Source organism: Parvibaculum sedimenti, from assembly GCF_009184905.1.
Lineage (GTDB): Bacteria > Pseudomonadota > Alphaproteobacteria > Parvibaculales > Parvibaculaceae > Parvibaculum > Parvibaculum sedimenti.
In genome coordinates, this window is the sequence record NZ_WESC01000016.1 from 1 (window position 1) to 95,689 (window position 95,689).

Annotated in this window: 94 protein-coding genes and 1 tRNA gene; 45 read left to right on the forward strand and 50 right to left on the reverse strand. The window is 63.2% G+C overall.

Annotated features, from left to right (window positions below):
- Positions 1 to 128: 128 nt before the first annotated feature.
- Entirely contained in the window at positions 129 to 881 is a 753-nt protein-coding gene (locus tag F2P47_RS15070; protein WP_152217212.1) for a class I SAM-dependent methyltransferase, read from the forward strand.
- On the opposite strand, the gene metW is transcribed toward F2P47_RS15070, so the two are convergent.
- Both metW and metX read right to left on the reverse strand, forming a co-directional pair.
- Complete coding sequence (metW, locus tag F2P47_RS15075) at positions 882 to 1,520, reverse strand: methionine biosynthesis protein MetW (protein ID WP_152217213.1); 639 nt, start codon at positions 1,518 to 1,520, stop codon at positions 882 to 884.
- Positions 1,517 to 2,698: a homoserine O-acetyltransferase MetX gene (gene metX / locus F2P47_RS15080; RefSeq protein ID WP_152217214.1), complete on the reverse strand. Its 1,182-nt coding sequence runs from the start codon at positions 2,696 to 2,698 to the stop codon at positions 1,517 to 1,519. Before metX ends, metW begins: the two co-directional genes overlap by 4 nt.
- 279 nt (positions 2,699 to 2,977) lie before the next feature.
- Here metX and F2P47_RS15085 point away from each other — a divergent pair, with 279 nt between their 5' ends.
- From F2P47_RS15085 to F2P47_RS15095, 3 genes are read left to right on the forward strand one after another with little or no spacing between them, the layout of a single operon-like run.
- The gene (locus F2P47_RS15085; RefSeq protein ID WP_185681145.1) at positions 2,978 to 3,874 is read left to right on the forward strand and encodes a chorismate mutase; all 897 of its coding nucleotides are present in this window, start codon (positions 2,978 to 2,980) and stop codon (positions 3,872 to 3,874) included.
- A 1-nt stretch (position 3,875) separates the two neighbouring features.
- A complete protein-coding gene (hisC, locus tag F2P47_RS15090; protein WP_185681146.1) occupies positions 3,876 to 4,976 on the forward strand; it encodes a histidinol-phosphate transaminase in 1,101 nt (366 codons plus the stop codon).
- The gene (locus F2P47_RS15095) at positions 4,973 to 5,917 is read left to right on the forward strand and encodes a prephenate/arogenate dehydrogenase family protein (RefSeq protein ID WP_152217217.1); all 945 of its coding nucleotides are present in this window, start codon (positions 4,973 to 4,975) and stop codon (positions 5,915 to 5,917) included. Before hisC ends, F2P47_RS15095 begins: the two co-directional genes overlap by 4 nt.
- A 6-nt stretch (positions 5,918 to 5,923) precedes the next feature.
- On the opposite strand, the gene F2P47_RS15100 is transcribed toward F2P47_RS15095, so the two are convergent.
- Positions 5,924 to 7,024 (reverse strand): DUF2125 domain-containing protein, encoded by a 1,101-nt coding sequence (locus F2P47_RS15100; protein WP_185681147.1) that lies wholly within the window; start codon positions 7,022 to 7,024, stop codon positions 5,924 to 5,926.
- A 39-nt stretch (positions 7,025 to 7,063) separates the two neighbouring features.
- On the opposite strand from F2P47_RS15100, the gene F2P47_RS15105 reads away from it, so the two are divergent.
- A complete protein-coding gene (locus tag F2P47_RS15105) occupies positions 7,064 to 7,603 on the forward strand; it encodes a gamma-glutamylcyclotransferase (RefSeq protein ID WP_152217219.1) in 540 nt (179 codons plus the stop codon).
- Here the strand turns inward: F2P47_RS15105 and F2P47_RS15110 are convergent.
- From F2P47_RS15110 to F2P47_RS15135, 6 genes are all read right to left on the reverse strand, one after another.
- Positions 7,554 to 8,759 (reverse strand): winged helix-turn-helix domain-containing protein, encoded by a 1,206-nt coding sequence (locus F2P47_RS15110; protein WP_343032318.1) that lies wholly within the window; start codon positions 8,757 to 8,759, stop codon positions 7,554 to 7,556. The genes F2P47_RS15105 and F2P47_RS15110 overlap by 50 nt on opposite strands.
- Positions 8,756 to 9,172, reverse strand: coding sequence for a VOC family protein (locus F2P47_RS15115; protein ID WP_152217220.1), 417 nt, complete (start codon positions 9,170 to 9,172; stop codon positions 8,756 to 8,758). The genes F2P47_RS15110 and F2P47_RS15115 overlap by 4 nt, the downstream gene beginning before the upstream one ends.
- A gap of 4 nt (positions 9,173 to 9,176) precedes the next feature.
- A complete protein-coding gene (locus F2P47_RS15120) occupies positions 9,177 to 9,644 on the reverse strand; it encodes a CreA family protein (RefSeq protein ID WP_246176918.1) in 468 nt (155 codons plus the stop codon).
- A gap of 372 nt (positions 9,645 to 10,016) precedes the next feature.
- The gene (locus F2P47_RS15125) at positions 10,017 to 12,326 is read right to left on the reverse strand and encodes an adenosylcobalamin-dependent ribonucleoside-diphosphate reductase (protein ID WP_152217222.1); all 2,310 of its coding nucleotides are present in this window, start codon (positions 12,324 to 12,326) and stop codon (positions 10,017 to 10,019) included.
- A gap of 169 nt (positions 12,327 to 12,495) precedes the next feature.
- Entirely contained in the window at positions 12,496 to 13,221 is a 726-nt protein-coding gene (locus F2P47_RS15130; protein WP_246176919.1) for a lysophospholipid acyltransferase family protein, read from the reverse strand.
- 19 nt (positions 13,222 to 13,240) lie between these two features.
- Positions 13,241 to 13,801 (reverse strand): YdcF family protein, encoded by a 561-nt coding sequence (locus F2P47_RS15135; RefSeq protein WP_246176921.1) that lies wholly within the window; start codon positions 13,799 to 13,801, stop codon positions 13,241 to 13,243.
- A 269-nt stretch (positions 13,802 to 14,070) separates the two neighbouring features.
- On the opposite strand from F2P47_RS15135, the gene modA reads away from it, so the two are divergent.
- Both modA and F2P47_RS15145 read left to right on the forward strand, forming a co-directional pair.
- Complete coding sequence (modA, locus tag F2P47_RS15140; protein WP_152217225.1) at positions 14,071 to 14,913, forward strand: molybdate ABC transporter substrate-binding protein; 843 nt, start codon at positions 14,071 to 14,073, stop codon at positions 14,911 to 14,913.
- Complete coding sequence (locus tag F2P47_RS15145; RefSeq protein ID WP_152217226.1) at positions 14,910 to 16,526, forward strand: porin; 1,617 nt, start codon at positions 14,910 to 14,912, stop codon at positions 16,524 to 16,526. Before modA ends, F2P47_RS15145 begins: the two co-directional genes overlap by 4 nt.
- 52 nt (positions 16,527 to 16,578) lie before the next feature.
- Here F2P47_RS15145 and F2P47_RS15150 read toward each other — a convergent pair whose 3' ends face one another.
- Together F2P47_RS15150 and ftsE are read right to left on the reverse strand one after the other, a co-directional pair.
- Entirely contained in the window at positions 16,579 to 17,550 is a 972-nt protein-coding gene (locus F2P47_RS15150; protein WP_152217227.1) for a cell division protein FtsX, read from the reverse strand.
- On the reverse strand, positions 17,543 to 18,202 hold the full coding sequence (ftsE, locus tag F2P47_RS15155) for a cell division ATP-binding protein FtsE (RefSeq protein ID WP_152217301.1): 660 nt from the start codon (positions 18,200 to 18,202) through the stop codon (positions 17,543 to 17,545). Before ftsE ends, F2P47_RS15150 begins: the two co-directional genes overlap by 8 nt.
- A gap of 203 nt (positions 18,203 to 18,405) precedes the next feature.
- Here ftsE and F2P47_RS15160 point away from each other — a divergent pair, with 203 nt between their 5' ends.
- From F2P47_RS15160 to F2P47_RS15170, 3 genes are all read left to right on the forward strand, one after another.
- Positions 18,406 to 19,272 (forward strand): DUF3426 domain-containing protein, encoded by an 867-nt coding sequence (locus F2P47_RS15160; RefSeq protein ID WP_185681149.1) that lies wholly within the window; start codon positions 18,406 to 18,408, stop codon positions 19,270 to 19,272.
- Positions 19,273 to 19,368: 96 nt separating this feature from the next.
- Entirely contained in the window at positions 19,369 to 19,914 is a 546-nt protein-coding gene (hpt, locus tag F2P47_RS15165; protein WP_152217229.1) for a hypoxanthine phosphoribosyltransferase, read from the forward strand.
- A gap of 6 nt (positions 19,915 to 19,920) precedes the next feature.
- A complete protein-coding gene (locus F2P47_RS15170; RefSeq protein WP_152217230.1) occupies positions 19,921 to 20,298 on the forward strand; it encodes a response regulator transcription factor in 378 nt (125 codons plus the stop codon).
- Between the two features lie 9 nt (positions 20,299 to 20,307).
- On the opposite strand, the gene F2P47_RS15175 is transcribed toward F2P47_RS15170, so the two are convergent.
- The 4 genes from F2P47_RS15175 to argH form a co-directional block, all read right to left on the reverse strand.
- Entirely contained in the window at positions 20,308 to 22,854 is a 2,547-nt protein-coding gene (locus F2P47_RS15175) for a TIGR02302 family protein (RefSeq protein WP_152217231.1), read from the reverse strand.
- Positions 22,855 to 22,917: 63 nt separating this feature from the next.
- Positions 22,918 to 24,195, reverse strand: a complete 1,278-nt coding sequence (gene lysA / locus F2P47_RS15180) for a diaminopimelate decarboxylase (RefSeq protein ID WP_152217232.1) — start codon at positions 24,193 to 24,195, stop codon at positions 22,918 to 22,920.
- A 40-nt stretch (positions 24,196 to 24,235) separates the two neighbouring features.
- Positions 24,236 to 24,478 carry an LPS translocon maturation chaperone LptM gene (gene lptM, locus F2P47_RS15185; protein ID WP_152217233.1) on the reverse strand — a complete coding sequence of 81 codons (243 nt, stop codon included), beginning with the start codon at positions 24,476 to 24,478 and terminating at the stop codon, positions 24,236 to 24,238.
- A 1-nt stretch (position 24,479) separates the two neighbouring features.
- Positions 24,480 to 25,871, reverse strand: a complete 1,392-nt coding sequence (argH, locus tag F2P47_RS15190) for an argininosuccinate lyase (protein WP_152217234.1) — start codon at positions 25,869 to 25,871, stop codon at positions 24,480 to 24,482.
- Between the two features lie 63 nt (positions 25,872 to 25,934).
- Here argH and F2P47_RS15195 point away from each other — a divergent pair, with 63 nt between their 5' ends.
- Positions 25,935 to 26,576, forward strand: coding sequence for a TlpA family protein disulfide reductase (locus F2P47_RS15195; RefSeq protein ID WP_152217235.1), 642 nt, complete (start codon positions 25,935 to 25,937; stop codon positions 26,574 to 26,576).
- A gap of 16 nt (positions 26,577 to 26,592) precedes the next feature.
- Here the strand turns inward: F2P47_RS15195 and F2P47_RS15200 are convergent, their stop codons facing one another.
- The 10 genes from F2P47_RS15200 to F2P47_RS15245 all read right to left on the reverse strand — a co-directional run bounded on the left by F2P47_RS15200 (position 26,593) and on the right by F2P47_RS15245 (position 35,092).
- A complete protein-coding gene (locus tag F2P47_RS15200) occupies positions 26,593 to 27,108 on the reverse strand; it encodes a PAS domain-containing protein (protein WP_185681150.1) in 516 nt (171 codons plus the stop codon).
- A gap of 106 nt (positions 27,109 to 27,214) precedes the next feature.
- Positions 27,215 to 28,090 carry a 3-hydroxybutyryl-CoA dehydrogenase gene (locus F2P47_RS15205; RefSeq protein ID WP_204886711.1) on the reverse strand — a complete coding sequence of 292 codons (876 nt, stop codon included), beginning with the start codon at positions 28,088 to 28,090 and terminating at the stop codon, positions 27,215 to 27,217.
- 135 nt (positions 28,091 to 28,225) lie between these two features.
- Complete coding sequence (locus tag F2P47_RS15210) at positions 28,226 to 29,167, reverse strand: electron transfer flavoprotein subunit alpha/FixB family protein (RefSeq protein ID WP_152217238.1); 942 nt, start codon at positions 29,165 to 29,167, stop codon at positions 28,226 to 28,228.
- Positions 29,164 to 29,913 carry an electron transfer flavoprotein subunit beta/FixA family protein gene (locus F2P47_RS15215; protein ID WP_152217239.1) on the reverse strand — a complete coding sequence of 250 codons (750 nt, stop codon included), beginning with the start codon at positions 29,911 to 29,913 and terminating at the stop codon, positions 29,164 to 29,166. Before F2P47_RS15215 ends, F2P47_RS15210 begins: the two co-directional genes overlap by 4 nt.
- A gap of 319 nt (positions 29,914 to 30,232) precedes the next feature.
- On the reverse strand, positions 30,233 to 30,826 hold the full coding sequence (locus F2P47_RS15220; protein ID WP_152217240.1) for a cob(I)yrinic acid a,c-diamide adenosyltransferase: 594 nt from the start codon (positions 30,824 to 30,826) through the stop codon (positions 30,233 to 30,235).
- A gap of 7 nt (positions 30,827 to 30,833) precedes the next feature.
- Positions 30,834 to 31,382 (reverse strand): cytochrome b, encoded by a 549-nt coding sequence (locus tag F2P47_RS15225; protein ID WP_152217241.1) that lies wholly within the window; start codon positions 31,380 to 31,382, stop codon positions 30,834 to 30,836.
- A 71-nt stretch (positions 31,383 to 31,453) separates the two neighbouring features.
- Positions 31,454 to 32,344: a haloalkane dehalogenase gene (locus F2P47_RS15230; RefSeq protein WP_152217242.1), complete on the reverse strand. Its 891-nt coding sequence runs from the start codon at positions 32,342 to 32,344 to the stop codon at positions 31,454 to 31,456.
- A gap of 135 nt (positions 32,345 to 32,479) precedes the next feature.
- Positions 32,480 to 33,025: an acyloxyacyl hydrolase gene (locus tag F2P47_RS15235; RefSeq protein WP_185681151.1), complete on the reverse strand. Its 546-nt coding sequence runs from the start codon at positions 33,023 to 33,025 to the stop codon at positions 32,480 to 32,482.
- 165 nt (positions 33,026 to 33,190) lie between these two features.
- Positions 33,191 to 33,385, reverse strand: coding sequence for a twin transmembrane helix small protein (locus F2P47_RS15240; RefSeq protein ID WP_204886715.1), 195 nt, complete (start codon positions 33,383 to 33,385; stop codon positions 33,191 to 33,193).
- A 21-nt stretch (positions 33,386 to 33,406) separates the two neighbouring features.
- Positions 33,407 to 35,092: an acyl-CoA dehydrogenase family protein gene (locus tag F2P47_RS15245; RefSeq protein WP_152217245.1), complete on the reverse strand. Its 1,686-nt coding sequence runs from the start codon at positions 35,090 to 35,092 to the stop codon at positions 33,407 to 33,409.
- Between the two features lie 227 nt (positions 35,093 to 35,319).
- Here F2P47_RS15245 and F2P47_RS15250 point away from each other — a divergent pair, with 227 nt between their 5' ends.
- A complete protein-coding gene (locus F2P47_RS15250) occupies positions 35,320 to 36,183 on the forward strand; it encodes a hypothetical protein (protein WP_152217246.1) in 864 nt (287 codons plus the stop codon).
- Between the two features lie 21 nt (positions 36,184 to 36,204).
- Here the strand turns inward: F2P47_RS15250 and F2P47_RS15255 are convergent, their stop codons facing one another.
- Positions 36,205 to 37,089 (reverse strand): MBL fold metallo-hydrolase, encoded by an 885-nt coding sequence (locus tag F2P47_RS15255; RefSeq protein WP_152217247.1) that lies wholly within the window; start codon positions 37,087 to 37,089, stop codon positions 36,205 to 36,207.
- A gap of 87 nt (positions 37,090 to 37,176) precedes the next feature.
- On the opposite strand from F2P47_RS15255, the gene F2P47_RS15260 reads away from it, so the two are divergent.
- Together F2P47_RS15260 and F2P47_RS15265 are read left to right on the forward strand one after the other, a co-directional pair.
- A complete protein-coding gene (locus F2P47_RS15260; protein WP_152217248.1) occupies positions 37,177 to 37,641 on the forward strand; it encodes a rhodanese-like domain-containing protein in 465 nt (154 codons plus the stop codon).
- Between the two features lie 10 nt (positions 37,642 to 37,651).
- The gene (locus F2P47_RS15265) at positions 37,652 to 38,443 is read left to right on the forward strand and encodes a sulfite exporter TauE/SafE family protein (RefSeq protein WP_152217249.1); all 792 of its coding nucleotides are present in this window, start codon (positions 37,652 to 37,654) and stop codon (positions 38,441 to 38,443) included.
- Here F2P47_RS15265 and ccrA read toward each other — a convergent pair.
- Positions 38,440 to 39,735: a crotonyl-CoA carboxylase/reductase gene (ccrA, locus tag F2P47_RS15270; protein WP_152217250.1), complete on the reverse strand. Its 1,296-nt coding sequence runs from the start codon at positions 39,733 to 39,735 to the stop codon at positions 38,440 to 38,442. The two genes, F2P47_RS15265 and ccrA, sit on opposite strands and share 4 nt — an antisense overlap.
- A 296-nt stretch (positions 39,736 to 40,031) precedes the next feature.
- On the opposite strand from ccrA, the gene F2P47_RS15275 reads away from it, so the two are divergent.
- From F2P47_RS15275 to F2P47_RS15290, 4 genes are all read left to right on the forward strand, one after another.
- Positions 40,032 to 41,111, forward strand: coding sequence for a ferritin-like domain-containing protein (locus F2P47_RS15275; RefSeq protein WP_152217251.1), 1,080 nt, complete (start codon positions 40,032 to 40,034; stop codon positions 41,109 to 41,111).
- Between the two features lie 129 nt (positions 41,112 to 41,240).
- On the forward strand, positions 41,241 to 41,705 hold the full coding sequence (locus tag F2P47_RS15280; protein ID WP_152217252.1) for an RcnB family protein: 465 nt from the start codon (positions 41,241 to 41,243) through the stop codon (positions 41,703 to 41,705).
- A 115-nt stretch (positions 41,706 to 41,820) separates the two neighbouring features.
- Complete coding sequence (locus tag F2P47_RS15285; RefSeq protein WP_152217253.1) at positions 41,821 to 43,815, forward strand: protein meaA; 1,995 nt, start codon at positions 41,821 to 41,823, stop codon at positions 43,813 to 43,815.
- 31 nt (positions 43,816 to 43,846) lie between these two features.
- Positions 43,847 to 44,791 (forward strand): AEC family transporter, encoded by a 945-nt coding sequence (locus tag F2P47_RS15290; RefSeq protein WP_185681152.1) that lies wholly within the window; start codon positions 43,847 to 43,849, stop codon positions 44,789 to 44,791.
- A gap of 3 nt (positions 44,792 to 44,794) precedes the next feature.
- Here the strand turns inward: F2P47_RS15290 and F2P47_RS15295 are convergent, their stop codons facing one another.
- Complete coding sequence (locus tag F2P47_RS15295) at positions 44,795 to 45,820, reverse strand: acyltransferase family protein (protein ID WP_152217255.1); 1,026 nt, start codon at positions 45,818 to 45,820, stop codon at positions 44,795 to 44,797.
- 105 nt (positions 45,821 to 45,925) lie between these two features.
- Entirely contained in the window at positions 45,926 to 46,834 is a 909-nt protein-coding gene (gene gluQRS / locus F2P47_RS15300; protein WP_152217256.1) for a tRNA glutamyl-Q(34) synthetase GluQRS, read from the reverse strand.
- 73 nt (positions 46,835 to 46,907) lie between these two features.
- Here gluQRS and F2P47_RS15305 point away from each other — a divergent pair, with 73 nt between their 5' ends.
- The 3 genes from F2P47_RS15305 to F2P47_RS15315 all read left to right on the forward strand — a co-directional run bounded on the left by F2P47_RS15305 (position 46,908) and on the right by F2P47_RS15315 (position 48,956).
- Positions 46,908 to 47,561, forward strand: a complete 654-nt coding sequence (locus tag F2P47_RS15305) for an alpha/beta hydrolase (protein WP_152217257.1) — start codon at positions 46,908 to 46,910, stop codon at positions 47,559 to 47,561.
- A 93-nt stretch (positions 47,562 to 47,654) separates the two neighbouring features.
- Positions 47,655 to 48,236, forward strand: a complete 582-nt coding sequence (locus F2P47_RS15310) for an HNH endonuclease (RefSeq protein WP_152217302.1) — start codon at positions 47,655 to 47,657, stop codon at positions 48,234 to 48,236.
- Between the two features lie 57 nt (positions 48,237 to 48,293).
- Positions 48,294 to 48,956: an O-methyltransferase gene (locus F2P47_RS15315; protein ID WP_152217258.1), complete on the forward strand. Its 663-nt coding sequence runs from the start codon at positions 48,294 to 48,296 to the stop codon at positions 48,954 to 48,956.
- Between the two features lie 5 nt (positions 48,957 to 48,961).
- Here the strand turns inward: F2P47_RS15315 and F2P47_RS15320 are convergent, their stop codons facing one another.
- The 3 genes from F2P47_RS15320 to ybaL all read right to left on the reverse strand — a co-directional run bounded on the left by F2P47_RS15320 (position 48,962) and on the right by ybaL (position 51,866).
- On the reverse strand, positions 48,962 to 49,558 hold the full coding sequence (locus F2P47_RS15320) for a demethoxyubiquinone hydroxylase family protein (RefSeq protein WP_246176920.1): 597 nt from the start codon (positions 49,556 to 49,558) through the stop codon (positions 48,962 to 48,964).
- Entirely contained in the window at positions 49,555 to 50,076 is a 522-nt protein-coding gene (locus F2P47_RS15325; protein WP_185681153.1) for a disulfide bond formation protein B, read from the reverse strand. The genes F2P47_RS15320 and F2P47_RS15325 overlap by 4 nt, the downstream gene beginning before the upstream one ends.
- Before the next feature lie 68 nt (positions 50,077 to 50,144).
- Positions 50,145 to 51,866, reverse strand: a complete 1,722-nt coding sequence (gene ybaL / locus F2P47_RS15330; RefSeq protein WP_152217260.1) for a YbaL family putative K(+) efflux transporter — start codon at positions 51,864 to 51,866, stop codon at positions 50,145 to 50,147.
- A gap of 181 nt (positions 51,867 to 52,047) precedes the next feature.
- Here ybaL and F2P47_RS15335 point away from each other — a divergent pair, with 181 nt between their 5' ends.
- The gene (locus tag F2P47_RS15335; RefSeq protein WP_152217261.1) at positions 52,048 to 52,773 is read left to right on the forward strand and encodes a phosphatase PAP2 family protein; all 726 of its coding nucleotides are present in this window, start codon (positions 52,048 to 52,050) and stop codon (positions 52,771 to 52,773) included.
- A 4-nt stretch (positions 52,774 to 52,777) separates the two neighbouring features.
- Here F2P47_RS15335 and F2P47_RS15340 read toward each other — a convergent pair whose 3' ends face one another.
- On the reverse strand, positions 52,778 to 53,359 hold the full coding sequence (locus F2P47_RS15340) for a YqaA family protein (RefSeq protein WP_152217304.1): 582 nt from the start codon (positions 53,357 to 53,359) through the stop codon (positions 52,778 to 52,780).
- Between the two features lie 149 nt (positions 53,360 to 53,508).
- Between F2P47_RS15340 and F2P47_RS15345 the strand changes: the two genes are divergently transcribed.
- The 8 genes from F2P47_RS15345 to F2P47_RS15380 all read left to right on the forward strand — a co-directional run bounded on the left by F2P47_RS15345 (position 53,509) and on the right by F2P47_RS15380 (position 60,835).
- Positions 53,509 to 53,594: transfer RNA gene (locus F2P47_RS15345), tRNA-Leu, on the forward strand.
- Positions 53,595 to 53,762: 168 nt separating this feature from the next.
- Positions 53,763 to 53,936 carry a hemin uptake protein HemP gene (gene hemP, locus F2P47_RS15350; RefSeq protein WP_152217262.1) on the forward strand — a complete coding sequence of 58 codons (174 nt, stop codon included), beginning with the start codon at positions 53,763 to 53,765 and terminating at the stop codon, positions 53,934 to 53,936.
- 96 nt (positions 53,937 to 54,032) lie between these two features.
- Positions 54,033 to 56,267: a TonB-dependent hemoglobin/transferrin/lactoferrin family receptor gene (locus tag F2P47_RS15355; protein WP_152217263.1), complete on the forward strand. Its 2,235-nt coding sequence runs from the start codon at positions 54,033 to 54,035 to the stop codon at positions 56,265 to 56,267.
- Between the two features lie 94 nt (positions 56,268 to 56,361).
- A complete protein-coding gene (locus F2P47_RS15360; RefSeq protein WP_185681154.1) occupies positions 56,362 to 57,042 on the forward strand; it encodes an energy transducer TonB in 681 nt (226 codons plus the stop codon).
- Positions 57,043 to 57,064: 22 nt separating this feature from the next.
- On the forward strand, positions 57,065 to 58,117 hold the full coding sequence (locus tag F2P47_RS15365; protein WP_204886713.1) for a hemin-degrading factor: 1,053 nt from the start codon (positions 57,065 to 57,067) through the stop codon (positions 58,115 to 58,117).
- A complete protein-coding gene (locus F2P47_RS15370) occupies positions 58,117 to 59,004 on the forward strand; it encodes a heme/hemin ABC transporter substrate-binding protein (protein ID WP_152217265.1) in 888 nt (295 codons plus the stop codon). Before F2P47_RS15365 ends, F2P47_RS15370 begins: the two co-directional genes overlap by 1 nt.
- On the forward strand, positions 59,001 to 60,059 hold the full coding sequence (locus F2P47_RS15375; protein ID WP_152217266.1) for a FecCD family ABC transporter permease: 1,059 nt from the start codon (positions 59,001 to 59,003) through the stop codon (positions 60,057 to 60,059). Before F2P47_RS15370 ends, F2P47_RS15375 begins: the two co-directional genes overlap by 4 nt.
- Positions 60,056 to 60,835, forward strand: coding sequence for a heme ABC transporter ATP-binding protein (locus F2P47_RS15380; protein WP_152217267.1), 780 nt, complete (start codon positions 60,056 to 60,058; stop codon positions 60,833 to 60,835). The genes F2P47_RS15375 and F2P47_RS15380 overlap by 4 nt, the downstream gene beginning before the upstream one ends.
- Positions 60,836 to 60,840: 5 nt before the next feature.
- Here F2P47_RS15380 and F2P47_RS15385 read toward each other — a convergent pair whose 3' ends face one another.
- Both F2P47_RS15385 and F2P47_RS15390 read right to left on the reverse strand, forming a co-directional pair.
- Positions 60,841 to 61,341 (reverse strand): GNAT family N-acetyltransferase, encoded by a 501-nt coding sequence (locus tag F2P47_RS15385; RefSeq protein WP_152217268.1) that lies wholly within the window; start codon positions 61,339 to 61,341, stop codon positions 60,841 to 60,843.
- Between the two features lie 7 nt (positions 61,342 to 61,348).
- The gene (locus tag F2P47_RS15390; RefSeq protein WP_152217269.1) at positions 61,349 to 62,044 is read right to left on the reverse strand and encodes a TetR/AcrR family transcriptional regulator; all 696 of its coding nucleotides are present in this window, start codon (positions 62,042 to 62,044) and stop codon (positions 61,349 to 61,351) included.
- A gap of 107 nt (positions 62,045 to 62,151) precedes the next feature.
- On the opposite strand from F2P47_RS15390, the gene F2P47_RS15395 reads away from it, so the two are divergent.
- The 3 genes from F2P47_RS15395 to F2P47_RS15405 all read left to right on the forward strand — a co-directional run bounded on the left by F2P47_RS15395 (position 62,152) and on the right by F2P47_RS15405 (position 63,955).
- Positions 62,152 to 62,937 carry a Coq4 family protein gene (locus tag F2P47_RS15395; protein WP_152217270.1) on the forward strand — a complete coding sequence of 262 codons (786 nt, stop codon included), beginning with the start codon at positions 62,152 to 62,154 and terminating at the stop codon, positions 62,935 to 62,937.
- A 95-nt stretch (positions 62,938 to 63,032) separates the two neighbouring features.
- Positions 63,033 to 63,389 (forward strand): Spx/MgsR family RNA polymerase-binding regulatory protein, encoded by a 357-nt coding sequence (locus F2P47_RS15400; RefSeq protein ID WP_152217271.1) that lies wholly within the window; start codon positions 63,033 to 63,035, stop codon positions 63,387 to 63,389.
- Positions 63,386 to 63,955, forward strand: a complete 570-nt coding sequence (locus tag F2P47_RS15405) for a GNAT family N-acetyltransferase (protein WP_152217272.1) — start codon at positions 63,386 to 63,388, stop codon at positions 63,953 to 63,955. The genes F2P47_RS15400 and F2P47_RS15405 overlap by 4 nt, the downstream gene beginning before the upstream one ends.
- Here F2P47_RS15405 and F2P47_RS15410 read toward each other — a convergent pair.
- Positions 63,952 to 64,236 (reverse strand): sulfurtransferase TusA family protein, encoded by a 285-nt coding sequence (locus tag F2P47_RS15410; RefSeq protein ID WP_152217273.1) that lies wholly within the window; start codon positions 64,234 to 64,236, stop codon positions 63,952 to 63,954. The two genes, F2P47_RS15405 and F2P47_RS15410, sit on opposite strands and share 4 nt — an antisense overlap.
- 173 nt (positions 64,237 to 64,409) lie before the next feature.
- Here F2P47_RS15410 and F2P47_RS15415 point away from each other — a divergent pair, with 173 nt between their 5' ends.
- The gene (locus F2P47_RS15415; RefSeq protein WP_152217274.1) at positions 64,410 to 66,209 is read left to right on the forward strand and encodes a long-chain-acyl-CoA synthetase; all 1,800 of its coding nucleotides are present in this window, start codon (positions 64,410 to 64,412) and stop codon (positions 66,207 to 66,209) included.
- Between the two features lie 68 nt (positions 66,210 to 66,277).
- On the opposite strand, the gene F2P47_RS15420 is transcribed toward F2P47_RS15415, so the two are convergent.
- Both F2P47_RS15420 and F2P47_RS15425 read right to left on the reverse strand, forming a co-directional pair.
- A complete protein-coding gene (locus F2P47_RS15420; protein ID WP_152217275.1) occupies positions 66,278 to 67,495 on the reverse strand; it encodes an LLM class flavin-dependent oxidoreductase in 1,218 nt (405 codons plus the stop codon).
- Between the two features lie 86 nt (positions 67,496 to 67,581).
- The gene (locus F2P47_RS15425; RefSeq protein ID WP_343032319.1) at positions 67,582 to 68,205 is read right to left on the reverse strand and encodes a TetR/AcrR family transcriptional regulator; all 624 of its coding nucleotides are present in this window, start codon (positions 68,203 to 68,205) and stop codon (positions 67,582 to 67,584) included.
- Positions 68,206 to 68,431: 226 nt separating this feature from the next.
- On the opposite strand from F2P47_RS15425, the gene F2P47_RS15430 reads away from it, so the two are divergent.
- Positions 68,432 to 69,235: an SDR family NAD(P)-dependent oxidoreductase gene (locus tag F2P47_RS15430; RefSeq protein WP_152217277.1), complete on the forward strand. Its 804-nt coding sequence runs from the start codon at positions 68,432 to 68,434 to the stop codon at positions 69,233 to 69,235.
- Between the two features lie 83 nt (positions 69,236 to 69,318).
- On the opposite strand, the gene F2P47_RS15435 is transcribed toward F2P47_RS15430, so the two are convergent.
- The 5 genes from F2P47_RS15435 to F2P47_RS15455 form a co-directional block, all read right to left on the reverse strand.
- The gene (locus F2P47_RS15435; protein ID WP_152217278.1) at positions 69,319 to 69,717 is read right to left on the reverse strand and encodes a hypothetical protein; all 399 of its coding nucleotides are present in this window, start codon (positions 69,715 to 69,717) and stop codon (positions 69,319 to 69,321) included.
- 160 nt (positions 69,718 to 69,877) lie between these two features.
- Positions 69,878 to 70,660: a glutathione S-transferase family protein gene (locus F2P47_RS15440; protein WP_152217279.1), complete on the reverse strand. Its 783-nt coding sequence runs from the start codon at positions 70,658 to 70,660 to the stop codon at positions 69,878 to 69,880.
- Positions 70,661 to 70,761: 101 nt separating this feature from the next.
- Positions 70,762 to 71,736, reverse strand: coding sequence for an MBL fold metallo-hydrolase (locus F2P47_RS15445; protein ID WP_152217280.1), 975 nt, complete (start codon positions 71,734 to 71,736; stop codon positions 70,762 to 70,764).
- A 104-nt stretch (positions 71,737 to 71,840) separates the two neighbouring features.
- Entirely contained in the window at positions 71,841 to 72,404 is a 564-nt protein-coding gene (locus F2P47_RS15450) for a carboxymuconolactone decarboxylase family protein (protein WP_152217281.1), read from the reverse strand.
- 5 nt (positions 72,405 to 72,409) lie between these two features.
- The gene (locus tag F2P47_RS15455; RefSeq protein ID WP_152217282.1) at positions 72,410 to 72,961 is read right to left on the reverse strand and encodes a carboxymuconolactone decarboxylase family protein; all 552 of its coding nucleotides are present in this window, start codon (positions 72,959 to 72,961) and stop codon (positions 72,410 to 72,412) included.
- 195 nt (positions 72,962 to 73,156) lie between these two features.
- Here F2P47_RS15455 and F2P47_RS15460 point away from each other — a divergent pair, with 195 nt between their 5' ends.
- The 7 genes from F2P47_RS15460 to F2P47_RS15490 all read left to right on the forward strand — a co-directional run bounded on the left by F2P47_RS15460 (position 73,157) and on the right by F2P47_RS15490 (position 82,251).
- On the forward strand, positions 73,157 to 74,725 hold the full coding sequence (locus F2P47_RS15460) for a long-chain-fatty-acid--CoA ligase (protein ID WP_152217283.1): 1,569 nt from the start codon (positions 73,157 to 73,159) through the stop codon (positions 74,723 to 74,725).
- Positions 74,726 to 74,761: 36 nt separating this feature from the next.
- Entirely contained in the window at positions 74,762 to 76,630 is a 1,869-nt protein-coding gene (locus tag F2P47_RS15465; protein ID WP_152217284.1) for an AMP-binding protein, read from the forward strand.
- 126 nt (positions 76,631 to 76,756) lie between these two features.
- Positions 76,757 to 77,305, forward strand: a complete 549-nt coding sequence (locus F2P47_RS15470; RefSeq protein WP_152217285.1) for a DUF924 family protein — start codon at positions 76,757 to 76,759, stop codon at positions 77,303 to 77,305.
- A gap of 167 nt (positions 77,306 to 77,472) precedes the next feature.
- A complete protein-coding gene (locus tag F2P47_RS15475) occupies positions 77,473 to 77,679 on the forward strand; it encodes a hypothetical protein (RefSeq protein ID WP_152217286.1) in 207 nt (68 codons plus the stop codon).
- Between the two features lie 136 nt (positions 77,680 to 77,815).
- Positions 77,816 to 78,754, forward strand: a complete 939-nt coding sequence (locus F2P47_RS15480) for an alpha/beta hydrolase (RefSeq protein ID WP_152217287.1) — start codon at positions 77,816 to 77,818, stop codon at positions 78,752 to 78,754.
- Positions 78,755 to 78,909: 155 nt separating this feature from the next.
- On the forward strand, positions 78,910 to 80,502 hold the full coding sequence (locus tag F2P47_RS15485; RefSeq protein ID WP_152217288.1) for an AMP-binding protein: 1,593 nt from the start codon (positions 78,910 to 78,912) through the stop codon (positions 80,500 to 80,502).
- A 42-nt stretch (positions 80,503 to 80,544) separates the two neighbouring features.
- On the forward strand, positions 80,545 to 82,251 hold the full coding sequence (locus tag F2P47_RS15490; RefSeq protein ID WP_152217289.1) for a SulP family inorganic anion transporter: 1,707 nt from the start codon (positions 80,545 to 80,547) through the stop codon (positions 82,249 to 82,251).
- Positions 82,252 to 82,257: 6 nt separating this feature from the next.
- Here the strand turns inward: F2P47_RS15490 and F2P47_RS15495 are convergent, their stop codons facing one another.
- The 4 genes from F2P47_RS15495 to F2P47_RS15510 all read right to left on the reverse strand — a co-directional run bounded on the left by F2P47_RS15495 (position 82,258) and on the right by F2P47_RS15510 (position 87,388).
- Complete coding sequence (locus F2P47_RS15495) at positions 82,258 to 83,931, reverse strand: FAD-binding oxidoreductase (protein ID WP_152217290.1); 1,674 nt, start codon at positions 83,929 to 83,931, stop codon at positions 82,258 to 82,260.
- Between the two features lie 24 nt (positions 83,932 to 83,955).
- Entirely contained in the window at positions 83,956 to 84,918 is a 963-nt protein-coding gene (locus F2P47_RS15500; protein WP_152217291.1) for a diacylglycerol/lipid kinase family protein, read from the reverse strand.
- A complete protein-coding gene (locus tag F2P47_RS15505) occupies positions 84,918 to 86,663 on the reverse strand; it encodes a glycerol-3-phosphate dehydrogenase/oxidase (RefSeq protein WP_152217292.1) in 1,746 nt (581 codons plus the stop codon). The genes F2P47_RS15500 and F2P47_RS15505 overlap by 1 nt, the downstream gene beginning before the upstream one ends.
- A 71-nt stretch (positions 86,664 to 86,734) precedes the next feature.
- Positions 86,735 to 87,388: a 2-hydroxychromene-2-carboxylate isomerase gene (locus tag F2P47_RS15510; RefSeq protein WP_152217293.1), complete on the reverse strand. Its 654-nt coding sequence runs from the start codon at positions 87,386 to 87,388 to the stop codon at positions 86,735 to 86,737.
- Between the two features lie 108 nt (positions 87,389 to 87,496).
- Here F2P47_RS15510 and F2P47_RS15515 point away from each other — a divergent pair, with 108 nt between their 5' ends.
- The 3 genes from F2P47_RS15515 (at position 87,497) to F2P47_RS15525 (ending at position 90,549) form a co-directional block, all read left to right on the forward strand.
- Complete coding sequence (locus F2P47_RS15515; RefSeq protein ID WP_152217294.1) at positions 87,497 to 88,405, forward strand: alpha/beta fold hydrolase; 909 nt, start codon at positions 87,497 to 87,499, stop codon at positions 88,403 to 88,405.
- Complete coding sequence (locus tag F2P47_RS15520; RefSeq protein ID WP_152217295.1) at positions 88,402 to 89,295, forward strand: alpha/beta fold hydrolase; 894 nt, start codon at positions 88,402 to 88,404, stop codon at positions 89,293 to 89,295. The genes F2P47_RS15515 and F2P47_RS15520 overlap by 4 nt, the downstream gene beginning before the upstream one ends.
- Before the next feature lie 117 nt (positions 89,296 to 89,412).
- The gene (locus F2P47_RS15525) at positions 89,413 to 90,549 is read left to right on the forward strand and encodes an alpha/beta fold hydrolase (RefSeq protein WP_152217296.1); all 1,137 of its coding nucleotides are present in this window, start codon (positions 89,413 to 89,415) and stop codon (positions 90,547 to 90,549) included.
- Between the two features lie 172 nt (positions 90,550 to 90,721).
- Here the strand turns inward: F2P47_RS15525 and F2P47_RS15530 are convergent, their stop codons facing one another.
- The 3 genes from F2P47_RS15530 to F2P47_RS15540 form a co-directional block, all read right to left on the reverse strand.
- Positions 90,722 to 91,489: an SDR family oxidoreductase gene (locus F2P47_RS15530; RefSeq protein ID WP_152217297.1), complete on the reverse strand. Its 768-nt coding sequence runs from the start codon at positions 91,487 to 91,489 to the stop codon at positions 90,722 to 90,724.
- A gap of 61 nt (positions 91,490 to 91,550) precedes the next feature.
- Positions 91,551 to 93,443, reverse strand: a complete 1,893-nt coding sequence (locus tag F2P47_RS15535) for a monovalent cation:proton antiporter-2 (CPA2) family protein (RefSeq protein WP_152217298.1) — start codon at positions 93,441 to 93,443, stop codon at positions 91,551 to 91,553.
- Between the two features lie 118 nt (positions 93,444 to 93,561).
- Positions 93,562 to 95,412: an acyl-CoA dehydrogenase C-terminal domain-containing protein gene (locus tag F2P47_RS15540; protein ID WP_152217299.1), complete on the reverse strand. Its 1,851-nt coding sequence runs from the start codon at positions 95,410 to 95,412 to the stop codon at positions 93,562 to 93,564.
- Positions 95,413 to 95,689: the final 277 nt, after the last annotated feature.

Consider the following 95,689-nt stretch of genomic DNA (forward strand, 5'->3'; position numbering starts at 1 on the left):
ACTCCCTGCAATCTTCCATCAAAAGGTGATCGCAGATCACGACGCCAGAGGTAATGTGGGGGCAAAACACCGCTTACGCTGTATGTGTCTTCGACAAACCATTAGGGAAAATCTGCTAGGCTTTCTCCATGCCGATGGATGTCATCGATCTCAGGGATTTTTACGGGCGGCCGCTGGGCCGCGTCGCGCGTTCGTTGATCGGGCAGCGCATCAGGACGCTTTGGCCCGAGGTGAAGGGGCTTTCGGTCCTCGGCCTTGGTTTCGCGACGCCCTATCTCGGGTTGTTCCTTGGCGAGGCCGGGCGCGTCATCGGGCTCATGCCCGCGCAGCAGGGCGTGCTTCGCTGGCCATCGGAGGGGCGCTCTCTCACGGGGCTCACCGACGAAAAGGATCTGCCGCTCGAGGACGAGAGCATGGACCGAGTGCTCGTCGTGCATGGGCTCGAAGCGAGCGAGGCGATGCGCGCCATGTTGCGTCAGGTCTGGCGTGTGCTGGCGCCGGGCGGGAGGGTCATCATCGTGGTGCCGAACCGGCGCGGCCTCTGGGCGCGGCGCGAGGTGACGCCCTTCGGTCAGGGCCAGCCCTTCTCGCGCAGCCAGATCACGCAGGCGCTCCGCGAGTCGATGTTCAGCCCGGCGGATTGGGAGACGGCGCTCTTCGTGCCGCCTTTCGACTGGCGTCCCTTGATGCGTTCGGCTCGCGCATGGGAGCGGGTGGGCTCGCTTCTCTGGCCGCGCTTTTCGGGCGTCATCATTGTCGAAGCGACGAAGCAGATTTACGCCGCAACGCCGATCCGCGAGACGAAACGCATCGAGGCGATCCGACAGCGCGTCCGCGCCATCGCACCTGTGTCTCAGGGCTGGCCGAGAAAAGAAGGCTAGTTACTTCCGCGACATCAGCAGCACGGCATCTTCAGCCATGAGATTGTCGAGCGTGCCGGGGCGGCCAACGCGGCGGGCGCGGTTGCCGGCGACGCTCACCGCGTCGTCGATGCGGAAGCCCACCTCCTCGCAAAGCGTCACGAAATCGCGCACCGTGCAGAGGTGAATATTCGGCGTGTCGTACCAGTCGTGGCCGAGCGTCTTGGTCATCGGCATACGGCCTGTCAGGAGAAGCTGGAGACGCACGCGCCAGTTGCCGAAATTCGGGAAGGAGACGATGCAATGCTTTCCGATGCGCTGCATCTGGCGCAGCACTTCGCGCGGATTGCGCGTCGCCTGAATGGTCTTGCTCAGAATCACATAGTCGAAAGCGTCCTTCGGATAGTCGCTCAGATCGGAATCCGCGTCGCCCTGGATGACCGAAAGGCCACGCGTCACGCAGGCATTGACGCCTTCCTGGCTCAGTTCGATGCCGCGCCCGTCGACATTCTTCGTGCGCGCGAGCAGCGCAAGCAGCTCCCCGTCGCCGCAACCGACGTCGAGCACGCGGACATTGGGTTCGATCATTTCGGCGATGAGCGCGAGGTCAACGCGGTTCTGCACGTAACCATGCGTCGGGGCGATTTCAGTCGAGGTCATTTAAGCCCTCGCCGTTCGGCGGCGGCGCCAATGAAGCCCTTGAGCGTCGCGAACATTTCCGGCTCGTCGAGCAGGAAGGCGTCATGGCCCTTGTCGGTGTCGATTTCGACGAAGCTCACATTGGCCGCGGCCGCGTTCAGCGCATGCACGATCTGGCGATTGTCCGACGTCGGAAAGAGCCAGTCGGACGTGAAGGAAACGACGCAGAAGCGTGTCTTCGTACCCTTGAAGGCATTGGCGAGCACGCCGCCGCAATCCGCCGCGAGGTCGAAATAATCCATCGCGCGGGTGATGTAGAGATAGGAATTGGCGTCGAAACGGTCGACGAAGGTCGAGCCCTGATAGCGCAGATAGGATTCGATCTGGAAATCGGCGTCGAAGCCGTAGGTCACCTTGTCCCGGTTCTGGAGATTGCGTCCGAACTTGCGATGCAGTGCCGCTTCCGAGAGATAGGTGATGTGCGCGGCCATGCGCGCGACGGCGAGGCCCTTGGCGGGGCTCGTTTCCCCATCGAGATAGGCGCCGGCGTGCCATTCGGGATCGGCCATGATCGCCTGACGGCCCACCTCGTGGAAGGCGATGTTCTGCGCCGAGTGCCGCGCCGCCGTGGCGATGGGGATCGCCGAGAAGACGCGCTCAGGATAGGCAGTCGCCCATTGCAGCACCTGCATGCCGCCCATGGAGCCGCCGATGACGCAGAAAATATCCTTGATGCCCAGCCGGTCGAGCAGCATCGCCTGCGCCCGCACCATGTCGCCGATGGTGATGACCGGGAAGGACAGGCCATAGGGCTTGCCGGTCCCGGGATCGATGTCCTTCGGCCCGGTCGTGCCCATGCAGCCGCCGATGACGTTCTGGCAGATGACGAAATAGCGGTCGGTATCGATGGGCAGGCCCGGGCCCACCATCATCGGCCACCAGCCGCCCGGCTTGCCGGTAATGGGGTGGCGGCTCGCCACATGCTGGTCGCCGGTCAGCGCATGGCAGATCAGCACGACATTCGATTTGTCGACATTGAGCGTGCCATAGGTCTCGTAGGCAATGGTGAAAGGGGAGAGGCTCACTCCGCAGTCGAGCTGAAGCGGCGCCTCCGGCCCGAAGGTCGTGACGGCGCTGACGGCCTTCACCCTCGCGGCCGCGTCGTCCGGCTGTCTCTGAATTTCTACGGTCTGGCTCATCGCCCGGCGATCTTTCCTCAAGTCCTGACCTCAAGTTCCGGCCTCAAGGCTGGCCTGGGCCGCGGGCGGTCGGGACCTTTCCGGGTGCTTGCCGGGCCTTGCCGGACCCCCGGCAGCAGGGTGCATAGCTAGGGACGCACCCCCCTAAATGTCAATGTTTTCTTTGATTTTGGCGGGTTGGCCGCTTATGAATACCGCTCTTGCGGGTGGGGGCACGGGGGGCCTTTCGGCCCGTATCCCGAGCTTCCGGAAGCCCGCCCCTTCAGTCTCCAGATGCCCATGTCGACCACCAGCAAAGAACCAGCCAAGGCGCTCAGCGAGGTCCGCCGCGAGATCGATACGATCGACGACGCGATTCAGGATCTGCTGATAAAGCGGACGGAACTCGTGGTCGAGGTCGCGAATGCGAAGGCGCGCGCGGCCAGCGCGAACGGAGAGGGCAGTTTCATCGCCTTCCGGCCCGGCCGCGAGGCCTCGGTGCTGCGCCGCCTCGCTTCGCGCCAGAAGGGACGCATGCCCCTCAAGGTGGTGTTCCGCCTGTTCCGCGAAGTCATCTCGACCATGACGCGCATTCAGGGCCCCTTCCGCATCGAAGTCTTTGGTTCGGACAACGCGCTTGCCTATTGGGATCTCGCGCGGAGCTATTACGGCTCCTCAACGGAGATGGAGCTTCACGACACGGCGCGCGATGTGCTGCGCCGCGTGACGCATGACCGCTCGGCGGTGGGCATCCTGCCGCTTCCGGGCAATTTCGAGGGCGGCGACTGGTGGTCGGCGCTGGCCAACGGTGCGAAGGACGGCCCCCGCGTGGTTGCCCGCGTGCCTTTCCTGGAAATCGGGGACGAACCCGACGCCGTGAGCGCGCTCGTCGTGACGCAGGCCGAGTTCGAGCCGACTGACGACGATACGAGCCTTCTCGCCATCACCGTCGAGAGCAATGTGAGCGAGGCCATGATGACCGCCCGTGTGAAGGCGGCGGGCTTCGACGCCACGCGCATCGCCGTTGCCGAGACGAAGGACGGGCATCCGCTCCGCCATAATCTTTTCGCCATCGCGGGCCATATCACCGCCGATGACGCGCGGCTCGACGCTATCATCTCGGATGGGACTGTCGAACGCGCGCACATCATCGGCGGCTATGCGAACCCGGTTCAACGCGCGAAAGATGGCGAATAAAATGACCAAGAAACCAGTTCCCCAGAAGGGCATTCTCGAGATCGCTCCCTATATCGGCGGTCGCGCGCATGCGCATGGCGTTGCCAAGGTCTTCAAGCTCTCGGCCAACGAGACTCCGCTCGGGCCGTCGCCGCTTGCGCGCGAGGCTTTCATCGGCGCGGCCGACCAGCTCGAATTCTATCCGGAAGGGTCGGCGTCGGAATTGCGCGAGGCGGTCGGCGAGCGCTACGGCCTCAACCCCGACAATATCGTTTGCGGTTCGGGCTCCGACGAGCTTCTGCACTTGCTTGCTCAGGCCTATCTCGGCGAGGGCGACGAGGCGATTGCGACGGAGCATGGCTTTCTCGTCTACCCGATCGTGACCCGCGCGGCTGGCGCGAAGATCGTTCAGGTGAAGGAGAAGGGGCTTCGCGCCGATGTCGACGCGATCCTTGCCGCAGTGACGCCGAAGACGAAGATCGTCTTCCTCGCCAATCCGAACAATCCGACGGGAAGCTATCTGCCGGTTGACGAAGTGAAGCGTCTCCATGCCGGGCTGCGTTCCGACATTCTTTTTGTGATCGATGCCGCCTATAGCGAATATGTTGGCAAGAACGATTACGAGAGCGGCATAGAACTCGTTGCCACGTCTCAGAACGTGGTGATGACGCGCACCTTCTCGAAGATCCACGGGCTCGCGGCGCTCCGCCTCGGCTGGATGTATGCGCCGGCCCATATCATCGATGTCATCAATCGCATTCGCGGGCCGTTCAACGTGTCGATTCCGGCGCTGCGTGCCGGCATCGCGTCCATCCGCGACATCGATCACTTTGAAAAGGCGCGTGCGCATAACGCCGAATGGCTCGAATGGCTGGCGGTCGAAATTTCGAAGCTCGGACTCGACGTCGCGCCGAGCGTCGCGAATTTCCTGCTCGTCCGCTTTCCCAGCGAGCCGGGCCGCACGGCGAAGGATGCCGACGAGTTCCTGATGAAGCGCGGCCTCATCCTGCGTCAGGTCGCGGCTTATGGGTTGCCGGATTATCTGCGCCTCTCGGTCGGCATCGAAGAGGCAAACCGGGCCGTCGTCGCTGCGCTTGCGGAGTTTCTGGGACGCAAGCCATGACCGACGAAAACGCCAGCGTTGATCCGCGTTTCGAGCGCGTCGCCATCATCGGCCTCGGTCTGATCGGCGGCTCGCTCGGCCATGCGATCAAGCGCGGCAAGCTCGCGGCCCATGTGGCGGGCTACGCGCGTTCGGCGGAGACGCGCGCCCGCGCGCTTGAAATCGGCTTCGTCGACAGCGCCCATGAAACGGCGGCGGACGCGGTGAAGAATGCCGATCTCGTCGTCATCTGCACGCCGGTCGGTGCGCTCGGTCCCGTCGCGGCGGAGATCGAACCGCATCTGAAGCGCGGCGCGATCCTTACCGATGTCGGTTCAGTCAAGATGGCGGTGGTGCGCGATATCGGCCCCTATGTGCCGGAGGGTGTGCATTTCATTCCTGGCCATCCGATTGCGGGCACCGAGCAGTCGGGCCCGGATTCGGGCTTTGCCGAACTCTTCGACGGGCGCTGGTGCATCCTGACGCCGGGGCCGGGCGCGGACCGCGATGCGGTGGCCAAGCTCGCCGCCTTCTGGCAGGCCTGCGGCTCGAAGGTCGACTACATGGAGCCGAAGCACCATGATCTGGTGCTCGCCATCGTCAGCCATCTGCCGCATCTCATTGCCTACAATATCGTCGGCACGGCGGACGATCTCGAAACGGTCACGGAGTCGGAAGTCATCAAATATTCGGCGGGCGGCTTCCGCGACTTCACGCGCCTGGCCTCGTCCGACCCGACCATGTGGCGCGACATCTGCCTCAACAACAAGGATGCGATCCTCGAGATGCTGGGACGCTTCTCAGAGGATCTGTCGGCCATGCAGCGCATGATCCGCTGGGGCGATGGAGAGGGATTGTTCAATCTCTTCACGCGCACACGCGCGGTGCGCCGCTCGATCATCGAGGCTGGTCAGGATACGGCAGCGCCGAATTTCGGGCGTACGCCGGCGCAGAAGAAATAGCACTCGTCAGAAAAGCGGTTCGAGCTTCGCGACCAGCACGGGACCGAGAAATATCTTCCCTTCCGTAATGGTGACGGGCACGCGCACGCGGCCCGCCTGATCGCCCTGCAGTTCCGCGACGATGCCGAGGCCGACCGTTGCGATGCGCTGGTCCTTCTGGCTGATGACCTTGTTCTTGACGAGAGCCTTCAGGAGGCCTTCGTAATCCGCGATCGAGGCTTCGAGGCGGCCCTGGGGCCGCGCCTCGGCGTCCAGCGACAGCTCTCCCTGCGCCCAGAGATCGAGCGGCCCCCATTTGATCTGCATGTCGGAAATCGTTACCACGCCGCCACCCGTGGCCCAGGCACGGCCAAAATCGCCGGGGCTCGCATTGGCGGTGCGCGGCAGGTTCCTGATCCGGGCCTGTGCCGAGATGATGTCGATGCGCGGCCCGAGGACGCGCGGCGCGTCGGCATTGTCGAGCGCCATGTCGTTGCCCTGAACCGCGACGTCGTAGCTCACGTCGGCGAGCCCCTTGGCGGGTTCGGCGGGCCGTGTGTGGAATTGCAGTCGGCCTGCGGCGAAGCGCTGGCCCGTGCTCGGCGCCTTGCCATCCTTCAGCGCGACGAGATTGTTGACGTCGATGGCGAGGCGGCCGAAGGGTGCGTCCTTCACATTGACATAGCTCGCCCATGTGCCTTCCGCCGTGATGCGGACGGCGTGGCGACGGCCGCCATTCTTGGTCGTGTCGCGATATTGGAGAAGCTGCTCGCCATCGACCTTCAGCACGACATGGTTGAGACTATAGGGCAAGAAATCGGCGTCGAGGCCCCGCGCGGACCAGCTCCAATCCTCGGGTGCATTGGGGGCCGAGATCGCAGGCGCGGTGAAGCTCGCCTCGATGCGATAGGGATAGCCGGAGAGCGAGAGCCCGCTCCAGTTGACGGCGACATTGCCAGCATGATGTTCGGTGGCGAAGGTTTCGAGGAATTCGCGCGTCTTCCCGGCCATGACATACCAGTAGACCGAATAGATCGCTGCGAGCACCGCGAGCGCGATGGCCGGCACGAATATACGCGCGCGTGAAGCAGGCTTCCGCGCCGGTGCTTCGGATGGTGTGCTGGTCATGAGATCGTTAAAATGGTCCGTCATTTGTCGGGGTACAGAATGCAGGATTTATGGGTGTTTGGATATGGCTCGCTGATGTGGCGGCCTGGCTTCGAGTTCGAGGAACGCCGGCCGGCGCTGCTTGGCGGGCATCATCGCGGTTTCTGCGTTTATAGCCATGTCCATCGGGGCACGCCGGAACGGCCCGGCCTTGTGTTCGGGCTTGATACAGGCGGCGAGTGCCGTGGCGTCGCGTTCCGCGTCGAAGCCGCGCGCGCGGCTGAAACGCGCCGCTACCTCGAAGCTCGCGAACAGGTGACATCCGTTTATGTCGAAGCGATGAAGCAGGTGGAACTGGTTGACGATGGTACCCATGTGGAAGCGCTTTGCTACCTGGTCGATCCGACGCATCCGCAATATGCGGGCGAGCTTTCCTTCGAGCGTCAGGTGGCGCTGATCGCGGCGGGCGAGGGCAGTTCGGGCAAGAACCCGGAATATCTCGAAAGCACGGTCCGCCATCTTGAAGAGGCGGGAATTGCCGACGCCGAACTTACCCGGCTCTGGCAGGCCGTCGAAGAGCGGCTGCGTCTATCTGCGTGACGCCGGTGAAGCGGGCGAGCCCTTCGAGCGCGGTTTCGACGGCTGTCTTGCGGGCGCGGTCGAGCTTCACGCCGGGCTCGAGCCAGAAGCCCTTCACCTCCAGCCGGTCCTCCGCGCGATGGACTTTGAGGTCCGCGCGGGCGGAGAAGCGCGTGCCTTCGAGGATCGGCAGCACGTAGTAGCCATAGCGGCGCTTCGCCTCCGGCACGAAGATTTCGATCGTGTAGTCGAAGCCGAAAAGGCGCTGTGTGCGCTTGCGGTCGCGGATCGCGGGGTCGAAGGGCGATAGAAGCCGTGTGCCCTCGTGCGGGTCGGGGAGAGCGGCGATGTCGGCCTCTATCGAGGCGGGCGCGAAGGCGTGGCGATGGCCCCCGTCCGCGCCTTCGACATTCACCTCGATGATGTTCTTCCGCCGCATCGCGGCTTTCGTCCATTCCTTGGCTTCCGCGATTTCGATGAGGTCGAAGAAGCCTGCAAGCTCCGTCGGCGTCGCGAACCCAAGCCGGGCCAGCGCTTCGCGGCAGGCCCAGTCGATGGTTTGCTTGCGTGTCGGGCGCGCGGCGCGGAGATCGGCAGGGATCACGCGCTCCGAGAGATCGTAGATTTTCTCGAAACCGTCGCGTCTGGCGATGGCGAGTTCGCCGGTTCGCCAGAGATATTCGAGCGCGGTCTTCGACGGTCCCCAGCCCCACCAGCCGCCGGCTCCCTTGTCCTCGAAATCGCGCGTCGAGACCTCGCCGTCGCGGCGGATGCGGGCGCGAACCTTGCGGATCGTCTTTTCAGGCTCGGGCCCGAAGCGCTCACGCCAGCGTGGATGGTCGCTGCGGGCCTTCGCGGCGCGAAAGCGATGCTGCCAGTGCGGATAGAACTCCATCGGAATAAGGGAGGCGTCATGCGTCCAGTGCTCGAAAAGGGCGCGCTGGTCGTGGTGCAGCGCGTGCAGGAGTTCGCGCTCATACTGTGCGGCGCGCGAGAAAAGGATCATGTGATGCGCACGCTCGACTGCGTTGACGGAGTCGAGCTGCACGAAGCCGATGCGCTGCACGAGTCCGAGAAGATCGTCATGATCGAGCGCCTCGTCGTGGCGGCTTCCAAGTGCGTGGCGTTCGAGAAAGAGGCGCCGGGCCGCGTCGTTGGAAATCTCGAGGGCGATCATCCGCGCGGCTCGAAAACGAATTCGAGCTTGAGCCCGTCGGGGTCCGCGAACATCACCGCGTAATAGCCTTTGCCATATTCGGGATAGTCGGCCGGCGCGTCGAGGATCGTCGCCTTGATGTCGAGCAGAAGCTTGTAGAGCGCGTCAACATCCGCGCGGCTCTCGGCCTGCCAGGCCACATGATGAAGCCCCGGCGAGTAGCGGTCATGACGGCGCGAGCGTCCGAGTTCGTTCGCCTCCATGATGCCGATGGTGGGCAGGCTGTCGCGCGAGGTCGCATGTTCCCAGTCTATGCCGTGTTCATCTTCCGACCAGCGGCGATAGCCCATGTAGCCGAGAACCGCGTCGTAAAAAGGCGCCGACTGCGCGACTTTGGAGACGGTCAGATCGAGATGGTGGATGAAGCCGCGCATGGATTCAGCGACCGCCCCAGGGCGTGACCGGCACACTCGCGACCGCGTTGAAGGGCGAGCCGTCGACGATCTTGTCGCTAATGGCGAGATAGACGAGCGTCTTCCGCTTCTGGTCCACGATGCGATAAACCTTGGTGTGCTTGAAGAAGACGGAGGTCTTTTCGGAATAGACCTTCTCGCGGTCCCGGAGCTTCGCGAGGTCCGCCGTGATCGGCCCGGTCTGGATGCAAGAGAGCGAGAAGCGCGAAGGGTCTTCGGCAAGCCCCACCATACCCGACACGCCGCCCGTGCGCGCTTGCGCGATATAGCAGGTGACGCCGCCCACTTCCTCATCGTCGAAGCCTGAGACGCAGACCTTGTCGTTCGTGCCCATGACGCGGAAGGTCGTCGAGACGCAGTCTATGTCGTCGGCGAATGCCGGCGTCGCGACGAGTGCGAGGACAATGGAGACGAGCAGGCTCTTTATATTCATTCGATCCATTTGGGAGTCCTTTTGCCATCTGCGTCTGAGTCTACCCTCAGGTCCGTGACGATTCTGGCGCGGAGCCATGGATTGGCACCGCAATGTATTTCGCCTCGATGGAGAACGCTGCCCATTCTAGTTCGGACAAACTCTGCTGGATATGGGAGAGGGTGGGGTCGCTGATAACGGGAAATATCTATTTGCTCTTCGAACGAAGCAGTTTTCTGAACATACAATTGTTCAAGGAGCCATTTGATCTTTTGGGTCGATGTTCTAGCGCTTAGGATGGCTACAATCGGCTCGGAAACAGCGGCATGATCGCCAATCCATTCCCAAGTAACTAGCCACGCTTTCATACGCAGTCCTTTTACAAAAACCTGTTCATCCGCATTTCGAGAAGCCGCAGGAGGTGCAGGTCTCGCAGCCTTCCTGGCTGATCATGGCGCGTTCGCCGCAGCGCGGGCAGCCCTTGAGCTTCACTGTGCCTATATTCGGCTCTGCGGGTTCGCCGACGACGGCGCGAACGGCTTCCGTCACCGGGGACCCATCTTCCTTGGCAATGAAGCCCGTGTCGATCATGTGCTGTTCGATGATCTCGCCGATGGCGGCAAGCAGGCTCGGCACATAGCGGCTCTTCATCCATGAACCACCGCGCGGATCGAAGACCGCCTTCAGCTCTTCCACGACGAAGGTGACATCGCCGCCGCGCCGAAAGACCGCCGAGATCATGCGCGTCAGCGCCACGGTCCAGGCATAATGCTCCATGTTCTTCGAGTTGATGAAAATCTCGAAGGGGCGCCGCCTGCCATCCTGAAGAATGTCGTTGATGGTGATGTAGATCGCGTGGTCGGATTCCGGCCATTGCAGCTTGTAGGTGAAGCCCGGCAGCACCGTTTCGCGTTCGAGCGGCTTCGACATGTAGACGACGCCGTCCTTTTCGTAAGGCGTCTGCTTCGGCGCATTGAGCGCGAGGGTGGCTTGCGCCTCTTCAGGCTTCGGCGCCTCGACCGAGAGAACGGAGCCGCGCACATCGCTCGGGCGATAGGTGGTGCAGCCCTTCAGGCCCATCTCATAGGCATGGGTATAGATGTCCTTGAAGTCCTCGAAGGAAATATCCTCCGGCACGTTGATCGTCTTGGAGATTGAGCTGTCGATATAGTCCTGCGCGGCGGCCTGTACGGCGAGATGTTCGGCGGGCGTCAGCTCCTGCGCATTGACGAAATAATCCGGCAGCGCTGCTGTCTCGCCGAAAGCTTCGTGGAACTTCGCCACGGCGTAGTCGACAACCTTTTCCTCGCGCCGCGTGCCATCAGGCATCAGCACCTTACGCGTATAGCCATAGGCGAATACCGGCTCGATGCCGGACGAGACGTTTCCAGCTAAGAGCGAGATGGTGCCGGTTGGCGCGATGGAGGTCACCAGCGCATTGCGGATGCCGTGCGCGGCGATCGCCTCGCGTACATCCTCGTCGAGCGTCTTGATGGTTTCGCCCGAGAGATAGGCATCGCGGTCGAAAAGCGGGAAGGCGCCCTTTTCCTTCGCGATTTCCACCGAGGCGAGATAGGCGGCGCGCGTCAGCGCATGCATCCAGCGGCGGATGAGTTCGATCGACTGCGCCGAGCCATAGCGCGAGCGGCACATGATGAGGGCGTCGGCGAGGCCCGTGACGCCAAGGCCGATGCGGCGCTTTGCATGCGCCTCATGCGCCTGTTGCGGCAGCGGGAAGCGCGAAACATCGACCACATTGTCCATGGCGCGGACGGCGACGGAGACGAGCTCCGAAAGTTCTTTCTCGTCGATATGCGCCGTTTCGCTGAATGCGTCCTTTACGAGCGCGGCGAGATTGATCGAGCCGAGAAGGCAGGCGCCGTAAGGCGGCAGGGGTTGCTCGCCGCAAGGATTCGTCGCGTTGATCGTCTCGCAATAATGGAGATTGTTTCGCGCATTGATGCGGTCGATGAAGATGACGCCCGGTTCCGCATAGGCGTAGGTCGCGGCGATGATCTTGTCCCAGAGCGCGCGGGCCTTCAGCGTCTTGAAGGTTTCGCCCCTGAAGACGAGGTGCCAGTCGGCATCGGCCTTGACCGCCGCCATGAAAGCGTCGGTGACGAGCACCGACAGGTTGAACATGGTGAGGCGGCCGGGCGTGCGCTTGGCGTCGATGAAGGCCTCGATATCCGGGTGGTCGCAGCGCATCACGGCCATCATGGCGCCGCGGCGCGAGCCCGCCGACATGATGGTGCGGCACATGGCGTCCCACACATCCATGAAGGAGAGGGGACCGGAAGCGTCCGCGCCCACGCCCTTCACCGGCGCGCCCTTGGGGCGCAGCGTCGAGAAGTCGTAGCCGATGCCGCCGCCCTGCTGCATGGTCAGGGCCGCTTCCTTCAGGCTGTCGAAGATGCCCCCCATGGTGTCGGGGATCTCTCCCATGACGAAACAGTTGAAAAGGGTCACGTCGCGGCCCGTGCCCGAGCCCGCGAGAATGCGTCCCGCAGGCAGGAAGCGATAGCCCGACATCGCGTCGTGGAAACGCTTGAGCCAGGTATCCCGCGCTTCCGGCGCTTCGGCCTCGGCCAGCGCCGTCGCCACCCGGGTCCACGTATCCTCGACGGTAAGGTCGAGGGGCGTGCCGTCCTCGCCGTGAAGGCGGTATTTCATGTCCCAGATCTGTTCGGCGATCGGATGCATCGGGTCTCGCTCAAGTCACTCGGCGTTGAAAGAGGCAATAGTCTAGCATGGAACCGGCGCTTGAGTGTTCTCATTTTGTACCCAATGAGAGCACAGGATTATCATAGCTAAGACACTGATATATAAATATCATTGCCGCTTTCCCCGTTATCCACAGCATAACATTGTCCTACTTATCCACAGGGTGGCCAGCTTCCGCAAGCAAGCGGTCGGTGGCCATTTCGATACGTTCCGAGAGCGTGGCCATGAAGGTCTCGCGGTCGAGCCCCGGCGGGATCGGCTCCAGGAATTCGACAACGATGGTGCCGGGCCGGCGCAGGAATTTGCGGCGCGGCCAGAAGAGGCCGGAGTTGACCGCCACCGGCACGCAGGGAACGCCGAGCTGGCGGTAGAGGGCGGCGACGCCCGGTTTGTAATCGAGCCTGGCGCCGGGCGCGGCGCGGGTTCCTTCCGGGAAAATGACAATGGGGCGCTTGAGGGCGAGCGCCGCCTTGCCCTGCTGGATCAGATGGCGGACCGCCTTCGCGCCCGCGCCGCGGTCGATGCCGATCATGTCGGCCTTTTTCGAGAACCAGCCATAATAGGGAATCCAGAGGAGCTCGGCCTTCAGCACGATGGCTGGGTCTTTCAGGATCGCCGGCATGGCGATCGTGTCCCACATCGACTGGTGTTTGGCGGCGATGAGGACGCCGCCCTCGGGAAGCCTGCCCCGGATCTCGTAGCGCGTTCCGGCGATGACCCTGAGGAGCCAGATTGCAAGCGTCGAGAGGTTGTGGATGATCCAGACGGCCGCGCCGCGTGGCATGAAGAGCGCGGGCGTGGCGGCAAGGCCGATCGCGACCGCAGTCACGTAGAGCGCAAGGTTATAAGCGATCGAGCGGAGCCAGAGCAGCACGGTCGGCGATCCTTTGGCCTTAATAGGTTTCAGGGCGGATGAGCGCGCGCGCATGGGCGAGCGTCAGCAGATATTTCGAATATTCCGAGGCCAGCAGCTTTGTCGTGCCGGGGAAGTCCCACCAGCCATCGAGATGAAGCGTACCCTGCACCACCGGGAAGGGCGTGATGGAAACGCCCGGCATGGCGCGACGAAGCTCAAGCGTTGCGCGCGGCATGTGATAGGTCGATGTCACGAGGATGATCGAGCGGTACTTATGCGCACCTACCCATTTGGCGGTCTCGCTCGCATTGCCGATGGTGTTTTCAGCTTGGCGACCGATATCGACGCAGCAGTCGAACTTGGCGCCCGATCCGCCGACAGCGGCCTTGACGGCGGCGCGCTTCACCTCCGGATGGACGCCGGTGATGAGGAGGCGCGCGCCCTTGCCGTCCTCGAGGAGCTTCATCGCTTCGTTGAGGCGGCCTTCGCCCCCCGTCAGCGCGACGATCCCGTCGGCCACCGGCATGTCGGCGGGCGGCCTGCGGTCCAGTTCCGCGACGAAGATGAAGAATCCCACGCCCCAGGCAAGCACGAGCATGCCCAGCAAGATCACCAGCCTCCGGCCGAAGTGCTGGCCCAGTCCTTCCCGTTCGCTCGCTCCGGCCGCCATTCCGTCTCGCCAGTTCCAGTTCCATGAGCCCCGTAGACCCTCAAGGGGTTCGGCGGCGGCTGGACTTTAGCATAAGCGGCGAGGGCGGCGCATAGACAGGAAATGCGGGTTGGCTTTCGGTTTGACATGACAGTTTTTAATATGCGTTATGTTCAAACAAATATAGCGCTGGCGAAGCTGGCGCAGAATGCATGCGAATGACGGGGGTCATCATCGTGTTGGACGTATCGGGAAAACCTGTCGGCTTAGGCCGGCGCCTTTTCATATCCGCCCTGCTGGCCTGTGCGGTGCTTGTGGGTTCGTTGTCGGTAGGCGCCGGACCTGCGCGCGCAGGCGAGCCGCTGGTCTTCGCCGCAGCGAGCCTCAAGAACGCGCTGGACGACATCATCAAGGCCTATGCGGCGACAGGCGGCGGCAAGGTCGTCGCGTCCTATGCGGGAAGTTCGGTTCTCGCCCGGCAGATCGAGGCGGGCGCCAAGGCGGACATCTTTATCTCCGCCGATACGGACTGGATGGACTATCTCGCCAATCGTGGCCTCATCAACGGGCAGACGCGCTCGAACCTTCTCGGCAACCGTCTGGTGTTGATCGCGCCCACGGATTCGAAGGTTGCGATCACCATCGGCCAGAACTTCCCGCTCCGCGAGGCGCTGGGCGAGGGCAGGCTGGCGATCGCCGATCCTGATTCCGTGCCTGCCGGAAAATATGCGCGCACGGCGCTCACCTCTCTCGGCGTCTGGGGCGACGTCGTCGACCACACCGCATCGGCGGAGAATGTGCGTGTCGCGCTTGCCTATGTCGCGCGGGGAGAGACCCCGCTCGGTATCGTCTATGAGACCGATGCAAAACAGGAGCCGAAGGTACGCATCGTCGGCTATTTCCCCGAAGATACGCATCTCCCGATCATCTATCCGGCGGCGTTGACCAAGGGCGCGACGCCCGAGGCTGCCCGCTTCCTCGAATTCCTGCACAGCGACAAGGCAAAAGCTGCCTTCCTCAAGGCCGGGTTCACATTTCCAGCCGCAGGAGTTCAACAGTGAGATCGCGTCTTTTCCTCCTTACCACCGTTGCCTGCTGCGCGCTGTCCGCGCCCGCCTTTGCCGACGACGCCGAAGTCCTGAAGCGTCTCGATGCCATGCAGAAGATGCTCGAGGCGCAGCAGCACCAGATCGAGCAGCAGCGTAGCCAGATCGAAAGCCAGTCGCGCGAGATCGCCAGCCTGAAGCGCTCAGGCGTGGAGCGGAAGAAGTCGGCCGTCGCGCAGGCCGTTCCGCAAACCTCGCCCGCCCAGACGGCAAGCCAGCAGGCGCAGATTGACGCGCTCAAAATCGAACTCGATTCCTACAAGACGACGCAGCGGCTTGAAAAACAGGACGAGCCCGTGTGGAGCTTCGCTTCGGGCCGCCCTGTGGTTCAGTCGCCCGACGGCAGGTTCTCGCTCGGACTGCGCGGCCTCGGCCAGTTCGATAATGCCTATTATGACCAGGACGACAGCGCTTCGCGGCTCTCGTCGGCGAATGGCGGTGCGCTCAGCAGTGGCTCGAATTTCCGCCGCGCCCAGCTCGGCATCCAGGGCAAACTCTTTGGCGATTGGTCCTATCTCTTCAATTACGATTTCGGCGGCAGCAGCGGCAACGAACAGCAGGGCCGCGTTCAGGCGGTTTATGCGCAATATGACGGGCTTGCGCCTTTCGCGCTGCGCGTCGGCGCCTATCCGCCGCCAGCCAATATTGAAGACGGCACGGCGTCAGGCGACACGATCTTTCTCGAGCGCAACGCACCTGCCGAGATCGCGCGCGGCATCGCAGGAAGCGATGGCCGAGATGCAATCACGGCGCTTTACACAGGCGGCAAGCTTTATGCTGCGCTTTCGCTCACGGGCGGCAAGGTCGCGGATAGCAACACCTATGCCGGCGAACAGCGCGCGGTACTCGGCCGCGTCTCCGATCTGTTCTATTCCGACAATGACTGGCGCCTTCTCGCTGGCGTGAACGGCAGCTATGTTTTCACGCCGCCGTTCACGAATACCGTGGGCCCAAACGGCGCGCATACGATTACGTTCTCCACATCGCCTGAGCTGACTGTCGACGACACAGGAACGAAACTCGTGAGCACCGGCGCTATCAACGCCGAACATGCCTATCACTGGGGCGTTGAGGGCGCGGCCCAGTGGCGTTCGCTTTATGGGCAGGCTGGCTATTTCGGTTACGGCATCGACAGGGTAGCAACAGGGCTCTCCAACCCGAATTTCGACGGCTGGTACCTGCAGGGAACATGGGTGCTCACCGGCGAACGACGCGGTTACAGCGCGGCAAACGGGGCGTTCACTTCGCCCAAGCCTTCGGTTCCTCTCTCGCTCAAAGGCGGTGGCTGGGGTGCATGGGAACTCGCCGCGCGCTATAGCGATCTTGACCTCAATTATCACGAGGGGCAGATCGGATCGGCGATGCCGGCCGACGGCGTCCGTGGCGGCGAGCAGAAGATCTGGACCGCAGGCATCAACTGGTATCCCAACAGTCTGCTTCGTTTCGCGCTCGACTATCAGCATGTCTCCGTCGATCGCATCGGCTCGACGGCGGCGCCGGTCGTCGCAAACACGGACATCGGACAGAGCTTCGACGTGATCTCCTTGCGCACGCAGTTCGGCTTCTGATCCGAGAGTGTGGGGCCGTGCCTGTTCCGTGGCACGGCTCTGCACCCGCCGCTTACAGCAGCCGGTGCAGCGTCCGCAGCACGGTGATCCGCGCCGTGATCATGGCGACCAGCGCGGCGATGACTGGCACACCGGCGAGCGCCGGATAGAATTCGGGCCGCAGACCCGACACCGGCACGAGGAAAGAGCTTGCCGAGCCTCCATACCAGGCGAGACCGAGGAAGGTCGCGACCGAGAGCGCAAGTCCAATGATTCCGCCGCGCAGTCCGAGATGCAGGAAATGGCGCTGCACTTCGGACGCGATGAACTTGTCGCGCGCGCCGATCATGTGCAGCACTTCCACCACTTCACGATTTGCGGAAAGGCCCGAACGCGTCGCGAAAGTGACGATGGCGATGGTCGTTGCCGCGACCACGGCGAGCACCGCATAGGCGAGCCACTGGGCCGAGCGCGCGGTGCGAACGAGTTCTGTCTGCCATTGGCGATGCGTGTCGAGAATGGCGCCGGGGGCCACCTCCGCAAGGTGTCGGGCCAACGCATCGAAATCCGGCGGCGTGTTTGCGTCGATGCGGATATCCACGAGGCGCGGCAGCGGCAGATCTTCGGTCACATTGCCCTTGCCGAGCCAGGGCTCGAGCAACGCTTCCGTATCGGCCTTGCTCAGCGCCTCGGCGCGGAGGATGCCCTGCGTTTCCTTCAGCAGCTTCACGACGGCTTCCACCTGCTCGTCCTGCGGCATGGCATCGGACGGCTTCACCTCCACGGTGAGGGCGCCCGAAAGGTCGCGCGCCCAGTCTGCCGAGGTGCGGCCGACTGAAAGTGCCGCGCCGAGTGCGAGGCTTGCGAGGAAGCACATGGCGGCGATGACGAGGATCAATGAAAGGCCCGCGCCATCGGCGGCCGGCATGACGCTGCGCGTCTCGACCATGACGGCCCTGATCCGTTGGCCGAGGCCCCGGCGCTCATGAACGGGCTCCGCCTTTTCCTTGGCGGCCGGACGGGCTTTGGCGCGGGGTTCAGCCACGGACGGTCAGCCTCCCGCCATTGATCATGAGTTCCGGCGCCCCCGCCGCCTCGACCAGAGCATGGTCGTGGGTGGCGATGAGGACCGAAGTGCCCAGACGGTTCAACTCGATGAAGAGACGAAGCAGCCGCTTGCCCATTTCAGGGTCGACATTGCCAGTCGGCTCGTCGGCGAGCAGGACGTCGGGCTGCGCGACGACGGCGCGGGCGATGGCGGCACGCTGCTTTTCGCCGCCCGAAAGCGTCGGCGGCTTGGCTGTCATGCGCTCACCAAGGCCCACCCAGGCGAGCAGTTCCTTCACATCCGCGCGGTAGCTGTCCTCGGACCTTCCCTGGATCTTCAGCGGCAGGGCGACGTTCTCATAGGTCGTCAGATGATCGAGAAGGCGGAATTCCTGAAAGACGACGCCGACGCGGCGGCGCAGGTCCGGCAGTTCGGCGCGTGGCAGTGTCGCGATATCGCGACCGAACATGGTGATGAGGCCGCGCGAAGGGCGCGAGGCGAGGAACATGAGTTTCAGAAGCGAGGTCTTGCCCGCGCCCGATGGGCCGGTCAAAAAGTGGAGCGAGCCCGGCGCGAGGTGAAAGCTCACATCACGCAGGATCTCCGGCCCCATGCCGTAGCGCATGCCCACATTCTCGAAGCGAATCATGGAACGCAAGGTAACATGGAAGCGGCCGGACGCGGGCAGCCCCTCGCGAAAATGTACCGCGATGCGACACGCTTTCGTTATGGCACTTAACCGGACTTTAACCATGGTCCGGCTTTCAATAGGCTGTGGTGAACAGGCGTCGCGCGAAGCGTCCCGTCCTCCTGTCCGCCCGCTTGGGCATATCGGTTTCGGCAATCAACCTGATGATCATTACCTGTCCAGCATGTTCGGCCCGCTACCCGGTGGACGCGGCTTCCTTCGCGCCGTCCGGGCGGAAGGTGCGCTGCGCCAAATGCGGCCATAGCTGGCATCAGGCTCCGCCGACCGACCTGCCGCGCAAGGGCGAGGAGCCGGCGGCGGCACCCGCCGCTCCCGAGCCTCAGCCCGAGCCGGAGCATGAGATCATTTCGGCACCGGAACCGGTTGTTCCCTTTGAGGTACCAGCGACCCCCATTTTCAAGAAACCCGCGCCTGCGGAGGCCGAAGCGCCGGCGCCGGAAGACGACATCGGCTTCGCGGAGCCCGGAGAATCCCAGCTCGGCAATGGCGGCAAGCTCCGCACCTTCGTCAATCGTGCCGCCTCGTCGCGTCGGGGCCGTGTGCTCTCCGCCATCGGCTGGGTGTTGCTCATCGCTTTTGTCGGGACGACGCTTTTCGGCGGCTGGCACTATCGCAAGGACATTGCCGCGTACTGGCCCGCGACGACGAAAATCTACGGCGCCGTCGACAAGCCGATCAATCTGCGCGGCTTCGAGTTCCGCGAGGTAGGCTACGAACGCCAGACGGAAAACGGATTGCCGGTGCTGGCGGTCAAGGGCCAGGTCGTGAATATCAGTGACGAGCGTCGCGCCGTGCCGCGCCTTCGCGTCGGCCTTCTCGATGCCAAGCAGCATGAGCTTTATCACTGGACCTTCGCCCTCAGCGAGGCAGAGCTTGACCCGAAGCAGGCCGTGCCTTTCGTGACACGGCTTTCGAGCCCGCCCGTTGACGTGCGCGATCTCGAACTGCGCTTTGTGCAGAAGGGTGAGGAGAGCGAGCCCGCGAGCCCGCCAACCACGCCCAAGCCCTGAGCCTCTGGCCGATCAGGATTGCGAACGGGCTGGACTTCGGGCCGTCACGCCGTCAATTTGTGCCCTTAGCCGCAAATAAACAGGCAATCACGGATCATGAGTAAGCTCGTCGCGCATGGCGCGCAGATATCGGTTATGTTTACGGCAGAGGAAATCGCCGCTCGCGTTCGGGAACTGGCGAAGGAAATCGTCGCCGTGATGGGCAAGGAGCTGCTCGTCATTCCCATCCTCAAGGGCAGCTTCATCTTCGCCGCCGATCTGTTGCGCGCGCTTCATGAGGAAGGCGCCGAGCCCGACATGGATTTCATCAGCCTGTCGAGCTATGGCAAGGGAACGCAGTCGCTGGGCGAGGTAAAGATCATCCGCGACACAGAGGCCGCAATCGAAGGCCGCGACGTCCTCATCGTCGACGACATTCTGGAATCGGGGCGCACGCTCGCCTTCGCCAAGGACCTGATGACGGCGCGCCGCGCTCACTCGGTCAAGACCTGCGTGCTGCTGGACAAGCCCGGCAAGCTCGCCGTCCATATGAAGGCCGATTTCACCGGCTTCAAATGCGCCGACCGTTTCGTCGTCGGCTATGGCATGGACGTGGCGCATGCCTATCGGCAGTTGCCGTTCGTCGGCGTCGTCGAGGGCTGATAGCGCATGGCTCGCATCCTGATCGCAGAGGACGAGCCCAGTGTACGCGCCTTCATCACGCGCGCGCTTTCAGGCGTCGGCCATGAGGTCGAGGAGGTCGGCGATGGCAGCGAGGCACTGATGGCACTCGCCCGCGCGCGCGAGGCGGGCAGGGCGCATGATCTCCTGCTCACCGATATTCTTATGCCCGTGATGGATGGCATTTCGCTCGCGCTTTCTGCCGCCCGCGACGCACCCGACATGCCGATCATGCTGATGACCGGTTATTCCGACCAGCGCGAACGCGCATATGGCCTTGACGCCATCATCGACGACATTCTGCTGAAGCCCTTCACGCTGGACGAGCTTGTCATGCGCGTGCAGACGGTTCTGGACAAGGAATAGCGGAATACTTCAAAACCGCTTCAGCAGCCGGTCGAGATAATCCAGCTCGTTCTTCGGGCGGCCGAGTTCACCGGCGCGGCGACGCAGTTCCTCAATGATCTTTCGGGCGCGCTGAACGTCGATCTTGTTGGGCACGGCAACGTCGTTGCCGATCGTGGTCGAGCCATTGGCGGTCGGGCGACCGAAGGGATCGGAGGCGCTGTTCTGTCCGCGCCCGGCGCTGCCGCGTCGGCCCGCCATGCTCTGCATCATTTGATCGGCCAGGCCCTGCGCTCCTTCACGCATTTCTGCGATGGCTTTGCCCTGCGCGGCGGTGGCGCGGTCAGTGCGCTCGTCGCCGAGGCGCTCTTCGGCGCTCTTCATCGAGTTGCCGGCGTCGACAAGCGCGGGGGGCGCCTTCGCACCGGATTTTTCAAGTTCAAGAACCGCCTTTGCCAGCTCCTCGCGCAGCGCTTCCTGCGACTTCCTGAGGTCGTGCATGGAGGCTTTGCCGCCCTTGCCGGCGCCCGCGCCCATCTTCGCGCCTTGCTGGAAGGTTTGGGCCATGAGTTCGTTCTGCTTGTCGATCAGCTTGCCTATCTTGTCGACACCCTGCTGCATCGCCTGTTCCTGCGGCGTCATGCCGGCGCTTTTCTGGGGCGTCCGCATGTTCTCCATGATCGCCTGGAGCTGCTGCAGCATGGCTTTCGCCTGATCTCGTGCGCCGGTCTTCGTCATTTCCTCGATGGAACTCAGCATCTTTTCGAGGTCGGAGCGGTCGATGGTCTGTCCGTCCTGCGGCGCGAAGCGATTCATGTCGCTCGTAGCCGGCATCTGGCCGCTGGCGGTCAGCGCTTCCATGTAGCGATTGAAAGCGCTTTTGAGGTCGGCGAGCAGCCGGTCGAGTTCCTCGCCCGACGCGCCCTTGGCCAGTGCATTGGCCAGCGCGTCGCGGGCGCGGCGCATGTCGTTCTCGGCGAGCGAGACGTCGCCATCCTCGATGTGGAGCGCGGTTGCCCAGAGAAGGTCGTAGATGCCGGTAAGGTCGCTGTCGCGCTGGGCGTCGGCGAGGCGCCAATAGGCCGCGCGGAGCGCGAGATAGACGCGCAGGTCGTCGATGTAGCGATCGGGGTCCGTCGTGAAATCGTCGAGTACGCGGGCCACGCGCGCCGTCGCCTGCGGTTCGAGCGCGAGCGCGCGGCGCTGCTCGACGATGGCGGCGGCAAGCGGCTTCTTGAACTCGCGGGCGGGAAGCACGATCGCCACGGGCAACGACGTCCCTTCCTGTCCCGCGTCGTCCTTCGCCACCAGCGTGATGGTGACGGCCAAGCCCGCCCAAGGGTGCGGCGTGAGGTCGATATAGGTTTCGTCGCTCGCCTCACGAGGGCGGAGTGTCGGCAGCGGCAGGTTGATGGTGGGTGGCGTCACGCGGGATTGCACCGGCTTTGCGCCCACCTTGGCGCCCGCCTTGGTCGTGCCCGGCGATGCCTGTTCTGGCGGGAGGACGAGGGCAATGCGCGCCACGGCGGAGGTGACGCCGTAATCGTCATCGACCTTGTAGGCGAAGCGCAATGAGCCGGTGGCCGTCTTCTCGATAGGCTTGGTGAGTGCGATCCGCGGCTTTCGGTCGGCGACGACGTCGATCTCCCAGCCGCGCATCATGCGCCCGCCTTGCGTCAGCGCGAATTCCGTCGAGGCAGCGATCTTCGCGTCGATGGCGTAATTTGTGCTGCCCATATGTTTCAGCGGCTCGGGGCGGCCGCGGTCGCCCTGTCCGGCTTCGAGCGAGGGGGTATTCTTGAGGCCGTGGACGCGCAGCGACAGCACGCTGTTTTCCGGCACGACGAGCTTTCGCTCCTCCGTCGTCGCGCGGTCTGCCGATTGCTGATCTTCGAGATAGATCGGCGCCTGGCCCGTATAAGCCGGCGGGGTGATCCAGGCTTCGACCGAGAAGGGCTTTGCAACGCCGAGGCCGGGGAGCAGCGCCGCCGCGATACGGTTCATCTGCCCGCCGCCGGTGCCCAGAAAGGCGATGACGAGGAGGAGCACCACCGCGGCGCGAAGCGCATAGGGGTCCTGCGAGGCAAGGCCCGGCGAGGCAAAACCGAGCTTGAGCTTGCGGATGCGTTCGGCCACCCAGCGTTGGTGCGCGCGCCAGAGCGCGGCGTCCCCCGTGCCCGGCGCAGGCGCGTCTTCATAAGCGCCGAGCGGCTGGTGGGTGAGGCCCGAGACCTGTTCGAGATGGCGCAGTGCCGCTTCACGGTCTGGCCAGCGGAAGCCCATGAGCCCGCGCCAGAGCATCCAGGCCATGAGCCCGCCGAAGCCCGCGAGCATGGCCCAGTGGATGCCGAGGGGCAGGCCCGAAAAGGCGCCGAAGAGTGCGAGCACCAGAAAGACGCCGCCGACGCCCGCAGGCGGCCAGAGGACCGGCCAGAGGGCTTCCCAGAAGAGGATGGCGCGGGCGATGCGGATGCGCCGCTCGACGCGCGGCGGCAGGCGCGGGCCCTCGGCGCGGCGGGGGGCTTCTTTCCCCGCCTCCGTCACCTTCGCCGTCTTGCGCGTATTGGGGCCGTTCAAATCCTCGCGCCTCTTGTCAGGCCGTTCCGGGAACCGTGTTCGCGGCCCGTGAGCGACTCGCGCCTAGCGAGGTCCTCCGAGCCATGCGGGGATCATATCGTGCTTCAGGATTTCGTCATAACTTGGGCGCGCGCGGATGATCGCATAGTCGCTGCCGTTGACGAGGACCTCGGGCACGAGGGGCCTTGTGTTGTATTCCGAGGCCTGCACCGCGCCATAGGCGCCCGCCGACATGATGGCGACGAGATCGTCTGCCTTCAGCCGCGCCATTTCGCGGCCCTTGGCGAGATAGTCACCGGTTTCACAGACGGGGCCGACGACGTCATAGACGGCGCGCTCCGCCGAGGCTGAGGGCTCGACCACTGCCTTGATCTCGTGGAAGGCGTCGTAAAGCGTCGGGCGGATCAGGTCGTTCATCGCCGCGTCGACGATGAGGAACTTCCGGTCGTCGCCCTGCTTCTCATAGATGACGCGCGAAACGAGGATGCCCGCATTGCCCACAATGAGGCGGCCGGGCTCATAGGTAAGCTCGCAGCCCAGATGGCCGACGGCGCGCTGCACCATCGCGGCATATTCATCCGGATGCGGAGGAATGTCGTTGTCGCCGCGATAGGGAATGCCCAGCCCTCCGCCGAGGTCGATGCGGCTGATGGCATGGCCCTCGCGGCGCAACTCCTCGACCATGCCCGCGACCCGGCGGAAGGCGGCGTCGAAAGGCTCAAGCGAGGTGAGCTGGCTGCCGATATGAACGTCGATGCCCACGGCGGCGATGCCGGGAAGCTCTTCGGCGCGGGCATAGACGGCAGGCGCGCGCTTCCAGGAAATGCCGAACTTGTTCTCGGCCTTGCCGGTCGCGATCTTCTCGTGCGTCCTCGCGTCGACATCCGGGTTCACGCGGATCGCGATCTTCGCGGTGAGACCGCGCGCGCTGGCAAGCGCCGATATCTGTTCGAGTTCCGGCTCCGATTCGACGTTGAACTGGTCGATACCAGCTTCCAGCGCGAAGGAGATTTCCTGCGCCGTCTTGCCGACGCCAGAAAAGACGATCCTGGAAGCGGGAATGCCTGCCGCAAGGGCGCGGCGCAATTCGCCTTCCGAGACCACATCGGCGCCCGCGCCGACCTTGGCCAGGGTTGCGATGACGGCGAGGTTGGAATTGGCCTTGACCGCATAGCAGAGCCGCGCGGGCTGCTTCCTGAAGGCGTCGATGAAGACCTGCGCGTGGCGCGTCAGTGTCGCGGAGGAATAGCAATAGAAGGGCGTGCCGACTGTCGCCGCGATATCGGAGATCGCGACGTCTTCAGCATGAAGAACGCCGCCCTTGTACTCGAAATGATTCATGGCGCGGTCGCCTTGCGGAGAAACTGGAGTTCGGGGCGCCTCAGCAGGGCGGAAGCGTCTGGCTGGGCATCTGGCTGGGCGCGCTGGTCGACGACGAGCGCTTCTGCGCATCGATCGGCGCATCCTGCGGCACGACGGCAGGCGTGTTGCCGCAGGGCGTTTTTTGCGCCATGTCGGGGCTCCCGCCGGGCGGCGGTTCGAGATCGCCCTTTCGGCCGCAGGCGCCGAGCGCGAGAAGAACGGAAAGGCCGAGCGCCGCCGTGATCGTCATTCGCCGGTTCATCTCACTTCTCCCTGCTGCCAAGCTCGTTTCGCCACCAGGCGACCGAGGCACGCACATTTTCGGGGGCCGTGCCGCCGAAGCTTGTCCGGCTGCGGACCGAATTGTCGACGCCCAGTACAGAATATACCTCATCGGTGATGCCGGGCTCCACTTCCCGCATCTCGTCGAGCGAGAGGCCATCGAGATCGATGCCCCTCTTCTCGGCCCTGGCGACGAGCGCGCCGGTAATGTGATGCGCCTGACGGAAGGGCACATTGAGGCGCCGGACCAGCCAGTCGGCAAGATCGGTCGCCGTGGCGAAGCCGCGAGAGGCCGCCGCGCGCATTTCCTTCGCGTTGACGGTCAGCGTCGATATCATGCCGGTCATGGCGGCAAGCGAGAGCGACAGCGCATCAAGCGCGTCGAAGGCGGCTTCCTTGTCTTCCTGCATGTCCTTGGAATAGGCGAGCGGCAGGCCCTTCATGACGATGAGGAGCGAGGTGAGGTCGCCGATGACGCGGCCCGACTTCGCGCGCACGAGTTCGGCGGCATCGGGGTTGCGCTTTTGCGGCATGATCGACGAGCCGGTGGTGAAGCCGTCGGTCAGGCGCACGAAGTTGAAGCCCGGCGTCGACCAGATCACGATTTCTTCGGCAAGGCGCGAGAGATGCGTCGCGGCGATTGCGGCGGCCGACATGGTTTCCAGCACGAAGTCGCGGTCGGACACGCTGTCGAGCGAGTTCCGCGTCGGGCGGTCGAAGCCGAGGGCCTTGGCCGTCATGTGGCGGTCGATGGGGAATGAGGTGCCGGCAAGCGCCGCGCTGCCTAGCGGGCTCTCGTTGAGGCGCCGCCGCGCATCGGCGAAGCGGCCACGGTCGCGCGCTGTCATCTCGACATAGGCGAGGCAATGATGGCCGAAGGTCACAGGCTGGGCCGTCTGCAGATGAGTGAAGCCCGGCATGATCGTGTCGGCGTTGGCTTCCGCCTTGTCGAGCAGCGCCTTCTGGAAGTCGGCAAGCTGTTCGTCCAGATGGTCGATCGTGTCGCGGATATAGAGCTTGAAGTCGAGCGCCACCTGATCGTTGCGCGAACGAGCCGTGTGAAGCCTGCCCGCCGACGCGCCGATGAGGTCCGCAAGCCGCGATTCGACATTCATGTGGATATCTTCAAGCGCCCGCTTGAACTCGAAGCGGCCTTCCTCGATCTCGGCCAGCACGGCATCGAGACCGGCGATGATTTGATCGGCATCGGCTCTTGAGATAATTCCGGTTTCGGCCAACATGGCGCAGTGCGCCTTCGAGCCCCGGATGTCCTGGGCAAAGAAGCGCTGATCGAAGCCGATGGAGGCGTTGATCTCCTCCATGATGCGGTCGGGACCTTCGCCGAAGCGGCCGCCCCACATTTTGTTGCTCATCGCGAGATTCCCCGGGCGTCGAGCCCGGCCCGGAGTCGCGGGGGCGCGGAGTTCTGAGACCCGATGTTACGTTTCAGCAGCAAGACTATCCTGATAATCGCCGCCGCCGTCATTATCGTCGTTGCGGCGGTATACTTGATCGTCGGCCCCTTAGGCAATGGTACGGGGGGCACGGGGAGCAGCGAGGCTCCCGCCGGGGGTGGCGAGGCGGCGGTGCTCGCGCCTTATGCGACGGGCGACATGGAGAATTTCAAGCCGGAAGCGCAGGCAAAGCCCGTGCCCGACCTCGCCTTCAAGGACGGGGAGAGCAAGGATGTCCGGCTTTCGGACTTCAAGGGCAAGCTCATCCTCCTCAATCTCTGGGCCACATGGTGCGTCCCCTGCCGCGAGGAAATGCCCGCCTTGAACCGGCTGCAGGCGGCGATGGGCTCGGGCAAGTTCCAGGTTCTCGCCCTCAGCGTGGACAAGGACGGGCATGACCTCGCCAAGGCGTTTCTGGCCGAGGTCAAGGCCGACCATATCGCCCTCTATAATGACCCGACCTCGCGGGCGAGCTTCGCCATGAAGGCTTTCGGCCTGCCGACCACGGTGCTGGTCTCGCCGGACGGCAAGGAAATCGGGCGGCTCGTCGGACCTGCGCATTGGGACGGGCCCGAGGCTCAGGCGCTTATCGGGGCGACGCTGAAGGCCTACCCTCCACGCTGAGGGGCCCGAAAGGGGGTCAGCGCTTGTCGGTGACGAACATGGCTCCGAGCATCTGGGCAATACTCGTGCCGCCCGCCGTCAGAGGCATGGAAACGGCGTGGAGAGCGAGATAGGACCGGTCGGAACTCGACATGGTGCCGTTGACGAACACGGGTTCCTTCAGCGCATAGGCGCGGCGGGTTACATCGAGCCAGCGGAATTGGACGATTTCGGGTCTTGTCGGCACGGAAGCGCGAGTGCCGAATTCAGACAGGCATTTGCCCGTCCGCTCCTCACCGACAATGAGGACGAGGGCAGTGCCAAAGAGGCGGGTGCGGAAATCCTCGCCGTCGCCGAGCACGTCGCAGATGATGAGGTTTGGGAGGAGTTTGACGATCTCCGCGGGCGAGATGTCGGCCCGATCGGGCATGGTGCGGGGGCCCCGCTTCGCCAGCCAATAATCGGTAAGCGCCGATACGCCGGGGTGGTCCGGGGTATCGCGATATCGCAATCCTTGGTCGAGCTGCCCGTCGCTGCTGACGCCGCGCTCCATATGGATCCCACCTCTGCAATGCCACGCTATCGAAAGATGGCGTATTGAGCTTTGCAGCCGCGGGTTAACAAATTCTGTCGGCAGATGATCCGAATTGGGAAAGTATTCAGCGCGTCGGCACGGGCGTTTCGCCGCGGTAATCATAAAAACCGCGCTGCGTCTTGCGTCCTAGCCAGCCTGCCTCGACATATTTAACCAGAAGCGGGCAGGGGCGGTATTTCGAGTCGGACAGGCCATCATGCAGTACCTGCATGATGGAGAGGCAGGTATCGAGGCCGATGAAGTCGGCAAGTTGCAGGGGCCCCATCGGGTGGTGCGCGCCGAGGCGCATGGCCTTGTCGATGCTCTCGACCGAGCCCACACCTTCGTAAAGCGTGTAGACGGCTTCGTTGATCATCGGCAGCAGGATGCGATTGACGATGAAGGCAGGGTAGTCCTCGGCATTCGCCGTCTGCTTGCCGAGGCGGCCCGCGAGGTCGCGCACCGCGTCGAATGTTTCATCATCCGTTGCGATGCCGCGCACCACTTCCACCAGTTCCATGACAGGAACCGGGTTCATGAAATGCATGCCGATGAATTTTTCGGGGCGGTCGGTGGAGGCGGCCAGCCGCGTGATGGAGATCGAGGAGGTATTGGTGGCGATGATCGCGTCTTCGCGCAGGTGCGGACAAAGATCGGCGAAAATCTTGCGTTTCACCGTCTCGTTTTCGCTGGCCGACTCAATGACGAAATCCGCCGTCTCGAAGGCGTCATAGGTCACGGCGGCGGAGATCCGGTCGAGGGCGGCGTCGCGGTCGGCGGCGGTGATGCGGCCGGAATGCACCTGACGGCTCAGATTGCCGTCGATCGTGGCGAGCCCGGCCTCGATGCGCTCCTTGGTGACATCATTCAGAAGGACCTCGCAGCCTGCGAGTGCGCAGACATGCGCGATGCCGTTGCCCATCTGACCCGCGCCGATAACGCCGACCTTGCGAATGTTCATGCTGTCCATCCAAACCTGGCGCGGAATGTCCGGCGCCGGAACTACAATACTCTAACAGAAGACCCGTCTGACAAAAACGGCGCTGCGGGAGGCCAGCAGCGCCGTTTGTCATCGATGAGACTACATCGTCAGGCGTCAGAGGCCGATCTTGGTCAGTTCCTGCTCCAGCGCCGGAACGGCCTGGAAGAGGTCGGCCACGAGGCCATAATCGGCCACCTGGAAGATCGGGGCCTCTTCGTCCTTGTTGATCGCGACGATGACCTTGGAGTCCTTCATGCCGGCGAGATGCTGGATCGCACCGGAGATGCCGACCGCGATGTAGAGGTCGGGCGCGACTACCTTGCCGGTCTGGCCGACCTGGTAATCGTTCGGCACGAAGCCCGCGTCGACCGCGGCGCGCGAGGCACCCACGGCGGCGCCGAGCTTGTCGGCGATCTTGTCCAGCATGTGGAAGTTGTCGCCCGACTGCATGCCACGGCCACCGGAGACGATGATCTTGGCCGAGGTGAGTTCGGGACGATCCGACTTCGTCAGATTCTCGCTGACCCATTCCGAGAGGCCCGGATTGGCGGCGGCGGCGATCTTCTCGATCGAGGCAGAACCCGTCTGGGCCGCAGCCGGGAAGGCCGTCGTGCGGACCGTGATGACCTTCTTCGCGTCGGTCGACTTCACGGTCTGGATCGCGTTGCCGGCATAGATCGGACGCTTGAACGTGTCGGCGCTATCGACCTCGATGATTTCCGAGATCTGCTGCACGTCGAGGAGCGCCGCGGCGCGCGGGGCGAAGTTCTTGCCCACGCCGGTGGCAGGGGTGACGATCGCGTCATAGGAGCCGGCGAGGCTCACGACGAGGGCGGCGAGCGGCTCGGCCGTGCGATGCGCATACTGCGCGTCGTCGGCGACGAGGACCTTGGAGACGCCCGCGAGCTTCGCGGCGGCGGCGGCGACACCGTCGACGCCCTGGCCCGCGACGAGCACATGCACGTCGCCGCCGAGCTTCGTCGCGGCGGTTACGGCCTTGGCGGTCGCGTCGTTGAGGTTTTCGTTGTTGTGTTCAGCAATAACCAGCGTGGTCATCCGATCACTCCCGCTTCCTTGAGCTTCGAAACAAGCTGCTCGACAGATTCAACCTTGATGCCGGCCTGACGCTGCGGCGGCTCGGTCACTTTCAACACCTCAAGGCGCGCCTTGACGTCGACGCCGTAGTCGGCAGGCGTCTTTTCGTCGATTGGCTTCTTCTTCGCCTTCATGATGTTCGGTAGCGAAGCATAGCGCGGCTCGTTGAGGCGGAGGTCCGCGGTCACGATCGTCGGCATGTTGAGCTTCAGCGTCTGCAGGCCGCCGTCGATTTCGCGGGTGAGGAGGATCTTGTCGCCATCGAACTCGATCTTCGAGGCGAAGGTGCCCTGCGCCCAGCCGAGAAGGGCGGCGAGCATCTGGCCCGTCTGGTTCGAATCGTCGTCGATCGCCTGCTTGCCGAGAATGACGAGGTCGGGCTTTTCGGCCTCGACGATGCCCTTCAGGATCTTCGCGACATTGAGCGGCTCAACCGTCTCATCCGACTTCACGAGGATGCCGCGGTCGGCACCCATGGCAAGCGCCGTGCGGATCGTCTCGGTCGACTGGGCAACGCCGATCGACACTGCGACGACTTCGGTCGCCTTGCCCGCTTCCTTCAGACGGACCGCCTCTTCGATGGCGATTTCGTCGAAGGGATTCATGGACATCTTTACGTTGGCGAGATCGACGCCCGTCTGATCCGACTTCACGCGGATCTTGACGTTGTAGTCGACCACGCGCTTCACGGGCACGAGGACTTTCATCGAGATAGACTCCCTGGGCGTCGCCTTGGTTTTCCGGAGCAAGAACGGCTCACCGCGGCGACGGACTTGGTGTTGAGGTTTCCGGGCCTTCAATCCGCTTTCCGGCGTCCCGAGAAGGCGCTTTTCAAGCGGTCACCCATGATGGGAGCGCCATGACGGAAGAGAAGGTCCGGCCACGCGAAAAAAACACTGGCCGTTGTTGCGGTGCGGCAACCTAGAGCCGCCATAAGCCCCTGTCAACGAATAGGGGATCGGCGCCGCAAAGCATCGGAATGGGGCAAAAAGCCTTTTGGCAGCAATGGCTTGAGGGGTGACCTGTTCAGCGGTGCGCGCCTGGTGTCCAGAGCACGTCGCCGGTGCCCCGGCCTTCCGGTGCCCAGTTCGCATAACGCGCCGCGACAAAGAGGAAATCGGAGAGGCGATTGAGGTATTTGAGCGCGGCTTCGCTCACCCCGTCGGGCGTCTCATGGGCAAGCGCGACGGTGAGGCGCTCGGCGCGGCGGCAGATCGTGCGGGCAAGGTGGAGATGGGCTGCGGCCGCCGTGCCGCCCGGCAGGACGAAGGAGCGGAGCGGTTCCAGATTTCCGTTCAATTCGTCGATTTCGCGCTCGAGCCGCGTCACCTGCGCCTCGACGACGCGGAGTGGTTCATAGCCGAGTTCCGCCGCCGTCTTGCCCGGCGTCGCCAGATCGGCGCCGAGATCGAAAAGGTCGTTCTGGATGCGGGCGAGCATGGCGTCGAGCGCCGGAATGCCGCCGGTATGGAGCCGCGCCATGCCGACGGCGGAATTGGTCTCGTCCACGGTGCCGTAGCTCTCGATCCGCAGCGCATGCTTGGGCAGGCGTTCGCCGGTGGCGAGCGCCGTCGTGCCCTTGTCGCCGGTGCGCGTGTAGATCTTGTTGAGCGTGACCATCGGGACTTTAGACTTTCGCGAAGGGCAGCATACGCTTCAGCACGGCGTCGTGACGGATGAAGTGATGATAGAGCGCTCCGACCACATGAGCGGCGATCAGGGCCGCGATGACCCAGGCGTTGAGCCCGTGCAGGTCTTCGGCAATGCCATGGATCGCCTCGTTCGGCGCGATCTGGAGGCCGAGGACTCCGAAGGCTTGAAGGTTGAACTTCGACGTCGTTGCGATGGCGAGCCCGAGCAGCGGCTGCAGGATGACGAAGAAGTAAAGGCCGTGATGGGCGGCTTTCGACGCAATGACCTGCCAGCGCGGCATGTCGGCGGGCAGTGCGGGTGCAGGATGGCCGAGGCGATAGATGAGGCGCGCGAGCATGAGCACCAGAACGGTGATGCCGACGCCTGCGTGAATCTGCATCACGCCGAGGCGTTCGTCCTTCGGCAGGTCTTCGACGGTCCAGCCGCCATAGAGCATCAACGCGATGAGAACGACGATCGTCCAGTGGAACGCTTTTGCAACGCCCGAATAGGGCTGCACGGTCGCCATGTTTGCCTCGGACATCTTTATCTCCTTCTGTGTTTCCCCGCAGGCTCGCGCGGGACGGGTCTGCGATCAAGCCCCGCCTCGCCGAATCAGGCCTTTCGCCATGAGCGGCGCCATTTGGCGATGGCCTCGCCGATTTCATGCGGGCTGTCTTCCTGAAGGAAGTGATTGCCCTTCACGGTGACTTCCGTCTGGTTCTTCCACGTCCGGCAGAATTCGCGCTGCGCGCCGGTCAGGATCGCGCCCGGGTCCGCATTCACGAAAAGTTTCGGGATATCCGTCGTTGAAAGCCAATCCGCATAGGACTGCACGACTTCAACGACGAAGGGCGGTTCGCCATCGAGCGGAATCTGGCGCGGCCAGGTGAGCGTCGGGCGGCGATCATCGCCTGGCTCGCGGAAGGGGCGGCGATAGACTTCCATTTCTTCGGGCGTCAGCTTGCGGAGGATCGAGCCCGGCAGCACTGCTTCAATGAAGAGGTTTTTCTCGAGGATCATTTCCTCGCCCTTGTCGGAGCGGAAGCCCTCGAAGATGCGCCGCGCGCTGGGGTTCCACTCTTCCCATGTGAGCGGACGCACGATCCCTTCCATATAAGCAATGCCTTCGACTGCATTGCGGTGGCGGTTCGCCCAGTCGAAACCGAGCGCCGAGCCCCAGTCATGGATGACGAGCGTGACCTTCTCGTGCACCCCGATCGCCTCAAGGAAGGCACCGAGAAAGTTACGATGCTCACGGAACGTGTAGCGCTCGGGGCCCGAGGGTTCGAGCTTGTCGCTGTCTCCCATGCCGATGAGATCGGGCGCGATGCAGCGTCCCTGATCGGCGAGATGTGGCATCACATTGCGCCAGAGATAGGAAGATGTCGGATTGCCATGCAGGAAGACGATGGGGTCACCTTCGCCCATCTCGGAATAGGTCATGTGCCGGCCAGCGATGTTGACCGTCTTCTTGGGAAGCTCTGCGGCGGAAATCTCTGTCATGGGGGCCTTCTCCTTCGCTCCCTTGTGCTCTTTTCCCGAAGGATAGACGCCAGACGACCGCGCGATCAAACCTGCATATGCGTGCCAAATAAAAAGGGCGCCCCAAGGCGCCCTTTTCGCGGTTTCACGCCGAAATCAGAACTTGAAGCCGTAGCGCACACCGACGTCGGTGAGGCCCGGATTAGCGTCGCACAGGCTCGCATTCGACATGTGGTCGATGGTGAGCATCAGGCTTGAATGTTCGTCGAAACGATAGCCGAGCGAGGCGCTTTCGTGGAACATTGCGCGGCAACCGAGGTTGAGCTTCGTGCTCGTCTCGTGCTCCGTCTCGCCGTTATGGATGGCGCCGCCGAACGTGCCTTCGACGAAGAGCGCCTTCGTGAAGTCGTAATCCCAGGCGAGGCCCGCATAGGCGATGCTGGTCCCGTTACCGGTGTTGATGTTCGCGCCGATGATCGGACGCGGCGCCCAGGCCCATTCGAGGAAGTCCGGCGTCTTGAAGAGAACCTCGGCATTGATGTCCGGGTTGCTCGTTTCGTGACGCGTCGCGAACAGGTCGGTGTTGTGGTCGTAGACGCCGACGCGCAATTCGTCGACCCAGTCGGACGCCAGCGCGGGCGCAGACAACGCCACAACGGCGGTCGCCGCCGCGGCGGCCGTCAGAAGCTTGCTCTTCAGCACGATATTCCCCTTCATCATAGCCGCCGTTCGACGGCATCAGCCTTCATCGCAAAATAACCCAGTTTCACGCCGCTTCGGCATGTTTCGACAAAATCTAGACGAACTGTTGCCGATTTGTCGCTAGTTCTGTCCGGAAATGAAGCCGTCGTCCACGGGTTTCCGGGCTCAGCGGCTCGTGAAGTAGAGCGCGCCCATCAGGAAGACGATCGCGACGAATTGCAGGATGACGCGCCAGCGCATCAGCGTCTGCGACGTCGAGGCGGCCCCGCCACGCATCATGTTGAATAGGCCGAGCGCAAGCACCAGGACCACGGCGGCCATGGCAATCGGGCCGAGATAGCGGAAAAGCTGTTCCACGATGCGTTCCTTTGCTTCCTTGTTTTAGTTGCCGCCTTCAAGAAGGCGGCGGGCAATGACCTGGGCCTGAATTTCGGCGGCGCCCTCGAAGATGTTGAGGATGCGCGCGTCGCAGAGGACGCGGCTCACCGGATATTCGAGCGCGAAGCCGTTGCCGCCGTGAATCTGCAACGCATTATCGGCCGCCGCCCAGGCAACGCGGGCGCCGAGAAGCTTCGCCATGCCAGCCTCAAGGTCGCAGCGCCGTCCGCCGTCCTTTTCGCGCGCTGCGTGATAGGTGAGCTGTCGGGCGACGAGGATTTCGACGGCCATCATCACGAGCTTTCCCGAGACGCGGGGGAAGTTGAAGATCGGCTTGCCGAACTGGATGCGCTCCTGCGCGTATTTGAGGCCAAGCTCGAGGGCGGCCTGCGCGACGCCAATGGCGCGGGCGGCCGTCTGGATACGGGCGCTTTCGAAGGTCTGCATCAATTGCTTGAAACCCTGGCCTTCCTCACCGCCGAGGAGGTTCTCGGCCTTCACCTCGAAATCGTCGAAGCCGATCTCGAATTCCTTCATGCCGCGATAGCCGAGCACGCGGATCTCGCCGCCGGTCATGCCCTTGGCGGGGAAGGGGTTGGCGTCGTCGCCGCGCGGCTTTTCCGCAAGCAGCATGGACAGGCCCTTGTAGCCCGGTGCATCGCTGGTGCGGCAGAGAAGCGTCATCACATCGGCGCGGGCGGCATGGGTGATCCAGGTCTTGTTGCCAGTAACGCGATAGACGTCGCCGTCACGTTTGCCGCGTGTCCTGAGGCTCGCGAGGTCGGAGCCGGTATTGGGCTCGGTGAAGACGGCGGTGGGCAGGATTTCGCCGCTCGCGATCTTCGGGAGCCACTTCGCCTTCTGCTCGGGCGTGCCGCCGCCGAGAATAAGCTCCGCCGCGATCTCGGAGCGCGTGCCGAGGGAGCCGACGCCGATATAGCCGCGCGAGAGCTCTTCCGAGACCACACACATCGATTCCTTGCCGAGGCCGAGGCCACCGAATTCTTCCGGGATCGTCAGGCCGAAGACGCCGAGCTCGGCCATTTTTGCGATGACTTCGAGCGGGATGTATTCGTCCTTCAGGTGCCAGTCATGGGCGTAAGGCACGACTTCGGCGTCGGCGAAGCGGCGCATCTGGTCGCGAATCTGCTCGTAGGTGTCTTCGAGGCCCGCGTCGCCGAAGCTTGCGGCACCCACATTCTCGGCGATGAGCTTCGCGAGGCGGGCGCGCACTTGCGCGGTGTTGCCCTGTGCGATCAGGGCGCGGACATCGGCGGTGTGGAAGGCTGCATGGTCTGTGTCTGAAATGCCGAGATCCTGCGGGCGCACGATCTCGCCCTGACTCATCGGAATGCCACCGGAAAGCTGCGAGAGATATTCGCCGAAGGCGACCTGAACGATCAGCGCCTCGATTTCGCCGAAGCGGCCTTCCTCCGTCATGCGCGCCGCATAGGCGGCGAGCTGGCGCAGACCCTCGACATAGGTCGCCATCCAGGACAGACCGTGCGCGGCGAACTGCTCGCGTTCGATCAGTGCCGCCGAAATCTTGCCGTCGTGGCTCACCTTCAGGGCAACAGCCGCCTTGGCCTTCGCGAGCAGGGTTTCGGCGCTCGTGGCCGCGCTTGCAGCCAGGGGCAGGAGATTGCCAAGAACAAGCGCTTTGGCGGCGGTTTCGGCGGTGTTTGTCATGGGGCGGTACTCGTAAGGGCTGGCGGGCGGGCTCAAGGGGGGACGGACCTTGTACGAGCGAAGGAGGGGATCGGCTCAGGCGGGCGTCCAAGGGACTATATAGCCCGAAGCGCCGGACCCGGCCAGCGCATGTGCGGGAGGTTTTCAGGTCATAAAACTATGCTTGGCGCCCGGCGGAAGTTCCGGTCAGACTGTCTCCTTCTGAAACATGGCTGTGGGGGCTATTCATGAAGGCGGTTGCTCTGCTTCTGCTCCGGCTTGTCACCGGACTCTATCTGCTCGCCTGGTCGGTGGTGAAACTTACCAGCACCGACCGCGCGGTTGAGATTTCCAACAAGCTCTATTTCGGGCTTTTCAGCAATCCGGTCGTGCAGCATGGGCTGGGGGCGCTGGGGGGCGTGCTCGGGCTTTTCGTTATTCTGGGCTTTCTGCGCAGCTTCTCCTATCTGGTGCAGGCGCTGGTTCTGGCGCTCGGCGTCGGTGTGCTGGCGAAGACCATGACCGCGCCCGTCGATTTCGCGAGCGGTGTCGATCTGACGACGGCGCTCACGCCCTATCTGGCGCTGTTCGTTGCCGCCGTCGTGCCGCTGCTGGCCAAGTTGGATGATGTCCTCTCGCTCGATGTGTTTCTCGCCTGGGCCGAGCGCAGGCTGGGGCGCGACGAACTGGCTGCCCCCGTGGTGACGGCGGCGGCGGTCGCCGCTGCTGCCGCCGCGGCCGATGAGGTCGCGCAGTATGACGAGCCCGCTTACGAAGAGCCCGCTCAGGAAGATGCTGTCGTCGAGGCCGCGGCGCCCGAAGACGCCTATGCCGCACCTGCTGTCGACGAGGTGGCGGTCGACGCCCCTTTGATCGAGGAAGCGGCGGCGGAGGATGTCGCGGTGGAAGCGCCGCCGGCTGAAGAGTCTGTCATGGAAGCGCAGGCCGGGCCCGTTCCGCTGGAAGTCGCCGTCGACGAGGCGCCTGCGGTTGAGGTGCAGGCCGTCGAAGAAGCTACTCCCGAAGCGGCTGGGGAAGCAGAGCCCGCGCTCGAAGAACTCGCCGCCGTCGAGGCGCAGAAGCACGAGGCTCCCGCGCCGACGGTGCATTGAGGAATTGCGGGAGGCGAGCCTTTAGAGGTTCGCCTCCGGCGGAACCGTGAGCGGTATCTTCAGATAGCGGTGCCCGTTCGCTTCGGTCTTCGGCAGATGACCCGCACGGATGTTGACCTGAACCGACGGCAGCAGCAGCACGGGCGCTGCAAGCGCGGCGTCGCGCATTTCGCGCATGGCGACGTAGTCATCCTCGCTCACGCCATCGTGGATATGGATGTTATGCGCGCGTTCCTCCGCAACGCTGGTCTCCCATGCATAGGTATCGCGGCCGGGCGCCTTGTAGTCGTGACACATGAAGAGCCGCGTCTCTGGCGGGAGAGAGAGTATCCTGTGGATCGAGCGATAGAGTGCGTGCGCATCGCCGCCGGGAAAGTCCGCCCGCGCCGTGCCATAGTCCGGCATGAAGAGCGTATCGCCGACGAAAACGGCATCACCGATCCGGTATGAGATGCAGGCCGGTGTATGACCCGGCGTCGCCAGAACCTCGAAGTGGCTTTGACCGAGCGGAATCCTGTCGCCATCCGCAAAGAGTGCATCGAATTCGCGGCCATCGGACGGCGCGTTCTGGCCGAAGAGCGGCCCGAAGATTTCCTGCACCTTGCCGATATTGGCGCCGATGCCCGTCTTCGCTCCCGTTTTCGCCTTCAGATATTGCGCAGCGGAGAGGTGGTCGGCATGGGCATGCGTTTCGAGAATCCATTCGACCTTCGCGCCGGATTCGCCGATGGCGGCGAGAAGCCGGTCTGCGCCGATGGTTGTGATCTTGCCCGATTTCGGGTCGTAATCGAGCACCGGGTCGATGATGGCGGCCGTGTCCGTCGCGGGATCGCGCACGAGATAGGTCACGGTGAAGGTCGCTTCATCGAAAAACGCCCTGATGTCGGGTTTCGTCTGTGCGGACATTTCCTGATCCTCCGTGGCTTCGTACCTTGACAATATATTAGGTTTATCTAATTTAACAAGGTCTGTTGACCCGAAGAGGTTGCCGCAATGGCGCTCAAATCCATTTCACCTGCCAAGGCCAGGAAACTCGTCGGCCGGGGTGCGCTCGTGGTCGATGTTCGCGAGCGCGGCGAATTCGCGCGCGAGCATATCGAAGGCGCTCGCAACGAACCTCTGTCCAGCCTGGGGCGTATCGAAGAGCCGGACCCCGGCGCGGTCATCATCTATCATTGCAAGTCTGGTATGCGAACGCGCGCAAGCGCGAAAAAGCTCGAAGAGTCAGCCAATTGCGAAGCCTTTATTCTCGAAGGCGGCATCGACGCCTGGAAGGCGACCGGCCTTCCGGTCGTCAAGGGAGGCGGCGCGGACGATGCGGCGCATCAGATGCAGATCATCGGGCTGAGCGTATTTTTTATCGGCGTCGCGCTCGGCATGTCCGTCAATCCCGCATTCTATGCATTGGCTGCCGCCGCGGCTGTCTGGCTCATACAGGGCCTTTTCCGGCGCGCTTGATGGAGGTCGCATGATCCCCCTGGCCGATATTCTCACGCTTGGCTCCGGTACGCTGATCGGATTGACGCTTGGGCTCATCGGCGGCGGCGGTTCGATTCTCGCCGTACCGCTCCTCGTCTATGTGGTGGGCGTCACCTCGCCCCACGTCGCCATCGGCACCAGCGCTATCGCGGTCGCCGCAAATGCGCTGGTCGGCGTCGCGCTTCATGCGCGGGCGCGCTCGGTCAAATGGCCTTGCGCTCTCGTCTTTGCGGGCTCCGGCGTCATCGGCGCGTTTCTCGGCGCGCGTGCGGGCAAGGCCGTAGGCGGCGAATTCCTGCTTTTCCTCTTCGGCCTCCTCATGATCGCGGTCGGCGTCACCATGCTGCTCAGAAAAGGCGCGGGCGGCGATCACGACGTCCGTCTCAATCGGGTATCGGCGCCAGCGCTTCTTCCCTCGCTCACGGGTTATGGGCTCGGCGTCGGCCTGCTGTCGGGGTTCTTCGGAATCGGTGGCGGCTTCCTGATCGTGCCGGGCCTCATCAACGCGACCAACATGCCGATCATCTTCGCGGTCGGATCGTCGCTCGTTTCCGTCGCCGCCTTCGGCCTTGCCACGGCATCGAGCTATGCGCTGGCGGGCCTTGTCGACTGGCATATGGCGGCGCTGCTGCTGGCGGGCGGTGTGGTCGGCGCGCTGCTCGGCACGACGCTCGCGCGGCGGCTGGCGGCGGAAAAGGCGCTGCTTGCGCGCCTCTTCGCCGTCATCGTGATGCTGGTGGGTCTTTACGTCAGCGTGCGAGGCCTCGCCGCGCTGCTTTAGCTGTTGCCGGCCTCGATCGCGTCCTCATAGGTGCGAAGCCCGGGATGCTTGGCCGAGACGAGCACGGCCATGTTGCCGGGCAGATGCTCGTTCTTCCACATCTTCATATGCGCCTTGGGAATGTCTTCCCATGAGAAGACCTCCGAAAGGCCGGGGTCGATGCGGCGCTCGATGACGAGCTGGTTCGCGGCCGAGGCCTGCTTCAGATGCGCGAAATGCGAGCCCTGAATGCGCTTCTGCCGCATCCAGACGAAACGTGCGTCGAAGGTGATGTTGAAGCCAGAGGTGCCGGCGCAGAAGACGACCATGCCGCCGCGCTTCGCCACCATGCAGGAGACGGGGAAGGTTGCCTCGCCCGGATGCTCGAAAACGATGTCCGGATCGATGCCCTTGCCCGTGATGTCCCAGATCGCCTTGCCGAACTTCCGCGCCTCTTTCATGAAGTCGTTGAATTCGGCGGAGTTCACCTTGGGGAGCTGGCCCCAGCAGTTGAAATCCTTGCGGTTGATGACGCCCCTGGCACCGAGCGACATCACATAGTCGCGCTTGCTCTCGTCCGAGATGACGCCGATGGCATGGGCGCCCGCGGTCGCGCAGAGCTGCACGGCGAAGGAGCCGAGGCCACCCGATGCACCCCAGACCAGCACGTTCTGGCCGGGTTCGAGCGTGTGCGGGCGATGTCCGAAAAGCATGCGATAGGCGGTGGCGAGCGTCAGCGTGTAGCAGGCGCTTTCTTCCCAGGTGAGGTGCTTGGGGCGCGGCATGAGTTGCTGCGACTGCACGCGGGCGAACTGGGCGAAGGAGCCGTCCGGCGTCTCGTAGCCCCAGATACGCTGCGAGGGCGAAAGCATCGGGTCGCCGCCATTGCACTCCTCGTCGTCATGGTCGTCCTGGTTGCAATGGATGACGACTTCGTCGCCGACCTTCCATCGCGTGACCTTGGAGCCGACCGCATAGACGATGCCCGACGCGTCGGAACCGGCGATGTGATAGGGCACCTTGTGAACGTCGAAGACGGAAATGGGGGTGCCAAGCGCGGCCCAGACGCCATTGTAATTGACGCCCGCCGCCATCACGAGAACGAGCACGTCATGGCTGTCGAGTTCCCAGGTCGGCACGACTTCCACCTGCATCGCCTGCTCGGGCGGTCCGTGGCGTTCGCGGCGGATGGTCCATGCGTACATGTTCGCCGGGACATGGCCGAGCGGCGGAATCTCGCCGATCTCGTAGAGATCCTTCTTCGGAAGCGGATTGTCGCTCACGGCAGCGGCCGTGCTGTCGGTCTTCGCCATACTCTGTCCTCGCTCATGCCCCCTGGGTCCTTCGCCGACGGCTGACGCCTGGAGGCTGGGCCCATGATCCATCCGTCACCCGTCTGCCGCAATGAGAGGCAGCGGGGCGGTTTTGCCCGGATCATTGGCGGATGACGCGGGGGATGCAAGGGCTTTTTGCACTGCAGCAAATAGCGCCGGAAGCCGACGCGGTGCTTCAGGCGGCCCTGTTCTCCCTTTTCGTCGCGTCAGCTTCTCGGATAGCATTCCTTCGTGCGGAGTTTAACTCCGTATTTGGCCTTTGGGAGGAGGACCGGATGAGCTTCAAGGATATGTACGCGATCGCGCTCGATGGCAGCCATTGGGACGTTCCGCAGAATTACGACGCAATGTTCAACTGGAATTACGACCCCGAACGCAGCGCGATGATGGGGCTCTACCAGAAGGGCAAGGAGATGCAGTGGGATGCCAAGACCCGCATCGACTGGACCCAGGAGCTCGACGAGGACAATCCCGAGCAATTGCCCGACGAGATGCTGCCGATCAACGGCATGGCCGCTTTCGAGAAAATGTCGCGCAAGGAGAAGGCGAATGTCCGGAAGCATTTCCAGGCATGGCAGCTCTCGCAGTTCATGCAGGGCGAGCAGGGCGCGCTGATCTGCACCGCGAAGATCGTGACGCAGGTGCCGGACATGGACTCGAAGTTCTATGCCTCGACGCAGGTGATCGACGAGGCGCGCCATGTCGAGAGCTACAAGATGCTGCTTTCGAAGTTCAATCTCGTCTATCCGATGACGAAGCCGCTGCAGACGCTGATCGAGCAGACGCTGCGCGACAGCCGCTGGGACATGACCTATCTCGGCATGCAGGTGGTGATTGAAGGTCTTGCGCTCGCGGCCTTCGCGCAGATCCGCGACCACGCGCAGAACCCGCTCGCCGCCTCCGTGAATGCCTATGTCATGCAGGACGAGTCCCGCCATGTCGCCTTCGGGCGTCTGGCGCTGCGCGACTATTATCCTCAGCTCTCGGAGAAGGAGCGCGACGAGCGCGAGGAATTCCTGCTCGAAGCGAGTTATCTCATGCGCGACCGCTTCGACGCCGTCGAGGTCTGGCAGAATCTGGGGCTCGATCCCGTGGAATGCGCGGAGCACATGTATCATTCCGGCTTCATGGCGAAGTTCCGCTCCTCGCTCTTCCAGCGCATCGTGCCCATTGTGAAAGATGTTGGGCTTTGGGGTTCGCGCATCCGCAAGGGCTATGAGGAAATGGGTGTGATCGACTATGCCAAGCAGGATGTCGACGCGATGCAGGCGAATGACGATTTCATCGCCCGCGAATTCGATGCGCGGCGCAAGCACATCGAAAGCGTTGCGGCCCGCGCTTCCGCTGCCGAATAGGCTTCACTCTGCGCTGGAACGGCTTGGCCGTTCCAGCGTTTGACATGGGAGGGGGCGAGATTTGCCTTGTTCCGGCCACAGATTGGCGGGACGCTCCTTCAACGCTCACCCGCAGGGAAGGATTTGCTCATGACCTCCAAATCTCCGACAAGGTTCGTCGCGTTGCTGGCCGCTGCCGCCATCGTCATGCCGACGCTTGCCTTTGCCGACGATCATCGCCCGCCGCCCGGTCAGGGACAGGGCCAGCCCCAGCATCGCGATATGGAGCGGCGCGATCAGAACAAGCACCAGAATCGTGACATGCAGCGTCGGCAATCGCGCGACCGGCCAGAATTCCGATATGACGAGTCGCGCTATGCACGCGACTATTACCGCAAGCCCGGCAACCGCTGGGACGCGCCGCGGGCGCCGCGCGGCTTCGGCTATGGCCACAGGCTGCCGCGCAATTACTGGCACCCCCTGCCGCCCGGCCTTCGCGGCCATTTCCATCCCCGCCCCGGCTATGACTACTACATGGTCGGCAACGACATCGTGCTCGTGGCGATCGCGACCGGCATCATTGTGGACATCCTCTACAACGTGAACCGTTACTGAGGCACAGGCGCCATTTTCGGGGCCCGGGAGCGATCCCGGGCCCCGTCCTTTTGCGCCGCAGCAAAGCCTGTGATAAGGCGTTTCAAGCACAGAACGCAGCGTAAAGGCGAAGAACATGGCGAAGGACGTAGGCGGCAAGCCGGCCCCGAAGCAGGACCAGCCCTGGATTTTCCGTACCTATGCGGGCCATTCGACCGCCTCGGCTTCGAACGAGCTTTACCGCACCAATCTGGCCCGCGGGCAGACGGGCCTTTCCGTCGCCTTCGATCTGCCCACCCAGACCGGCTACGACAGCGACCATGTGCTCGCCAAGGGCGAGGTCGGCAAGGTCGGTGTGCCGATCAGCCATATCGGCGACATGCGGGATCTCTTCCACGACCTTCCGCTCGACCAGATGAATACGTCGATGACCATCAATGCGACGGCGGCCTGGCTGCTGGCGCTTTACATCGCCGTGGCCGACGAGCAGGGGGCCGACCGCGCCAAGCTTCAAGGCACGGTGCAGAACGACATCATCAAGGAATATCTCTCGCGTGGCACGTATGTGTTCCCGCCCGAACCCTCGATGCGCCTCATCACGGACATCGTCTCCTACACCTATACGCAGGTGCCGAAGTGGAACCCCACCAACGTCTGCTCCTACCATCTGCAGGAAGCAGGTGCGACGCCGGTGCAGGAGCTTGCCTTCGCGCTCGCCAATGCCATTGCGCTGCTCGACCATGTGAAGGCGAGCGGGCAGGTGCCGCCGTCCGAGTTTCCGCAGGTCGTGGGCCGTATCTCCTTCTTCGTCAATGCGGGCGTGCGCTTCATCACCGAAATCGCGAAGATGCGAGCCTTCGTCGATCTCTGGGACGAAATTTGCCGTGAGCGCTATGGCGTCACCGACGAGAAGCTGCGCCGCTTCCGCTATGGCGTGCAGGTGAATTCGCTCGGCCTCACCGAGCAGCAGCCGGAAAACAACGTCTATCGCATCCTGATCGAGATGCTGGCCGTGACGCTGTCGAAAAAGGCCCGCGCCCGCGCCGTGCAATTGCCCGCCTGGAACGAGGCGCTCGGCCTGCCGCGCCCCTGGGACCAGCAATGGTCGCTGCGCGCGCAGCAGATTCTCGCTTATGAGACGGACCTTCTTCAGTATCAGGACATTTTCGACGGCAGCCATGTCATGGACGCCAAGGTCGAGGCGCTGAAGGCGGAAGCGCGCGAGGAACTGAAGCGCATCGAAGACATGGGTGGCGCTATCGCGGCCATCGAAACCGCCTATATGAAGGAACAGCTCGTCGCCTCGAACTCGGCGCGGCTTGCCGCCATCGAGGCGGGCGAGCAGAAGGTCATCGGCGTCAACGCCTTTGTCGAGACGGCGCCGTCTCCGCTCGCGACCGGTGAAGGCTCGATCCTCACCGTCTCGCATGATGTCGAGGAGCACCAGATCGCCCGGCTCAAGGAATGGCGCCGCATGCGCGACAATGAGGCCGTGGAAGCTGCGCTCGCCGAACTTCGCCGGGCGGCGAAGGAAGGCCGCAACATCATGGAGCCCTCGATTGCCTGCGCGAAGGCCGGCGTCACCACGGGCGAATGGGGCACGGCGCTCCGCTCGATCTTCGGCGAATACCGCGCGCCGACGGGCGTTTCCCGCGCCGTGCGCAACGACGCGCCGGAACTCGACCATGTGCGTGGCATGGTCGATGCTGTTTCGAAGAAGCTCGGCCGCCGCCTCAAGTTTCTTGTCGGCAAGCCAGGCCTCGACGGTCATTCGAATGGCGCCGAGCAGATCGCCGTCCGCGCACGCGACTGCGGCATGGATGTCGTCTATGACGGCATCCGCCTCACGCCCGCTGAAATCGTGGAAGCCGCCCGGGAGGGCCGCGTCCATGTGCTCGGCCTGTCGATCCTGTCGGGCAGCCACATTCCGCTCGTCACTGAAGTCATGGCGCGGCTGAAGGGGGAGGGGATCAATATCCCCGTCGTCGTCGGCGGTATCATTCCGCAAGACGATGCCGAAAAGCTCCGCGCCGCGGGCGTCGCCGCCGTTTACACGCCCAAGGACTTCCAGATCACAGACATCATGGCCGATGTCGTGCAGCTGGTGGACGCGGACGCCGACGCGGCGTAGGTCTGCCGCCCCTCCTGCCCGGAAAGTTCCCATGGGATATGCGTTGAGCCTTGTCCTGCCGATCTTCGGCGTGATCGGTCTGGGCTATATGGCCGTGCGGTTGCGTGTCCTGAGCGATGCGGCGATTGACGGGCTCGACGCCTATGTCTTCACCTTCGGCATTCCCTTTCTTCTGTTTCGCAATATCGCGCGGACGGCGATGCCGGATGCGCTGCCCTGGGGCCTATGGCTTTCCTATTACGGCGCGATGCTCGGTGTCTGGCTCCTGGGTTCGCTCATCGCCCGCTATGCGCTGAAGAAGAATTTCGGCGAAGCGATCATCATCGGCTTCGGCGGCGGGCAGGGGAATGTCGCCATGCTCGGTATCCCGATCATCCTGACTGGCTTCGGAGATGCGGCGGGCGTGCCGCTCTTTCTGCTGCTTGCCTTTCACGGCCTCATTCTCATCACGACGGCGACCTTCCTGCTTGAAATGGCGCAACTGCCCGAAGGCCAGCAGGTGCCGGTCCGGCGCATCCTGATGAACGGGCTGATGGGGTCGCTGAAGAACCCGATCATCATCGGACTTGGCCTGGGTCTCATTTATGGCCGCTTCGGCGTGCCATTGCCGGGCCCGGTCGACGCAACCGTCGAGATGATGAGCAAGACCGGTATTCCTTGTGCGCTTTTCGTACTCGGCGGAATGCTCACGCGCTATCACCTGCGAGCAGCCATCGCGACGGCCAGCATGACGGCGACGTTCAAGCTCGTCGTGCATCCGCTGTTGGTTTTCGTGATGACCGATTTCGTCTTCGGCCTGCCGCCGCTCTGGGTTGCGGTTGCAACGGTGCTGGCAGGTATGCCCACGGGCGTCTATTCGTCGATCCTTGCGGGCCGCTATCGCATGGCGCCTGCCACGGCGTCGAGCGCCGTTCTGATCTCGACGGCGACAAGCGCGATCACGCTGACGCTTCTGCTCAACTACTTCAGGCCCTGACGCTCAGGCCGCGACCGTGGCCTCGCTGGTCGGCGCCTGCGGTTTCAGGCGGAAGGCTTGCGGGCGCACGAAGAAGAAGGCGAGCGGCGTATCCTTCACGATGCGATAGGCAAGAAGCGGCGTGCCGACTGCCATGACGATACAGGCGAGCGTGAGCAGATCGCCATTCGTGACGCCGAGCTTCAGCAGGGCGATGCGCGTCGCTGCCATGGGCAGGAAGAAGGCGAGGAAGACATAGAGCGAGCGCGAACCGATATAGGTGAGCGGCGCGCCCCAGCCCCGTGCGACCAGCATCGCGACGAGCATCAGCGTCGCCGCGCCGCCGACATAGCCCGTCAGCAATTCCATCGCGCGGATGTCGACCGCGCCTGAAAAAACGATGATCCCCACCGCAACGAACATCGTCGCGCTTGCGCCAAGGGCTGCCGCCACATGCGTCCGCGCCCATTCCGCCATCTGGAAGATGTAAGGCGCGCCATAGACGCCTGAGACGAAGAAGATGAAGCGGTGCGCGAATTCGTCGGGGATAGTCCATCCTGTGTTGAGGTTCGAGAAATAGAGCGCCAGTGCGAGGCCGATGACGATGGGCTTCGCCACGTCGCGCAGGAGGCGCATCAGCACGAAGAAGATGCTCAGCGCATAGATGAACCAGAGCAGTCCGAAAGGCTCGAAGGGGATGAGCAGCAGATCCCTGTAGGTGACAGCCCATTCGCTGTCATGCGGCAGTACGATCTTGAGCCCGATCTGGATGACGGACCAGAGCAGGTAGAAATAGACGAAGTGCAGCACCTTGCCGTCGATGAAGCTCCTGAGGTCGCTCCGCAGCGCGCGCATGGCGAAGAGCCCCGCGACGAGGAAGAAAAGCGGCATTCGGAAGGGAATGGTGAACTCGCAAAGGATGTTGAAGAGATAAGGCACGTGGTTGAGCGCCACCGCGTCGTTATAGGTCGCGTGCTTCATCACCACGAGTGTCATTGTGAGACCCTTGGCGGCGTCGACCCAGTCGATACGTGGCTTTGTGGCGGTCATTTACCATGCTCCCCGTGGTTCCCCGTCCCCGGATGGGACGCAGGCTGCGGCTTTCGAACCTTGGGAGCAGGAAGCGGGCCAGAGAGCGGCCGGAGGAGAGGGAGGCTAGATACCGGCGAGACGGTGCACTTCGGCGGGCGTGATGCCATGGGCCCGCAATTCGCGGAGCCCCATATCCTTGGCGCTCTTGGAAAGGCGGCGGCCCGTCTCGTCGCGCACCAGCGGGTGATGGCGATAACGCGGCTCGGGCAGGCCGAGCAGCACTTGCAGGATGCGATGAACATAGGTTGCGGGGAAGAGATCCTGCCCGCGCGTGACGCAGGTAACGCCCTGAATGGCGTCATCCACGGTGACGGCGAGATGATAGCTCGTCGGCACATCCTTTCGCGCAATGACGACATCGCCGAAGAGCATGGGGTCGATGGGGAGCCGTCCGTGCTGGCCGCGGGGCCCGCCCGCTTCTTCGAGGAAGGTGAGGGGACCGCCTGCCTTTTCCTCGGCCAGCGCAAGGGCCTTTTCCATGTCGAGCCGCCATGCATAGGAGCGGCCTTCCCACATCAGACGATTGAGCTCGGCGGGGTCGATATCCTTGTAAAGGCCGGGATAGACCGGCGCGCCATCGGGATCGACCGGCCAGCGCGCATGGCCGATGCCGGAGGCCTCAATGGCGTCGTGGATTTCCTTGCGCGTCGCGAAGCAGGGATAGACGACTTTCATGTCGCGCAGGCGTTTCAGCGCCGCTTCGTAATCGTCGAAATGCTCCGACTGGCGGCGCACCGGGCGCTCCCAGTCGAGGCCGAGCCATGCGAGGTCTTCATAGATGCCTTGCTCATATTCGGGGCGGCAGCGGCCGACATCTATGTCTTCGATGCGGAGCAGGAAGCGCCCGCCGAGCGACTTCGCGGTCTCATAGGCGAAGATCGCCGAATAGGCATGGCCAAGATGCAGCCAGCCATTGGGGCTCGGCGCAAAGCGGATGACGTCACGCTTCTTCTCTCCACCGTCGAGCGCCATTGAAAGCTCCGTTTCCCGGCCTACACTCGGCCCTCCTTATAGACGAAGTGCGCGACGCGAACGAGGATCGGGAATGGCGATATTGACGGGACCTTCGGTGACGGCGGCAAGCGGCAAGGCGGAACAGCTCGTGATCCTCGCGCATGGGTATGGCGCGGACGGCAACGATCTCATCGGCCTTGCGCCCTATTGGCAGAAGCTCATGCCCAATGCTGCCTTCGTCGCGCCCAATGCGCCGGAGCGTTGCGATGTCGGCTTTGGCTATCAGTGGTTTCCGATTTCGCGGCTCGATCCGGACGAGATCATGCGCGGCATTCTCGGCGCGGCGCCGATTTTCGACCGCTTCATCGACGAGGAGCTTGAGCGCCGCGGGCTCGACGAGTCGCAGCTCGCGCTGGTGGGTTTCAGCCAGGGTACGATGATGTCGCTTCATGTCGGGCTCCGGCGCCGGAAAGCGCCCGTCGCAATCCTTGGCTATTCGGGCGCACTTGCGGGCGGGGAGAGGCTCGAAGCTGAAATGACCTGCCGTCCGCCGGTTTTCCTCATCCACGGTGACATGGACGATTTGCTGCCCGTCTCGCGCATGTATGACGCGGCCGAGACGCTGGGCGCGGCGGGGCTTTCCGTCCGCTGGCATGTCTCGCGCGGGCTTGGCCACGGCATCGACCCCGAAGGTCTCGAACTCGGCGGGCAGTTTCTCAAAGATGCCTTTGCTGCGGCGGTTTGAGGTTTCGGGAATAGCTCAAGTGGCTTCACAAAGCCGTTGCACTAGATATAGTAAGGTTAGTGACAATTCGGGACGCAGTCCTTGTCTGGACCGATGCGATCCCAGGAGGGCAGCGTGCACGGTTCGTTTGCCAATCCGGATAGTTGTCCGGCCCTGGTGCTGAATGCGGATTACAGGCCGCTCAGCTATTACCCTCTCTCGCTCTGGTCCTGGCAGGACACGATCAAGGCGGTCTTCATGGACCGCGTGAATATCGTGTCGAGCTACGAGACATATGTCCGTTCGCCGAGCTTCGAGATGCAGCTGCCGAGCGTCGTCTCGCTCAAATCCTATGTGAAGCCCGCGCGCTACCCTGCCTTCACGCGCTTCAACCTCTTCCTGCGCGACCGCTTCTCCTGCCAATATTGCGGACACCGCCATGATCTCACCTTCGATCATGTGATCCCGCGCTCGCGCGGCGGGCAGACGACGTGGGAAAATGTGGTCGCCGCCTGCGCGCCCTGCAATCTCAGGAAGGGCGGGCTCATGCCCGCGCAGGCCGAGATGTTCCCGATGCAGAAGCCCTATCGGCCGAGCGTCACCGATCTGCACAAGAACGGGCGGCACTTCCCGCCGAACTATCTGCATGAGAGCTGGCAGGACTATCTTTACTGGGATAGCGAGCTGGAGCCGTGATTCCATTGATGCGGGGCGCTTGCGCCGCATGACTCAATATAGTCGAAAGAAGAGAGAATGCTGCAGGACTGGTCGGCGGTGGACCGCTATTTCGCCGACAGGCTCGCGCCGTCCGACGACATCCTCGAAAGCGTCCTTGCCGCGAATGCGGCGGCCGGTCTTCCGCCGCATGACGTTTCCCCTCTGCAGGGGCGCTTCCTCGAACTCCTCGTTCGTCTGACGCATGCGAGCCGTGTTCTCGAAATCGGGACGCTGGGCGGCTATTCGACGATCTGGATGGCACGGGGGCTATCGGACGGCGGCCGCATCGTTACGCTGGAAGCGGACGAAAAGCATGCGACGGTTGCACGCGCCAATTTCGAAGTTGCAGGCCTGTCGAATCGCATCGACCTTCGCGTGGGGCCGGCACTTTCGACCTTGCCCGCGCTCGAAGGCGCAAAGCAGGGGCCGTTCGATCTCGTTTTCATCGATGCCGACAAGCCGTCCAATCCCGACTATCTCGCATGGGCGCTGAAGCTCACGCATCCGGGAAGCCTGATCATCGGCGATAATGTGGTTCGCGACGGCGCCGTGATCGACGCGCAGAGCACCGATCCGCGTGTCCAGGGCGTGCGCCGCTTCACGGATCTGCTTGCGGAGGAGCCGCGGCTCGTCGCGACCGCCCTGCAGACGGTGGGCTCCAAGGGATGGGATGGATTTGCGATGGCGCTCGTCGTCTGAGCCGCTCAAACCTTCTCCGACAGCCTGATCGCCAGTCGGCAACCGGCGCCGATGAGGCCGGAAAGAAGCGCATAGGCAGGCGCTTCCTTTGCGCCTTTCTCGATCGCTTCGTCGCGATGCTGCACTTCCTCAAGGCGAAAACGCTCGATCGTGTCGATGAGGTCTTTCTCGTCGGCATTCATGGTTTCGAGCTTCGCGATCTGGTTCCTGTAGTGTTCGTCGATCACGGTCTCGACGGCTTCCGTGCAGGCATGGGCGGCTTTCTCGCCCATGAGCGCCGTGGCCGCACCGAGCGCGAAGCCCGCCACATGCCAGATAGGCGCGAAGGCTGTGGGCCTTACCCCGCGCTCATTGATGAGGTCGTTGAAGCGGGCGAGGTGGACTTCCTCCTCCTTCTCCATGCGTGTCAGGGACTCCACTGTCTCCTGCTTGTTGGGAAGATATTTGAAGACGGCGAGCTGGCCCGAATAGATGCGCACCGCGCCATATTCGCCCGCATGATCGACGCGAACGATTTCCTCAATCGTTTTGCTTATCGACCGGCCGGGCTGCGCGCTGCGGGGTGTGGGTTTCGGCTTTCTCTCGGGCTGTCTCGGCATCATTCCATTCCATGCGCTTCGCGCTCATAGCGCAGCACGGGGAGTGCCGAAAGCGCAAAGAGGGCGAGCGAGATGAAGAAATTGAATCCCGCCAGCGAGATGCCGAAAAGCGTCCAGGCCGCCTTGTCGCATTGGGGCGCGCGGGTGCCGCCCTGAATCTGCGCCTGCAGATCGGCAAGCGAGTTCGCGACGAGGCCGCTCGACGTGCAGTCCGAAGGGCCTGCCCACCACTTGTATTCGACGCCCGCGTGATAGCCCGAAATGCCCGCGCCAATCGCGAAGGCCGCCGCGCAGAGGCCAAGCAGCACGACCGGCCCGATGCCGAGATTGGCCTCGCGCGAAAGGACCCCTGCACAGAGCGCCGCGCCGATGGCGAAGACATAGGGAATGCGCTCGATCAGACAGAGATGGCAGGGCTGATAGCCGAGCGCATATTGAAAGAAATAGGCCCCGCCCAGCGTTGCGACGCTGACGGCGAGAACGATCCAGGGGATGGTGAGCGGCGGAATACGGTCAAGCATGGGGCGCATTGAACCACGGCTTGGGACGAAGGACGAGAGGCTTTCCGCCGCATGGAAGCGGCGCAGCATCAGCCCGGCCGAGGCGCGCTTTTCATATTGCCGCTGGCGCCCTCTCCCAGCGCATGCTCGATCATGCCGCGGGCGATTTCCCGCTCGCCCATGATGATGAGATTCGCGCCGTGCTGGCGGAGATAGTCGATCTCTGCGTCGGAATGGGCGCGGGCGATGATTTCGAGCGAGGGATTTGCCTTGCGGGCCTGCTCGACCGCCTGTCCCGTCTCGAAAGCATTGGGGATGGCAACGAAGAGCCAGCGCGCGGCGGGGAGATTCGCGGCATCAAGAATGGCCGAATTCGCGGCGTTTCCTTCCAGCACCGCGTAGCCCCGCTGGCGCAGCCTGCCCGCGACGCCCACCGTGTCCTCGATGACAAGGATGGGGATGCCCGCCTGCTGCAGCCTTTTCCCGACCAGCCCGCCGACGCGGCCGAAGCCGATGATGACGGCATGGCCGCGAAGATCGGTCGGCGTCACCTCGGGGGCTCCTCCGACGTCGGGTCGGGCCTCGTCCGCAGCTTCGCGCGGCCAGACTTTTTCGAGAACCGGCTTCAACCGTTCGAGCGCCATGAAGAAGAGCGGGTTGAGCATGATCGAGAGGATCGCGCCAGCGAGGATCAGGTCGCGCCCACGTTCGGGCAGAAGGTGCAGCGTGACGCCGAGCGTGGCGAGGATGAAGGAGAATTCGCCGATCTGGGCGAGGCTCGCCGAAATAGTGAGTGCTGTCGAAACCGGATGGCCGAAGGCACGCATGATGAAGAAGGAGGCGACCGACTTGCCGATGATGATGATGGCGAGCGTTGCGATGAGGGGTAGTGGATCCGTCAGCAGGATGCGCGGATCGACGAGCATGCCCACCGAGACGAAGAAGAGCACGGCGAAGGCGTCGCGCAGCGGCAACGTCTCCTCCGCGGCGCGTTGGCTCAACGGCGACTCGCTCAGGATCATGCCCGCGAAGAAGGCGCCGAGCGCGAAGGAGACGCCGAAGAGAAGCGCTGCGCCATAGGCGACGCCGAGCGCGATGGCGAGAACCGCGAGGCGAAAGAGTTCGCGCGAGCCGGTATGAGCAATCTCGTGCAGAACCCAGGGGATGAAGCGGCGCCCGACGATCAGCATCAGGGCGACGAAGGCGGCGATCTTGCCAATCGTCAGTGCGACGGCCTTTGAAATTTCATAGAGGTCGAGTTCGTTGCCTGCGGTTCCCGCGGCCTGCAACAACCCGGCAAGGGCGGGCAGCAGCACCAGCGTCAGCACCATGGCGAGATCCTCGACGATGAGCCATCCGACGGCGATGCGGCCGCGCTCTGTTTCGACGATGCGGCGATCCTGAAGCGCACGCAGCAGCACGACGGTGCTCGCGACGGAAAGCGCGAGCCCGAAGACGAGCCCCATGCCGATGGGCCAGCCGAGCGCCCATCCGAGCGCCATGCCGAGCAGCGTCGCCACGGCGATCTGCGTGAGCGCGCCGGGGATCGCGATGGCTTTTACCGAGAGAAGGTCCTTGAGCGAGAAATGGAGGCCGACGCCAAACATCAGAAGGATGACACCTATTTCTGCGAGCTGCAGCGTCAGCGTCTGATCCGCAACGAAGCCGGGCGTGAAAGGGCCGACGACCACGCCTGCGAGCAGATAGCCGACCAGAGGCGACAGGCGGAAGCGATTGGCGATTGCGCCGAAGATGAAGGCGAGCACCAGACCGCCGACGATTGCGGCAATGAGCGGGGTTTGGTGTTCCATGCGCCTCCAGAGCGTGTCGGATGAGATGGAGCTTAAGAATACACATAAATTGACCAAAATGCGGCCAAGGGCCTCCCGAAAATCGAAACCTTCATATGCCTGTGTCCATTCCGCCATCCGCGATTGTTAAGAGCTGAGGCGGAGGCAGGTTCGGCCTTCGGTATGTGCGGGGGCGTTACTCTTGGATACTCAAAGCATTGCCGTGGGCGGCGTGGAGCTGGCTCGCGAAGGGGCGCGCTTTTTTGCGCTTCCGCTCATTGTTCAGGTGGCGGCTCCGGTTCTTCTTTTCGCTGCTGCTTCGACAATCGCCATTGATCCGGCGCTTGCCACGCTGATGAAGGCCAATGTGACGGGCGTGCCGGCCGATATTATGCGCGCGCTCACGGACCTCGGCATCGGCACCGGCTGTGTCGTCGGTGCGCTGCTTCTCATCATCTTCGCGACTATCGCTCGGCGCGCGCATTTCGCGCCCCGCTTCGAGGCGCTTTTCGCCAGGGCGCAGCGGTTGAGTTTTCTGTTCCTGCTGTCGCTGGCGGCCTCTGGCGCTATCGTCAATCTCATGAAGATTCTCGCGGGCCGTCATCGTCCGCGCGATCTCTTCGGCCGGTCCGAATATGGCTTCGAGCCTTTTCAGTTCCGCCATGCGCTGGACAGTTTTCCGTCAGGCCATTCGCAGACGATCTTCGTTGTGACGACGGTTCTGGCGCTGGCCCTGCCGAAGCGCTGGCGGAGCATCAGCCTTGCCGGAGCCATGATCGCGGCGACGCGCGTTGTCATGACCAATCACTATCTGAGCGATGTGGTGGTGGGATCCTATATCGGCATTGCGGCGGTTTTGCTCATCGCGCCGTTCGTCCTGCGCCAGGGCGATGCACCGATGCTTCGTCGCCCGCTATCGCGTCTCTGAGGCGTCAGATCACATAGCGCGCAATGAGGAAGCCCGCGACGATCAATCCGACGAAGAGAATTGCAACGAGGCCGAGATTCTCGTCGATGAATTCCTTCAGCGGGTTGCCATAGCGGTTGAGGATGCCGGCGACGATAAAGAAGCGCGCGCCGCGCGTGATGATCGACAGCACGACGAACCAGAAGAGATTGTAGCCAGCAAAGCCCGAGGCGATGGTGACGATCTTGTATGGGATCGGCGTCAGGCCCTTGATGAGGATGATCCAGGCGCCCCATTTCGCATAGAGCGCGCGGAATTCCTCCACCTTGTCGGTATAGCCGTAAAGGCTCATCAGCCAGTGCCCGATCGTATCGTAGAGAAGATAGCCGATCGCATAGCCGAGCAGCGCGCCGAGGACGGAAGAAACGGTGCAGACGGCAGCGTAGAACCAGGCGCGGTCCGGCCGGGCGACTGTCAGCGGCACCAGCATGACGTCGGGGGGCACCGGGAAGAAGGAGCTTTCGGCGAAGGAGACGGCCGCAAGCGCCCAATGGGCGTTCTTGTGGGCGGAAAGCCGGATCGTCCAGTTGTAGAGCCCGCGCAGCATCTGAAGCACCTTTTGTGGAGGCTTTGCATGTAGCAGGCTTGGCCGCGCGGTGTCCATCGCGCCGGTTCGCGCGGTCTTTCTCACGCGGGGGCGATACATTTTGTTTGATCGCGCGCGCCCGCCGACTATCATGCGCCCGCGCTTCGGGAGCCCCTGTGGTGGAATGGTAGACGCGGCAGACTCAAAATCTGTTGCCTTCACGGGCGTGCTGGTTCGAGTCCGGCCAGGGGCACCAAACACTCGATGACTTGAGCACGCTCGTCATCCCGCTCCCCGTCCATTCGGTTCATTCTCCTGGCCTCGTCGACCGCCGGATCGCGGCACATGACTTTTTTGTAAGTTTCTGTTGCGCTTTGGCTCGCGTGTTGATACTAAGAGTCATTCGCATCTAAAGGCAACGGAAATGAAGAATGAGGCTCCACCGGACCCGGGCGTAGCCGCCGGAGCAAGGCCGGCAGAGCGGTCGGTCGCCAGTCATCTGCTTTTCGGGGGGCGTCGCGAGGTCATCATCGACCACGGCGGCGAGCGCTATCGGCTCCGCATAACAGGCAGCAACAAGCTCATTCTCATCAAATAGCCCTCGCGACATTCGCGGCAACCAAGCCAGCCAGTTCGCTCCTGCGGGAGTGCAGCCAGCCAGGATTGCTTTTCAAAACGCATCTTGGAACTGAACATGGCACGGTACAGGCTTACTGCATTTCTATTGTTGACGACGTCGCTCGTCGCATTTTCCACGGCGCAGGCTGAGGACGCGGCGACAAAACCCGCTGGGACGGCAATCGAGTCGACAGCTCCGGCAAAAGCCGAAAAGACGCGGAACGCGACACAGCTTGACGCAGTGACGACCACGGCAACGCGCAACGCGGAAGCGCTGGGCGACGTTCCGGCGACCGTGTCCGTCATCGACGCGGAAGACCTCGAGCGCATGAATGCGCGCAACCCGCGCGACGCGATCCGTTATGAGCCCGGCGTCTCCGTCGGCAACCAGCCTTTGCGGACGGGCTCGTCCAGCTACACGATCCGCGGCATCGGCGACAATCGCGTGCTTCTGCTGATCGACGGCCTCGACGTGCCGGACATGCCGGAGTCGAACTCGGCCTCGGGCGGGTACACGCGCGATTTCGTCGATCTCGACAATCTGAAGCGGATCGAAATCGTCCGTGGTCCGGCATCGGCGCTCTACGGCAGCGACGCGCTGGGCGGCGTCGTCTCTTATGTGACCAAGGACCCCTCTGACTATCTCGATCTCGTCGGCAAGGATTGGTTCGCGAGCCTCAAGGGCGCCTATAGCAGCGCCGACGACAGCTTTGCCGAGACGGCGACGGGCGCCATGCGGGCGGGCGATTTCGAAGTGCTTGGCCTTTACACGCGGCGCGACGGCCACGAGGTGGAACCGAATGGATCGGTCGCCGGCGGCGCTCTCTACAATCCGCAGGACTATTCGTCGGACAACTTCCTCGGCAAGCTGGTCTTCACGCCCACGACCGTCGACACGCTCAAGCTGACAGGCGAGTTCACGAAGAAGAATCAGTTCACGAATGTCCGGACGGATCTTTCCGGCACCGTCCTGTCGTCCACCTCCGACGACGATACGAAGCGCAATCGCGTCAGCCTCGATTACATCCACGACGCGCCGCTCGGCTTTATCGACCGTAGCGAGTTCAAGATCTTCTATACGAAGGTCGATCGCACCGAACATCAGGAGCAGCTTCGCAGCAGCGGCGCGACCTTCCGCGTGACCGATCTCGGCTTCACACAGGAAATCTTCGGCGCCGAGACCCAGTTCAATTCGGCGGCGAAAATATTCGGCCTCGCGAATGAGTTCACGTACGGCCTCAATGTCGAGCATTCGGATACGGAGCGCCCGCGTTATCGCACCGACACGAACACGACCACGGGCGTTTCGACCTCGAACATCTGCACCGGCCCCGGCATGTGTGAGTTGTTTCCCAACAAGACCTTCCCGGACAACAGCCTGCTGAAGTTCGGCTCCTATGTTCAGGACAAGATCACCTTCGGCAATTTCGCCGTCCTGCCCGGCGTGCGTCTCGACTACTACCGGATGACGCCACATCCGGATCAGCTCTTCGAGAACTCGAACGCGCTCGATGTCGAGAAGTTCTCGAAGTGGCATGCCTCGCCCAAGCTCGGCCTGACCTATGCGTTCAGCGACGAATATACGGGCTTCGCGCAATATGCCCATGGTTTCCGCATTCCGCCCTATGACAGCGCGAACCAGACCTTCATCAACTATTCCTACTTCTACGGCGTCGTTCCCAATCCGGACCTGAAGCCCGAGCAGAGCGACGGCGTCGAGCTTGGTCTGCGCGGCAAATATGCGAGCGGTTCGAGCTTCATCACCTCGGTCTTCTACAACAAGTATGAAGACTTCATCGAGACGGTGACGCTTCCCGCGGGAACGCTGCCCGGCGGTCTGACGGCCTTCCAGTATCAGAACCTGTCCAACGTCGTGATCTATGGTGCGGAAGCGCGAGGCGACTATCGCTTCCTGCCGGAATGGGCGCTGCTCGGCAGCATCGCCTATGCCTATGGCGAGGATGAAGACACACATCAGGCCATCGACAGTGTCGACCCGGTGAAGCTTGTCGCCGGGTTGAAATATCAGAGAGAGAACTGGGGCGCGGAATTCACGGCCACCCATGCCTGGCGGCATACCCGCGTAAGCGATGCGAACTATTTCCGCGCGCCGAGCTACACCGTGCTCGACCTCACCGCCTATGTCGAAGTCATGCCGACTTTCACTATCAATGCGGGCGTCTTCAACCTTACGGACGAGAAATACTTCGTGTCCCAGGATGTGAAGGGCGTCACGGAATCGAGCACCGTCATCGATCGTTATGCGCAGGTTGGCCGGAATTTCGGCGTCAACGCGACGATCCGGTTCTAGGGAGCAGGCCGTGGCCTTCGTGGCAATTGGCAGTGCTGGCTTTCATGAGGCGGGGGGCCGTTCCTCTCCCCGCCTCATGAGGCTGCGTGGCCCGATGCTGCGATTGGTCGCTGCCTTTGCACTGCATGCAGGAGCGGTTGCTGCCGCGATCTCCACCTCTTCCACGTCGCGCCTGTTGGATGAGAGGAAGGCTGCCGATACCGCGAGAGTGATAGACGTCGTCTTCATCACCATGCCGCGTGAAGCCGCGCGGCCGGAGATGCCCGTCACTACACCGGTCGGGAAGCCTGTCGAAAAGAAGGTGGCGCCCAAGCCGGTGAAGGCCGCGAAGGCTCTTGCCAGGTCAGCGGAGAAGATCGCGCCCGTGGCCAAGGCGGAGCCTGCGGAGTTGCAACCGGCAACGGGCGAGAGTCCATCGCATGCGGCAAGCGTTGTGCAGGCAAGCAGCGCAGCGAGCGCGGATGTTCAGACCGCCAATGGCGGCGCGACGACCAATCTCGTTATCACCAGTCCGCGCTTCCGAAGCCCACCGCGACCGGCCGCCTATCCGAAGCGTGCGCGCGAGCTGGGACAGGAGGGCGAGGCGCTGGTTCATGCGCGTCTCGATCCGGATGGCGATCCCGAAGAGGTCCTGATCTGGAAAAGCTCCGGCTTTGCGCTTCTCGACAATGCGGCGCTGGCGGCGGTGCGCCGCTGGCAGTTCGAGCCTGCACGGAGGAACGGACACGCGACGGTCGCATGGGTCGAGATTCCAGTCCGCTTTCAACTCAACTGATTTCACTTAAGGAGATGATGACATGACAATGCAGTTCAACGAGCTCAAGACGCGCCGTGACACCATTCTCGCGCAGGAGCCGCGCCTCCGCGCCCGCGATCTCGCCGCGAAGCTCGGCATCAGCGAGGCCGAGCTCATGGCGCTGGGCCGCGAGGACGCCGAGGCGACGCGGCTGAAGCCGGAATGGTTTTCCATCATCGCCGATGTTCCGACGCTCGGCTACGTCATGGCGTTGACGCGCAACGAGTCTTGTGTGCATGAGCGCAAGGGCGTCTATGGCAAGGTTGGCGGCAACGCGCATGTCGCCTTGATCGTCGGCGATGATATCGACCTGCGCATTTTCCTCAGCCAGTGGCGCTTCGGCTTCGGTGTCATCGAGACGACAGAACAGGGTCTGCGCCGCAGCCTTCAGTTCTTCGATGCGGCGGGCGACGCCATTCACAAGATCTATCTCACCGATCAATCCGATATTGCCGCCTTCGACCGTCTGGTCACGAAGTGGGCGAGCGACGAACCGCGCGCTTCGCTCGCTATTGAAGCACTCCCGGCGCGTGAAGCCATGTTGTCCGACAGCGAGATCGATGTGCCGGGCCTTCATGCTGCCTGGGATGCACTGAAGGACACGCATGAGTTCCATGGGCTGCTGAACAAGTTCAAGGTCCAGCGCGTTCAGGGCCTGCGCCTTGCGGGCATCCGCCGGGCTATGCCCGTCGATGCGACGACACTGCGCGGCGTTCTGTCGAATGCGGCCGCGCGGGAAACGCCGATCATGGTCTTCGTCGGCAATCCGGGCATGATCCAGATCCACACAGGTCCCGTCGTGAACCTCAAGCCCATGGGTCCCTGGTTCAACGTGCTTGACGAGAAGTTCAACCTGCATCTGCGCGAAGATCACATCGCCAGCGCATGGATCGTCTGGAAGCCGACCGAGGATGGCGTCGTGACTTCGCTCGAACTCTTCGATGCTCAGGGCGACGCGATTGCCACGCTTTTCGGCAAGCGCAAGCCGGGCCAACCGGAAGACGAGGCCTGGCGCGCCATCGTCGCAGATGCGATTGAGAAGGTCGCCGCCTGATGAAAAACGTCGTTGCCGTTGTGTTGCTGAGTTTCTTCGCCGCCGGGGCCGCTCATGCGGAGGCGCCGAAGCGCATTCTCTCCGTGGGCGTTGCGGCGACGGAGACGGTTTTCGCTCTCGGCGCGGGCGACGAACTGGTCGGCATCGACCAGTCGAGCGTCTTCCCGCGCGAAAGGACGAAGGCGCTACCGAATGTGGGCTATGTGCGGACTCTCGCTGCAGAGGGTCTGCTCTCGCTCAAGGCCGATGTCATGATCGCAGGGCCGGAGGCAGGCCCGCCTGCCGCGCTCGATCAGGCGGAAGCGGCGGGGCTCCGTATCGTCCGCCTCCATGAGGGCTATACGCCCGAAGAGGCCGTGGCGCGCATTCGCGAGATCGGCAAGGCGCTCGGCCGTGAGGCGGAAGCCGAGAAGGTGGCCGACACTGTCGCGAGCGATCTCGCGGTGGTGAAGAACGAGGTGGCTGCAGCAAAGACGCATCCTCGCGTGCTCTTTGTGCTGCAGGCGGGGCGCGGCGCGCCCATGGCGGCGGGTGCAGGAACTGCGGCAGATGCCATGATCCGGCTTGCAGGTGGCGTCAACACGGTTGGGCAGATCAAGGGCTACAAGCCACTCTCGCCCGAGGCGGCGATTGCCGCCGCGCCGGAAATCATTGTGATGATGAAGGACACGGTGGATGCGCTGGGTGGCGAGGGCGCCGTCTATGCGATGCCCGGGATCTCCCGGACGCCCGCTGCGAAGAACAAGCGGCTCATCGTCATCGACGGCACCTATAGTCTGAGCTTCGGGCCACGTCTCGCCCATGCACTGCGCGATCTCGCCGTGGAGTTTCACCCGGAGGCAAAATTTCCGCCTCTGCCGGTGCGCGAATGGACGAAACAACAATGAGTGTCGCGCGCGTAGCAAGACCGCCGGCCTTGCGGCGGTTGCCGCGCGCCGTCTTGCTGGGCGGTCTGGCCATGCTGCTCGGCCTTGCTTTCCTCCTGGCGCTCGGTATCGGCGCAATGCAGATACCGGCGGGCGAGGTTTTGCGCGTTCTCTTCGGCTTCGAGACGGATAGTCAGGCCGCAGCCATTGTCCTCGGCTTGCGTCTGCCGCGCGCGGTGCTGGCCATACTCGTCGGCGCGGGGCTCGGCATTTCCGGCGCGGCGCTGCAGGGGCTTTTCCGCAATCCGCTCGCCGATCCGGGTCTTATCGGCATTTCCGGCGGCGCGGCGCTTGGCGCCGTATCGGTGATTGTGCTTGGGCATCTGCTCATCGCGCTTCTGCCGCTCGCGGCCGATCCGCATCTTCTGCCCGTCGCGGCTTTTCTCGGCGGGCTTGCGGCAACCTTCGCGACTGAGCGTCTCGCCCATCATCGCGGCGTCGCGGCGACGGGCATATTGCTTCTCGCCGGCATCGCCATAAATGCCATGGCGGGCGCGATCATGGGCGTTCTGATCTATAGCAGCGACGATTCGCAGCTGCGCGAGATCACCTTCTGGACCATGGGAAGTCTCGCCAAGGGCGGCTGGTCCGGCGTGACGCTTTCCGCGCCCTTCGTCATCCTTGCCGTTCTGATGCTGCTGCGTTGCGCGGCGCCGCTCAATGCAATGCTGCTCGGCGAGCGCGAGGCGCATCATCTCGGCGTGAGCATCGAGCGGTTGAAGCGCGTCGTGATGATTGCGGGCGCGCTGGCGGTCGGCGCGTCGGTTGCCGTCTCTGGCATCATCGCCTTCGTCGGCGTCGTCGTGCCGCATCTCGTGCGCATGGCGGCGGGGCCGGATCACCGGGTTGTGCTGCCGGGCTCGGCGCTTCTCGGCGCCGTGCTGCTTCTCGTCGCCGATTGCGGTGCGCGCGTCATCGTTGCGCCAGCCGAAATGCCGATTGGCCTTGTCACCAGTCTGATCGGCAGCCCGTTCTTCCTTTGGCTGCTCCTGCGCCGGAAGGGGCTTGGCGCATGATCGAAGCGAGAGACCTTGCGCTGCGTATTGGCGCGCGAAACATCGTCGATGGCGTTTCCTTCGCCATTCGTCCGGGCCGCGTCACGGCGCTGCTCGGGCCGAACGGTGCGGGCAAGTCGACGCTGATTTCGTTGCTCTCGGGCGAACATCGGCCGGATGGCGGCAGCGTCGAGATCGACGGCGAGGCGATGGAGAGCTTCGATCCCCTCGCGCTGGCGAAGCGCCGCGCGGTTCTGTTGCAGCATTCGTCGCTCGATTTCGATTTCACAGTCGCGGAGGTCGTGGCGTTGGGGCGGCTGCCTTTCCGCGCAACGCGCGACGCGCTGGACGATGATGAGGCGTGTCTCGCCGCTCGCTGCCAGAGCGGCATCGAGCCTTTGTGGTCGCGCCTCTATCGCACGCTTTCAGGTGGTGAGCGTCAGCGGGTGCAATTCGCCCGTGCGCTCGCGCAGATATGGCGGCGCGAAAATGGCGTGAGCGTTCGGCGTTATCTCATGCTCGACGAGCCGACCTCGGCGCTGGATTTACGGCACAGGCGCTTGCTGCTTGAATCCTCTCGCCGTCTCGCTGGCGAGGGGATCGGCGTGCTCGCCGTGCTTCACGATCTCAACCTCGCGGCCGACTATGCGGATGATGTGGTGCTTCTCGACAACGGTCGCGTGATGGCGGCGGGCGAGAAGGACCAGGTGCTGACGCAGGAAAATCTCTCCGCCTGTTTCATGACGCCGGTCGAGATTATGACCAGGGCGGACGGCTCGAAGGCCATTCTTGCCTGATGGCGTCAGGCTTCGAGCATGAGTTGCATCAGCACGAGATCGAGCCAGCGGCCGAATTTGCGTCCGACTTCCGGCATCCGCCCAACCTCGCGGAATCCGAGCCGCTCATGCAGGGCTATGGACGCCGTATTCTGCGCCTCGATGCAGGCCATCATGACATGGTGGCCGTCTGCGCGCGCATGGGCGACCAGTGGCTTCATCAGCGCGAAGCCCAGTCCGCGCCCGCGGGCGTCGGGATGAATATAGATCGAGTTCTCGACCGTGTGCCGGTAGCCGCTGCGCGGGCGGTAGTGCCCATAGGCAGAGAAGCCGAGCACGGCATGACCCTGGACGGCGACCAATACCGGAAAGCCGTGATCGATATGATCGGCAAGCCATGCAGCGCGGTCGGCAAGGTCGGCTTCCTCGTCCATCCAGATCGCTGCGGTATTTCGTACCGCATCGTTATGAATGAGCAGAATGCCGGGAAGATCGTCTGAGGTTGCGGGCCGGACGATGTAAGTCATCGCGGCCTCAGTCCTTCCGCTGATGATCGTGGTGTTCGGCATGTTCCGCGAGGAGTTGTGCGAACCAGCGGCGGAAGCGGATGATGCCGTCATGGTCGAGTCCCGCCTCCTCGGCGAGATGGCGGCCGATGATGGCGTCGCCGAAAGCAGCGTTTGCCGTCAACATGGCCATGAACATCGTGTCTTCGCGGTCGGGAGTCGGTGCGGCGTTCTTCTCGGCTTCCTTGACGCGGCGGCTGTGAATCGCGTTCGAGATTTCCGTCATCAGCGCGCGCGAACTGGTTGCTTCCGTCAACCGGTCGGTCAGCATCATCCATGAGAGAAGGCGCGCCGTGCCGCGATCGCTCAGGGCCTCGAAGACGCTTTCGATCAGCTCGCCCGCTTCGAGCTGGTGGCCGTTTCGGTCTTGAAGCGCGCCGAGCATCTTGTCGCGAAACTGGGCGGAGGTCCGCGCGATCAGCGCGCGGACGAGGCCTTCGCGGCTTTCGAAATGGTGCAGGATCGCCGGATGGGAGATGCCAACGTCGCGGGCAATGTCCTGAAGGCGGATGCCTTCCGGTCCCTGTGTCGCCAGCCGCTTCTCCGCGGCGTCGAGGATCAGCCGCCGCGCCTCTTCGGCCGAGCGGCGGACGCGCTTCGGCGCCTGCCGGGTTTCGGTCGCAATGTCGGTCGGGAGAATCTCCGTCTTCTCTGCGGTACTCACCGTGAAATATTTCCCCTTTGGTAGATATTGACAATCATGTCAGTATAACATATCTCATTAAGCGATCAGAGCGCGATTTTTGCCATCTTATCAAGGGACGTCCACCTATGACGATGACTGGTAGCGTGACAAATGCGACCGGGATGCGCCCGCGCCGCAAGCGTATCGAGCCGTTGAAGGCGATCCGCGCGATCCGCGCGCTCATCGCCGACAAGGAAGATACGGGTCAGGTCTTCAAGATCATCGATGCGCTTTCGGGCGGTTCCGACGAGCGCATGTTCAATCGCTTCATGGCGAGCGAAATGGGCCGCCGCATCGTGTTGGAAAAGCGCGACCTGATCTCGCTGCTCAATGATCGCGAACGGCTTTCGAAGCTGCCCGAGGGCACGCTCGGTCGAACTTATTATGAATTCATGGCGGAAGAAAACCTGTCGGCGGACGGTCTCGTCGCCGCGAGCGAAGAAGCGCCGCGCTATTATCGCGACATGCCGGCGGATGCGCGCCTCTTTCGCGACCGCCTGCGCGACGCCCATGACCTCTGGCATGTGACCTCCGGCTATGGCCGCGACGGACTCGGCGAACTCTGTCTACTCGCTTTCACCTATGCGCAGATGCGCAATCGCGGCGTCGGCTTCATCGTGCTGGTGGGCGCCCGCGTCACGTCGAAGAAGGTGCCCGGGCTCGGCATCTGGAAGGCGGTCCGCGAGGGCTATCGCCACGGCAAGGCGGCAAGCTGGTTGCCGATGGCCGATTGGGAGGCGCTCCTCGACAGGCCGCTCGAGGAGGTGCGCCGCGAGCTCGGAATCCAGCCGCCGGCGATCTATCGGCACATCGAACCCGTTACCACGGCAAGGGAGAGGGACCTGGGCCTGACGACGAGGCAAGCTGCCTGATCCCTAAATCGCCTGGCGGGTTTTTTGCGCCCTCGCGGCCTGATATGTTGACAAGCCCCGGAAGGAACTCCGGGGCTTCGTCATGTGAGGGTCCCTTGGTCATCGTCTACGGTCTGAAGAACTGCGACACCTGCCGCAAGGCGCTTTCCTGGCTCGGGCAGGAGAAGATCGCGCATCGCTTCGTCGATCTCCGGGCCGATGGCATTTCAAAGAGCGACATCACCCGCTTCGTGAAGGCGGTCGGCATCGAGAAACTCGTCAACAAGGCGAGCACGACCTGGTGCGGCCTTGCCGACGACGAGAAGGACATTTCGACCGAGGCGAAAGCCATCGCGCTTCTCGAAGCCAATCCCACGCTCATCAAGCGGCCGGTCTTTGTGGTGGGCAAGATGATCGTCTCGGGTTTCCGCGAGCCCGAGAAGGCGGCGCTCGCTGCGGTGTTCGGGGCATGATCCGGTCGCGCGCGCAGGCTCCGCTCTCGCTTCCGATCGAGACGCCGCGCCTCGTGCTGCGCGAATTTCGAAAATCCGATGTCGATGCCGTGCATGCCTATTCCGCGCTGCCGGAGGTTGCGCGTTTCATGATCTGGGGCCCGAACTCGCCGGCGCAGAGCCGCGAGGCAGTCGAGGGTTTTCTGGAAGATCAAGCGGCGCGCCCCCGCATTTTTTTCGACCTTGCCATGACGCTGAAGCCGAAAGGGCAGGTCATCGGCGGCGTGGGCCTCCACCTTCTCGACCGCGTGAACCGCACCGGCGATCTCGGCTATGTGCTCCATCCCGATTGTTGGGGTTATGGGCTTGCGGAAGAGGCGGCGCGTGCGCTCATGGAGGCGGGATTCGTGGAACTGGGGCTCCACCGCATTGTGGCGAGCTGCGACCAGCGCAACCGGGCGTCCGCCCGCGTCATGGAAAAGCTTGGCATGCGCCGCGAAGGGGCGTTCCGCCAGTCGCGGCTCATTCAGGGCGAATGGCGTGATGAATATCTCTACGCCATCCTCGCCGAGGAGTTTCTCGATTAGTCGGTCTGGCTGATTTCCGATCCACGCCGGATCAGGAATTCGACCCAGGTTCCCCGGTCGCGGGTTTCGACGAGTTCGTGGCCTGCCTCTGCGCAGAAATGCGGAATGTCGATGCGCGAAACGGGGTCGGTCGTGAAGATGCGGACGAGCCTTCCGGGCTCCAGCCTCTCCAGCCGCTTCTTCGCGCGCAGCACCGGGATCGGACATTTCTGCCCCATCACATCAAGCAAGACTTCCGGGCCGCACTCTTCGCCGACCGCATTTTCAGGGGCGTCGCCCATCCGCATCCTCTCTTTGAAACGGGCCGGATAATCGCCCCTAAAACCGCCTCTGTCACCCCTGCTAGGGCCATTTCCCCTGTATATGGGCTTTCCTTGACCTTGCGGAGCCTTGGCGGGCATAACAGGCGCGCGAAAAACAAGTGCGGAATACGTTGGGGAAACTGGAGCGCGGAATGGGATTTTTCAGGCGGATCAGGAACGAGATCATCTATGTCCGGGCGGCGCTCAGAACCCTGAAACGGGTCGGCGACATCTACAAGACGCCGGACCGGACCTTCCCCGACATGTTCGAAGAAATCGCGAAGGCAAAGCCCAACAACGCCGCGATCTATTTCGAAGACCGCAAGATCACCTTCCGCGAGCTCGACGAGGCCGCCAACCGCTATGCGCGCTGGGCAATGGCGCAAGGCGTCGGTCGCGGCGATGTGGTCGCGCTGTTGATGGAAAACCGGGCGGAATACGTCATCGCCTGGCTCGGCATCATGAAGGCGGGCGCGTCGGCAGCCCTCATCAACAACAATCTCGTCAAGGGTCCGCTCGCGCATAGCCTCAATATCTCTGGTGCGACGCATCTTGTGCTTGGCTCCGAACTTGCCGACGCCTATGCCACCGCCGTCGATCAGCTCGAGCATCCCTTCACCGTATGGGCGACGGGCGCGCAGATTGTCGGCATGCAGAACCTCGATGCGGCGCTTGCGCAGCAATCGGGCGATCCGCTGCCCGCTGACACGCGCAAGGGCGTGACGCTCAACGACAATGGGCTCTTCATCTATACGAGCGGCACGACCGGCAATCCCAAGGCCGCGCGCCTGACCCATGCGCGTGTGCTGACGATGATGAACGGCTTCTCGGCGGGCGCGAATGCGACGGAAAGCGACCGCATGTATATCGCTATGCCGCTTTATCATTCTGCTGGCGGCGTTTGCGCGGTGGGTACGACGCTGACGGTTGGCGGTTCGATCATCATCCGGCGCAAATTCTCGGCGCGCGAATTTTTCGCCGATTGCCGCAAATATGATGCGACGATGTTCCAGTATATCGGCGAGCTTTGCCGCTACCTGCTCAACACCGAAAAGCAGCCCAAGGAAAACAGGCACAAGATTCGTCTTGCGATCGGCAACGGGCTTCGCCCGGAAATCTGGCCGGCCTTCCAGAAGCGCTTCAAGGTGCCGCATATCCTCGAATTCTATGGCGCGACCGAAGGCAATGTGGCGCTGATGAATTATGACGGCACGGTGGGTTCGGTGGGCCGCATTCCGGGCTGGGCGAAGAAGCGCTTCAATGTCGAGCTCGCGCGCTTCGATCTCGAAGCCGAAATGCCGGTGCGTGGGGCCGATGGCTTCTGCATCAAATGCGGGCCAGGCGAAGCGGGCGAGGCGATCGGCAAGATATCGACCGATCCCAACACCCCTACGGGCCGCTTCGATGGTTATGCCCGAAAGGAAGAGACCGAGAAGAAGATCCTGCGCGACGTCTTCGAAAAGGGCGACGCCTGGTTCCGCACCGGCGATCTCCTGCGGCAGGACGAGCTCGGCTATTTCTATTTTGTCGACCGCATCGGCGACACTTTCCGGTGGAAGGGCGAGAACGTCTCGACGGCGGAAGTCTCGGAAGCGATTTCCGTTTTCCCTGGCATTCAGGAAGCCAATGTCTATGGCGTTCATGTTCCGGGTGCGGACGGTCGCGCCGGCATGGCGACGATCGTGGCCGACAATGCGTTCGACATCGACAGGTTCCAGAAGCATATCGACAAGGAACTGCCCGAATATGCGCGGCCCCTCTTCATCCGCATGAGCGGCGGCATGGAGATCACGGGCACGTTCAAGCAGCGCAAGGTCGAGCTGGTGAAGGAAGGCTTCGATCCGCGCGAGGTCGAGGACGCGATCTATTTCCGCTCGCCCGTGGACGGCCATTTCGTGCCGCTCGACGCGGCGCTTTATGAGCGCATCTGCGGCGGCGAGATCAGGATCTGAGCGCAATCGGTTCCAAATAAAAAGGGCGGCTTGCGAGAGCCGCCCTTTTGCATTTCCGCAGGCTGGACTTACTGCGCCGCGTCCGTCTTCTTGTTGAGGCCCATCGCGGCAAGGATTTCCGGGCGGATGTTTTCCGTGCCCTTCTTCTCGACATGCTGGGCGACGCGGGCGCCGACGGCCATCATTGCCTGACCCATGAAGCTTTCGCGATTGTCCTTGGCCCAGTTGAGCGAGACGTCGCGATTGTCATTGAGGTTCTGGAACTTCGGGGCGACATAGCGCGCCATCAGCTCATAGGAGCGCTTGGTGTTTTCCCAGTTCGCCCAGTTATGCGCGAGCTGCATGAAGCAGCCGAAGCCGCCCGACTGCTGCTGCAGGCGCTCGATCTGGGCAACAGCGTCTTCCGGCGTGCCGATGACGGCCATGCCCGAGGCGATGAGCGCATCGACGGGGTCCGAACCATCGGTCGGCGCGAGCGGGAGTGCCGCCACTTCGCGGAAGTAGTAGAGCCACTTGTCGAGGCCGAAGCGCACATTCTCGCGGGCCTTTTCGCGCGTCTCGGCGATATGCACCGGGCCGACGAGGCGCCAGCCGGAGCGGTCGACGGTCTTGCCGTTGTCCTTCGCCGTGTCCTCGCAGATCGCCCAGTTGGTCGAAAGCGCGTTGAAGCCGCCGGCGGATGTCGCGCCAATGGAAAGCAGGCTGAGACCATGGCGGCCCGCCGCCGTCGCGCCGGTCGGCGAGACCTGGCTTGCCACCGCGATCTCGACCGAAGGCCGCGACCAGGGCGTCATCTGGAGGCGCGCATTGTTCAGCTCGAACCATTCGGTCTTCATGTTGACGGTTTCGCCGCGGAGCAGCGGAACGATCGCGTCGAGCGCCTCGTCCATCATGTCGCGCTGCTTCAGCGGGTTGATGCCCATCATGATCGCGTCGGAGGGCAGCGAACCCGGGCCGACGCCGAGCATGACGCGGCCGCGCGTGATGTGGTCGAGCTGGTTGATGCGGTCGGCCAGCATCAGCGGGTGGTGATAGGGCAGCGACGACACGCCCGTGCCGAGCTTGATGTTGCGCGTGCGCTCGGCAACCGTGGCGATGAAGAGCTCGGGGCTGGCAATCAGCTCATAGCCTGCGGAGTGATGTTCGCCGATCCAGGCTTCGTCATAGCCGAGCTGGTCCATCCACTGGACGAGTTCGATGTCGCGCTCCAGCGCGAGGGTGGGGTTTTCATCGAGCGGGTGGAACGGCGCGATGAAGGCGCCGAAGCGCAGTTTCTGTCCGAGCATGTATTTCTCCCTAGCGTTTTCGGTTCTTGAATTCTTGTGCCGTGGATCAAAGCGCGGCTTTCGGGCTTTGTCCACCTGCAGTCTTTTCAGGCTTTCTTCTTCAGGCCATTGAGCATGATGTCGATGATCTGGCGGCTGGCGAGGCCGGCATCCGTTTCCGGGTGTTCGGTCGAAAAGGCGGCGATGGTGCTCCATGTGGAGACAATGGCGACAGCGGCCAGTTCCGGTGGCATCTCCTCGCGCAGTTCAGCCCTGTTCTGGCCGCGGCGCACGATGTCCGTCACGATGTCGATGACGCTTTCGTTCACGGTCGCGGCGCGTGTGAGCGCGGTCGGCTGATCGATGAATTCGCGCAGCATTTTCCGCATCACCGGCGCGTTGCGTTCATAGGCTTCGAGGAAGGCATCGAGGAGAAACAGGAGTTGCTCCTCCGCCGTGCCGTTATGCCCCGCCAGTTGATCGGCGAGAGACTGGGTCACCTCGTCGTTGAACTCCTGCAGCAGCGCGGCCTTGTTCTCGAAATGGAGGAAAAAGGTCGCCTTTGCGACGCCCGCGCCGTTGCAAATGTCCTCAATGGTCACGCCGTCATAGCCGCGCTCGCCAAAGAGCTGCATCGCGGTGCGATAGATTTCCCGCCGCGTGCGCTCCTTTTTGCGAGCGCGCCGCGTTCCGCCGACGGGCGCCTCTTCCAGTGCCTCAAGATTGCTAATGGGGCTCTCCCTCCGCCATGCGCCTGGCCCGCTTCATGGGGCTCTCTCCCGCGCCGAGAAAAACTAGACCGAAGTACAGTATTTGCCAAGACCGTTTGATCTGCTAGCCATCGGTGCGCTGCAGCAAGAACGCCGCTGCGTAAAATCGCGTTGCCCGGTCTAGGGCCTATACCCTAAGACAAAGGCAAAGGGGCACAAGCCCCGGCATATGAAAAGGGAGAACGGCATGGGACGGGTCAGTGGAAAAGTGGCTCTGGTGACGGGCGCGGGCAGCGGCATCGGCCGCGGCGCGGTGCTGGCGCTGGCGGCGGAAGGCGCCTTTGTGGTCGCGACGGATATCGACGACAAGGGCCTCGCCGAGACGGCCGATCAGGTCAAGGCGGCGGGCGGCAAGATCGCCACGCATCATCAGGATGTGACGAGCGAGGCGCGCTGGGCCGAGGTGATCGAGGCGATCAAGAAGGACCAGGGCGCGCTCCACATCCTCGTCAACAATGCCGGCATCGGCATCGGCGCCGATATCTTCACGATGGCCTATGAAGACTGGCGCCGTCAGATGTCGATCAATGTCGACGGCGTCTTCTTCGGCGTGAAGCACGGCATTCCGCTGATCGCGGCGTCGGGCGGCGGCTCGGTCATCAATATTTCTTCGGTTGCTGGCCTTCAGGGCGCCGCGGGCCTCGCGGGTTACTGCGCGACCAAGGGCGCGGTTCGCCTTTTCACCAAGGCCGTGGCGCTCGAATGCGCCCAGGCCAAGATGAATGTGCGCGTGAACTCGGTTCATCCCGGCATCATCGACACGGCGATCTGGCAGAAGATACCGCAGGGCGGCACCAGCGCGCTTGGGACGGATATCCTCCCCGAAGGCGCGAACGCGGTCGATGCCAATGCGATCGCCCAGATGGCGCCGCTCGCCTATGCGGGCCTGCCGTCGGATATTGCGGCGGGCATCGTGTTCCTTGCCTCGGATGAATCGCGCTACATGACGGGTTCGGAACTCGTCATCGACGGCGGCATCACCGCGCGCTGAGCCAAAGCGAAGTTTAGGAAATGAAGAAGGCGGAGACCGCTATGCAGTCTCCGCCTTTGTTGCCTCACAGAGTTGGTGCGATTTCAGTTCGCCACGCGCCAGCTGCCGTCGGGTTGCTGGCAGGCGGTGCCATACGAGTTTTCGTAATGGCCGCCGACGCGAACAGTCGTCTGGTATTCGCGGCAATACTGCCCGCCGGAGTCGCGATAGACCGGCGAGGTCGGCTCCGCCTGGATCGGCTCGCGGTAGTAGACCGGGCGCGGCGCATAGACCACCGGCGGCGGGTAATAGGCCACGGGCGGCGGCGCATAGTAGTAGGGATCGTAATAGCCCCAGGCCGGTCCGGCGAAGAGCGGGAAGCCAAAGCCGATTCCGACGCTTACATGACCATGCGCTGAAGCAGGCGCCACGGCGAGCGTCGCGGCTGCGAGTGCGGTGGCGGCAAACAGGGCCAGCTTTGCCTTACGGGCGACGATTGTCATGACGTCTCCTCTGCACGAAAAACTGTCATGCATTATACGTCGGTCTCCGGCATTCCTGTCGGCATGAACGGATTAAATTTGGGGGGATTTGGGCCGGGATTACGGGCAAATTTCGTCCCCGTTGCCCGATGTCGCGTCGGCTGTGCGCGGTCGTTGCGACTTACTCGAATTCCGTGAAACGGATGTTGTTCCTCTCGATACCCTTCAGCACGACTTCGATGCCGCCCGACTTCACCATCCATTCGAGGCGGTGGTCGCGATATTCGCGTTTGAAAAGGCCCTGATCGAGAATTCCTGCGACGACTTCCATGCCGGCGATGGAGGCGGAGGCCTCCTTCATCGTCAGCGCGACGCTTTCCCGTGTTCGTGCCCGCGCAAGCCAGCGGCCGAGCGTCGAGCCTTCGTCGGGCCCATTGCCGAAGCCGATGGAGGCATTGACGTAAGGCGCGACGGAGAGATCGCCCCAACCGAAAGACGCGCCGTTGAACCAGTCGCTCTTGCCGAGCTGACGCTCAAGCCAGGCATGCAGCTTTTCCGTTTGTTCGGCGGCGCGCTCGCGCAACGTCTCGGCAAGCTCGCCCTCGGCGCGACGGAACCAGGAGATTTCGCCGAGCCCCCAGTTGATCGCTTCGTAATGCGTGTCGCAGACATCTTCGATCGTGCGAACGCGCGCCCGTTCAACGGGCGTATGCGGCAAGAGCGGCGGGGTAGGCCACTTGTCCTCGATATATTCGAGGATGATGGTCGAATCGAAAATATGAGCCTCTCCGTCGATCAGCAGCGGCACCTCGGCGCGCGGATTGGCCTCTATGAATTCGCCCGCCGCGCCGCCCGCGCCGATGCCGCCGGGCACCTTCAACGCGAAGTCGATGCCCTTTTCCCGCAGAGCGATCTTCACCTTCTGCGCATAAGGCGAAAGCGGATGCTCATAAAGCGTGATCATGGCGGTCTCCCCGGAATTTCGAATGGCCGCGATCGTCGGTTCTCGTACGGTGCCTGTCCAGGCGTTCCGGGAATTTGCGGTTCACGCCTTTGTGAGCGCCGTCAGAGGCGGCCTTTCGCCTTGGCTATCGCGGCCATCTGACCGAAGAGAAACGCGGCGTCATTGGGTGTATCGTCGCCTGTGAATTCCTTGTAGAGCGTTGCGACGTTGACGACGATGCGCTCGCCGTCGCCCCAGCTGTCGTAATCAGACATGTCGATATCCTGCGCCGCTTCGAAAGCCGTGAGCCCGGCGTCGTAGCGCCGCCGCGCCTCGTTTCTCACATAGACGAGATAATCGCGCACAGCTTTCACGCCGCGCTTGTCGGTGATCGGGCCATGGCCCGGCACGATGGTTTCGACATCCATGGCGAGGATGCGGTCGCAAGCCTCGATCCAGTTCGCCACCGGCCCTTCCCACATGATCGGATGACCCTCGATGAAGAGAATGTCGCCGGTGAAGACGACCTTGTCGGCAGGTACATGGACGAGCGCGTCGCCTGGCGTATGCGCGGGGCCGACATGCATGATCTTCACCAGCTTGTCGCCCACATGCCGCGTGATTTCGGTTTCGAAAGTTGTCGTCGGGAGCGTTTGCGTCACGCCTTTGAAATCGAAGGGGCCGAAGGCCTTCTTGATGAAGAGGCCGAGATCGCCGAGCTGCGGCGCGAGATCGAGAAAGCCCGCGAGCAGTTGCGGTGGCTCATGCGTCATTGCTTCCTTTGCGAGCTTGTGCGCGATGATCTCCGCACCCTGACAGCATTCATTGCCGTTGCAATGGTCGCCATTGTGATGCGTGTTGACCACGGTCTTGATCTGCGTGGTGGCCTTTGGCTCCGCCTGCCGCATGGCGGTGAGCATCTCGCGCGTCAGAGGCACGTCGAACAGCGTGTCGACGATCAGCGACTCAGCCCCATCGACGATCAACCCGGCATTGGACCATCCCCAGCCGCCATCCGGCTGAAGCCAGGCATAGCCGCCATTGCCGAGATCGTGCAGGCCCTTCGTGTATTGAAAGCGCGGATTGCCGAGACTCATTCCTCTCCCTCCCTTTCGTCATGCCCCGCTTCATGCGGGGCATCCACGCCTTTCTTTCTGCAAGAAGAAGACGTGGATGGCCCGGACGAGCCGGGCCATGACGGTTATTGTGACTCCAGACTCCGTTTGATGTCCTCAAGTGAGTCGCCTTCGATTTCCTTTTCCTCGAGTTCGATTTCGAAGGTTTCGAGATAGCGGCAGACGAGCAGATAGACGCCGACGATGATGGCGAGCTCCTGGATGCCGGTATCGCCGAGATGCTTGCGCGCCGCATCGAAGAGCGCCTTGTCCGCCTTCACATGGGCGACGAGATCGTCCGCGAAGGCGAGGGCCGCGTTCTCCGCCTCGCTGAGATGCGGACTAGGCAGCGTGCCCGCCGTCGCCGCGATGCGCGCTTCCGAAAGCCCGAGCCCGCGCGAGACACGGACATGGTGGTGCAACTCGTAAGCCGAGCCGCAGAGATGGCCGACGCGAAGGATCACGAGTTCGCGCAGCTCATCGTCCAGCGTGCCCTCGTTCAGATAGGCGTTGATCAGCGCCATGAAGGGTACGAAGGATGCGCCGCTCCCCGCGATCATGCGGAAGATATTGAGCGGCGGCAGCGTTTCCAGAAGCTTGCGGGCATCTTCCGGCAGGTCTTTCGGATCTGGATAGGGCAGGCGCGCCATGGGTGTCAGCTCTTCATTCCGGGGAGTTCGACGCCCTTCGCGGGCGGCGTTTCCTCAATATCGACATCGAAATTCTCAAGGAAGCGCGAGGCCATCATGTAGAAGCCGATGGCGATCACGAGTTCCTGAAGCTCTCCATAGGAGAGCCGCTCCTCCAGCGGCTTGAAGGTCGCGTCCGATGCGCGAACATGCAGCACCACATCGTCCGTGAAGCGCATGACGAGGCGCTCCATCTCGTTCCAGACCTTGGCGTCCGGCCCCTCATGGATCGCCTTGATCTTCTCTTCGGACATGCCGAGGCGGCGCGAAATCTCTTCGTGCTGATAGACCTCGTATTTCGCGTTGGACAGCACGCCGACGCGGACGATGGCGATCTCCCGCAGGATCGGATCGAGCTTGCCGAACATCAGGATCTGGTTGCCCAGCTTCACGAAGCCGTCGAGCATGTCGCCCGAATGGCCCATCATCCTGAAGATGTTGAGCGGCGGCAGTTTGCTATAGGCGTCTCTGGCGCGGCCTTCGGCCTTGGCCGGGTCGAAATACGGTATGCGGGCCAATCTGAACCTCCCTGACTGGATGACCTTATTTTTATTGGGGCCAGTTTGGGGGCGAAGTTACGCAGCGTCCAGCGGGAAGCGTGAGCGGGCTTCCGGCGTCCGCTTGCCCCGGCCCCAATCGTCGCTACACTCTGGTCCAACAAGAATTCTGGCCGAAAGGGCCGGGCAGACATTTCCGCTTTGGGAGGAGCGCCGATGTTCGATCGCGAGCATATTCATTCGGTTGCCGATATTACGCGTGCGCAGGCCAAGGCCGCGGCGAACGACGTCGCGCAGGTCTTTGAGGGTCGCGTGACGACTTACGCGGAGCTCGACAAGCGGGCGAGCCGCGTGGCGCAGGGCCTCATTGCCGAAGGCTGCAAGCCCGGCGCGCGTGTAGGCTTCATCGGCAAGAATTCGGATCGCTATTACGAGATGCTATATGGCGCGGTGAAGGCGAAAGCTGTTGTCGTCGGCGTCAATTGGCGCCTTGCACCGCCCGAAGTCGCCTATGTGCTGAACGACGCCCGGACGGAAATCGTTTTCGTCGGCGCCGAATTCTACGATGTGATCCAGCAGGTGCTCAGCGAGTGCCCGAGCGTGAAGCGCGTCATCGCGCTCGATGGCGGACGCAGCGACTGGATCTCCTTCGACGAGTGGCGCGATGGATATCCCGCAGCCGATCCCATGCTGCCCGCTCATATCGACGACGATGTGATCCAGCTCTATACGAGCGGCACCACTGGCCATCCCAAGGGTGTGCAGCTCACCAACCGGAATTATCTTGCCACCTTCGAGGCGGGCGAGGCGTCGGGCTGGGCAGACTGGAAGCGCCGCGAAGTCTGCCTCGTCTGCATGCCGCTTTTTCATGTGGCGGGCGTCAATATCGGCATTATCGGCCATGTGCATGGCACAAAGAACGTCATCCTGAAGGATGTCGATCCGCAGGTGATCCTGAAGCTCATCGAGAGCGAGAAGATCAACATCGCCTTCATGGTACCGGCGGTCATTCTGTTCCTGCTCCAACAGCCGAACATCAAGACAACGGATGTTTCCTCGCTGCGCCAGATTCTCTATGGCGCGTCGCCCATTGCCGAAGATGTGTTGAGGCAGGCGCAGTCGACTTTCAATGCCGGCTTCGTGCAGCTTTACGGTCTGACCGAGACGACGGGCGGTGCGACCTATCTGCCGCCGGATGCCCACGATCCGGCGAAGGGCAAGCTGCGCTCCTGCGGCATTCCTTATTCCAACATGGAAATCCGAGTCGTCGATGAAAAGGGCGAAGACGTGCCGCAGGGCGGTGTCGGCGAAATCGTCATCCGCGGCGGAATGGTGATGAAGGGCTACTGGAACAGGCCCGAAGCGACCGAGGACGCTGTGCGCGGCGGCTGGTTCCATTCAGGCGACGCCGGCTATTTCGACACGGACGGCTATCTCTACATTCACGACCGCGTGAAGGACATGATCGTTTCGGGTGGCGAGAACGTCTATCCGGCCGAAGTCGAGAATGCGCTGTTCGGCCATCCCGCCATCGCCGATGTCGCCGTGATCGGCGTGCCCGACGAGCGCTGGGGCGAGGCGGTGAAAGCCTGTGTCGTGCTGAAGCCGGGGCAGAGCGTGGAGGTGGCCGACATCATTGCCTTCGCCAAGACGCGCATCGCGGGCTTCAAGGTGCCGAAATCCATCGACATCGTGCAGGCGTTGCCGCGCAATCCGTCCGGCAAGATTCTGCGCCGCGAACTCAGAGCTCCCTACTGGGAAGGCCGCGAGCGGATGGTCAACTGACGCCAGAATACGGAAATAGAAATCGGGAAGAGAATAATGAGCGTCGCTGCAGAAAAGACGCAGCTTCCGCCTTTCAAACCGCTGAAGCAGAAGCCGCCGAAGATCAAGGTTGAGAAAAAGCCTGATGGCACGATCTATGTGTCGTCCGAATATCCCCTGGGCGAGATGAAGCGCTCGATCGTGCATCTGCTTGAGGAGAAGGCGGCCCTACATCCCGATCGGAACTTCATCGGCGAGCGCGATGCCTCCGGCGCCTGGGCTTATATCACCTATGGCGAGGCGAACCGCGCCGCGGACGCCGTTGCCACCGCGCTTCTGGCGCGCGGCATGGGCCCCTCGACGCCGCTGCTGATCCTTTCCGGCAACTCGATCACGCATGCCGTTATGGCGCTGGGTGCGATGAAGGCGCGTGTGCCGGTTGCGCCCGTCAGCGTTCCCTATTCGCTGATGAGCACGGATTTTTCGAAGCTCCGCCATGTGTTCGAGCTGACGCGGCCGCGCATGATCTTCGCGCAGCAGGGCGCAATGTTCGAACGCGCGCTCCGGGCTCTCGATCTTTCGAGCGTCGATGTGGTGAGCCGCGACGGCGTCGAGGAAGGCGCAGCGAGCTTCCATTACGATACGATGATCGCAACGCCGATCGACGCCGCTGCCGTCGAGGCGTCGATGGACAGGATCGACCACGACACGGTAGCGAAATATCTCTTTACCTCCGGCTCGACCGGCATGCCGAAAGGCGCGATCCAGACCCATCGCATGATGATGGCGCTGGTGGCAGCGCAGGAAGCGTTGCGCACCGAGGAGCCGGATCCCGACGAGATTCCCCAGAGCCTCGAATGGATGCCCTGGAACCATATCTCGGCGGGCAATATCAGCTTCAACGGCAATCTTGCCGCGGGCGGCACGGTGCATCTCGATGCGGGCAAGCCGATCCCCGGCCTCTTCGATCAAACGATCCGCAATCTGCGCGACGTTTCCCCGCGCGTCTTCGGTTCGGCGCCCGTTGCCTTCGCCATGCTCGCCGATGCGATGGAAAAGGATGTGGAACTTCGCCGCGCCTTCTTCCGCAATCTTGAATATATGGGCTATGGCGGCGCGACGCTTTCGAGCGACCTTTATGATCGCATGCAGGCGCTGGCGATTGCCGAGACCGGCCATCGCATGCCCCTCACGACGATGTATGGCGCAACGGAGACGCAGGGCATCACGGTCGTTCATTGGGTGACGGAGCGGGTTGGACTGATCGGTCTGCCGCTGCCGGGCATCACGCTGAAGCTCGTGCCGAATGGCACCAAGCTTGAAGTGCGCGTGAAGGGACCGACGATAACGCCGGGCTATCTCAACGATCCGAAAAAGACGGCGGAGGCCTTCGACGAGGAAGGCTATTACGCGCTGGGCGACGCAGCGCGCTTCCTCGATCCGGAGCATCCGGAAGAAGGCATCGTTTTCGATGGCCGCGTGACGGAAGACTTCAAGCTGTCGTCCGGCACCTGGGTCTCGACCGGCACACTGCGCGCCGATGTTGTCGCCGCCTGTTCGCCGCTCATTCAGGACGCAGTCATTTGCGGCCTGGACAAGCCCTATATCGCGCTTCTCGCCTGGCCGAATATCGCCGCGGCGAAGGCCGTGGCCGGGCTCCATGACAGCGCCACACCGCAGGAAGTCGTCTCCCATCCCAAGGTCGTCGCACATATCCGTGAAGCGCTCCTGCGTCACAACAAGGACGGCGGCGGCTCGTCCACGCGCATCGCGCGCATTCACCTGATGACGGAACCGCCGTCGATCGACGGGCACGAGATCACCGACAAGGGCTACGTCAACCAGCGCGCCACGCTCGACCGCCGCGCCCATCTCGTCGAGCGGCTTTACCTCGACGAAGCGCCCGATGATGTGATCGTCGTCTGACTCTTCTGTTCGTCATGCACGGGGGGACTCGATCCGCGCATCCGCGTCTTCCTTGCGATATGATGCAAGGGCAATAGACGCGGGTGGTCGGCCCGACCATGACGCGCAATAGAGTCTGGAGACCTCATGTCCATCGCGCTCCCACGCGACATTCTCGATTTCTGGTTTGCGGCCGGGCCTTCGAAGTGGTTCGCAAAGGATGCGTCCTTCGACGCGGAAATCCGCAAGCGCTTCGGCGAGACGCATGTGGCGGCCAGCGAGGGCAGGCTCGACGGCTGGATGAAGGATGCGCAGGGCGCGCTTGCGCTCCTCATCGTGCTCGATCAGTTCTCGCGCAATCTTTACCGCGACGATTACCGCGCCTGGGTGAATGATGGCAAGGCGCTCGCTCTTGCGCGGGAAGCGATCTCCCGCCGCTTGGATGTCGAAGTGCCGGTGACCGCGCGGCAATGGTTCTATCTGCCCTTCATGCATGCCGAGGACGGGGCCACGCAGGAGGAAAGCCTGCGCTATCACTCGACGCGCCTCGAAGATGCGGAGGTGCTGCGCTTCGCCGAAATTCATGCCGACATCATCAAGCGCTTCGGGCGCTTCCCGCACCGGAACGCCGTGCTTGGCCGCGCCTCGACGCCCGAGGAGAAGAGCTTCCTCTCAGATGGTGGTTTCGCGGGCTGAGGGGGCGGAAAAAACCGCCATCCCGGGGCAGGATTCCGCCGGGCAGGCTTTGCCCATGTGGCACAAGGCGCACCGCTAAGTCATTGATTCTTCATGGGTGTCTCTCTGGCCCGTCGGTTGCACTGCTCTGGATACAGTTCACGAGCCAATCCAGAGAGACCGCTTCCATGATGACCGACCACGAGCTCAGCCTGCTTGCCGCCTACATGTTCGATACCCATGGAATGAAGGCCCTCGAATATGCCGATACGGCGGTTGAGGAACTGGAGCAGATCGGCGAGTTGCTGCGCGCCGACGCCTGGCGGGCGCTCAAGGGCTTCGTCATCGATATGGCTGAAGGCCGCCGCTCGCGCGAGGGCAACATCCTCCACTGACACTCGGTCGACACCGGAAAAGGCCCCATGCCTGCCAAGGCGTGGGGCCTTTTCTTTTGGCGCTTTGCGCTCGAGGGCTCGGCCCGGTAAAACCTTCCCAACGATAAAAATGATCAAGAATAAATGGGAGGATGAAATGGCACTCGACCCGCAAGTCAAAGCGCTTCTCGACGGCATGGCCGCCAATCCGGATGCGCCGCGTCTCATCGATCTTCCGCCGGCAGGCGGGCGCGAGATGTACCGCGCCATGGCGGCGCAGCTCGACGTTCAGGGCCAACCTATCGGCAAGGTCGAGGATCGCACCATTCCCGGCCCGGTCGGCGAGATTCCACTTCGCCTCTACACACCGGTTGCCGCTGGCAGCGAGGCGCTTCCGGTCCTCGTTTATTTTCATGGTGGCGGCTGGGTGATCGGCGATCTTGAAACGCATGATGCGCTCTGCCGAACCCTCGCCAATGAGAGTGGATGCAAGGTCGTCGCCGTCGACTACCGCCTTGCGCCCGAGCACAAATTCCCTGCCGCAGCAGAAGATGCCTTTGCCGCCGTGCAATGGGTCGAGGCACATGCCGCCGAGATCGGCGTTGATGCAAACCGTATCGCGGTCGCGGGCGACAGCGCGGGCGGCAATCTCGCCGCTGTCGTGAGCCTTATGGCGCGCGACGCCAAGGGGCCGCACATTTCCTTCCAGATGCTTATCTATCCCGTTACGGATACGAATACGGACACGATTTCCTATCGTGAATTCGCGGAGGGGCACTTCCTCGAACGTGACGGCATGATCTGGTTCTTCAATCATTATCTCGGCGATGTCGATCGCAACGATCCGCGCGTCGCCCCGCTCAAGGCGGCCTCCCACCAAGGACTGCCTCCGGCCTACGTCGTCACGGGCGGCTATGATGTGTTGCGCGATGAAGGCCGCGCCTATGCCGAAACGCTGAAAAAGGCAGGGGTTCCCGTTGAACATGTCAATTACGAAGGCATGATCCACGGCTTCTTCAATCTTCAAGGCGTGCTCGACACGGGCCGCGAAGCGGTGAAGGCCGCGGCGCAGGCGCTCAAGATCGCGCTCGTCTGACGGTTTTCGTCATTGTGAGTTGCAGACGAAGCAATCCGGTCTTTTCGGAGCTGGATTGCTTCGCCGTTTGCCGCCGCCGCCATCCGGATAGTTCAGAACTGGATGGATGGTCATTTGAGCGTGGCGTAAAAAAGAAAAAACACCGGGAGGAACGAATGACCGCGCCTTTTCTGAGAACGCCCGCCGTGCACCCGTTTTCGGGCTTCGACGTGCCTCATCTGCTCGCGCTTCACGCCGCGGCGCGGCCCTCGCATCCCTTCCTCATCTGGGAGCCTTTCGAGGGGCCGTCGAAGACCTGGACCTATGCCGAATTTGCGGCAGAGACGAAGGCAGTCGCAGCCGGACTGAAGGCGCGGGGCGTCGGTCTCGGCGACAGGGTGCTCGTCCATCTCGACAATTGCCCGGAAACGATCATCGCCTGGTATGCCTGCGCGCATCTCGGCGCCGTCGCCGTCACCACCAATGCGCGCTCGGTTGCGGACGAACTCACTTATTTCTCGGAACATGCGGGCGTCGTCGGCGCGATCACGCAGCCGAAATTCGCCACGCTGGTCGCCGAAAGCTGCCATGCGATCAAATGGCTTGCCATCACCGAAACGGATAATGGCGCGCCCGCCGCTCCCGGCAACCGCCCGCAGAAATCGGAAAGCTTCGCCGCGCTTTATGGCAATCCCGCCGATGTGCCGCTTCGCCCTGCGGATCCCACGGCGAATGTCGGTATTCAGTACACGTCGGGCACCACCTCGCGGCCCAAGGGTGTCGTCTGGACGCATGCGAACGCGCTCTGGGGCGCGAAGCTCTGCGCCATGCATGAGACGCTCACGCCGGACGATGTGCATCTCGTCTATCTGCCGCTCTTCCACACCAATGCGCAGTCCTATTCGGTGCTGGCGACGCTCTGGGTCGGCGGTACGGTGGTTGTGCAGCCGCGCTTCTCGGCCTCGCGCTTCTGGGATGTGTCGCTCAAGCATCGCTGCACCTGGACATCCATGGTGCCCTTCTGCCTGCGCGCTCTCGCCACGCATGACGTGCCTGCCGCCCATCACTACCGCCTTTGGGGCAATGGCGTCGCCAGCCTGCCGACTGACGCGCATTTTCGCGTCAAGACCATCGGCTGGTGGGGCATGACCGAGACAATCACGCATGGCATCGTCAGCGATCCCTTCGTGCCCGCGCCGGCCATGTCCATCGGCAAGCCGTCGCCCGCCTATGAAATCGCGATCACCCGAGAAGATGGTTCACCTGCCGAAGCCGGCGAGACGGGTACGCTTCTCATTCGCGGCATTCCAGGCCTCTCGCTCTTCAAGGAATATCTCAACAATCCCAAGGCGACGGCCGAGAGCTTCGACGAGCAGGGCTTCTTCATCACCGGCGACCGCGTGACGCTGATGCAGGACGGCTTCATCCGTTTTGCCGACCGCGACAAGGACATGCTGAAGGTCGGCGGTGAGAATGTCGCGGCCTCCGAGATCGAGACGGTCATCATGGCGGCAGGTGGCGTTCATGAGTGCGCAGTGGTCGGACGGAAGGACCCCATGCTCGACGAAGTGCCTGTCGCCTTCCTTCTCGTTCCGGGCGGCGAGGCGGAAGCGCCGAAAGACCTCAAGGAAAAGGTCATGGCGCATTGCAGAAAATTGCTTGCGGATTTCAAGGTGCCGCGCGAGATTCGTATTGTCGATGCCTTGCCGCGCTCAACTTTAGAAAAAATAGCCAAGGCCGAGTTGCGTCGTCAGCTCGAAGACGACTGAACGCGCGAGGCGCCATTTCCCCTGTTCCGGGAAGGTTGAGCCATGCCGTTCACGACCCCACCAGCGGAATCCCGCTGGGCCTTGTTCATCCCGAAGCTCGTTACCGTTCTCCGGGAGGGGTACGGGACGGCGGATTTCCGAAGCGACTTCATAGCCGGCCTGACGGTCGCCATCGTCGCGCTGCCGCTTTCGATGGCACTTGCAATCGCCAGCGGTGCGACACCCGACAAGGGCATTATCACGGCGGTCGTCGCCGGCTTCTTCATATCGGCGCTCGGCGGCTCCCGTTTCCAGGTCGGTGGGCCGACCGGCGCCTTCGTCGTCGTCGTCTTCAACGTCATCGCCCAGCATGGATATGACGGGCTTATCCTTGCTACCCTGATGGCCGGGCTATTGCTTATTGCCGCCGGGCTTTTCCGCGTCGGTACCTACATCAAATATATACCGCAGCCCGTCGTCACCGGCTTCACTGCCGGCATCGCGATCATCATCGCGTCGAGTCAGATCAAGGATTTCCTGGGCCTTGCGATCGACAAGGTGCCCGGCGACTTCTTTCCGAAAATTGCCGCGCTCGGCGGCGCCCTTTCGACGACAAGCCCGGCGACGCTCGCCGTGGCGGCCGGTTCGCTCGCCGTCATTATCCTCATCCGTCGCTATCGCCCGGCCTGGCCGCAATTTCTGATCGCCGTCGTGCTCGCCTCGGTGGTGGTCTATGCCTTCCACCTGTCGACAGATACGATAGGCTCGCGTTACGCGGGGCTCCAGCCGGGCTTTGAAATGCCGACGCTGCCGCATGTCACATTCGAGCGCCTGCGCGACCTCGTCCCGACTTCTTTCACCATCGCCTTCCTCGCGGGCGTCGAATCGCTGCTTTCAGCCATGGTCGCCGACAGCATGACCGGACGGCGCCATCGCTCCAATTGCGAACTCGTGGCGCAGGGTGTCGCCAATTGCGCTTCCGCGCTCATCGGCGGCTTGCCCGCGACCGGCGCCATTGCGCGCACGGCGACCAACATCCGGGCGGGTGCGAAGGGGCCGATTGCGGGCATTCTGCATGCGGTTTTTCTGCTGATCTTCATGCTCGTCGCCTGGCCACTCACGCATTTCATTCCGCTTGCGGCGCTCGCCGCCGTGCTGATGATCGTTGCGTGGAACATGAGCGAGGTCGAACGCTTCACCCATCTCATGAAGGCGCCGATTGGCGACCGCGCCGTTCTGCTCGTTACCTTCGGCCTCACCGTCATGGTCGATCTCACCGTTGCCATCGAGGTGGGCGTCGTTCTCGCCTCCGTCCTTTTCATGCATCGCATGTCCGAGGCCGTGCAGGTTCAGGCCAATGTGAAGCTTCTCGACGACGATGTGTCAGACGATACGCCGCATGATATGCGCCCCGTCACGCAGGCCGAGCTGCCGCCCGGCGTCATTGCCAGCGTCATCCGCGGTCCCTTCTTCTTCGGCGTCGCGATGCAGCTCGGCGAGACGCTGGACCGTATCGGCAAACCGCCGCGCGTCCTCATCCTGCGCATGCGCGCCGTGCCGATGGTCGATGGGTCTGGCGCCAGCGCCATTCAATCCCTGGTCGACCGCTGCGCGCGGCATGGCACGAAGCTCATCATCACCGGCATCCAGCCGCAACCGCGTCAGGTACTTCAGGCGATGGGCATTCTTGACGAAAGCCGCGTCATTCTCGTGCCGAACATTGAAGTGGGTCTTGCCCGGGCGAGGGAGATCGTCAGCGTTCCCGCATGATCTTTTTCAGCCGAGCAGCTTCCCCGGATTGAGCACGCCGGTCGGGTCGAGTTCGCGCTTCAGCGACTTCAGCACATTGTAACCGATGGGGCCCTTCTCCTCGGCGAGCCAGGGCGCGTGGTCGGTGCCCACGCCGTGATGGTGACTGATCGTGCCGCGGTTCTCGATGATTGCGTCCGAGGCCGCGCGCTTGATCGCCTGCCATTGCTCGACCTCGCGGTCGAGCTGGCGCGGAAAGACGAAAGTGAAATAGAGGCTCGCGCCGTCGGGATAGGAATGGCTCAGATGCGCCATGACGATGCCGCGTCCCGTCACTTCCGGCATGTTCGCCTTCATCGCGCCGTCGATCGCCTCGACGACGGCCTTGTGGAGCTTGCCGATATTCGACCAGCGCGTCGCCGTCTCCAGCGTGTCGAGGCCGATGCCGTGATCGAGCATGGGGTCGCGGGCATAGGGCGAGTTGAAGCGGCTGTGATACCACTTCTGCCCCGGCCCGGTGCCGAGCTTCAGCGCGCCGAGCTTCGCGCAGATCGCTTCCGTCCGCTCCTGTGCCCAGATCACGGTTTCGGCGTCGCCTTCATGTCCGACAAGCATGAGGCAGGGTTCGGCGTCGAAACCCTTGTGGCGCAGATAGGCGCGTTGAAGCCGCGCTTTCAGCCCCGTCTCCGAATGGGTCGAGGAAAAGGCCTGGAAGAAATGCGTTTCCTGCGCGTCGGAGAGGCGCACCATGGCGACCGGAATATCCGCATGGTTGATGCGCCGCGCCGCCTCGACGCCGCTCGCGAAATTCTTGAAGAGATAGCCGCGATAATCTTTCCGCGCGGGCACTTCGTGGATCTTTACCGTCGCCTCGCAGATGACACCGATCGTGCCTTCCGAGCCCGCAATGAGTTGGTTGAGGTTGGGACCTGCGGCGGAAGCGGGCGTCGCTTCCGTCGTCCAGAAGCCTTTCGGCGTGGCGAGCCTCGCCGAGACGAGCCATTTCTCCGCCTTGCCATAGCGGTTCGATTGCTGGCCAGCGCCGCGCGCCGCGATCCAGCCGCCCACCGTCGAGAACTGGAAGCTCTGCGGATAATGCGCCAGCGTCACGCCGTGTTTCTGCAACTGCTCTTCGAGCGCGGGGCCATATATGCCCGCCTCGACGGTCGCCGTCATGGCGATCTTGTCGATCTGGATCAGCCGCGTCATCAGCGTTGTGTCGAGCGTGAGCACGGGGCTTCCGAGCGACTTCGCCATGGCGTTGACGCCGCCCACGACCGACGAACCGCCGCCATAGGGAATGAGCGTGATGTCCTCTTCCGCCGCGAGCCTCACCACGGCGAGCGCTTCATCCGGATTGCGCGGATAGATGACGGCGTCCGGCACCATGTCGAGCTTGCCGGCGCGGAGATAAAGAAGATCGTGATAGGACTTGCCCCGCGCATGAAAGGCGCGCTCGTAGTCGTCGAGTTTGACCTGCGCTTCGCCGACGATGGCGCGGAGTTTCGCCAGAACGAGATCGCCGACGCGGCAGGCGGGCATGTTGATGTCGGAGAGCGGCTTTGCCGGCGTGTTCGGCAGATGCGGCATGCCGAGCGTGGTGCGGATCCAGTCCCATTGCGGCGCGCCGTCTGGCAGCGCGTTCTCCTGCGCTACGGGCCCCCAGCCGTTCCAGCGAAGCGTTGTGCGGTCGATCGTCATGGGGTCCCCTCAATACTCTCTTCGTCAGCAACGCAGCGTCAGCACGGATGGCAGAATGTCGAAACGCGCAGGCAGCCGCCCCGGTGCCTCCCCGTCTATGTCGAGCAGTACAGGCTTGTCGTCCAGAGGCGTCGCCACAAGCGTCTTCGCGCGGAAATGAATGACCTTCGGATCGTCGAGATGCGTGCCGTCGTAGAGCGCGCGCGAGCCGGAGAGGAGATCGCGGAACTTCGTGTCGCGCATGATGACGATGTCGAAGCAGCCGCTATCGGGTTCGGCTTTGGGCGCGATCATCATGCCGCCGCCGAAAAAGCGGCCATTGGCGACCGCCGCAGTACCCACATTGATGATCTCGTCGAAGCCGCTATCAGCGGTCAGGCGCACGGCTTGCGGCTTGTAGAGAAGCGCCGTGGTGAGCGTCGCCCAGAAGAATGCGAAGCTGCCGCCGAATATCTTGGAGATATTCGCGCGATTGACGGCGCGGTCCACCGCGCCCGAAAGACCGAAGCTCGCAATATTGTCGAAATAGCGTTCCGCTTCCTTCCCGTCATCGGCAATGAAGGAGAGGCGGCCAATGTCGATCTGCCGCGTCGTGCCCTCGGCAATGCGGGCAATGCAGGGCTCGAGTTCTTCCGGCAGGTCGAAGGTCTTGCGGAAGTCGCCGCCCGTGCCGGTGTTCAGCACGGCGAGATGCGCGTGCGGGTTGATGGGCGCGCCGTTTTCAAAAAAGCCGTTCACCACCTCGTTGATGGTGCCGTCGCCGCCCACGGCAATGACGAGCTGCGCGCCCTGTTTCAGCGCGTTGCGCGTGAGCTCCATCGCGGGCAGATAGCGCGGCGTCGAGGGCGAGGTTGTGAAATGCGCGCGGATGGGTCCCAATTCACGTTCGAGCGTTTCCGAGATCACGCGCCAGCCGCGCCCCGTGCGCCCGCCGCCTGAGCGGAGGTTGACGATGGCGGCGACATGGGGCGTGAAGGCTGCCATCATCAGGGCCGCGCTCCCCTGGTCGCTTCGGCCAGCGACGCGCCCTTCATGTCGCTTTCGCGTGGGCCGGGGCTTTGCGTCTCGAAATAGCGGTTTGCCTCCGCGATCTCGTTGGCAATGGCCGTTTCGTCCCAGCCGAGTTCGCGGGCCATCACCTCCACGACCGTGCTGATGGTCGGGAAACCCGGCGAGCCAAGCGTGCCGAGCCCCGTGCGCCGGAAGAGAACGTCCGAGAGGTGGCGTGCCATTTCATGGCGGATCGCATGAATGACCTGCACGGTGAGGACGGGCCAGTTCGGGGCGAGGCGGCGCAGCAGCGCCTCGCGCTCGCCGGGCCGCTCATCGGCGGTGGCCAGAACCTCGTCGACGCGGCTCCCGTAATAGAGGACGAGATTTTCGACCACGTCGGCGCTGAGATGCGGATGCCGCTTCTGCGCGCGTGTGATGAAGCTCTTGAGCCGCCCGATTTCGCCGCCATAGACCGGCGTGCAATGCGTCTCGCATTTTGCGTGGCGGCCCAGTTTCTTCAGCACCATGTCGGTAATCTGCTCGGCGAGGTGGCGCGAGGTCGTCCACTTGCCGCCCATGGCCGAGATGAGGCCCGCAATGCCGTCGATGGGCTCGTGGTCATAGACCTCCGCCGCACGGCTCGCATTGTAGGAATCCTTCGAGCCTTCCTCGCCTTGCGCGGGCGCGGTGTCGACCAGCGGGCGGATGCCGACATAGAAGTGGACGATGTCCTCGCGCTTCAGGTTCAGCCCCGGCAGTCCGTCATTCACAACGCTGATGAAGTCCTTCAGGTCCTGCTCGGTGACGCCGACCTTGTCCGGATCGTCGTCGAAGACGGTATCGGTCGTGCCGATGATCGTGTGGCCGCGCCAGGGAATGACGAAGAAATGTCCGCCAATGTCGGACTGGATCGCCAGTGCGTTCTTGCCGGAGATTTCGCGCGTGATGATGTGGATGCCCTTGGAGCGGATGAGGCGCCGCGCGGGCCTTCCGCCCTCGGCAATTCCCATCAGCAGGTCGGCCCAGGGGCCTGCCGCATTGACGACGACCTTGCCCCGGATTTCATGCATCTTGCCTGTGTGGCGGTCCTTCACCTTGACGCCCGCGATGCGGCGGCCGCTCGTCGTCGTGCTTTCGACGATGAAGTCGTTCACTTCCGCGTAGTTTGCCGCGTCCGCGCCATATTCGACCGCACCTTCGATGCATTCGATGCAGAGGCGTTCGGGCGCGAACATCTGGCAGTCATAATAGATCTTCGCGCCGGTCAGCCCCTCGCGCTTGAGGCTCGGCATGAGCTTCAGCGCTTCCTCGCGCGAGATCGAGCGGAAGCCCGGAATCTTCTTGTCGTCGTCGGAGACGAAATTGCGGTCGTAGGAAAGAAGATCGTAGAAGGCGAGGCCGATCGAGAGCACCGGCCCGCTCTTCATTCCGTGGCCATAGGTCGGCAGGATGAAGGGCAGGGGATGCACCATGTGCGGCGCGGTATTTTCCCAGATGCGGCGCTCACGGAGCGACTCGCGCACGAGCTTCAGCTCGCCATTGACGAGATAGCGAAGCCCGCCATGCACGAGCTTCGACGAGCCGGATGTCGTCGCGTGGGCAAAGTCCTCCTTTTCAAGGAGGGCGACCTTGAGGCCGCGCAACGCCGCATCCCAGGCCGTGGAAGCGCCGGTAATGCCGCCGCCCACGACGATGAGGTCATAGGCGGTGGCGCTCATTTTTTCGAGATCGCGCTGCATGTGGCTCCCATCCGTCAGCTGTGCCGCGAAGCTACCGGGAGAGGGCCGGGCGGTCCAGTGCGAGGGTGCGTTTAGGCCCCGCGCCGCTTCAGCCCGTGCTTCTCCAGCCGCCAGACGAGGTGATCCACCCGGTCCTGGCCGAAAAAGGGCTCATCGGCGAAGACCATCAGCGGTACGCCCCAATGGCCGGCCTGCTTCTGGGCTGCCTCGTTGGCCGCGATGACGCCCTCATAGTGATCGGGGTCTTTCTCGATCAGGGCGTCGAGCTCCGCGAGGTCGAGGCCCGCCCGGGCCGCGGCATCCTTCAGGTGGTCGCCCTCGTTCCAGTTGCGCACGCCGCCGAAGATCACGCCGCTCATCTCGCGGATGAAGGAGAGGCCCTTGCCCGCTTCGGCAGCTGCGACGCCGAGCCGCGTCAGGCGCCGGATATAGGGCTGCTCTTTCGGCACGTCGCCTGTCTTGAAGTTCATCACGATTGGGTCCGGGAAAGGCCAAGCGTAGGGCAGGCCCAGCATTTCCGCAATGCGCGCGGTATCCTTGAGCAGATAGGGCGGCCACATGGGGTTCACCTGCTTGAAGAAGCCATCCAGGCGCACCGCGATGGGATAGACGGGCCGCACATTGCAGTGGACGTCATAGTCGCGCTCCAGCTCGATCAAGCGCGGAGTGACGAGATAGGAATAGGGCGACCGAAAGGACCAGAAGAGGTCATATTCCAGGGTCATGGCATCCTCCACTTTATTTTAATGTTTGACATTAGATATGCCTTTCTTGTCCACGGCCCGCAAGGCCGCTGATAGACTTTCGGCAAATGAAAAACAGGAGGACGTCCCATGCCGCAGGTTCAGGCGAATGGCATCAACATCGAATATGAGAGCTTCGGCCCCGAGGATCGCGAAACCGTGCTGCTCATCATGGGCCTCGGCGGTCAGCTCACGGTCTGGCAGGAGGAACTTTGCCACGAGCTCGTCGAGCGCGGCTACCGGGCGATCCGTTTCGACAATCGCGATGTCGGTCTTTCGACGAAGTTCGACGAGGCGGGCATGCCCGACATGGCGGCGATCTTCGGCGCGCTGATGACGGGCGCCAAGCCCAACGCGCCCTATTCGCTGGACGACATGGCGGCGGATGCCGTCGGCCTTCTCGATGCGCTGGAGATCGAGCGCGCGCATATCGCGGGCGCCTCGATGGGGGGCATGATCGCGCAGCTCGTCGCCGCGAACCACCCGGAGCGCGCGCTGTCGCTCACCTCGATCATGTCGACCACGGGCAATCCGGCGCTGCCGCAGGCCAGGCCCGAAGCGATGGAAGTGTTGATGGCGCCGGCGGCGCCAGCAGACGATCTCGAAGCCATCGTCGCGCGTGGCATGAAGGCATGGACCACGATTGGCAGCCCCGGCTACCGGACCGATGAGAAGACGCTGCGCGAATGGGTGCTTCGCGATGCGCGGCGGAGCTTCTATCCCGTGGGCACCGCACGTCAGATGGCGGCCATCGTCGCCAATGGCGACCGGCGCGAGAAGTTGAAGAACATTGCCGTGCCGGCCGTCGTGTTGCACGGCGCTGACGATCCGCTGGTGCCGGTCGAGGGCGGCAAGGACACGGCGGAAAGCATTCCGGGTGCGGAGCTTCGCATTGTGCCGGGCATGGGGCACGACTTCCCGGCTGCGCTTGTTCAGGTCTTTGCCGATGCCATCACGGCTGCCGCGTCCCGCGCCGCCGCAACGAAGGCGGCGGAATGACCATGGTGCAGCGTCAGATCGAGGCGAACGGCATCACCATCAACGTCGAGGATCGCGGCCCGGAAGGCGGGGCCCCGATCCTCTTCGTCAACGGCTACACATCGACCATGATGAGCTGGCCCGCCGAGTTGATGGATGGGCTCAAGGCGCGCGGCTTCCGCGTCATCCGCTATGACAATCGCGATGTCGGCAAGAGCGAGAAGCTCAAGGGTCAGCCGAATATCCGCGAGGTCGCGGCATCGGTACGCGAGGGCAAGGCGCCCGATATTCCCTATACGCTGGCCGATATGGCGGCGGACGGCATCGGCGTTCTCGATGCGCTGGGCATCGAGCGCGCCCATGTCATGGGCATATCGATGGGCGGCATGATCGTGCAGAAAATGGCGATCAACCATGCCGACCGGCTGATCAGCGTGACGTCGATCATGTCAACCACGGGCAATCCCGATCTGCCTCAGGCGACGGATGAGGCGCTCGCGGCGCTTCAGGCACAGCCAGCGTCGGAAGACCGCGAGGAGATTCTCCGTCATCGCATGAAGGGCCGCCGCGTCTATCAGAGCCCCGCATATCCACGCAGCGACGAGGCGCTTTATGAACTCTGCGCGCGTGAATATGACCACATGTACTATCCGGAAGGCGGGCTTCGCCAATATGCCGCCATCGTGGGCGATGGCAGCCGCGTTGAACGGCTCAAGGATGTGGCCGTGCCCTTCCTCGTCATTCACGGCCTGGCTGATCCGCTGGTGCCGCCCGAAGGTGGCATCGACACGGCAAGATCGGTGCCCGGCGCGAAGCTCGAACTGGTCGAGGGCATGGGCCACGACATGCCGGTCGAACTCTGCCCGCGTTATGTCGAACTTATTGCAGCTCATGCCGACGCGGCGAAATAGGCCGCATTCGACGACCGTTTGACCTCGGATGAAGCCTCATGTTGCAATGCAGCATGAGGCTTCCTATTTCTTATAGGGGGCCCAATCCCCGGGGGCTGTTGCGTCAGGTCGTCTGCCATGCCGAATGTCCAGGTCAACGGAATCACGCTCGAATATGAGAGTTTCGGGCCTGAAGATCGCGAAACCATCCTGCTCATCATGGGCCTTGGCGCCCAGCTCACCCAATGGCCGCTTCCGCTTTGCGAGGAGCTTGTGGCGCGGGGCTATCGTGTCGTCCGTTTCGACAATCGCGACGCGGGTCTTTCCAGCAAATTCGAGCGCGGGCAGTTCGCGCCTCTTCCGGCGGCCTTTGCAGGGTTCATGACCGGCAAGACGCCTTTCGTGCCCTATACGCTTTACGACATGGTCGACGATTCCGTCGGACTGCTCGATGCGCTGGACATCGAGCGGGCGCATATCGTCGGCTCGTCCATGGGCGGCATGATCGCGCAATTGATCGCCAGCGAATATCCCGAGCGCACGCTTTCCCTCACCTCCATCATGTCGACCACGGGCAATGCGCTTCTGCCGCCGCCCAAGCCGCGCGTCATGAAGCTTTTCGTGTCGCCCGCGCCGCCCGCCAGCCACATCGAGGCCGTCATCGAGCGCGGCATCAAGACCTATCAGACGATCGGCAGCCCGGCCTGGCCGACCGACGAGACGACGCTGCGCCAATGGGTGACGCGCGATGCGACGCGCAGCTATTGCCCGTCGGGCGTCGTGCGTCAGGCCGCCGCTGCTGTGACCAATGGAGACCGCAGGCCGAAGCTCCGCCGCATAGCCGTGCCGACGGTGGTGTTGCATGGCGACGCCGATCCGCTGGTACCGGTCGAAGGCGGTCGCGATACGGCAGCCAATATTCCGGGTGCGGAGCTGCGAGTCGTCGAAGGCATGGGCCACGACATCCCGCTGCAGCTCGTCGATGTTTTCGCGGATGCGATCGTCTCGGCCGCCGAGCGTGCGACGGGACCGAAGCGGCCTTTGCTGCTTCCGGCCCCGGACCGTCCCGTAGCCGAGGAAGCGCTGCCGCTCCGCGCACTTTTGGAAGAGGGCGACATCGACACTCTGCCGCCGGTGGTGCAGGAACTTCCGCCGGAGCCGCGCGACGAGTCGGCGATCGAGGTCCCTGTCATTGCCGACGTTCAAAAGCCGGCCGGGTTTCCGGCGCGGATTTTTTCGCGGATGAAGAGCTGGTTTGCAAGACGGCAGGGTTAACCCGTTGATGTCACCCCCGGACGAGCCCGGGGGTGACAGCATTTTTGGGGCGGGGCCTAACTCCAATCAGGTCACAAAACTCAATAGCAAAGCGCCTTGTGCAACTCCGCGCGCGGCTTCGAGGCGGTAGGAAGGTCGCGGCCTCTCCACCGGAGAGGCCGCGAGCACAGGATCAGACTTCCGCCGCGCCGCCGTCGCAGGGGATGACCGCGCCGGTCGTATAGGCCGAGGCGCGCGAGGAGAGGAAGATCGCGACGCCCGCGATGTCTTCCGGTGTGCCGACGCGCTTGCGCGGATTGCTCGCCTTGATCGCGTCGCCAAAGGTTTCGAGCGTCGCCTTCATCATCTGGCTCGGGAAAGGTCCGGGCGCGATGGCATTGACGAGGATGTTGTCGCCCGCGAGACGGCCCGCGAGGTGGCGCGTCAGCATGATGCAGCCGGCCTTGGACGATGAGTACGCATAGGTCTCGAGATCCGGCGGCACGATGCCGTTGATCGAGGCGATGTTGATGACGCGGGCCGGGTCTTCATAGGTGCCCGCCTTGCGGAGCAGCGGCAGCATCTTCTGCGTAACGAAGAACGGGCCCTTGAGGTTGATGTTCATCACCTTGTCCCAGCCGCTCTCGGAATACTGGTCGATGGGCTCGCCCCAGGCGGCGCCTGCATTGTTCACGAGGATGTCGAGCTTCTCCTCGCGGGCAGCCAGTTCCTTGGCCAGGCCTTCCACGCCTTCCATGGTGCCGAGGTCGAAGGGCAGCGAAATGCAGGTGCCCTTTTTCGAGAGTTCCTCGGCGAGTTCGTTGCAGGCAGCGGCCTTGCGCGCCGAGATATAGACCTTGGCGCCCGCCTCGACGAAGCCCGTCGCGATCATCTCGCCGATGCCGCGCGAGCCGCCCGTTACCAGCGCGACCTTGCCCTCGATGTTGAAGAGGTTCTTCATGCGTTTCCCCATGCTTAGGTAGTTTCGATGGGGCGCAGACTATCACGGACGTAGCGTCATGCTAGAGGTGGCCTGCCGCGACTTCGGGCGGCACGTCCTCGCGGGTAGCCTCCTCGGTTTCGAGGCTGAGGGCGCGCCCCTCGCGCTTGGGCTGCGTCAGCGGCTCGGGCATGACGGGCTTCACATGCATGAGGTTCTTGCCCGCCAGTTCGCCCTCGGCAAGCTGGAGTGCGAGCCGCTCGGTATCGCGGCGGCGCATGTCGGCTTCGACGGCGGCCACCTCCTCGCGCGAGGCACCAAGCGCCTCAAGGCAGGCGCCGCCGAAGGTGACGGCCGAGCCGTAGAGTTCGCGGATGTGAAAGTCCACATTGCGGCGCAGAAGGTCCAGCGCGTGGCGGCGGTCATAGGCGCGCACATAGAGCTTCGCGAGCGGGAAATGCTGCTGCAGGAGTTCGACGATCTGCATGGACGACTTGCGTTCGTCGACGCAGACCGCGACGAGAACGGCGTTGCCTGCGCCCGCAGCGCGCAACACGTCGAGACGCGCGCCGTCGCCGTAATAGACCTGAAAGCCGAAGCGCCGCGCCGCGCGGATCTGGTCGGCGTCGCGGTCGATGGCGGTCACGTCTATGCCGCGCGCCATCAGGAATTGCGACACCACCTGCCCGAAGCGGCCGAAGCCGATGACGAGCACCCGGCCATCGGCGTCGGAAAAATCCGCCTCGGGCATCTTCGCCTCGCGCTTCTTCGCGGCGCGTGCCGCAAGGCCGAAGACGATGGGCGTGAGCGCCAGCGACACGCCGACGACGGCGGTGAGGATGTTGGCATTGTCGGCCTTCATGACATGGGCCGTGACGGCGGCGCCGAACAGCACGAAGGCGAATTCGCCGCCCTGCGCCAGCACGCCGCCGATCTTCAGCGCGTCCTCATGGCTCGATCCCGTCACCCGCGCGACGGCATAGATGACGGTGAGCTTCACCGCGACCACGGTGAAGACGCCGACCGTCACCCAAAGCCAGTTGCGATAAACCACTTCGAGGTCGATCGTCATGCCGACAGTCATGAAGAAGAGGCCGAGCAGCAGCCCGCGGAAGGGTTCGATATCGGCTTCGAGTTCGTGTCGGAAGCTCGATTCCGCAAGCAGGATGCCCGCGAGGAAGGCGCCGAGCGCCATGGAGAGGCCCGCAAGCTCCATCACGGTCGCCGCGCCCAGCACCAGCAGCAAGGCCGCCGCCGTCATGATCTCGTGCGACTTCGTCTTGGAGAGCAGGCTGAACAGCGGGTTCATCACATAGCGCGCCGCGACGACGACGATGCCGACCGCCGCGAGCATGGCGAGCGTGGTCGCGAGCCCTGCGGGATGGGCGGCATCCTTGCCCGGCGCGAAGATGGCGACGAGGGCCAGCAGCGGCACCACGGCGAGGTCCTGCAACAGCAGGATGGAGAAGGCGCGCTGCCCATAGGGCGAGGTGAGTTCGCCGCGCTCCTCCATCAGCGGTGCGGCGAAGGCGGTCGAGGAGAGCGCGAGGCCGAGGCCCGAAATGATCGAGGCATGCCAGTTGAGCCCGAACATGTGGCCGATGCTCGCCAGCGCCCCGCCGCAGAGCGCCACCTGTATGAGGCCGAAGCCCAGAATGTCGTGCCGCATGGTCCAGAGGCGCGACGGCTTGAGTTCGAGCCCGATGATGAAGAGCAGCAGCACGACGCCGAGTTCGGCAAGGCTGAAGACCGATTCCGGATCGTCGAAAAGCCCGGTCACATGCGGGCCGATGACGACGCCCGCCGCGAGATAGCCGACCACGCTGCCGAGCCGCAGCTGCCGGAAGAGCGGTACGGCGATGACGGCGGCGGCGAGCAGGATCAGCGGATAGAGCAGCGGCGCCTCGGACGCATGGTCGACGACGGCCTGCGTGACATGTTCGGCAACGTTCTGTGCGGCTTGGGCGGTGCTCATGGGTTCATTCTGGCGTGAAGCGCGGGCAAGCGGTAGGGGCTTCGCGGGGCCGACAGGACAAAACAAAAGGGGCGCCGGTATGGCGCCCCTTCGTCATTTCCGTGAAAAAGCGGTCGGATCAGAAGTTGATGGCGTCGAGTTCCATCAGCCCGTCGGCGCCCGCCTTGGCACGCTCGACCCAGCCCGCCGTCATCGGCACTTCGCGCTCCATCCAGTAGCGGGCGAGCGTCAGCTTGCGCTTGTAGAAGTCCTGCTTCTCCGTGCCCGCCTTAAGCTTGGCAAGGCTCAGCTTCGCCATCTGCGCCCACATCCAGGCCAGCGTCACCGTGCCGAAGATGTTGAGGATGTCGTAGGAGGCGGCGCCAGCATGGTCGTAGTTCTTGGCCGCGTTCTGCATCAGCCAGCCTGCAGCTTCGCCGAGGCGGCCATAGCCGACTTTAAGCGGGCCGACGAAGGGCGCCATCTCGGCATCGCCCTCGTTTTCCTTGATGAAGGCTTCGAGCTTGGCGAAATAGGTCAGCGTCGCGCGGCCGCCCTTGGCCGTCATCTTGCGGGCGACGAGGTCCAGCGCCTGAATGCCGTTGGCGCCTTCATAGACCTGGTTGATGCGCGCATCGCGCACGAACTGCTCCATGCCGTTGTCGCGGATATAGCCATGGCCGCCGAACACCTGCATCGAGGCATTGGCCGCCTCGAAGCCCTTGTCGGTGAAATAGGCCTTGATGACCGGCGTGAAAAGCTGGGAGAGATCCTCGGCCTCCTGGCGCTCCTTCTCGTCGGCGCTGGAGCGCGCGACCGAGAACAGGAACGACACATACATGGCGAGCGCGCGGGCGCCCTCCACGAAGGCGCGCGAGCCGATGAGCAGGCGGCGCACATCGGGGAAGACCATGATCGGATCGGCGGGGCCGTCCGGGTTCTTCACGCCGGTGAGCGAGCGGCCTGCAAGGCGTTCCTGCGCGTAAGCCACGCCGTTCTGATAGGCGACTTCGCCCGCCGCGATGCCCTGAATGCCGACGCCCATGCGCGCGCCGTTCATCATGCCGAACATGCCGGCCATGCCCGCCGACTTCGACTTCACGACCTTGCCGTCATCGGCCTTCTTCTCGGGCGCGCGGCCCTTGAGGTGATAGGCAACCGCATTGTCGAAGTTCAGCACGCAGGTCGCGTTGCCCTTGATGCCCATTTTCTTTTCAACCGCACCGGTCGACACGCTGTTCGGGCCGGTGATCTCGCCCGTCGCCGGATCGACCAGCATCTTCGGCACCATGAAGAAATTCACGGTCGAAAGATCGTCGACATATTTGCCTTCTTCGTTGGGCAGCTTCGCGATCACCATGTGGATGATGTTGTCCGTCATGTCGTGATCGCCGCCCGAGATGAAGATCTTCGTGCCGGAGAGGCGGAAGCTTCCGTCATCCTGCTGCACGGCGCGGGTCTTCATGAGCTTGAGGTCGGTGCCGCAATGGGGCTCGGTGAGGCACATGGTGCCGGCCCAGTCGCCGTCCGCCATGCGGGTCGCCACATGCTCGCGCATCCAGTCCTCGCCCGTCGCCCATAGCGCGCCGAGTGCCGCGCCCGAAAGGCCCGGATACATCGAGAAGGCCTGGTTCGCCGAGGAGCCCATTTCGGAAAAGGCGAAGGTGATGACGGAGGGCAGGTTCGCGCCGCCCAGTTCCTCGGCCACGCCGAGCTTGTTCCAGCCGCCATCGGCATAGGCCTTGAAGGCTTCCTTGAAGCCCTTGGGCGTCCGCACGACGCCGTTTTCGAGGTGGCAGCCTTCCTCGTCGCCCGACTGGTTCAGCGGCTGCAGAACTTCCTCGCAGAACTTCGCGCCGCCTTCCAGAATTGCGCCCGTCATGTCGGGCGTCAGCTCCGCAAAGCCCGGCAGATCGGTCCGCTTCTCGATTTCGAGAAGCTCATGGAAAAGAAAGAGAAAATCCTCGACCGGTGCCTTGTAGCTCGGCATATCGCGCGCTCCGTTCCGTTGCTTTCAATGATGTCAGTAAGCGGCGCGGATATTGCAGGAGGACGCTGCGGAAGGCAAGGGGGTGGGTAAGCGCTGTATTTCTTGCGTGAGGCTTGAAGCGCAATATGATCAGCGTGCGCGGGCGGAGTGTCATTGACACTAGCTCCACAAGAGTGGGGCGGAGCCTTATCCACAAGGCTTGACGTGCCACTGAAGTTTCCCCCACGGGGGATTAGAGCCTTGGCATGATTATGCCCTCTCGGGCGGGTTGAGCAAC

Excerpts from the sequence above, each read along its gene's own strand:
- F2P47_RS15070 (WP_152217212.1), top strand. The coding sequence starts at position 129 with ATGCCGATGGATGTCATCGATCTCAGGGATTTTTACGGGCGGCCGCTG.
- metW (WP_152217213.1), bottom strand. The coding sequence starts at position 1,520 with ATGACCTCGACTGAAATCGCCCCGACGCATGGTTACGTGCAGAACCGC.
- metX (WP_152217214.1), bottom strand. The coding sequence starts at position 2,698 with ATGAGCCAGACCGTAGAAATTCAGAGACAGCCGGACGACGCGGCCGCG.
- F2P47_RS15085 (WP_185681145.1), top strand. The coding sequence starts at position 2,978 with ATGTCGACCACCAGCAAAGAACCAGCCAAGGCGCTCAGCGAGGTCCGC.
- hisC (WP_185681146.1), top strand. The coding sequence starts at position 3,876 with ATGACCAAGAAACCAGTTCCCCAGAAGGGCATTCTCGAGATCGCTCCC.
- F2P47_RS15095 (WP_152217217.1), top strand. The coding sequence starts at position 4,973 with ATGACCGACGAAAACGCCAGCGTTGATCCGCGTTTCGAGCGCGTCGCC.
- F2P47_RS15100 (WP_185681147.1), bottom strand. The coding sequence starts at position 7,024 with ATGACCAGCACACCATCCGAAGCACCGGCGCGGAAGCCTGCTTCACGC.
- F2P47_RS15105 (WP_152217219.1), top strand. The coding sequence starts at position 7,064 with ATGCAGGATTTATGGGTGTTTGGATATGGCTCGCTGATGTGGCGGCCT.
- F2P47_RS15110 (WP_343032318.1), bottom strand. The coding sequence starts at position 8,759 with ATGATCGCCCTCGAGATTTCCAACGACGCGGCCCGGCGCCTCTTTCTC.
- F2P47_RS15115 (WP_152217220.1), bottom strand. The coding sequence starts at position 9,172 with ATGCGCGGCTTCATCCACCATCTCGATCTGACCGTCTCCAAAGTCGCG.
- F2P47_RS15120 (WP_246176918.1), bottom strand. The coding sequence starts at position 9,644 with ATGAATATAAAGAGCCTGCTCGTCTCCATTGTCCTCGCACTCGTCGCG.
- F2P47_RS15125 (WP_152217222.1), bottom strand. The coding sequence starts at position 12,326 with ATGCATCCGATCGCCGAACAGATCTGGGACATGAAATACCGCCTTCAC.
- F2P47_RS15135 (WP_246176921.1), bottom strand. The coding sequence starts at position 13,801 with ATGCTCGTGCTTGCCTGGGGCGTGGGATTCTTCATCTTCGTCGCGGAA.
- modA (WP_152217225.1), top strand. The coding sequence starts at position 14,071 with ATGACGGGGGTCATCATCGTGTTGGACGTATCGGGAAAACCTGTCGGC.
- ftsE (WP_152217301.1), bottom strand. The coding sequence starts at position 18,202 with ATGATTCGCTTCGAGAATGTGGGCATGCGCTACGGCATGGGGCCGGAG.
- F2P47_RS15160 (WP_185681149.1), top strand. The coding sequence starts at position 18,406 with ATGATCATTACCTGTCCAGCATGTTCGGCCCGCTACCCGGTGGACGCG.
- hpt (WP_152217229.1), top strand. The coding sequence starts at position 19,369 with ATGAGTAAGCTCGTCGCGCATGGCGCGCAGATATCGGTTATGTTTACG.
- F2P47_RS15170 (WP_152217230.1), top strand. The coding sequence starts at position 19,921 with ATGGCTCGCATCCTGATCGCAGAGGACGAGCCCAGTGTACGCGCCTTC.
- lysA (WP_152217232.1), bottom strand. The coding sequence starts at position 24,195 with ATGAATCATTTCGAGTACAAGGGCGGCGTTCTTCATGCTGAAGACGTC.
- lptM (WP_152217233.1), bottom strand. The coding sequence starts at position 24,478 with ATGAACCGGCGAATGACGATCACGGCGGCGCTCGGCCTTTCCGTTCTT.
- argH (WP_152217234.1), bottom strand. The coding sequence starts at position 25,871 with ATGAGCAACAAAATGTGGGGCGGCCGCTTCGGCGAAGGTCCCGACCGC.
- F2P47_RS15195 (WP_152217235.1), top strand. The coding sequence starts at position 25,935 with ATGTTACGTTTCAGCAGCAAGACTATCCTGATAATCGCCGCCGCCGTC.
- F2P47_RS15200 (WP_185681150.1), bottom strand. The coding sequence starts at position 27,108 with ATGGAGCGCGGCGTCAGCAGCGACGGGCAGCTCGACCAAGGATTGCGA.
- F2P47_RS15205 (WP_204886711.1), bottom strand. The coding sequence starts at position 28,090 with ATGAACATTCGCAAGGTCGGCGTTATCGGCGCGGGTCAGATGGGCAAC.
- F2P47_RS15210 (WP_152217238.1), bottom strand. The coding sequence starts at position 29,167 with ATGACCACGCTGGTTATTGCTGAACACAACAACGAAAACCTCAACGAC.
- F2P47_RS15215 (WP_152217239.1), bottom strand. The coding sequence starts at position 29,913 with ATGAAAGTCCTCGTGCCCGTGAAGCGCGTGGTCGACTACAACGTCAAG.
- F2P47_RS15220 (WP_152217240.1), bottom strand. The coding sequence starts at position 30,826 with ATGGTCACGCTCAACAAGATCTACACGCGCACCGGCGACAAGGGCACG.
- F2P47_RS15225 (WP_152217241.1), bottom strand. The coding sequence starts at position 31,382 with ATGTCCGAGGCAAACATGGCGACCGTGCAGCCCTATTCGGGCGTTGCA.
- F2P47_RS15230 (WP_152217242.1), bottom strand. The coding sequence starts at position 32,344 with ATGACAGAGATTTCCGCCGCAGAGCTTCCCAAGAAGACGGTCAACATC.
- F2P47_RS15245 (WP_152217245.1), bottom strand. The coding sequence starts at position 35,092 with ATGACAAACACCGCCGAAACCGCCGCCAAAGCGCTTGTTCTTGGCAAT.
- F2P47_RS15250 (WP_152217246.1), top strand. The coding sequence starts at position 35,320 with ATGAAGGCGGTTGCTCTGCTTCTGCTCCGGCTTGTCACCGGACTCTAT.
- F2P47_RS15255 (WP_152217247.1), bottom strand. The coding sequence starts at position 37,089 with ATGTCCGCACAGACGAAACCCGACATCAGGGCGTTTTTCGATGAAGCG.
- F2P47_RS15260 (WP_152217248.1), top strand. The coding sequence starts at position 37,177 with ATGGCGCTCAAATCCATTTCACCTGCCAAGGCCAGGAAACTCGTCGGC.
- F2P47_RS15265 (WP_152217249.1), top strand. The coding sequence starts at position 37,652 with ATGATCCCCCTGGCCGATATTCTCACGCTTGGCTCCGGTACGCTGATC.
- ccrA (WP_152217250.1), bottom strand. The coding sequence starts at position 39,735 with ATGGCGAAGACCGACAGCACGGCCGCTGCCGTGAGCGACAATCCGCTT.
- F2P47_RS15275 (WP_152217251.1), top strand. The coding sequence starts at position 40,032 with ATGAGCTTCAAGGATATGTACGCGATCGCGCTCGATGGCAGCCATTGG.
- F2P47_RS15280 (WP_152217252.1), top strand. The coding sequence starts at position 41,241 with ATGACCTCCAAATCTCCGACAAGGTTCGTCGCGTTGCTGGCCGCTGCC.
- F2P47_RS15285 (WP_152217253.1), top strand. The coding sequence starts at position 41,821 with ATGGCGAAGGACGTAGGCGGCAAGCCGGCCCCGAAGCAGGACCAGCCC.
- F2P47_RS15290 (WP_185681152.1), top strand. The coding sequence starts at position 43,847 with ATGGGATATGCGTTGAGCCTTGTCCTGCCGATCTTCGGCGTGATCGGT.
- F2P47_RS15295 (WP_152217255.1), bottom strand. The coding sequence starts at position 45,820 with ATGACCGCCACAAAGCCACGTATCGACTGGGTCGACGCCGCCAAGGGT.
- gluQRS (WP_152217256.1), bottom strand. The coding sequence starts at position 46,834 with ATGGCGCTCGACGGTGGAGAGAAGAAGCGTGACGTCATCCGCTTTGCG.
- F2P47_RS15305 (WP_152217257.1), top strand. The coding sequence starts at position 46,908 with ATGGCGATATTGACGGGACCTTCGGTGACGGCGGCAAGCGGCAAGGCG.
- F2P47_RS15310 (WP_152217302.1), top strand. The coding sequence starts at position 47,655 with ATGCGATCCCAGGAGGGCAGCGTGCACGGTTCGTTTGCCAATCCGGAT.
- F2P47_RS15315 (WP_152217258.1), top strand. The coding sequence starts at position 48,294 with ATGCTGCAGGACTGGTCGGCGGTGGACCGCTATTTCGCCGACAGGCTC.
- F2P47_RS15320 (WP_246176920.1), bottom strand. The coding sequence starts at position 49,558 with ATGATGCCGAGACAGCCCGAGAGAAAGCCGAAACCCACACCCCGCAGC.
- F2P47_RS15325 (WP_185681153.1), bottom strand. The coding sequence starts at position 50,076 with ATGCTTGACCGTATTCCGCCGCTCACCATCCCCTGGATCGTTCTCGCC.
- ybaL (WP_152217260.1), bottom strand. The coding sequence starts at position 51,866 with ATGGAACACCAAACCCCGCTCATTGCCGCAATCGTCGGCGGTCTGGTG.
- F2P47_RS15340 (WP_152217304.1), bottom strand. The coding sequence starts at position 53,359 with ATGCTGCGCGGGCTCTACAACTGGACGATCCGGCTTTCCGCCCACAAG.
- hemP (WP_152217262.1), top strand. The coding sequence starts at position 53,763 with ATGAAGAATGAGGCTCCACCGGACCCGGGCGTAGCCGCCGGAGCAAGG.
- F2P47_RS15355 (WP_152217263.1), top strand. The coding sequence starts at position 54,033 with ATGGCACGGTACAGGCTTACTGCATTTCTATTGTTGACGACGTCGCTC.
- F2P47_RS15360 (WP_185681154.1), top strand. The coding sequence starts at position 56,362 with ATGCTGCGATTGGTCGCTGCCTTTGCACTGCATGCAGGAGCGGTTGCT.
- F2P47_RS15365 (WP_204886713.1), top strand. The coding sequence starts at position 57,065 with ATGACAATGCAGTTCAACGAGCTCAAGACGCGCCGTGACACCATTCTC.
- F2P47_RS15370 (WP_152217265.1), top strand. The coding sequence starts at position 58,117 with ATGAAAAACGTCGTTGCCGTTGTGTTGCTGAGTTTCTTCGCCGCCGGG.
- F2P47_RS15375 (WP_152217266.1), top strand. The coding sequence starts at position 59,001 with ATGAGTGTCGCGCGCGTAGCAAGACCGCCGGCCTTGCGGCGGTTGCCG.
- F2P47_RS15380 (WP_152217267.1), top strand. The coding sequence starts at position 60,056 with ATGATCGAAGCGAGAGACCTTGCGCTGCGTATTGGCGCGCGAAACATC.
- F2P47_RS15385 (WP_152217268.1), bottom strand. The coding sequence starts at position 61,341 with ATGACTTACATCGTCCGGCCCGCAACCTCAGACGATCTTCCCGGCATT.
- F2P47_RS15395 (WP_152217270.1), top strand. The coding sequence starts at position 62,152 with ATGACGATGACTGGTAGCGTGACAAATGCGACCGGGATGCGCCCGCGC.
- F2P47_RS15405 (WP_152217272.1), top strand. The coding sequence starts at position 63,386 with ATGATCCGGTCGCGCGCGCAGGCTCCGCTCTCGCTTCCGATCGAGACG.
- F2P47_RS15410 (WP_152217273.1), bottom strand. The coding sequence starts at position 64,236 with ATGGGCGACGCCCCTGAAAATGCGGTCGGCGAAGAGTGCGGCCCGGAA.
- F2P47_RS15415 (WP_152217274.1), top strand. The coding sequence starts at position 64,410 with ATGGGATTTTTCAGGCGGATCAGGAACGAGATCATCTATGTCCGGGCG.
- F2P47_RS15420 (WP_152217275.1), bottom strand. The coding sequence starts at position 67,495 with ATGCTCGGACAGAAACTGCGCTTCGGCGCCTTCATCGCGCCGTTCCAC.
- F2P47_RS15430 (WP_152217277.1), top strand. The coding sequence starts at position 68,432 with ATGGGACGGGTCAGTGGAAAAGTGGCTCTGGTGACGGGCGCGGGCAGC.
- F2P47_RS15435 (WP_152217278.1), bottom strand. The coding sequence starts at position 69,717 with ATGACAATCGTCGCCCGTAAGGCAAAGCTGGCCCTGTTTGCCGCCACC.
- F2P47_RS15440 (WP_152217279.1), bottom strand. The coding sequence starts at position 70,660 with ATGATCACGCTTTATGAGCATCCGCTTTCGCCTTATGCGCAGAAGGTG.
- F2P47_RS15445 (WP_152217280.1), bottom strand. The coding sequence starts at position 71,736 with ATGAGTCTCGGCAATCCGCGCTTTCAATACACGAAGGGCCTGCACGAT.
- F2P47_RS15450 (WP_152217281.1), bottom strand. The coding sequence starts at position 72,404 with ATGGCGCGCCTGCCCTATCCAGATCCGAAAGACCTGCCGGAAGATGCC.
- F2P47_RS15460 (WP_152217283.1), top strand. The coding sequence starts at position 73,157 with ATGTTCGATCGCGAGCATATTCATTCGGTTGCCGATATTACGCGTGCG.
- F2P47_RS15465 (WP_152217284.1), top strand. The coding sequence starts at position 74,762 with ATGAGCGTCGCTGCAGAAAAGACGCAGCTTCCGCCTTTCAAACCGCTG.
- F2P47_RS15470 (WP_152217285.1), top strand. The coding sequence starts at position 76,757 with ATGTCCATCGCGCTCCCACGCGACATTCTCGATTTCTGGTTTGCGGCC.
- F2P47_RS15475 (WP_152217286.1), top strand. The coding sequence starts at position 77,473 with ATGATGACCGACCACGAGCTCAGCCTGCTTGCCGCCTACATGTTCGAT.
- F2P47_RS15480 (WP_152217287.1), top strand. The coding sequence starts at position 77,816 with ATGGCACTCGACCCGCAAGTCAAAGCGCTTCTCGACGGCATGGCCGCC.
- F2P47_RS15485 (WP_152217288.1), top strand. The coding sequence starts at position 78,910 with ATGACCGCGCCTTTTCTGAGAACGCCCGCCGTGCACCCGTTTTCGGGC.
- F2P47_RS15490 (WP_152217289.1), top strand. The coding sequence starts at position 80,545 with ATGCCGTTCACGACCCCACCAGCGGAATCCCGCTGGGCCTTGTTCATC.
- F2P47_RS15495 (WP_152217290.1), bottom strand. The coding sequence starts at position 83,931 with ATGACGATCGACCGCACAACGCTTCGCTGGAACGGCTGGGGGCCCGTA.
- F2P47_RS15500 (WP_152217291.1), bottom strand. The coding sequence starts at position 84,918 with ATGATGGCAGCCTTCACGCCCCATGTCGCCGCCATCGTCAACCTCCGC.
- F2P47_RS15505 (WP_152217292.1), bottom strand. The coding sequence starts at position 86,663 with ATGCAGCGCGATCTCGAAAAAATGAGCGCCACCGCCTATGACCTCATC.
- F2P47_RS15510 (WP_152217293.1), bottom strand. The coding sequence starts at position 87,388 with ATGACCCTGGAATATGACCTCTTCTGGTCCTTTCGGTCGCCCTATTCC.
- F2P47_RS15515 (WP_152217294.1), top strand. The coding sequence starts at position 87,497 with ATGCCGCAGGTTCAGGCGAATGGCATCAACATCGAATATGAGAGCTTC.
- F2P47_RS15520 (WP_152217295.1), top strand. The coding sequence starts at position 88,402 with ATGACCATGGTGCAGCGTCAGATCGAGGCGAACGGCATCACCATCAAC.
- F2P47_RS15525 (WP_152217296.1), top strand. The coding sequence starts at position 89,413 with ATGCCGAATGTCCAGGTCAACGGAATCACGCTCGAATATGAGAGTTTC.
- F2P47_RS15530 (WP_152217297.1), bottom strand. The coding sequence starts at position 91,489 with ATGAAGAACCTCTTCAACATCGAGGGCAAGGTCGCGCTGGTAACGGGC.
- F2P47_RS15535 (WP_152217298.1), bottom strand. The coding sequence starts at position 93,443 with ATGAGCACCGCCCAAGCCGCACAGAACGTTGCCGAACATGTCACGCAG.
- F2P47_RS15540 (WP_152217299.1), bottom strand. The coding sequence starts at position 95,412 with ATGCCGAGCTACAAGGCACCGGTCGAGGATTTTCTCTTTCTTTTCCAT.